The organism is Pantoea sp. Lij88, assembly GCF_030062155.1.
GTDB lineage: Bacteria > Pseudomonadota > Gammaproteobacteria > Enterobacterales > Enterobacteriaceae > Pantoea.
The window spans coordinates 861905-977247 of record NZ_CP118269.1; the positions used below are offsets into that span (position 1 = coordinate 861905).

At 54.5% G+C, this 115343-nt stretch carries 96 protein-coding genes, 5 tRNA genes, 3 rRNA genes, 6 pseudogenes and 1 other annotated feature (2 of these 111 running past the window's edge); of the genes and pseudogenes, 58 read left to right on the forward strand and 52 right to left on the reverse strand.

Annotation, left to right across the window (positions count from 1 at the left end; genetic code table 11):
* The 13 genes from cysG to rpoS form a co-directional block, all read left to right on the forward strand.
* Window positions 1–167, forward strand: the final stretch of a protein-coding gene (cysG, locus tag PU624_RS07945) for a siroheme synthase CysG (protein WP_283547209.1). 1249 nt of this gene lie to the left of the window's left edge; 167 of the gene's 1416 nt are visible here — the last part of the coding sequence; its start codon lies off the left edge, out of view; its stop codon occupies window positions 165–167.
* Between the two features lie 9 nt (window positions 168–176).
* Complete coding sequence (cysD, locus tag PU624_RS07950) at window positions 177–1085, forward strand: sulfate adenylyltransferase subunit CysD (protein WP_013358871.1); 909 nt, start codon at window positions 177–179, stop codon at window positions 1083–1085.
* An 11-nt stretch (window positions 1086–1096) separates the two neighbouring features.
* Window positions 1097–2524, forward strand: a complete 1428-nt coding sequence (cysN, locus tag PU624_RS07955) for a sulfate adenylyltransferase subunit CysN (protein WP_283547210.1) — start codon at window positions 1097–1099, stop codon at window positions 2522–2524.
* Window positions 2524–3129 (forward strand): adenylyl-sulfate kinase, encoded by a 606-nt coding sequence (gene cysC / locus PU624_RS07960; RefSeq protein ID WP_090965709.1) that lies wholly within the window; start codon window positions 2524–2526, stop codon window positions 3127–3129. The genes cysN and cysC overlap by 1 nt, the downstream gene beginning before the upstream one ends.
* Before the next feature lie 54 nt (window positions 3130–3183).
* Window positions 3184–3504 (forward strand): DUF3561 family protein, encoded by a 321-nt coding sequence (locus PU624_RS07965; RefSeq protein ID WP_003849111.1) that lies wholly within the window; start codon window positions 3184–3186, stop codon window positions 3502–3504.
* A gap of 169 nt (window positions 3505–3673) precedes the next feature.
* Window positions 3674–3991 (forward strand): cell division protein FtsB, encoded by a 318-nt coding sequence (gene ftsB, locus PU624_RS07970; RefSeq protein WP_003849108.1) that lies wholly within the window; start codon window positions 3674–3676, stop codon window positions 3989–3991.
* A gap of 3 nt (window positions 3992–3994) precedes the next feature.
* A complete protein-coding gene (gene ispD, locus PU624_RS07975) occupies window positions 3995–4711 on the forward strand; it encodes a 2-C-methyl-D-erythritol 4-phosphate cytidylyltransferase (RefSeq protein WP_283547211.1) in 717 nt (238 codons plus the stop codon).
* A complete protein-coding gene (gene ispF / locus PU624_RS07980) occupies window positions 4711–5193 on the forward strand; it encodes a 2-C-methyl-D-erythritol 2,4-cyclodiphosphate synthase (protein WP_008927107.1) in 483 nt (160 codons plus the stop codon). Before ispD ends, ispF begins: the two co-directional genes overlap by 1 nt.
* Window positions 5190–6230 carry a tRNA pseudouridine(13) synthase TruD gene (truD, locus tag PU624_RS07985; protein ID WP_283547212.1) on the forward strand — a complete coding sequence of 347 codons (1041 nt, stop codon included), beginning with the start codon at window positions 5190–5192 and terminating at the stop codon, window positions 6228–6230. The genes ispF and truD overlap by 4 nt, the downstream gene beginning before the upstream one ends.
* Window positions 6231–6422: 192 nt before the next feature.
* On the forward strand, window positions 6423–7184 hold the full coding sequence (gene surE / locus PU624_RS07990) for a 5'/3'-nucleotidase SurE (protein ID WP_283547213.1): 762 nt from the start codon (window positions 6423–6425) through the stop codon (window positions 7182–7184).
* Window positions 7178–7804 (forward strand): protein-L-isoaspartate(D-aspartate) O-methyltransferase, encoded by a 627-nt coding sequence (locus PU624_RS07995; protein ID WP_283547214.1) that lies wholly within the window; start codon window positions 7178–7180, stop codon window positions 7802–7804. The genes surE and PU624_RS07995 overlap by 7 nt, the downstream gene beginning before the upstream one ends.
* Window positions 7805–7966: 162 nt before the next feature.
* Window positions 7967–9067, forward strand: a complete 1101-nt coding sequence (nlpD, locus tag PU624_RS08000; RefSeq protein ID WP_283547215.1) for a murein hydrolase activator NlpD — start codon at window positions 7967–7969, stop codon at window positions 9065–9067.
* A 57-nt stretch (window positions 9068–9124) separates the two neighbouring features.
* On the forward strand, window positions 9125–10117 hold the full coding sequence (gene rpoS / locus PU624_RS08005) for an RNA polymerase sigma factor RpoS (protein WP_003849090.1): 993 nt from the start codon (window positions 9125–9127) through the stop codon (window positions 10115–10117).
* A gap of 124 nt (window positions 10118–10241) precedes the next feature.
* Here rpoS and mutS read toward each other — a convergent pair whose 3' ends face one another.
* A complete protein-coding gene (gene mutS / locus PU624_RS08010) occupies window positions 10242–12803 on the reverse strand; it encodes a DNA mismatch repair protein MutS (protein ID WP_283547216.1) in 2562 nt (853 codons plus the stop codon).
* 305 nt (window positions 12804–13108) lie between these two features.
* Window positions 13109–13759, reverse strand: a complete 651-nt coding sequence (gene narL, locus PU624_RS08015; protein WP_283547951.1) for a two-component system response regulator NarL — start codon at window positions 13757–13759, stop codon at window positions 13109–13111.
* A 312-nt stretch (window positions 13760–14071) separates the two neighbouring features.
* Between narL and PU624_RS08020 the strand changes: the two genes are divergently transcribed.
* From PU624_RS08020 to PU624_RS08050, 7 genes are all read left to right on the forward strand, one after another.
* Window positions 14072–15463: a NarK family nitrate/nitrite MFS transporter gene (locus PU624_RS08020; RefSeq protein WP_283547217.1), complete on the forward strand. Its 1392-nt coding sequence runs from the start codon at window positions 14072–14074 to the stop codon at window positions 15461–15463.
* Window positions 15464–15564: 101 nt separating this feature from the next.
* Complete coding sequence (locus tag PU624_RS08025) at window positions 15565–19326, forward strand: nitrate reductase subunit alpha (protein ID WP_283547218.1); 3762 nt, start codon at window positions 15565–15567, stop codon at window positions 19324–19326.
* Window positions 19323–20867 (forward strand): nitrate reductase subunit beta, encoded by a 1545-nt coding sequence (gene narH, locus PU624_RS08030; protein WP_283547219.1) that lies wholly within the window; start codon window positions 19323–19325, stop codon window positions 20865–20867. The genes PU624_RS08025 and narH overlap by 4 nt, the downstream gene beginning before the upstream one ends.
* Window positions 20864–21592 (forward strand): nitrate reductase molybdenum cofactor assembly chaperone, encoded by a 729-nt coding sequence (gene narJ / locus PU624_RS08035; RefSeq protein ID WP_283547220.1) that lies wholly within the window; start codon window positions 20864–20866, stop codon window positions 21590–21592. Before narH ends, narJ begins: the two co-directional genes overlap by 4 nt.
* Window positions 21589–22266, forward strand: coding sequence for a respiratory nitrate reductase subunit gamma (narI, locus tag PU624_RS08040; protein WP_283547221.1), 678 nt, complete (start codon window positions 21589–21591; stop codon window positions 22264–22266). Before narJ ends, narI begins: the two co-directional genes overlap by 4 nt.
* Window positions 22267–22415: 149 nt before the next feature.
* On the forward strand, window positions 22416–23498 hold the full coding sequence (gene mltB / locus PU624_RS08045) for a lytic murein transglycosylase B (RefSeq protein ID WP_179898413.1): 1083 nt from the start codon (window positions 22416–22418) through the stop codon (window positions 23496–23498).
* 80 nt (window positions 23499–23578) lie between these two features.
* The gene (locus PU624_RS08050) at window positions 23579–23914 is read left to right on the forward strand and encodes a zinc ribbon domain-containing protein YjdM (protein ID WP_222925060.1); all 336 of its coding nucleotides are present in this window, start codon (window positions 23579–23581) and stop codon (window positions 23912–23914) included.
* A gap of 33 nt (window positions 23915–23947) precedes the next feature.
* On the opposite strand, the gene PU624_RS08055 is transcribed toward PU624_RS08050, so the two are convergent.
* Complete coding sequence (locus PU624_RS08055; protein WP_283547222.1) at window positions 23948–24835, reverse strand: dihydrodipicolinate synthase family protein; 888 nt, start codon at window positions 24833–24835, stop codon at window positions 23948–23950.
* 167 nt (window positions 24836–25002) lie between these two features.
* Here PU624_RS08055 and tam point away from each other — a divergent pair, with 167 nt between their 5' ends.
* From tam to luxS, 14 genes are all read left to right on the forward strand, one after another.
* Window positions 25003–25779 carry a trans-aconitate 2-methyltransferase gene (gene tam, locus PU624_RS08060; RefSeq protein WP_283547952.1) on the forward strand — a complete coding sequence of 259 codons (777 nt, stop codon included), beginning with the start codon at window positions 25003–25005 and terminating at the stop codon, window positions 25777–25779.
* 105 nt (window positions 25780–25884) lie between these two features.
* Window positions 25885–26379, forward strand: coding sequence for a nicotinamide-nucleotide amidase (gene pncC, locus PU624_RS08065; RefSeq protein WP_283547223.1), 495 nt, complete (start codon window positions 25885–25887; stop codon window positions 26377–26379).
* Window positions 26380–26474: 95 nt separating this feature from the next.
* Window positions 26475–27545, forward strand: coding sequence for a recombinase RecA (recA, locus tag PU624_RS08070; protein WP_283547224.1), 1071 nt, complete (start codon window positions 26475–26477; stop codon window positions 27543–27545).
* Window positions 27546–27667: 122 nt separating this feature from the next.
* Window positions 27668–28186, forward strand: a complete 519-nt coding sequence (locus PU624_RS08075; RefSeq protein ID WP_283547225.1) for a regulatory protein RecX — start codon at window positions 27668–27670, stop codon at window positions 28184–28186.
* Window positions 28187–28319: 133 nt separating this feature from the next.
* Window positions 28320–30947, forward strand: coding sequence for an alanine--tRNA ligase (gene alaS, locus PU624_RS08080; protein WP_283547226.1), 2628 nt, complete (start codon window positions 28320–28322; stop codon window positions 30945–30947).
* 248 nt (window positions 30948–31195) lie between these two features.
* Window positions 31196–31381 (forward strand): carbon storage regulator CsrA, encoded by a 186-nt coding sequence (csrA, locus tag PU624_RS08085; RefSeq protein ID WP_008927091.1) that lies wholly within the window; start codon window positions 31196–31198, stop codon window positions 31379–31381.
* Between the two features lie 283 nt (window positions 31382–31664).
* A tRNA-Ser gene (locus PU624_RS08090) sits at window positions 31665–31757 on the forward strand.
* An 8-nt stretch (window positions 31758–31765) separates the two neighbouring features.
* Window positions 31766–31842, forward strand: a tRNA-Arg gene (locus tag PU624_RS08095).
* 218 nt (window positions 31843–32060) lie between these two features.
* Window positions 32061–32137: transfer RNA gene (locus PU624_RS08100), tRNA-Arg, on the forward strand.
* Window positions 32138–32342: 205 nt separating this feature from the next.
* Window positions 32343–32419, forward strand: a tRNA-Arg gene (locus PU624_RS08105).
* A gap of 596 nt (window positions 32420–33015) precedes the next feature.
* On the forward strand, window positions 33016–33582 hold the full coding sequence (gene yqaB, locus PU624_RS08110) for a fructose-1-phosphate/6-phosphogluconate phosphatase (RefSeq protein WP_283547227.1): 567 nt from the start codon (window positions 33016–33018) through the stop codon (window positions 33580–33582).
* Window positions 33579–34007, forward strand: a complete 429-nt coding sequence (locus tag PU624_RS08115; protein WP_010248498.1) for a YqaA family protein — start codon at window positions 33579–33581, stop codon at window positions 34005–34007. The genes yqaB and PU624_RS08115 overlap by 4 nt, the downstream gene beginning before the upstream one ends.
* 31 nt (window positions 34008–34038) lie before the next feature.
* On the forward strand, window positions 34039–35646 hold the full coding sequence (gshA, locus tag PU624_RS08120) for a glutamate--cysteine ligase (RefSeq protein WP_283547228.1): 1608 nt from the start codon (window positions 34039–34041) through the stop codon (window positions 35644–35646).
* Window positions 35647–35799: 153 nt separating this feature from the next.
* Window positions 35800–36315 (forward strand): S-ribosylhomocysteine lyase, encoded by a 516-nt coding sequence (luxS, locus tag PU624_RS08125; RefSeq protein WP_009086888.1) that lies wholly within the window; start codon window positions 35800–35802, stop codon window positions 36313–36315.
* A 60-nt stretch (window positions 36316–36375) separates the two neighbouring features.
* Here the strand turns inward: luxS and PU624_RS08130 are convergent, their stop codons facing one another.
* On the reverse strand, window positions 36376–37662 hold the full coding sequence (locus tag PU624_RS08130) for an HlyC/CorC family transporter (protein ID WP_283547229.1): 1287 nt from the start codon (window positions 37660–37662) through the stop codon (window positions 36376–36378).
* Window positions 37663–37677: 15 nt separating this feature from the next.
* Window positions 37678–38478 carry a cytochrome C assembly family protein gene (locus tag PU624_RS08135; RefSeq protein WP_013358820.1) on the reverse strand — a complete coding sequence of 267 codons (801 nt, stop codon included), beginning with the start codon at window positions 38476–38478 and terminating at the stop codon, window positions 37678–37680.
* Between the two features lie 165 nt (window positions 38479–38643).
* On the opposite strand from PU624_RS08135, the gene ffh reads away from it, so the two are divergent.
* The 5 genes from ffh to rplS all read left to right on the forward strand — a co-directional run bounded on the left by ffh (window position 38644) and on the right by rplS (window position 42153).
* Window positions 38644–40005: a signal recognition particle protein gene (gene ffh, locus PU624_RS08140; RefSeq protein ID WP_013358819.1), complete on the forward strand. Its 1362-nt coding sequence runs from the start codon at window positions 38644–38646 to the stop codon at window positions 40003–40005.
* 142 nt (window positions 40006–40147) lie between these two features.
* The gene (rpsP, locus tag PU624_RS08145; protein ID WP_003849041.1) at window positions 40148–40396 is read left to right on the forward strand and encodes a 30S ribosomal protein S16; all 249 of its coding nucleotides are present in this window, start codon (window positions 40148–40150) and stop codon (window positions 40394–40396) included.
* Between the two features lie 18 nt (window positions 40397–40414).
* On the forward strand, window positions 40415–40963 hold the full coding sequence (gene rimM, locus PU624_RS08150) for a ribosome maturation factor RimM (RefSeq protein ID WP_003849039.1): 549 nt from the start codon (window positions 40415–40417) through the stop codon (window positions 40961–40963).
* Window positions 40964–40998: 35 nt separating this feature from the next.
* Window positions 40999–41763, forward strand: a complete 765-nt coding sequence (gene trmD / locus PU624_RS08155; RefSeq protein WP_136197232.1) for a tRNA (guanosine(37)-N1)-methyltransferase TrmD — start codon at window positions 40999–41001, stop codon at window positions 41761–41763.
* A 42-nt stretch (window positions 41764–41805) separates the two neighbouring features.
* Window positions 41806–42153 carry a 50S ribosomal protein L19 gene (gene rplS, locus PU624_RS08160; RefSeq protein ID WP_003849035.1) on the forward strand — a complete coding sequence of 116 codons (348 nt, stop codon included), beginning with the start codon at window positions 41806–41808 and terminating at the stop codon, window positions 42151–42153.
* A 97-nt stretch (window positions 42154–42250) separates the two neighbouring features.
* Here rplS and PU624_RS08165 read toward each other — a convergent pair whose 3' ends face one another.
* On the reverse strand, window positions 42251–42787 hold the full coding sequence (locus PU624_RS08165; RefSeq protein ID WP_283547230.1) for a GNAT family N-acetyltransferase: 537 nt from the start codon (window positions 42785–42787) through the stop codon (window positions 42251–42253).
* A 289-nt stretch (window positions 42788–43076) separates the two neighbouring features.
* Here PU624_RS08165 and PU624_RS08170 point away from each other — a divergent pair, with 289 nt between their 5' ends.
* Both PU624_RS08170 and tyrA read left to right on the forward strand, forming a co-directional pair.
* On the forward strand, window positions 43077–44156 hold the full coding sequence (locus PU624_RS08170) for a 3-deoxy-7-phosphoheptulonate synthase (protein WP_283547231.1): 1080 nt from the start codon (window positions 43077–43079) through the stop codon (window positions 44154–44156).
* Between the two features lie 5 nt (window positions 44157–44161).
* Window positions 44162–45283, forward strand: coding sequence for a bifunctional chorismate mutase/prephenate dehydrogenase (gene tyrA / locus PU624_RS08175; protein WP_283547232.1), 1122 nt, complete (start codon window positions 44162–44164; stop codon window positions 45281–45283).
* Window positions 45284–45315: 32 nt separating this feature from the next.
* Here tyrA and pheA read toward each other — a convergent pair whose 3' ends face one another.
* The 3 genes from pheA to bamD all read right to left on the reverse strand — a co-directional run bounded on the left by pheA (window position 45316) and on the right by bamD (window position 48071).
* Entirely contained in the window at window positions 45316–46491 is a 1176-nt protein-coding gene (gene pheA, locus PU624_RS08180) for a bifunctional chorismate mutase/prephenate dehydratase (protein WP_283547233.1), read from the reverse strand.
* Window positions 46492–46513: 22 nt separating this feature from the next.
* Window positions 46514–46638 (reverse strand) — a sequence feature (Phe leader region).
* Window positions 46639–46726: 88 nt separating this feature from the next.
* A complete protein-coding gene (gene raiA, locus PU624_RS08185) occupies window positions 46727–47062 on the reverse strand; it encodes a ribosome-associated translation inhibitor RaiA (RefSeq protein WP_003849030.1) in 336 nt (111 codons plus the stop codon).
* A gap of 277 nt (window positions 47063–47339) precedes the next feature.
* Entirely contained in the window at window positions 47340–48071 is a 732-nt protein-coding gene (gene bamD / locus PU624_RS08190; protein ID WP_090965572.1) for an outer membrane protein assembly factor BamD, read from the reverse strand.
* Window positions 48072–48200: 129 nt separating this feature from the next.
* On the opposite strand from bamD, the gene rluD reads away from it, so the two are divergent.
* The 8 genes from rluD (at window position 48201) to PU624_RS08230 (ending at window position 59696) form a co-directional block, all read left to right on the forward strand.
* Window positions 48201–49178 carry a 23S rRNA pseudouridine(1911/1915/1917) synthase RluD gene (gene rluD, locus PU624_RS08195; RefSeq protein ID WP_283547234.1) on the forward strand — a complete coding sequence of 326 codons (978 nt, stop codon included), beginning with the start codon at window positions 48201–48203 and terminating at the stop codon, window positions 49176–49178.
* Window positions 49178–49906, forward strand: coding sequence for a purine nucleoside phosphorylase YfiH (gene yfiH, locus PU624_RS08200; RefSeq protein ID WP_283547235.1), 729 nt, complete (start codon window positions 49178–49180; stop codon window positions 49904–49906). The genes rluD and yfiH overlap by 1 nt, the downstream gene beginning before the upstream one ends.
* A gap of 114 nt (window positions 49907–50020) precedes the next feature.
* On the forward strand, window positions 50021–52606 hold the full coding sequence (gene clpB, locus PU624_RS08205) for an ATP-dependent chaperone ClpB (protein WP_283547236.1): 2586 nt from the start codon (window positions 50021–50023) through the stop codon (window positions 52604–52606).
* Between the two features lie 474 nt (window positions 52607–53080).
* Window positions 53081–54621 (forward strand): 16S ribosomal RNA (locus PU624_RS08210).
* Between the two features lie 88 nt (window positions 54622–54709).
* Window positions 54710–54784 (forward strand) — tRNA-Glu (locus PU624_RS08215).
* Window positions 54785–55014: 230 nt separating this feature from the next.
* Window positions 55015–57925: ribosomal RNA gene (locus PU624_RS08220) — 23S ribosomal RNA — on the forward strand.
* Window positions 57926–58017: 92 nt separating this feature from the next.
* Window positions 58018–58133, forward strand: a 5S ribosomal RNA gene (gene rrf / locus PU624_RS08225).
* Together the 16S, 23S and 5S rRNA genes with 1 tRNA gene alongside form the textbook arrangement of a ribosomal RNA operon.
* Window positions 58134–58409: 276 nt before the next feature.
* Window positions 58410–59696, forward strand: coding sequence for an MFS family transporter (locus PU624_RS08230; protein ID WP_283547237.1), 1287 nt, complete (start codon window positions 58410–58412; stop codon window positions 59694–59696).
* Window positions 59697–59861: 165 nt separating this feature from the next.
* Here PU624_RS08230 and pssA read toward each other — a convergent pair whose 3' ends face one another.
* From pssA to trxC, 4 genes are all read right to left on the reverse strand, one after another.
* On the reverse strand, window positions 59862–61217 hold the full coding sequence (gene pssA / locus PU624_RS08235) for a CDP-diacylglycerol--serine O-phosphatidyltransferase (RefSeq protein WP_283547238.1): 1356 nt from the start codon (window positions 61215–61217) through the stop codon (window positions 59862–59864).
* A 117-nt stretch (window positions 61218–61334) separates the two neighbouring features.
* Window positions 61335–63992: a bifunctional acetate--CoA ligase family protein/GNAT family N-acetyltransferase gene (locus PU624_RS08245; protein WP_283547239.1), complete on the reverse strand. Its 2658-nt coding sequence runs from the start codon at window positions 63990–63992 to the stop codon at window positions 61335–61337.
* 136 nt (window positions 63993–64128) lie between these two features.
* Window positions 64129–64806 (reverse strand): tRNA-uridine aminocarboxypropyltransferase, encoded by a 678-nt coding sequence (locus tag PU624_RS08250; RefSeq protein WP_283547240.1) that lies wholly within the window; start codon window positions 64804–64806, stop codon window positions 64129–64131.
* 81 nt (window positions 64807–64887) lie between these two features.
* Complete coding sequence (trxC, locus tag PU624_RS08255) at window positions 64888–65307, reverse strand: thioredoxin TrxC (protein ID WP_283547241.1); 420 nt, start codon at window positions 65305–65307, stop codon at window positions 64888–64890.
* 159 nt (window positions 65308–65466) lie between these two features.
* On the opposite strand from trxC, the gene PU624_RS08260 reads away from it, so the two are divergent.
* On the forward strand, window positions 65467–66651 hold the full coding sequence (locus tag PU624_RS08260; RefSeq protein WP_283547242.1) for a tRNA/rRNA methyltransferase: 1185 nt from the start codon (window positions 65467–65469) through the stop codon (window positions 66649–66651).
* Between the two features lie 90 nt (window positions 66652–66741).
* On the opposite strand, the gene emrB is transcribed toward PU624_RS08260, so the two are convergent.
* The 9 genes from emrB to PU624_RS08305 form a co-directional block, all read right to left on the reverse strand.
* Window positions 66742–68277 (reverse strand): multidrug efflux MFS transporter permease subunit EmrB, encoded by a 1536-nt coding sequence (gene emrB, locus PU624_RS08265; RefSeq protein WP_283547243.1) that lies wholly within the window; start codon window positions 68275–68277, stop codon window positions 66742–66744.
* A 16-nt stretch (window positions 68278–68293) separates the two neighbouring features.
* Window positions 68294–69466 carry a multidrug efflux MFS transporter periplasmic adaptor subunit EmrA gene (gene emrA / locus PU624_RS08270; RefSeq protein WP_283547244.1) on the reverse strand — a complete coding sequence of 391 codons (1173 nt, stop codon included), beginning with the start codon at window positions 69464–69466 and terminating at the stop codon, window positions 68294–68296.
* Window positions 69467–69616: 150 nt separating this feature from the next.
* Window positions 69617–70147, reverse strand: a complete 531-nt coding sequence (gene mprA, locus PU624_RS08275; RefSeq protein WP_003850381.1) for a transcriptional repressor MprA — start codon at window positions 70145–70147, stop codon at window positions 69617–69619.
* A 302-nt stretch (window positions 70148–70449) separates the two neighbouring features.
* A complete protein-coding gene (locus tag PU624_RS08280) occupies window positions 70450–71637 on the reverse strand; it encodes an MFS transporter (RefSeq protein WP_283547245.1) in 1188 nt (395 codons plus the stop codon).
* A 475-nt stretch (window positions 71638–72112) separates the two neighbouring features.
* Window positions 72113–73072 carry a class 1b ribonucleoside-diphosphate reductase subunit beta gene (gene nrdF, locus PU624_RS08285; protein ID WP_283547953.1) on the reverse strand — a complete coding sequence of 320 codons (960 nt, stop codon included), beginning with the start codon at window positions 73070–73072 and terminating at the stop codon, window positions 72113–72115.
* A gap of 8 nt (window positions 73073–73080) precedes the next feature.
* Window positions 73081–75219: a class 1b ribonucleoside-diphosphate reductase subunit alpha gene (gene nrdE / locus PU624_RS08290; RefSeq protein WP_283547246.1), complete on the reverse strand. Its 2139-nt coding sequence runs from the start codon at window positions 75217–75219 to the stop codon at window positions 73081–73083.
* Window positions 75189–75602, reverse strand: coding sequence for a class Ib ribonucleoside-diphosphate reductase assembly flavoprotein NrdI (gene nrdI / locus PU624_RS08295; protein ID WP_283547247.1), 414 nt, complete (start codon window positions 75600–75602; stop codon window positions 75189–75191). The genes nrdE and nrdI overlap by 31 nt, the downstream gene beginning before the upstream one ends.
* A 4-nt stretch (window positions 75603–75606) precedes the next feature.
* On the reverse strand, window positions 75607–75849 hold the full coding sequence (gene nrdH, locus PU624_RS08300) for a glutaredoxin-like protein NrdH (RefSeq protein WP_283547248.1): 243 nt from the start codon (window positions 75847–75849) through the stop codon (window positions 75607–75609).
* 299 nt (window positions 75850–76148) lie between these two features.
* A complete protein-coding gene (locus PU624_RS08305) occupies window positions 76149–76466 on the reverse strand; it encodes a DUF883 family protein (RefSeq protein WP_275771390.1) in 318 nt (105 codons plus the stop codon).
* A 153-nt stretch (window positions 76467–76619) separates the two neighbouring features.
* On the opposite strand from PU624_RS08305, the gene PU624_RS08310 reads away from it, so the two are divergent.
* The 4 genes from PU624_RS08310 to PU624_RS08325 all read left to right on the forward strand — a co-directional run bounded on the left by PU624_RS08310 (window position 76620) and on the right by PU624_RS08325 (window position 79930).
* Window positions 76620–76955 (forward strand): DUF2002 family protein, encoded by a 336-nt coding sequence (locus PU624_RS08310; protein WP_003850360.1) that lies wholly within the window; start codon window positions 76620–76622, stop codon window positions 76953–76955.
* Between the two features lie 135 nt (window positions 76956–77090).
* Window positions 77091–78500, forward strand: a complete 1410-nt coding sequence (gene mmuP, locus PU624_RS08315; protein WP_283547249.1) for an S-methylmethionine permease — start codon at window positions 77091–77093, stop codon at window positions 78498–78500.
* Window positions 78490–79425: a homocysteine S-methyltransferase gene (mmuM, locus tag PU624_RS08320; protein ID WP_283547954.1), complete on the forward strand. Its 936-nt coding sequence runs from the start codon at window positions 78490–78492 to the stop codon at window positions 79423–79425. Before mmuP ends, mmuM begins: the two co-directional genes overlap by 11 nt.
* A gap of 85 nt (window positions 79426–79510) precedes the next feature.
* Window positions 79511–79930 (forward strand): hypothetical protein, encoded by a 420-nt coding sequence (locus PU624_RS08325; RefSeq protein WP_003850357.1) that lies wholly within the window; start codon window positions 79511–79513, stop codon window positions 79928–79930.
* Here PU624_RS08325 and speG read toward each other — a convergent pair whose 3' ends face one another.
* From speG to PU624_RS08355, 6 genes are all read right to left on the reverse strand, one after another.
* A complete protein-coding gene (gene speG / locus PU624_RS08330) occupies window positions 79931–80476 on the reverse strand; it encodes a spermidine N1-acetyltransferase (RefSeq protein WP_283547250.1) in 546 nt (181 codons plus the stop codon).
* Between the two features lie 209 nt (window positions 80477–80685).
* Window positions 80686–81363, reverse strand: a complete 678-nt coding sequence (locus PU624_RS08335; protein ID WP_283547251.1) for an ABC transporter ATP-binding protein — start codon at window positions 81361–81363, stop codon at window positions 80686–80688.
* On the reverse strand, window positions 81356–82186 hold the full coding sequence (locus PU624_RS08340; protein WP_283547252.1) for an ABC transporter ATP-binding protein: 831 nt from the start codon (window positions 82184–82186) through the stop codon (window positions 81356–81358). Before PU624_RS08340 ends, PU624_RS08335 begins: the two co-directional genes overlap by 8 nt.
* On the reverse strand, window positions 82176–83033 hold the full coding sequence (locus PU624_RS08345; protein ID WP_010257750.1) for an ABC transporter permease: 858 nt from the start codon (window positions 83031–83033) through the stop codon (window positions 82176–82178). Before PU624_RS08345 ends, PU624_RS08340 begins: the two co-directional genes overlap by 11 nt.
* Window positions 83030–84082, reverse strand: a complete 1053-nt coding sequence (locus PU624_RS08350; RefSeq protein ID WP_283547253.1) for an ABC transporter permease — start codon at window positions 84080–84082, stop codon at window positions 83030–83032. The genes PU624_RS08345 and PU624_RS08350 overlap by 4 nt, the downstream gene beginning before the upstream one ends.
* A complete protein-coding gene (locus PU624_RS08355; protein ID WP_283547254.1) occupies window positions 84082–85650 on the reverse strand; it encodes an ABC transporter substrate-binding protein in 1569 nt (522 codons plus the stop codon). Before PU624_RS08355 ends, PU624_RS08350 begins: the two co-directional genes overlap by 1 nt.
* A gap of 658 nt (window positions 85651–86308) precedes the next feature.
* On the opposite strand from PU624_RS08355, the gene mgtA reads away from it, so the two are divergent.
* Window positions 86309–89011, forward strand: a complete 2703-nt coding sequence (gene mgtA, locus PU624_RS08360) for a magnesium-translocating P-type ATPase (RefSeq protein WP_283547255.1) — start codon at window positions 86309–86311, stop codon at window positions 89009–89011.
* 49 nt (window positions 89012–89060) lie between these two features.
* Entirely contained in the window at window positions 89061–89108 is a 48-nt protein-coding gene (locus tag PU624_RS22295) for a hypothetical protein (protein ID WP_370584677.1), read from the forward strand.
* Window positions 89109–89166: 58 nt separating this feature from the next.
* Here PU624_RS22295 and PU624_RS08365 read toward each other — a convergent pair whose 3' ends face one another.
* From PU624_RS08365 to PU624_RS08395, 7 genes are all read right to left on the reverse strand, one after another.
* Window positions 89167–90021: a PA4780 family RIO1-like protein kinase gene (locus PU624_RS08365; RefSeq protein ID WP_283547256.1), complete on the reverse strand. Its 855-nt coding sequence runs from the start codon at window positions 90019–90021 to the stop codon at window positions 89167–89169.
* A 326-nt stretch (window positions 90022–90347) separates the two neighbouring features.
* Complete coding sequence (locus PU624_RS08370; RefSeq protein ID WP_135907825.1) at window positions 90348–90836, reverse strand: cold-shock protein; 489 nt, start codon at window positions 90834–90836, stop codon at window positions 90348–90350.
* A 200-nt stretch (window positions 90837–91036) separates the two neighbouring features.
* Window positions 91037–91282 carry a DUF2543 family protein gene (locus tag PU624_RS08375; protein WP_283547257.1) on the reverse strand — a complete coding sequence of 82 codons (246 nt, stop codon included), beginning with the start codon at window positions 91280–91282 and terminating at the stop codon, window positions 91037–91039.
* Window positions 91283–91403: 121 nt separating this feature from the next.
* Window positions 91404–92132, reverse strand: a complete 729-nt coding sequence (locus PU624_RS08380; protein WP_283547258.1) for a proteasome-type protease — start codon at window positions 92130–92132, stop codon at window positions 91404–91406.
* An 81-nt stretch (window positions 92133–92213) separates the two neighbouring features.
* Window positions 92214–92996, reverse strand: a complete 783-nt coding sequence (locus PU624_RS08385) for a transglutaminase family protein (protein ID WP_283547259.1) — start codon at window positions 92994–92996, stop codon at window positions 92214–92216.
* A complete protein-coding gene (locus tag PU624_RS08390; RefSeq protein WP_283547260.1) occupies window positions 92993–93919 on the reverse strand; it encodes an alpha-E domain-containing protein in 927 nt (308 codons plus the stop codon). Before PU624_RS08390 ends, PU624_RS08385 begins: the two co-directional genes overlap by 4 nt.
* Window positions 93913–95349, reverse strand: a complete 1437-nt coding sequence (locus PU624_RS08395) for a circularly permuted type 2 ATP-grasp protein (RefSeq protein ID WP_283547261.1) — start codon at window positions 95347–95349, stop codon at window positions 93913–93915. Before PU624_RS08395 ends, PU624_RS08390 begins: the two co-directional genes overlap by 7 nt.
* A 408-nt stretch (window positions 95350–95757) precedes the next feature.
* Here PU624_RS08395 and PU624_RS08400 point away from each other — a divergent pair, with 408 nt between their 5' ends.
* Together PU624_RS08400 and cirA are read left to right on the forward strand one after the other, a co-directional pair.
* Window positions 95758–96861 carry an ABC transporter substrate-binding protein gene (locus tag PU624_RS08400; protein WP_283547955.1) on the forward strand — a complete coding sequence of 368 codons (1104 nt, stop codon included), beginning with the start codon at window positions 95758–95760 and terminating at the stop codon, window positions 96859–96861.
* Window positions 96862–96911: 50 nt separating this feature from the next.
* Entirely contained in the window at window positions 96912–98885 is a 1974-nt protein-coding gene (gene cirA, locus PU624_RS08405; protein WP_283547262.1) for a catecholate siderophore receptor CirA, read from the forward strand.
* A 66-nt stretch (window positions 98886–98951) separates the two neighbouring features.
* Here cirA and oxlT read toward each other — a convergent pair whose 3' ends face one another.
* The 17 genes and pseudogenes from oxlT to PU624_RS08485 form a co-directional block, all read right to left on the reverse strand.
* On the reverse strand, window positions 98952–100226 hold the full coding sequence (gene oxlT / locus PU624_RS08410) for an oxalate/formate MFS antiporter (protein ID WP_283547263.1): 1275 nt from the start codon (window positions 100224–100226) through the stop codon (window positions 98952–98954).
* 859 nt (window positions 100227–101085) lie between these two features.
* Window positions 101086–102208 (reverse strand): annotated as a pseudogene (locus PU624_RS08415) (IS3 family transposase).
* A 458-nt stretch (window positions 102209–102666) separates the two neighbouring features.
* Entirely contained in the window at window positions 102667–103569 is a 903-nt protein-coding gene (locus tag PU624_RS08420) for a DNA adenine methylase (protein ID WP_047955992.1), read from the reverse strand.
* 2 nt (window positions 103570–103571) lie between these two features.
* Window positions 103572–105050: a hypothetical protein gene (locus PU624_RS08425; RefSeq protein ID WP_283547264.1), complete on the reverse strand. Its 1479-nt coding sequence runs from the start codon at window positions 105048–105050 to the stop codon at window positions 103572–103574.
* A gap of 197 nt (window positions 105051–105247) precedes the next feature.
* Window positions 105248–106459: pseudogene (locus tag PU624_RS08430) on the reverse strand (phage integrase central domain-containing protein).
* Between the two features lie 367 nt (window positions 106460–106826).
* Window positions 106827–106976 (reverse strand): annotated as a pseudogene (locus tag PU624_RS08435) (TA system toxin CbtA family protein); the annotation flags it as partial.
* 41 nt (window positions 106977–107017) lie between these two features.
* Window positions 107018–107593: pseudogene (locus PU624_RS08440) on the reverse strand (IS66 family transposase); the annotation flags it as partial.
* Window positions 107594–107641: 48 nt separating this feature from the next.
* Window positions 107642–110959 (reverse strand): VPA1262 family protein, encoded by a 3318-nt coding sequence (locus PU624_RS08445; RefSeq protein WP_283547265.1) that lies wholly within the window; start codon window positions 110957–110959, stop codon window positions 107642–107644.
* Between the two features lie 99 nt (window positions 110960–111058).
* Window positions 111059–111610 carry a transposase gene (locus tag PU624_RS22300; protein WP_101506319.1) on the reverse strand — a complete coding sequence of 184 codons (552 nt, stop codon included), beginning with the start codon at window positions 111608–111610 and terminating at the stop codon, window positions 111059–111061.
* 92 nt (window positions 111611–111702) lie between these two features.
* Window positions 111703–111840 (reverse strand): annotated as a pseudogene (locus PU624_RS08450) (TA system toxin CbtA family protein); the annotation flags it as partial.
* A gap of 82 nt (window positions 111841–111922) precedes the next feature.
* Window positions 111923–112288 (reverse strand): type IV toxin-antitoxin system YeeU family antitoxin, encoded by a 366-nt coding sequence (locus PU624_RS08455; RefSeq protein WP_101506320.1) that lies wholly within the window; start codon window positions 112286–112288, stop codon window positions 111923–111925.
* Between the two features lie 25 nt (window positions 112289–112313).
* Complete coding sequence (locus PU624_RS08460) at window positions 112314–112535, reverse strand: DUF987 domain-containing protein (RefSeq protein ID WP_283547266.1); 222 nt, start codon at window positions 112533–112535, stop codon at window positions 112314–112316.
* Window positions 112532–113075, reverse strand: a pseudogene (gene radC, locus PU624_RS08465) (RadC family protein). The gene PU624_RS08460 and the pseudogene radC overlap by 4 nt, the downstream one beginning before the upstream one ends.
* 12 nt (window positions 113076–113087) lie before the next feature.
* On the reverse strand, window positions 113088–113531 hold the full coding sequence (locus tag PU624_RS08470) for an antirestriction protein (protein WP_283547268.1): 444 nt from the start codon (window positions 113529–113531) through the stop codon (window positions 113088–113090).
* A gap of 30 nt (window positions 113532–113561) precedes the next feature.
* On the reverse strand, window positions 113562–114383 hold the full coding sequence (locus tag PU624_RS08475; protein WP_283547269.1) for a DUF932 domain-containing protein: 822 nt from the start codon (window positions 114381–114383) through the stop codon (window positions 113562–113564).
* A 414-nt stretch (window positions 114384–114797) separates the two neighbouring features.
* Window positions 114798–114989, reverse strand: coding sequence for a hypothetical protein (locus PU624_RS08480; protein ID WP_283547270.1), 192 nt, complete (start codon window positions 114987–114989; stop codon window positions 114798–114800).
* Between the two features lie 58 nt (window positions 114990–115047).
* On the reverse strand, window positions 115048–115343 hold the final stretch of the coding sequence (locus PU624_RS08485) for a hypothetical protein (protein WP_283547271.1). Its footprint extends 544 nt past the window's final position; the window shows 296 of its 840 coding nt (coding positions 545–840); its start codon lies beyond the right edge, outside the window — the gene reads right to left on this strand; the stop codon is at window positions 115048–115050.

The following is a 115343-nucleotide window of genomic DNA, read 5'->3' on the forward strand; positions in this document are numbered from 1 at the left end:
AGGTGCTGACCGGCACCTTAGAACAACTTGAGGCGCTGGCCGCCTCGGCACCTACTCCGGCGCTACTGGTGATCGGAGAGGTGGTTAATCTGCACGGGCAACTCGCCTGGTTTAAACATTCAGCACAGCAGGGGGCTCGCGAGTCCGCCGTTGTCAATCTGGCTTGAGGGAAAATCATGGACCAAAAACGACTCACTCATCTGCGTCAGCTGGAGGCGGAGAGTATCCATATCATTCGCGAAGTCGCGGCGGAGTTCAGCAACCCGGTGATGATGTACTCCATCGGTAAAGACTCCTCGGTGATGCTGCATCTGGCGCGTAAAGCCTTTTATCCGGGCACGCTGCCGTTCCCGTTACTGCATGTGGATACCGGCTGGAAATTCCGTGAAATGTACGCGTTTCGCGACCGCACCGTGAAAGCGATGGGCGCAGAGTTGCTGGTTCACCGCAACCCGGAAGGCGTGGCGATGGGGATTAACCCGTTTGTCCACGGCAGTGCCAAACACACTGACATCATGAAGACCGAAGGGCTGAAGCAGGCGCTGAACAAATATGGTTTCGATGCGGCCTTTGGTGGCGCGCGTCGCGATGAAGAGAAGTCACGCGCTAAAGAGCGTATCTACTCCTTCCGTGACCGCTTCCATCGCTGGGACCCGAAAAACCAGCGTCCTGAGCTGTGGCACAACTACAACGGCCAGATCAACAAGGGCGAGAGCATCCGTGTCTTCCCGCTGTCGAACTGGACCGAACTGGATATCTGGCAGTACATCTTCCTGGAAAACATCGAGATCGTGCCGCTCTATCTCGCCGCGCCACGTCCGGTGCTGGAGCGTGATGGCATGCTGATGATGATCGATGACGATCGTATCAACCTGCAGCCGGGTGAAGAGATCACCCAGCGGATGGTCCGTTTCCGTACGCTCGGCTGCTGGCCGCTGACCGGTGCGGTAGAGTCCGAAGCGCAGACGCTGCCGGAGATCATCGAAGAGATGCTGGTTTCCACCACCAGCGAGCGTCAGGGCCGCATGATCGATCGCGATCAGTCCGGTTCGATGGAACTGAAAAAACGTCAGGGTTATTTCTAAGGAGACGCCAGATGAATACCGTAATTGCACAACAGATTGCCGACCAGGGCGGCGTTGAAGCCTGGCTGACCGCTCAGCAGCATAAGAGCCTGCTGCGTTTTCTGACCTGCGGCAGCGTCGACGATGGAAAAAGTACCCTGATTGGGCGTCTGCTGCACGATACCCGTCAGATCTATGAAGATCAGCTTTCCTCGCTGCACAACGACAGCAAACGTCACGGCACCCAGGGCGAGAAACTCGATCTGGCGCTGCTGGTGGATGGTCTGCAGGCTGAGCGTGAGCAGGGCATTACCATTGATGTGGCCTACCGCTACTTCTCGACCGAAAAGCGTAAATTTATTATCGCCGACACGCCGGGACATGAGCAGTACACCCGTAACATGGCAACCGGCGCATCAACCTGCGATCTGGCAATCCTGCTGATCGATGCGCGTAAAGGCGTGCTGGATCAGACCCGCCGTCACAGCTTTATCTCGACGCTGCTGGGGATCAAACACCTGGTGGTGGCGATCAATAAGATGGATCTGGTGGAGTACGATCAGGCGCGCTACGAGCAGATCAAACAGGATTACCTGGATTTTGCTGCCCAGCTGCCGGACGACCTTGATATCCGCTTTGTGCCGATGTCGGCGCTGGAAGGGGATAACGTGGCTTCCGCCAGTCAGACCATGCCGTGGTACAGCGGCCCGACGCTGCTGGATGTGCTGGAGACCGTGGAGCTGAAGCGCGTCGTCGATCATCAGCCGATGCGTTTCCCGGTGCAGTATGTTAACCGTCCGAACCTGGATTTCCGTGGCTATGCCGGTACTCTGGCGTCAGGCAGCGTGCAGGTCGGCCAGCGCGTCAAAGTGCTGCCGTCTGGCGTGGAGTCGACCATTGCCCGCATTGTGACCTTTGATGGCGATCTGCAGGAAGCGGGGGCAGGCGAAGCGATTACGCTGGTGCTGCAGGATGAGATTGATATCAGCCGTGGCGATCTGCTGGTCGATGCCAGTGAAGATCTGGCCGCGGTTCAGTCGGCCAGCGTTGACGTGGTCTGGATGGCAGAACAGCCGCTGCAGGCCGGTCAGAGCTATGACCTGAAAATCGCCGGCAAGAAAACCCGTGGCCGGGTAGAGAAGGTGCTGCATCAGGTCGAGATCAACTCGCTGGAGACGCGTCAGGTCGATGCGCTGCCGCTGAACGGTATTGGCCGCATTGAGTTAACCTTTGACGAACCGATGGTGCTCGACAGCTATCAGCAGAACCCGGTAACCGGCGGCATGATCTTTATCGATCGCCTGACCAACGTCACCGTGGGTGCTGGCATGATCCATCAGCCAAACCATGACGCCCCGGTTAACACCGGTGAGTTCAGCGCGTTTGAGCTGGAACTGAATGCGCTGGTGCGCCGTCACTTCCCACACTGGAACGCGCGCGACCTGCTGGGCGGTCAGTAATGGCTCAGCACGATGACAACGTGGTATGGCATGACCATCCGGTAACCCGTGCCTCACGCGAACAGCAGCACGGCCATCAGGGCGTGGTGCTGTGGTTCACCGGGCTTTCGGGCTCGGGGAAATCCACCGTCGCAGGTGCGCTGGAGCAGGCGCTGCACCGCATCGGCGTCAGCACCTATCTGCTGGATGGTGACAATGTGCGTCATGGCCTCTGTCGCGATCTCGGCTTCAGCGACGATGACCGCAAGGAGAACATCCGTCGGGTTGGTGAAGTCGCGAAACTGATGGTAGATGCCGGACTCGTGGTACTCACTGCCTTTATTTCGCCGCATCGCGCCGAGCGTCAGATGGTGCGTGACCTGCTGGAGCCGGGGCAGTTTATCGAGGTGTTTGTCGATACGCCGTTAGCGGTGTGTGAAGCGCGCGATCCCAAAGGCTTATACCGCAAAGCGCGCGCCGGTGAGCTGCGTAATTTCACCGGTATCGACAGCGTCTATGAGGCGCCTGAAAGCCCGGAAATCCAGCTGGATGGCGAACAATTGGTTACAAAACTGGCCGCCCAATTGTTAGACGTGCTGCGCGACCGCGATATCATCAGATCCTGAAGAGACAGCGGCAAATCGCTTCGGGTTTGCCGCCCTCGCAACAACAGGATGCCTATGCAGAACATCACACCCATGCTCGCTCGTAAAGATGACTCCTCCCAGGATGAGCCACGCTCATTGCTGCCGGGCGGCGTTATCGGCTTACTCGCTTACTGGTGTGCGCTGGCGCTTCCATTCCTGCTGTTCGGCTCTAACACGCTGTTCTTCTTTCTCTATACCTGGCCATTCTTTCTGGCGCTGCTGCCGGTTGCCGTGGTCACGGGCATCGCACTGAATACGCTGCTGAGCGGGCACTGGATCTGGGCCGCCCTCGCTACGGTCATTATGGTGGTGACGCTTTTCTGGTTAATGTTCTCCTTTCTCTCCGGCTGGTAAGCCTTTACGGCGTCCGCGCTGATGTGCAAACGCATCGGCAGGTTACAAATCTTTTCCCGTCCGAATCGGTACTGATTGTGCAGTCGCGCAGCAAAGCGCGCCATTTTCGCCGCTGGTGTGGAGTCCTGTGCAAAGTTATGGGATGATTGGGCCGTTTTTAGGGGGCGGGATGGGAAAACTGACGTTACTGTTATTGGTGCTGCTTGGCTGGCTGCAATATTCGTTGTGGCTGGGGAAAAATGGCATCCATGACTATACGCGCGTCAATGATGATGTCGCGGTGCAACAGGCAAACAATGCCAAACTTAAATCGCGAAACGATCAGCTGTTTGCCGAAATTGACGATCTCAATGGCGGCTCAGAAGCGATCGAGGAGCGCGCGCGCAATGAACTGGGCATGATTAAGCCCGGTGAGACTTTCTATCGTCTGGTGCCTGACCAGAACAAACGCAACGCGCAACAATCAGCGCAAAACCTACAACGATAAAACATGAACACTCTGGCCTCCCTTGCGGATGTGATTGCCGTGGTGCCTGCTGCCGGGATCGGCAGCCGCATGCAGGCAACCTGTCCGAAGCAGTATCTGACGATTGGTCAGCACACCCTTCTGGAACACAGCATTGCGCGTCTGTTTTCCCATCCCGCCATTAAACAGGTGATTGTCGCCCTCAGCCCCGATGACCAGCACTTCGCTTCACTGCCGCTGGCACGCGATCCGCGTGTGCTCAGGGTTACAGGCGGAGAGACCCGCGCCGAGTCGGTGCTGGCCGGATTGCAGGCCGCACAGGGTTCCGCCTGGGTGCTGGTTCATGACGCTGCGCGTCCCTGTCTGCATCCCGGCGATCTCCAGAAACTGCTTAACGTGCGTGAACAGAGCCACGTGGGCGGGATTCTGGCCGCGCCCGTGCGCGACACCATGAAACGGGGCGAGCCGGGCAAAGCCGCGGTGGCCCATACCGTGGAACGCGACGATCTCTGGCACGCCTTAACGCCGCAGTTCTTCCCTCACGCGCTGCTCACCGCCTGCCTCACGCGGGCGCTGACTGAAGGCGCGACCATCACCGATGAAGCGTCGGCGCTGGAGTATTGCGGTTACCATCCGCTGCTGGTCAGCGGACGCAGTGATAACATCAAAGTCACCCGGCCAGAAGATCTGGCGCTGGCGGCTTTTTATCTGAGTCAGATTCAATTAAAGGAGAGCGCATGATGCGTATCGGTCACGGTTTTGACGTTCACGCCTTTGGCGGAGAGGGTCCGTTAGTGATTGGCGGTGTGCGGATCCCGTTTGAACACGGTTTTATCGCCCATTCGGATGGCGATGTGGCGCTGCATGCGCTGACTGACGCGCTGCTGGGCGCAGTGGCAATGGGCGATATCGGCAAGCTGTTTCCCGACACCGATCCGGCCTTTAAAGGGGCAGACAGCCGTGGCCTGCTGCGTGAGGCCTGGCGTCGTATCGAAGCCAAAGGCTATCGCATCGGTAATGTCGACGTCACGATTATTGCTCAGGCACCGAAAATGCTGCCGCACGTGCCGCAGATGCGCATCAACATCGCAGAAGATCTGGGCTGCCATATGGATGCCGTCAACGTCAAGGCGACCACCACCGAGAAGCTTGGCTTTACCGGACGCGGCGAAGGCATCGCCTGTGAAGCGGTCGCGTTAGTTCTGAAAGCTGACAGCCAATGAGTCTGAATTACCTGCACGGCACACCCGTGGCCTCTGGCGTGATCAAAGCCAATCCGGAAGATTTCGTGGTGGTTGAAGATCTCGGTTATGGCGCGGATGGCGAAGGTGAGCACCTGCTGGTGCGCATCCGTAAAGTCGGCGCCAATACCCGCTTTGTGGCGGAGGCACTGGCTAAGTATCTCGGTATTCATCAGCGCGATATGAGTTATGCCGGGATGAAAGACCGCCATGCGGTGACGGAGCAGACTCTCTGTTTTCGTCTGCCGGGCAATGCGATGCCCGACCTGCGCGGTTTCGCGCTGGAAGGGGTCGAGATTCTGCAGGCGGTGCGCCACAAACGTAAGCTGCGCATCGGTGCACTGGCGGGGAACGCGTTCCGGCTGGTCATCCGTCAGATCAGCGATCGTGATGCGGTTGAAACGCGTCTGGCGCAGATTCGCGCTGCGGGCGCGCCCAACTATTTTGGTGAACAGCGCTTTGGTCGTGGCGGTAACAACCTGGTGATGGCGGAGAAGTGGGCGCGCAATGAGATCGTGATTCGCGACCGCAACAAGCGCAGCCTGATGCTCTCTGCCGCGCGCAGTGCGCTGTTTAATCAGGTAACCAGTGCGCGTCTGCAACAGCAGGGCGGCCTGACTCAGGTGCTGAACGGCGATGCCCTGCAGCTGACAGGACGCGGCAGCTGGTTTGTCGCCCAGCCCGATGAGCTGGAAGAATCACAGCGCCGGGTCGATCAGCATGAGCTGCGCATTACCGCGCCGCTGCCGGGACGCGGCGAGCCGGGCCCACAGGCTGACGCACTGGCCTTTGAACAGCAGGCGCTGGCGGATGACACGCTGCTGCTTGGCCTGATTGAACGTGAGAAGGTCGATGCAGCCCGCCGCGCCATGCTGGTGGTGCCGCGCGATATGCAGTGGAGCTGGTGGGATGACGTCACGCTGGAACTGTCGTTCTGGCTGCCTGCAGGCAGCTTTGCCACCAGCGTGGTCCGTGAGCTGCTGACCCCCGCGGACTCGCCCGATCAGATTGATGAGTAATCTTCGCCGCAACCTGACCCGCAGTATGGGTAATGTTGCGGCAAACCCCCACCGTCGTGTGATTTACGCCTACCACTTCCTTGCGCGCCTCGCTAGAATGCAAAAATCGCTGTCCATTTCTCACCTGTTGCCATGCCGTTAAAACAGGTTCAGTCACGGCGACCAGTCGAATAAAAAAAAGGTCAGAACGAAATGCGGATATTGCTCAGCAACGATGACGGCATTCACGCGCCAGGTATTCAGACTCTGGCGAAAGCCCTGCGGCAGATTGCTGACGTACAGGTTGTTGCCCCCGATCGTAACCGAAGCGGTGCCTCGAACTCATTAACGCTGGAAACGCCTCTGCGCACTTTCACCCATGAAAACGGCGATATCGCGGTTCAGATGGGGACGCCAACTGACTGCGTCTATCTCGGGGTAAATGCGCTGATGCAGCCGCGTCCCGACATTGTGGTGTCAGGTATCAATGCCGGCCCCAATCTGGGCGACGATGTGATCTATTCCGGCACGGTGGCGGCGGCGATGGAAGGGCGGCATCTTGGCTTACCGGCAATCGCGGTTTCGCTCAATGGTCATCAGCACTACGACACCGCAGCGGCGGTGACCTGCGCGCTCCTCAGGGCGCTGACGCATGAACCGCTGCGCACCGGCCGCATTCTCAACATCAACGTTCCCGATCTGCCGCTGTCTGAGCTTAAAGGTATCCGCGTGACGCGCTGTGGCAGCCGCCATCCGGCAGATCAGGTGATTGCGCAGCAGGATCCGCGCGGCAATACGCTTTACTGGATTGGACCGCCGGGCGAAAAACTCGATGCCGGCCCGGATACAGATTTTGCCGCCGTGGATCAGGGCTATGTGTCTGTTACTGCGTTGCATGTGGACTTAACGGCGCACGGTGCGCAGGACGTGCTCAGTGACTGGCTGACAAAAGCTGAGGTGAACCTGGCATGGTGAATCGGCGTATTGAGACACTGCTGTCACAACTGCGTCAGCAGGGCATTGATGATGAAAACCTGCTGAAAGCCATTAGCGAGGTGCCGCGCGAACGTTTTATCGACGAGGCGTTCGAGCATAAAGCCTGGGACAATGTTGCCCTGCCTATCGGCTCCGGCCAGACGATATCCCAGCCTTATATGGTCGCGCGGATGACCGCGCTGCTGGCACTCAATCCGCATTCCCGTGTACTGGAGATTGGTACGGGTTCCGGTTACCAGACGGCGATTCTTGCCCATCTGGTAGACCATGTCTATTCAGTGGAACGCATCAAAGGGCTGCAGTGGCAGGCCAAGCGCCGCCTGAAACAGCTGGATCTGCATAATGTCTCGACCCGGCATGGCGATGGCTGGCAGGGCTGGCCATCACGCGGGCCCTTCGATGCCATCATTGTCACCGCCGCGCCACCGGAAATTCCGATTGCGCTGATAGCACAACTGGCAGAAGGCGGCATTATGGTGCTGCCGGTCGGCGAAGATCAGCAGGTACTGAAACGCCTGCGTCGTCAGGGCGAAGAGGTCACGGAAGAGATCATTGAGCCGGTGCGTTTTGTTCCGCTGGTGCAGGGCGATCTGGCCTGACGCTCTTCGTATTTCTTCACAACTGTTTCATGGCACCACGTACCTGATGTTGTTACTATCCGGTTTATTCAACAAAAATGCAGATTTTATCGCGCCGTGCAGAGCATTCTGCTGGCAGGTACAGTGAAACAGATAGATCAGAGTTGCCATCACGGGGGATTAATGAGCACGGGAAGCACACTTTTTCAGTTACGCCGTCTGGCGGCGCTTTCACTGGTAGGTTTTTGGCTGGCAGGCTGCAGCTCCAGCGACAATTCACAGGCACCCATCAGTCGCGTTGGCGATGATGGCGGCATGACAAACAGCCAGGCTGGAGCCGACACGGTTTCAGGTGGGGTTCCTGTCGCGCCATCTCAGGGACAAATGTTAAGCAGAAATTCAGCATCCGTCCCCAGCAATGGTGGAATGATTAGTACCAACAGCAATGTTGAGACGCAGAATGGCCGGATAGTATACAACCGCAGTTATCAGAATATTCCTAAGGGTAGCTATTCCGGTGAAACTTATACCGTGAAGCGTGGCGACACCTTGTTCTATATCGCCTGGATTACCGGCAATGATTTCCGTGATTTAGCCCAGCGCAACAACGTTGCCGCGCCTTACAGCCTGAATGTCGGCCAGACGTTACAGATTGGAAATGGGTCGGGTCAGCCGATTACCGGCGGCAATCCCATTACCGTTGCTGATGCAACGCAGGGCGGGGTTCCGGCGGCGCCGCAAATTAAATCGCCTGCTGTTGCACAGCAACCTGTTATTACGTATTCTGATGATTCGGGTAATTCGGGTGGCAGCAAATTGTTGCCTTCGAAAGGAGCAAATGTTGCAACGACAACAGCTCCAGTAGTTACCGCACCCCCAACGGTTAGCAGTACAACCAACAGTTCAACGCCGGTCGGAAGCTGGCGCTGGCCGACTGACGGGAAGATTATCGATAACTTCTCTGCCGCCGAAGGTGGCAATAAAGGTATCGATATCGCCGGGACGCGCGGACAATCTGTTGTTACCACTGCTTCAGGACGAGTGGTTTACGCAGGTAACGCACTCCGGGGTTACGGTAATTTAATCATCATTAAACACAACGATGATTACCTGAGCGCCTACGCCCACAACGATACAATGCTGGTTCGGGAACAACAGGAAGTTAAGGCGGGGCAAAAGATCGCTACCATGGGTAGCACCGGAACCAGTTCAGTCAGATTACACTTTGAAATTCGTTACAAGGGGAAATCCGTAAACCCGTTGCGTTATTTGCCGCAGCGATAATCCGGCAGAACAAAACTGTTTTATGTTCTGCCCTGGAATCACGGGTAGGAGCCGCTTATGAGCCAGAATACGCTGAAAGTAAACGAGTTACATGAGAACGCGGAATTCGATGAGAACGGAGCTGAAATTTTTGACGAGAAGGCACTCGTTGAAAACGAAGCCAGTGATAGCGACGTAGCGGAAGAAGAGTTGCTATCACAGGGTGCGACGCAGCGTGTATTAGATGCGACGCAGCTCTATCTCGGGGAGATTGGCTATTCTCCGTTGTTAACGGCAGAGGAAGAAGTTTTCTTCGCTCGCCGTGCATTGCGGGGTGATATCCCTTCCCGTCGCCGCATGATCGAAAGTAACTTACGCCTGGTGGTAAAAATCGCCCGTCGTTACAGCAATCGTGGTTTAGCTCTGCTGGACCTGATTGAAGAAGGTAACCTCGGCCTGATTCGCGCCGTAGAGAAATTTGACCCGGAGCGCGGGTTCCGTTTCTCAACGTACGCCACCTGGTGGATTCGTCAGACTATTGAACGGGCGATCATGAATCAAACCCGTACCATTCGTCTGCCGATTCACATTGTAAAAGAACTGAATGTTTATCTGCGTACTGCGCGTGAACTTTCCCACAAGCTCGACCATGAGCCGAGTGCGGAAGAGATCGCCGAACAGCTGGATAAACCGGTTGATGACGTAAGCCGCATGTTACGTCTTAACGAACGCATTACCTCGGTTGATACGCCATTAGGCGGTGATTCTGAAAAAGCGCTGCTGGACATTCTGGCCGATGAGAAAGACAACGGCCCGGAAGACACCACGCAGGACGATGATATGAAACAAAGCATCGTCAAATGGCTGTTCGAACTGAACGCCAAGCAGCGTGAAGTGCTGGCTCGTCGTTTCGGCCTGTTGGGCTATGAAGCGGCAACGCTTGAGGATGTAGGTCGTGAAATCGGCTTAACCCGCGAGCGTGTACGCCAGATTCAGGTTGAAGGTTTGCGCCGTCTGCGCGAAATCCTGCAGGCGCAGGGCCTCAGCATTGAAGCACTGTTTCGTGAATAATCGTTTATAAGACGATCTGAGTACGCATGCGAAAAGCGATGGTGAAAACCATCGCTTTTTTTATGTCTGCGGAAAAGTGATTTGGAGCGAATAGCACCGCGCATTAACGCGGTGCGGCGTGCTATCAGACCAGCGATTTAAGACGATAAATCCAGTCGAGCGCCTGACGCGGTGTCAGCGTATCCGGATCCAGTGCCTCAAGCGCTTCCACAGCCGGTGAGGTCTCTTCAACCAGCAGCGGCAGCTGAGAACCATCGACCGTCGATGACGCGGAGTGGTTTGAAACGTTTTCCAGCTCCTTCAGCTTGTTGCGTGCCCGCTTAATCACCTCTTTAGGCACCCCAGCCAGTGCTGCTACCGCCAGACCATAACTCTTACTTGCAGCCCCTTCCTGCACGCTGTGCATAAAGGCGATGGTGTCACCGTGCTCAACGGCATCCAGATGGACGTTAACCACGCCTTCCATTTTTTCCGGCAGGGTGGTCAGCTCGAAGTAATGGGTGGCAAACAGCGTCATCGCTTTGATGCGGTTCGCCAGGTTTTCGGCGCAGGCCCAGGCAAGTGACAAACCGTCATACGTGGAGGTTCCGCGTCCAATCTCATCCATCAGCACCAGGCTGTTTTCGGTGGCGTTATGCAGGATGTTGGCGGTTTCGGTCATCTCAACCATAAAGGTCGAGCGCCCGGAGGCGAGGTCATCCGCAGCACCGACGCGGGTAAAGATGCGATCCAGCGGGCCAATCAGCGTCTCATCGGCCGGAACAAAACTGCCAATCCATGCCATCAGGGCAATCAGCGCAGCCTGCCGCATATAGGTACTCTTACCGCCCATGTTGGGGCCGGTAATGATCAGCATCCTGCGCTGGGGAGCCAGTGAGAGTGGATTGGCAATAAACGGCTCTTTCAGAACCTGTTCAACGACCGGATGGCGACCGCCGCTGATTTTAATCCCGGCTTTCTCCTGCAACACCGGGCGGCAATAGTTCAGTGACCAGGCGCGTTCCGCCAGGTTGCTCAACACATCCAGCTCGGCCAGCGCGGCAGCACTCAGCTGCAGCGCTTCAAGGTGCGGCAGCAGTTGATCGAACAATGCCTCATACAGGCTTTTCTCCAGCGACAGCGCTTTACCCTTAGAGGTGAGGACTTTGTCTTCGTACTCTTTCAGCTCCGGGATGATGTAGCGCTCAGCGTTTTTCAGTGTCTGACGACGCACATAGTGCATCGGAACCTGATGACTCTGGCCACGGCTGACCTGGATGTAATAGCCATGCACACCGTTAAAGCCGACCTTAAGCGTATCCAGTCCCAGCTTTTCGCGTTCGCGGATCTCCAGCCGGTCGAGATAGTCGGTTGCGCCATCGGCCAGCGCGCGCCACTCATCCAGCTCCGCGTTGTAGCCTGGTGCAATTACTCCGCCGTCGCGGATCAGCACCGGCGGTGACTCAATCACGGCCTGCTCCAGCAGCTCACGTAATGCGGTGAACTCGCCCATCTGCGCGCGCAGTTTCTGTAACTGCGGTGCTTCGACATTGGCCAGCAGCTGGTTCAGTTCCGGCAGTTGCTGGAACGCATGACGCATGCGGGCCAGATCGCGCGGACGGGCGGTGCGCAACGCCAGGCGGGCCAGGATGCGCTCCAGATCGCCGACCTGACGCAGCACCGGCTGCAGCACGTCGCTGAGATTTTGCAGCTCAGCAATCGACTCCTGACGCTGGTTAATGATGCGCACATCGCGCAGCGGCATATGCAGCCAGCGCTTCAGCATCCGGCTACCCATCGGGGTGACGGTTTTATCCAGCACGGCCGCTAAGGTGTTGTCGGTGCCGCCGGCCAGGTTCTGGGTGATCTCCAGATTACGGCGGGTAGCGGCATCCATGATGATGCTGTCCTGCTGCCGTTCCATGCTCAGCGAACGGATGTGGGGCAGCGTGGTGCGCTGGGTATCTTTGACATATTGCAGCAGGCAGCCCGCCGCACTCAGTCCGAGGTGCGCGTTCTCCACGCCAAAGCCATTGAGGTCGCGGGTGCCAAACTGCAGGTTAAGCTGCTGGCGCGCGGTGTCGATCTCAAACTCCCACAGCGGACGGCGGCGCAGGCCACGTCGCTGATCGATCAGCGACATCGCCTGAAAATCTTCGGGATAGAGCAGCTCAGCCGGATTGGTGCGCTGCAGTTCTGCCGCCATGGTTTCTGCATCGGCAGGTTCGCTCAGGCGGAAACGGCCTGAGCTGATATCCAGCGTGGCGTAACCAAAACCGCGCGGGCTTTGCACAATTGCCGCCAGCAGATTGTCGTGCCGCTCCTGCAATAGCGCCTCATCACTGATGGTGCCGGGCGTGACGATGCGCACCACTTTGCGCTCGACCGGGCCTTTGCTCAGCGCCGGATCGCCTATCTGCTCGCAGATGGCTACGGACTCGCCCAGCTGCACCAGTTTTGCCAGATAGCCTTCAACCGCATGATAGGGCACCCCGGCCATCGGGATCGGTTCGCCCGCTGACGCACCGCGTTTGGTGAGTGAAATCTCCAGAAGCTGCGAGGCGCGCTTAGCGTCGTCATAAAACAGCTCGTAGAAGTCACCCATACGGTAAAACAGCAGAATGTCAGGATGCTCAGCCTTAAGGCGCAGGTACTGTTGCATCATGGGCGTATGAGAAGGAAAGTCCTTTTCGGTTGGCTCTTGCATAGGGTTTTAACTCATCTTTAATGCGGTAAATTTCTGGCGGTCAACGCCAATGAAACCGAAAGCAATTCCAGGCGCGCAGGATAGTCAGATGATAACGAATAGGGCAGGGCATATGCCAGCCTGATAATCGCCCCGATCCTGACCGGGTATAACCTGACAGGCATCCTGGCAAATGCGGCGGCGGCTGGCGACTGAAAAGTGCCTGTTCTGATAACTCTGACGCGGGGCTGCGAGGCGGCTCGCGATTTCTGCGACCGTTTACGGCGGGCAGAACGGCAATGCGCCGCATCGTGGAGCGGAGCGGATCAGTGCAGTCCGTTCTGCAGCGCCCAGACGGCCGCTTCAAGCCGGGATTTGAGGTTCATCTTCTTCAGCAGATATTTGACGTGGACCTTGACCGTGCTTTCACTGATGTCCAGTTTGCGGGCAATCGCTTTATTGGTCATGCCGTCGCTGATCAGTTGCAGGATGTCACGTTCACGCCGGGTCAGCTGATGGATGTCGCGCGTCTGAGCAGGCTGCGCTTCGCGCAACCGGGCGACCAGAATCGGCGTCAGCGCTTCGCTCAGCACGATCTGTCCGGCGGCAGCCTGATGCAGCGCTTTCAGCAAGGCTTCCGGTTCCATATCTTTCAGCAGATAACCATCTGCGCCGCGCTTCAGCGCGCTGACCACATCCTCTTCATTATCGGAAACGCTGAACACAACCACCCGGCCAGAGAGGGCGATCTCACGCAGCCGGGTCAGGGTATCCAGTCCGTTCAGCCCCGGCATATTAATATCCAGCAGGATCAGGTCGGGATCGTGCTGCTGAGCCAGCGCCAGGCCATCGATGCCATTACCCGCTTCGGCAACCACCTGCAGTCGCTCATCCAGCGCAATCAGCTGTTTCAGTCCGTTGCGCAGCATGGGGTGGTCGTCGATCAATATGAGCGTGAATTTCTCTGCCGTCACCATGGCGCCTGTTCCTGTCATATTTGCCAGCCTGAGCGGGCGGGAGGCTTATCTTACCGGTGAAGTGGGGCGGCTATATACCCCTGATGGACTACTCCTTTATTTCCATTCGGGCACCCTTTAGCTGATGGCGTTTTCGGCCGCCACTAAACCGCATGATTTATAAGGGTTATCCGCATCCGGTCAACTACTTAACCAGGAGGGTCAGGCGTTGCCACGCCGTTGTAACCTGACTTGCCGTTGATTTGTATCAAGCAAGCCGCCAGGCCGGATACGCAGGATATGCACAATTATTATTCTGCTGATGAGACATTTATGACCCAATCCGCCCCTTTGCAAACCCCGACGCGCGGCGCGTTAATTCAGGACTGGCAACCGGAAAACGATGCATTCTGGCAGTCACGCGGTAAACGCATCGCCAGCCGTAACCTGTGGATTTCTGTTTTCTGCCTGCTGCTGGGCTTCTGCGTCTGGATGCTGTTCAGCACCGTCGCGGTTAACCTGAACAAAGTGGGTTTTAACTTCAGCACCGAACAGCTCTTTTTACTGACCGCGCTGCCGTCGGTCTCCGGTGCGTTGCTGCGGGTGCCTTACTCGTTTGTTATTCCGATCTTTGGCGGACGCCGCTGGACCGCCTTCAGCACCGGCATCCTGATCCTTCCCTGCCTGTGGCTCGGCTTTGCGGTACAGGACAGCCAGACGTCATTCACAACGTTCACGGTGATAGCCCTGCTGTGCGGTTTTGGCGGCGCTAACTTCGCATCGAGCATGGGCAACATCAGCTTCTTCTTTCCCAAAGCCCGTCAGGGCGGCGCGCTGGGCATCAACGGCGGCCTCGGAAATCTCGGCGTCAGCGTGATGCAGTTTGTCGCGCCGCTGGCGATCTCCTGCGCCATTTTTGGTTTTGCCGATGTCGGTCATACCACCGTCACCGGCGACAGCCTCTGGCTGGAAAATGCGGCCTGGATCTGGGTGCCGTTCCTGGCAATCGGCACGCTGGCAGCCTGGTTCGGCATGAACGATCTGGCGGCGGCAAAATCCTCGCTGCGTGAGCAGCTACCGGTGCTGAAACGTCCCCATCTGTGGGTCATGGCGCTGCTCTATCTGGCGACTTTTGGTTCCTTTATCGGTTTCTCTGCCGGTTTTGCCATGCTGACGAAGACGCAATTTCCCGATGTCGTGATCATGCATTACGCCTTTTTCGGCCCGCTGATTGGCGCACTGGCCCGTTCAGCAGGCGGCATCATTTCTGACCGGCTCGGCGGCACCCGCGTCACGCTGGTCAACTACATCCTGATGGCGCTGTTTGCCGCGCTGCTGTTCCTCACCCTGCCGGGTGACGGACATGAGGGATCGTTCGTCGCCTTCTTCGCTGTGTTTATGGGCCTGTTCCTGACCGCCGGTCTGGGCAGCGGCTCCACCTACCAGATGATTGCGGTGCTATTCCGCAAGCTAACGCTGGAACGTATCAAAGCCGAAGGCGGCGACGATGCGCATGCGCAGCGTGAAGCGGGAACGGAAACCTCGGCTGCGCTCGGCTTTATCTCCGCGATTGGCGCGCTGGGCGGCTTCTTTATTCCGCAGACGTTTGGCCTGTCGCTCGCCATGACCGGTTCCCCCGCTGGCGCGATGAAAATCTTCCTGGTCTTTTACCTCTGCTGCATCGCGGTGACCTGGCTGGTTTATGGACGTAAAGCCCGCGCCTGATAACGATAAAGCCGGTGTGCCGCACCGGCAAAATTTTCCTTTCTGTGTCGCGACAGACGCAGAGTCAGCAATGTCATACCAGGCCTTCAGGAGTATTCCGGATGAGCAAGTTTCTTGATCGATTTCGTTATTTTAAACAGCTGGCCGAGCCGTTTTCCGGTCAGCATGGCCAGACCTTAAACAGCAACCGCGACTGGGAAGATGGCTACCGCAGCCGCTGGCAGCACGATAAAGTCGTGCGCTCCACCCATGGTGTTAACTGCACCGGCTCATGCAGCTGGAAAATCTATGTGAAAAACGGTCTGGTCACCTGGGAGACCCAGCAGACCGACTATCCGCGTACCCGTCCCGACCTGCCCAACCATGAACCGCGCGGCTGCCCACGCGGTGCCAGCTACTCCTGGTATCTCTACAGCGCTAACCGCCTGAAATATCCGCTGATGCGCAAGAAACTGATTCAGTTGTGGCGCGACGCGAAAGCGCAGCACAGCGATCCGGTGGATGCCTGGGCATCCATCATCAGTAACCCTGAGAAAGCGAAGAGCTACAAGCAGGCGCGTGGACGTGGAGGCTTTGTCCGCTCCAGCTGGCAGGAAGTGAATGAGATGATCGCGGCCGCGAACATCTGCACCGCGAAGACCTACGGTCCTGACCGCATTATGGGATTCTCGCCGATTCCGGCGATGTCGATGGTCTCCTACGCTGCCGGCGCACGTTACCTGTCACTGATTGGTGGCACCTGCCTGAGTTTTTACGACTGGTATTGCGACCTGCCACCAGCGTCACCAATGACCTGGGGCGAGCAGACCGACGTGCCGGAGTCCGCTGACTGGTACAACTCTTCTTACATCATTGCCTGGGGCTCGAACGTGCCGCAGACCCGTACCCCGGATGCGCACTTCTTCACGGAAGTTCGCTACAAGGGGACGAAAACCGTGGCGATCACCCCGGACTATGCCGAAGTTGCGAAGCTGTGCGACCAGTGGCTGAGTCCGAAGCAGGGCACCGACAGCGCGATGGCGCTGGCGATGGGCCACGTGATGCTGAAAGAGTTTCACCTTGATCGCGAAGTCGGCTATTTCCGCGACTACGTGCGTCGTTACACCGACATGCCGATGCTGGTCATGCTGGAACCGCGTGAGGGCGGTTACTACGCCGCAGGCCGTCAGCTGCGCGCCAGCGATCTGGTGGATGGCCTGGGTCAGGAGAATAACCCGGAATGGAAAACCGTGGCGCTGGATCAGGCAACCGGAGAACTGATTGCGCCGCAGGGCTCTATCGGCTTCCGCTGGGGCGAAAAAGGCAAATGGAACCTGGAGCAGCGCGACGGCCTGTCACAAAAAGAAGTGGAGCTGCAGCTCAGCCTCCTCGGCAGTCACGATGAGGTGGTTGAGGTCGGTTTCCCTTACTTTGGCGGCATCACCAGCGAGCATTTCAACAGTGTCGCGCTGGATGAGATCCTGCTGCACAAGCTGCCGGTAAAACGTCTGCAACTGGCGGATGGCAGCGAAGCGCTGGTCACCAGCGTCTACGATCTGACCCTGGCGAACTACGGCCTGGATCGCGGTCTGGATGATGCCAACTGCGCGCAAAACTACGACGAGATCAAAGCCTACAGCCCGGCCTGGGCAGAGCAGATTACGGGCGTTTCCCGTCAGAACATCATCCGCATTGCCCGGGAGTTTGCCGAAAACGCTGAGAAAACCCGTGGCCGTTCAATGATCATTGTCGGTGCCGGTATGAACCACTGGTATCACATGGACATGAACTACCGTGGCCTGATGAACATGCTGATTTTCTGCGGCTGTGTGGGTCAGAGCGGCGGGGGCTGGGCGCACTATGTCGGTCAGGAAAAACTCCGTCCGCAGACCGGCTGGGCTCCGCTGGCCTTTGGCCTCGACTGGCAGCGTCCGCCACGTCAGATGAACAGCACCTCTTTCTTCTATAACCACTCCAGTCAGTGGCGCTATGAAACCCTGGCCACCAGCGAACTGCTGTCACCGCTGGCGGACAAAAGCCGCTACAGCGGCAGCCTGATCGACCTTAACGTCCGTTCCGAACGCATGGGCTGGCTGCCTTCCGCGCCTCAGCTTAACGTCAACCCGCTGCACATCGCGGCGCAGGCGAAAGCCGCCGGTCAGTCACCGCTGGATTACACCGTGGAAAGCCTGAAGCAGGGCACTATGCGGTTTGCTGCTGAACAGCCGGATAATCCGCAGAACTTCCCGCGCAACCTGTTTGTCTGGCGTTCCAACCTGCTCGGATCCTCAGGCAAGGGGCATGAGTACATGCTGAAGTACCTGCTGGGCACGGAGAATGGCATTCAGGGTAAAGATTTGGGTCAGCAGGGCCGCGTGAAACCCGAAGAGGTGGAGTGGCTGGATCAGGGTGGCGAAGGCAAGCTGGATCTGGTGGTGACACTCGACTTCCGTATGTCGAGCACCTGCCTTTACTCTGATGTCGTGCTGCCAACCGCCACCTGGTATGAAAAAGACGATATGAATACCTCGGATATGCATCCGTTTATTCATCCGCTCTCGGCCGCCGTCGATCCGGCCTGGGATTCTAAAAGCGACTGGGAGATCTACAAAGGCATCGCCAGAGCCTTCTCCGATCTCTGCCCGGGCCATTTAGGCGTTGAAACGGATGTGGTTACGCTGCCGGTGCTGCATGACTCGCCCGCAGAACTGGCGCAGCCGTTTGAGGCGAAAGACTGGAAAAAAGGCGAGTGCGACCTGATTCCGGGCAAAACCGCGCCACACATTATGGTGGTGGAACGCGACTATCCGGCGACCTGGGAGCGCTTTACCTCGCTGGGACCGTTGCTGGAGACCCAGGGTAACGGCGGCAAGGGCATCAGCTGGAACACCAGCAAAGAAGTCGATTTCCTCAAACAGCTGAACTACGTCAAAGCCGATGGCCCGGCAGCGGGACGGCCGAATATCGACACGGCGATTGATGCAGCCGAAGTGATCCTGGCGCTGGCACCGGAAACCAATGGTCAGGTGGCGGTGAAAGCCTGGCAGGCGCTGGGCGCGATTACCGGTCGTGACCACACGCATCTGGCGCTGAATAAAGAAGATGAGAAGATCCGCTTCCGCGATATCCAGGCGCAGCCGCGCAAGATTATCTCCAGCCCGACCTGGTCAGGGCTGGAAGATGAACATGTCTCTTACAACGCCTGTTACACCAACGTTCATGAGCTGATCCCGTGGCGTACCCTGAGCGGCCGTCAGCAGCTCTATCAGGATCATGAGTGGATGCGCGCCTTCGGTGAGAGCCTGATGGTCTATCGTCCGCCAATCGACACCCGCGCGGCGAAGCCGTTGCTGAACAGCAATCCCAACAGTAATCCGGAGAAGGCACTGAACTTCCTGACGCCACACCAGAAGTGGGGCATTCACTCCACCTACAGCGACAACCTGCTGATGCTGACGCTGTCACGCGGCGGACCGATTGTCTGGATGAGTGAAGATGACGCCCGTGAGCTGGGCATTGTGGATAACGACTGGATCGAGGCGTTTAACGCCAACGGTGCGCTGACCGCTCGTGCGGTCGTCAGCCAGCGCATCCCGGCCGGGATGACCATGATGTACCACGCCCAGGAACGCATCGTGAATATTCCCGGCTCGGAGATCACCCGTCAGCGCGGCGGTATCCATAACTCCGTGACGCGAACCTGTCCGAAACCGACTCATATGATCGGCGGTTATGCGCAGCTCTCCTGGGGCTTTAACTACTACGGCACCGTCGGCTCTAACCGCGATGAGTTCGTGGTGGTGAGAAAAATGAACAACGTTAACTGGTTAGACGGGGAAGGCAACGATGCCTGCCAGGGCAGCCAGCAGGAGGTAAAACCATGAAAATTCGTTCACAGGTCGGCATGGTGCTGAACCTCGACAAATGTATCGGCTGCCACACCTGCTCGGTGACCTGTAAAAACGTCTGGACCAGCCGCGAGGGCATGGAATACGCGTGGTTCAACAACGTCGAAAGCAAGCCTGGCGTCGGTTATCCGCACGCCTGGGAAGATCAGCAGAAGTGGAAGGGCGGCTGGATCCGTAAAATCAACGGCAAGCTGGAGCCGCGCATGGGCAGTCGCGTCGGCCTGCTGTCGAAGATCTTCGCCAACCCGGATGTGCCTGCGCTGGATGATTACTACGAGCCGTTCGATTTTGATTATCAGCATCTGCACAATGCGCCCGCTGGCAAACATCAGCCGATTGCGCGTCCGCGCTCGCTGATCACCGGTCAGCGGATGAAAAAGATCGAAAATGGCCCGAACTGGGAAGAGATCCTCGGCGGCGAGTTTGCCAAACGCTCACAGGATAAGAACTTCGAAAACATCCAGAAGGATATTTACGGCCAGTTTGAGCACACCTTCATGATGTATCTGCCACGCCTGTGTGAGCACTGCCTCAACCCGGCATGTGTGGCGACCTGCCCGAGCGGCGCGATCTACAAGCGCGGCGAAGATGGCATCGTGCTGATTGACCAGGATAAATGTCGCGGCTGGCGGATGTGCCTCACCGGCTGTCCGTACAAGAAGATCTACTTCAACTGGAAAAGCGGCAAATCAGAAAAATGCATTTTCTGTTATCCGCGTATCGAAGCGGGCCAGCCCACCGTCTGCTCGGAAACCTGTGTCGGCCGTATCCGCTATCTCGGCGTGCTGCTGTATGACGCTGACCGCATTGAACAGGCGGCCGCCGCAGAAAACGAGAAGGATCTCTATCAGAGCCAGCTGGATATCTTCCTTGATCCCAACGATCCGGCCGTGATCGCCCAGGCGCTGAAAGATGGCGTCGCACAGAGCGTGATCGACGCGGCCCAGCGTTCCCCGGTTTATAAAATGGCGATGGAGTGGAAGCTGGCGCTGCCGCTTCACCCTGAATACCGCACGCTGCCGATGGTCTGGTATGTGCCGCCACTGTCACCGATTCAGTCGGCGGTAGATGGCGGGGCGCTGGCGCACACCGGCGTACTGCCGGATGTGGAAAGCCTGCGTATTCCGGTTGAGTATCTGGCGAACCTGCTGACCGCAGGCGACACCGCGCCGGTGCTGCTGGCACTGAAACGCATGCTGGCGATGCGCCATTACAAACGCGCAGAAAGTGTGGACGGTGAGCATGATATCCGGGCGCTGGAGCAGGTCGGTCTGACCGAAGCCCAGGCGCAGGAGATGTACCGCTATCTGGCGATTGCGAACTATGAAGATCGCTTTGTGGTGCCCTCAGGTCATCGCGAACTGGCGCGTGAAGCTTTCCCGGAAAGCAAAGGCTGCGGCTTTAGCTTTGGCGATGGCTGCCACGGCAGCGACAGCAAATTCAATCTGTTCAACAGCCGCCGTATTGATGCCATCGACGTCAGCAGGCAAACCACGCGTCCGGAGGATGCCTCATGATGACGCTGCGTGTGCTGTCGCGCCTGCTGGATTACCCGGACGAGGCGCTGTTTACCCACTATCCCGACCTGATCGCGGCGCTGGAGGAGGCCAGCGAACTCAATCTGCAGCAGAGCGCACGGCTGGTGGGCTTCATCAATCAGCTCTGCACCCGGTCCCTGCTGGATGTGCAGGCTGACTACTGCGAGCTGTTTGATCGCGGCCGTGCCACCTCGCTGCTGCTGTTTGAACATGTGCACGGGGAGTCCCGCGATCGCGGTCAGGCGATGGTCGATCTGCTCGAACAGTACCGGGCCGACGGTCTGGAGCTGGACAGCAAAGAGTTGCCCGATTATCTGCCGCTCTACCTGGAATATCTCGCCTGTAAAAGTGATGAGGCCGCGCGTCAGGGGCTGGAGGACATTGTGCCGATCCTGGCCTTGCTGGCCGCGCGGCTGGAAGAGCGTCAGAGTCCTTATGCTGATCTGTTCGCAGTGTTACTGACGCTGTCCGGTAGTGCGGTCGATCCTGCGGCCCTCAGGCCCCAGGTGGCGCAGGAAGCACGTGACGATACCCCGGCAGCACTCGATGCGGTCTGGGAAGAGGAGCAGATTAAATTTCTCGGCGAACAGGGCTGTGCCTCGGCGCAGCAGGCGATGCATCAGCGTCGCTTCGCCGATGCGGTCGCGCCGCAGTATCTGGATATCGCCGCGGCGACGGCGCGCACCACAGGAGAATCAGCATGAATTTTATTAACACCTTCTTCTTCGATATTTATCCCTACCTGGCCGGAACGGTCTTCCTGGTGGGGAGCTGGCTGCGCTACGACTACGGGCAGTACAGCTGGCGGGCCGGTTCCAGTCAGATGCTGGACAAAAAAGGAATGCGGCTGGCCTCTAACCTGTTCCACATCGGCATCATCGGTATCTTCTTCGGCCATATCGTCGGGATGCTGACGCCGCACTGGATGTATGAATCGTTCCTGCCGATTGATGTGAAGCAGAAGCTGGCGATGATAGCCGGTGGCCTGTTCGGTGCGATGACACTGGCGGGCGGTGCGCTGCTGCTGAAGCGCCGTCTGACCCATCCTCGGGTGCGGGCAACGAGCAGCGTCGGCGACATTCTGATCCTGACGCTGCTGGTGGCTCAGGCCACGCTGGGCCTGCTGACCATTCCGTTCTCCGCTCAGCATATGGACGGCAGTGAGATGATGAAGCTGGTGGGCTGGGCGCAGGCGGTAGTGACTTTCCACGGTGGCGCGTCGCAGCATCTGGAAGGCGTCGCGTTTATTTACCGTGTACACATGGTGCTGGGCATGACGCTATTCCTGCTGTTCCCGTTCTGCCGCCTGGTGCATATCTGGAGCGCGCCGGTTGAGTATCTGACCCGTCGTTATCAGCTGGTGAGAAACCGCCGTTAAACGCCGGAGGGCTGCGGGGGAGAGACCGTCCCGCAGCCATTTTAAGTCACGGCTGCGTTGACGTTTTTTTAAGATTCCGGACTGTATGTCACCGCGCTGAACGACTACTATTACCGCATCTGAATTTACCCCTCGTTTATGGATAACCGATGCGTCTCAAGTTAGCCCTCCTTGCGTTCATCCCGCTTCTGGCCTCCTGCAGCAGCAAACCTGAAGTTCCGACCCAGCAGAAGATGCTGGCTGCGCCACAGGGTGGTTTTTTACTGCAGCCGTCACACAGCGGACAGGCGATGTTTGGTGACTTCGCCGGTAATCCGGCAGCAGAGCAATTTATCGATAAGATGGTGGAGAAGCATGACTTCGATCGTGAGCAGCTGCACAACATCATCGGTCAGGCTAAGCGACTGGATTATGTGTTGCGGCTGATGGATCGTCAGGCGCCGAGCTATACGCCCTCGCCAGGCCCTAACGGAGCCTGGATTCGCTATCGCAATAAATTCATTACGCCGGATAACGTGCAAAACGGCGTGGCGTTCTGGAACCAGTATCAGGATGCGCTGCAACGTGCGCAGCAGGTCTACGGCGTGCCGCCGGAAATTATTGTCGGCATCATTGGCGTGGAAACCCGCTGGGGTCGCGTGATGGGGAAAACGCGCATTCTGGATGCGCTGGCGACCCTGTCATTTAACTATCCGCGCCGTGCCGAATACTTCAGCAGCGAGCTGGAAACCTTCCTGCTGATGTCGCGTAAAGAGCAGGATGACCCGCTGGCGCTGAAAGGCTCTTTCGCCGGGGCGATGGGCTATGGTCAGTTTATGCCTTCCTCTTACAATGATTACGCGGTTGATTTCAACGGCGACGGCCATGCAAACCTGTGGGATCCGGTGGATGCTATCGGCAGCGTGGCGCACTACTTCCAGAAGCACGGCTGGCGTAGCGGCGAAAATGTGGCGGTTCCGGCCAGCGGTCAGGCACCAATGCTGGAAGATGGCTTCAAAACCAGCTACAGCGTGAGCATGCTGGCGGCGTCAGGCCTGTCCCCTCAGGGCTCGCTGGACGGTAACAATCAGGTCAGTCTGCTGCGCCTCGACTTAGGCACCAGCTATCAGTACTGGTACGGCTTACCGAATTTCTATGTCATTACCCGCTACAACCACAGTACGCATTATGCGATGGCGGTGTGGCAGCTGGGTGAGGCGGTGAGCAAGGCCCGGCAGGGCGGCCTGTTATAAAGGCTATCCTTGTTAACTGTAAGGTTATATGATGACGCCCTTTTTCAGGCCACACAGCCACTGATATCTCTGGAGTCGTTATGTCTTTACCTGCCTGCCCAGCTTGTCACGCCGATTACACCTGGCAAGATGGTGATAATCTTAACTGCCCCTCCTGCGGCCATATCTGGACCGAAGGAGAGGGTGACAGCAGCAACGGATCGCTGGAAGTGCGTGATGCCAACGGCAATCTGCTGGCAGATGGCGACAGCGTCACGGTGATCAAAGATCTCAAGGTGAAGGGCAGCTCCTCATCGCTGAAGATCGGTACCAAAGTGAAAAGCATTCGCCTGGTGGAAGGGGACCACAACATCGATTGTAAAATCGACGGTTTTGGCCCGATGAAATTAAAATCTGAGTTCGTGAAAAAGAACTGAGATCCGGGGCGCAGGGACGCGCCCCCTCTCTTTTTAGCTGAACAGGCGATCAACTGCGGCGCACTGTTCCGCATTCAGCGTGCCACCGTAGTTACGCGATTGACTGCTTATCGAGTCATAACGTCGCGCTACGGCCGTTTTAATCGTCGTCACAAAATCATCGCCAATAGTGTAAATCGCCATCAGCCGGCCGATCTGCTGTTGCAGACGTGTCAGCTCAGGCAGATTGCCCGTCCGCCATGCCGCCATCATCTCTGCAAAGTACTCCGGCACAATATTATTCAGGCCTGAAATCACCCCGGCGCCACCCGCCATCAGATTGGGAAGCAGGTATTCGTCATAGCCCGATAGCACGGCGAAATCACTGCGTACCTTGCGGGTCTTTTCGATCATTGCCCGGTTATGCGACAGGCAATCTACCGTATCTTTGATGCCGATAAAGTTGGGCAACTTTGCTGCCAGAGCGGCAATCAGCGCTGGCGTCAGATCGCAGCCGGTACGTGCCGGAAAGTTGTAGGCAAACCATTTTCCCCCCAGTTGCGCATCAAGCGCTTCGAAGTAGTGCATCAGCTGCTGTTGCGTCTGACCGTAATAGTAGGGCGGCAGCACCATCACCGCGTCAAAGTCATTTTTCCAGGCGGCTTCAGCCAGTTCCAGCATGTCCGGGATACAGGTCGCCGAGACGTTCGCTACCATCTTCAGCGGTGACAGGGGTCTGGCTTCCTGAATCAGCAGTAAACGCTCCTGCTGCGTCAGTGAGGCGAACTCGCCAATGCTGCCCATTACCAGCAGCGTGTCGATACCGGAGTCATTGAGGCGGGAAAAGTGTCGCCCGAGCGCGTCGATATCGACGGCACCCTGCGCATTGAACGGGGTGACGGTTGGGCACCAGACACCGGCAAAGGCCGATTTTTCACTCATGGCTGACTCCTGAATCGGGTGTTAAAAAAATGAAACGGTGTTTTAACTTAATTATTCCCGCAGGTCTCTGCCAGCGTATGATTCAAAAGTGAGCAACGGGTCGCACTTTTTCGTCTTTCGTCCGTCTCAGTAAGCGGAAGCATCTGATAACTGAGTGAGAGGTCATGATGAAAGAGTGGGATCCCGTGCTGTATCGCAAATTTGAAGCGGAGCGAACCCGTCCGGCCCGCGAACTGCTGGCGCGCATAAGCCTGGAACAGGTTGAGCAGGTAACCGATCTGGGATGCGGGCCAGGCAACAGTACCGAGCTGCTCGCCGATGCCTGGCCGCTGGCGCAGGTCACCGGACTCGACAGTTCAGCGGCGATGTTATCTCAGGCCAGTGAACGCCTGCCGCACTGCCGTTTTGTCCAGGCGGATATCCGCACCTGGCAGGCAGATGTGCCGCAGCAGGTGATTTATGCCAACGCGTCGCTGCAATGGCTGGACAATCACGCCTCACTGTTTCCTCATCTGGTCAGCCAGCTGGCGACGGGAGGGGTGCTGGCAGTCCAGATGCCTGATAACCTTAACGAACCGTCGCACCAGCTGATGCGTGAGGTGGCGACAACGGAACGCTGGCGTTCACGCATTAATGCCGCTGCTATTGAACGTACACAGCTGCTTTCGACGGGGGAGTACTACAATTTGCTGGTGCAGGCCGGTTGTGAGGTGGATATCTGGCGTACCACCTATTATCACGTGATGGCCGATGCGCAGGCGATTATCAGCTGGCTGCAGGCGACCGGCTTACGGCCTTTCCTGGCGACGCTGGATGCCTCTGAACAGACGGCATTTCTGTCTGATTATCATCAGCGTCTGCTTACCGCCTATCCGGCTCAGGCCGATGGTCAGGTTCTGCTCGCCTTCCCGCGTCTCTTCATGGTTGCGGTGAAAAAAGGCTAAGCGCGGTGGAAAGCGGGTCGCAAAAACAGCGCTACAGAGGTGAGTGCCCTTGAAAAAGCGGTTTTTCTGCACCACCTTCAACCCACAGCCCAGGGAGAAGATGTAATGGATGATCAGCAGTTGCAGGCGCTTAGTGCGCAGATAGGTGAGAAGCTGAAGCAGCGCAATGCCACCGTAACCTGTGCGGAATCCTGCACGGGGGGATGGATTGCTAAAGTCTTTACCGATATCAGCGGCAGCTCTGCCTGGTTTGAACGTGGTTTTGTGACCTACAGTAATGAGGCCAAACAGCAGCTGGTGGATGTTCAGGCTGACTCGCTGGCGCAGTATGGCGCGGTCAGTGAAGCGGTGGTGCGTGAGATGGCGCTGGGTGCCCGCAAGGCGGCTCATGCTGACTATGCAATATCCGTTAGCGGCATTGCCGGTCCGGATGGCGGCAGTGAAGAAAAACCAGTGGGCACGGTGTGGTTTGGTTTTGCCGGGCCACAGGATAACGTATTGACTTTTAAGCAGCATTTTAACGGCGATCGTGATGCCGTTCGCCGCCAGTCGGTGGCATGGGCCTTACAGAAACTGTATGGCGAATTTCTGACAAATTAAACTTGATACTGTATGACTATACAGTATAATTGTCGGCAACAGAAAGAGTACAGGCACCCTGAGTGCGTGTTTACCCGGCTTGATTAGGAGTTGAAATGGCGATTGATGAAAACAAACAGAAGGCTTTAGCTGCCGCGCTTGGCCAGATTGAGAAACAATTTGGTAAAGGCTCCATCATGCGCTTGGGTGAAGACCGCTCAATGGATGTGGAAACGATCTCTACCGGCTCGCTGTCGCTGGATATCGCATTAGGCGCAGGCGGTCTGCCAATGGGCCGTATCGTTGAGATCTACGGCCCCGAGTCTTCCGGTAAAACCACGCTGACCCTGCAGGTTATCGCGTCAGCACAGCGTAAAGGCAAAACCTGTGCCTTTATCGATGCCGAGCATGCACTGGATCCGGTTTACGCCAAGAAACTGGGCGTCGATATCGATAACCTGCTCTGCTCTCAGCCCGATACGGGTGAGCAGGCGCTGGAAATCTGTGATGCGCTGGCGCGCTCTGGTGCCGTTGATGTCATCATCGTCGACTCCGTTGCCGCTCTGACGCCTAAAGCGGAAATCGAAGGTGAAATCGGTGACTCACACATGGGCCTCGCGGCACGTATGATGAGCCAGGCGATGCGTAAACTGGCCGGTAACCTGAAGCAGTCCAACACCCTGCTGATTTTCATCAACCAGATCCGTATGAAAATTGGTGTGATGTTTGGTAACCCGGAAACCACCACCGGTGGTAACGCGCTGAAGTTCTACGCTTCTGTCCGTCTTGATATCCGCCGTATCGGTGCAATCAAAGAGGGCGATAACGTGGTCGGCAGTGAGACCCGCGTTAAAGTGGTGAAAAACAAAATCGCCGCGCCATTCAAACAGGCTGAATTCCAGATCATGTACGGCGAAGGTATCAATACCTTTGGCGAGCTGGTCGACCTGGGCGTGAAGCACAAGCTGATTGAAAAAGCGGGTGCATGGTACAGCTACAATGGCGACAAGATTGGTCAGGGTAAATCGAATGCGGGCAACTTCCTGAAAGAGAATGCTGCTGTGGCAAACGAAATTGATCTGAAGTTGCGTGAAATGTTGCTCAACGGCGCGGATGAAAAACTCGCATCAGCCGACAAGTCTGCTGAGAAAGAAGACGCGGCAAGTGAAGCGAACGAAGACTTCTAATCTCTGATGCGGGAGGGGCAAAAGCCTCTCCCGTAGTTTTTACCCCCTCTATTCCCTTTCTTGCCTTCCCTCTGTCCTGTTCTGTCGCCATAATCTCCCCCTGTTTGTACAAGGTGCGCAGTATGACTGAACCTTCTCAGCCCCAACCGAATGTCGTCTCTTATTCTCGTCTGCTTGACCGTGCGATGCGTATCCTGGGTCAGCGCGATCACAGCCGTGCAGAATTAGCCCGCAAGCTGCAACAGTCAGCTCAGCGTGCCGCATGGGCACAGAAAAAAGAGCCCGAAATTATCACCGATGAGCTGCTGGAGCAGGTGCTGGACTGGTGCCAGGACAGCGGCTGGTTAAATGACGAACGCTTCACCGAGCGGTTTATTCAGAGCCGAAGCCGTAAGGGCTTTGGGTCGCAGCGCGTGCGCCTTGAACTGGCTCAGAAAGGCATCGACCGTGAAGCCATTGATATTGCGATGGAAGAGACGGAAGTCGACTGGGCGGCCTGTGCGGCTCAGCTGGCTGAAAGAAAATTCGGACATCCGTTGCCCACAGAGTGGAAAGAGAAAGCGAAAGTACTACGCTATCTGCAGTCAAAGGGCTTTCAGACCGACGATATCCAGTCCATTTTCAGAAATTTTGATGACTAAAAGCCGATGTAATTTTACTTCCCACCGAAGAAAATTTATCTTATTCCCACTTTTTGTTCCGCTAATCAGGCACCACGAAAATGTGGCCGCGCCGATCAGAGGGAACGTTCGTTAGCGTGATTCCAGGACATATATGAGCAAGAGCACTGCTGAGATCCGTCAAGCGTTTCTCGACTTTTTTCATAGCAAGGGACATGAGGTTGTAACCAGCAGCTCCCTCGTACCGAATAACGATCCAACCTTGTTGTTTACTAACGCCGGGATGAACCAGTTTAAAGATGTGTTCCTCGGACAGGACAAACGTGATTACACACGTGCGACCACGTCACAGCGCTGCGTACGCGCAGGCGGTAAACATAACGATCTTGAAAACGTCGGTTACACCGCACGTCACCACACCTTCTTTGAAATGCTGGGTAACTTCAGCTTTGGTGACTACTTCAAGAGAGAGGCGATTGGTTTTGCCTGGGAACTGCTGACGAGCGAGCAGTGGTTCAGCCTGCCTAAAGAGCGTCTGTGGGTGACGGTTTATGAAACCGACGATGAAGCCTTTGATATCTGGGCGAATGAAATCGGTGTGCCACGCGAGCGCATTATTCGCATCGGCGACAACAAGGGCAGCGCGTACGCGTCAGATAACTTCTGGCAGATGGGCGATACCGGTCCTTGCGGTCCGTGCAGCGAGATTTTCTACGACCATGGCGATCACATCTGGGGTGGCCCACCGGGTAGCCCGGAAGAAGATGGCGACCGTTACATTGAGATCTGGAACATCGTCTTTATGCAGTTCAACCGTCAGGCTGATGGCACCATGCTGCCACTGCCAAAACCGTCGGTTGATACCGGAATGGGCCTTGAGCGTATTTCTGCCGTTCTGCAACACGTCAACTCCAACTATGAAATCGACCTGTTCCAGAAACTGATTCAGGCTGTGGCACAGGTTACCGGTGCGACCGATCTCAGTAACAAGTCGCTGCGCGTTATTGCCGACCACATCCGCTCCTGTGCTTTCCTGATTGCCGATGGCGTGATTCCGTCGAATGAAAACCGTGGCTACGTGCTGCGTCGTATCATTCGTCGTGCTGTGCGTCATGGCAACATGCTGGGCGCCAAAGAAGCCTTCTTCTATAAGCTGGTTGCACCTCTGGTTGAAGTTATGGGAGCGGCAGGCGAAGAGTTACAGCGTCAGCAGGCTCAGGTTGAGCAGGTGCTGAAAAGCGAAGAAGACCAGTTTGCCAGAACGCTGGAGCGCGGACTGGCGCTGCTGGACGAAGAGCTGGAAAAACTACAGGGCGACACGCTGGATGGCGAAATCGTCTTCCGTCTTTACGATACCTTTGGCTTCCCGGCTGATTTAACGGCTGACGTCTGCCGCGAACGTAATCTGAAAATCGACGAAGCGGGCTTTGAGCAGGCTATGGAGCAGCAGCGTCAGCGCGCCCGTGAAGCGAGTGGCTTCGGCGCTGACTACAGCAACGTTATTCGCATCGATGCCGCCTCATCCTTTAAAGGCTACGACCAGCTCGATTTAGCCGCCACAGTGAAAGCGCTCTACGTTGCGGGCGAGGCAGTGGAGGAAGTGACTGCAGGTCAGGATGCCGTGGTCGTGCTGGATGAAACGCCATTCTATGGGGAATCTGGCGGTCAGGTAGGCGATACCGGCCTGCTGAAAGGGAAGAATGCTGAATTTAGCGTCCAGGATACACAAAAATATGGTCAGGCAATCGGTCATGTCGGTAAGCTGACCGCAGGGCAGTTGCGTATCGGTGATCGTCTTGAGGCACAGGTCGATGCGGCACGTCGTGCGCGTATCCGTCTGAATCACTCTGCAACTCACTTATTACATGCCGCATTGCGTCAGGTTTTAGGTGAGCATGTGGCGCAGAAAGGCTCGCTGGTTAACGACAAATACCTGCGTTTCGACTTCTCGCATTTCGAAGCGATGAAACCTCAGGAGATTCGTCAGGTCGAAGATATCGTTAATGCGCAGATTCGTCGCAACCTGCCGGTAGAAACCGAAGTGATGGATCTGGAAGCAGCGAAGTCTAAAGGGGCTATGGCACTGTTTGGCGAGAAATATGATCAGCGCGTGCGCGTTCTGACCATGGGTGATTTCTCGGTTGAGCTGTGTGGTGGTACCCATGCTGCGCGTACTGGTGATATCGGCCTGTTCCGTATTCAGGCTGAGTCAGGCACCGCAGCCGGTATCCGTCGTATCGAAGCGATTACCGGTGAAGGCGCGCTGGCGCAGGTCAATGCGCAGAGCAGCCAGCTGCAGGACCTTGCGCAGCTGGTCAAAGCGAACAGCAGCAACCTGAACGAGAAAGTGCGTGGTCTGGTTGATCATGTGCGGGCTCTGGAGAAAGAGTTGCAGCAACTGCGCGATCAGCAAGCCGCGCAGGAGAGCGCTTCACTGAGCAGCAATGCCATCGACGTTAAGGGAGTGAAACTGCTGGTCAGTGAGCTCAACAATGTCGAACCTAAAATGCTGCGTACCATGGTTGATGATCTTAAGAATCAACTGGGGTCGGCGATTATTGTGCTGGCGACGGTTGCTGAAGGTAAGGTGTCGCTGATTGCGGGTGTGACCAAAGATCTGACTGACCGCGTTAAAGCGGGTGAGTTGATTGCCAGTCTGGCACAGCAGGTTGGCGGGAAGGGCGGTGGCCGTCCTGATATGGCACAAGCGGGTGGTGCTGATGCTGAGGCGCTGAAAGGCGCTCTGGCAGGGGTCGAGAGCTGGGTTAACAGCCGCCTGTAACATATAGAACAAGGCATTGTAAAAAGCGTCAGAACCCCGGTTCCGGCGCTTTTTAATACGATGCTAAAGCAGCAAATGACAAAGTCAGGTTGATGTAGTGTATTTCGGCTAAACTAACTATCAGCAGAATGTATTGGCGCATCGATGTGCATTGGTGTATTTCTCATAGTCAATGTGCAGCGTTAAATGATGGATAATGCCGGGAGCCTGTACTAGCCCGACTCTTTTAATCTTTCAAGGAGCAAAGAATGCTTATTCTAACTCGTCGAGTTGGTGAAACCCTCATGATCGGTGATGAGGTAACTGTAACGGTGCTGGGTGTTAAGGGTAACCAGGTTCGTATTGGGGTTAACGCGCCGAAAGAAGTGTCTGTGCATCGCGAAGAGATCTATCAACGCATCCAGGCTGAAAAAACGCAACAAACCAGCGTTTAACGGATTCAGCGTCTCGCACAAGTGCGAGGCGCTACCGCTTTGTCTAAAAATCCTGCCTTTTCTTTTCTCCTGCTTCCTTCCTGTTTTGTTAACCTCATCCTCTTTCATTGTTGATAATTCACTCTTTTTGTCGCCATTTTGTCCCAATTGTGTGTGATTTGCTCAATCAAACAAAGTTTCGGAAAAATTGTTTGACTTAAAAGTCCGGGAAAGTAATATGTGCGCCACGCAGTGCCGATGAGCAGAAACAACGTTCAGACGCACAGTTCGAAAGAAAGCGTATGGTGAGGTGGCCGAGAGGCTGAAGGCGCTCCCCTGCTAAGGGAGTATACGGTCAAAAGCTGTATCGAGGGTTCGAATCCCTCCCTCACCGCCATTTTCGATGCATCCATAGCTCAGCTGGATAGAGTACTCGGCTACGAACCGAGCGGTCGGAGGTTCGAATCCTCCTGGATGCACCATATTTTCGAATATGGAGAAGTGCCTCGGTGTGACATGACGCATTAGCGTTCAAGCCGCACTAAGGAGGATAACGTTGCTTTAGCAACGGCCCGAAGGGCGAAGCGCAAGCTGAGTAATCCTCCTGGATGCACCATCGAAAATAAAGAAACAAAGCGAATTAGCAATTCCTTTCATGGTGAGTAGTTAGCGCCCTGCGTTGTACAAGAATTAGATTTATGCATCCATAGCTCAGCTGGATAGAGTACTCGGCTACGAACCGAGCGGTCGGAGGTTCGAATCCTCCTGGATGCACCATATTCTGCAATATGGTAAGTGCCTCAGTGTGTCATGACGTGATTAGCGTTCAGGCCGCACTAAGGAGGATAACGTTGCTTCAGCAACGGCCCGAAGGGCGAAGCGAAAGCTGAGTAATCCTCCTGGATGCACCATTCTTTGTAACATCCTCAGGTTGGTTTCTGTCATTCCATTAAAATTTGTGCCCCAAAAGATAGACCCCAATGCATCCATAGCTCAGCTGGATAGAGTACTCGGCTACGAACCGAGCGGTCGGAGGTTCGAATCCTCCTGGATGCACCATATTCTCCAATATGGACAGTGCCTCAGTGTGACATGACGCAATAAGCGTCCCGGCCGCACTAAGGAGGATAACGTTGCTTCAGCAACGGCCCGAAGGACCAAGCGAAAGCTGAGTAATCCTCCTGGATGCACCATCTTCTTCAGTTTAAAAAAATCCCTCAGTCTGTTATATCCTAAAAATCGTTCAGCGCCTGCATGTAGATATCACGTTGTATCATCTCCATTGAGCGAAGCCCGAATTGAATCATTATCCAGAACTCTCCCCTGCAGTTACCCTCTGGCTTTACCCGTACTGATTTCCTGCTTAATCCGCTTCACTGATTCATCATCCTGACTTAAGCGACCCGAAACGCCTTTTTTGCGCGTCAGCGCTCTCCATTTTGCTGCCCACGCCCGTCCGCCGCCGCTTGTTCGTCAGAACAATGTTAAAAAATCGCTTAAAATTCGTACGGTTATCAGTGGCCGCGCACGATCACCTTTATCTGAAAACAAAAATTGCTAATGCTTTCAAAGCATTTGCTGTTCATCCCCCCTGGCGACAACCTGTCCACATTAGGCTAAAGTAATGTCTCATTTGGTGAATGTCCGGAGTGACAATGTACGATCAATATGACGCCCTGATTTTCGATATGGACGGCACGATTCTTGATACTGAGCCGACACATCGAAAAGCGTGGCGTCAGGTACTGGCGCATTACGGATTAACGCTGGATGAAGAACGCATTATCGACTTCAATGGCGCACCTGCCTGGCGGCTTGCGCAGTTCATCATTGAATCCAATCAGTCGTCACTCGACCCTCATCTTCTTGCCGCAGAAAAAACCGCTGCTGTGAAAGCGATGCTGCTGGAAAACGTTAAACCACTGCCTTTAATGGACGTGGTGAAAGCGTACCACGGACGTCGTCCGATGGCGGTGGGTACCGGAAGCGAACATAGCATGGCAGAGGCGTTACTGACGCAGCTGGGCGTGCGTGAGCTCTTTGCGGCAGTCGTCGGCGCTGACGATGTACAGCGTCACAAACCCGAGCCTGAAACCTTCTTACGCTGTGCTGAGCTGATGGGTGTGGCTCCGGCACGCTGTGTGGTGTTCGAAGATGCAGACTTTGGTATTCAGGCCGCGAAGGCGGCAGGCATGGCAGTGGTGGATGTCCGCTCACTGTGAGTGACGTTCTCACCTATGCCTCAATGTTTGGCAGCAGTTTTCTGAGTGCGACGCTCCTGCCGGGAAGCTCTGAAGCATTGCTGATAGCACTATTAATAGCAAAAAAGACATCAGTTTACGGGTTGCTTTTAGCCGCATCACTGGGAAACACCTTGGGCGGTTTAACCAACATTCTTATTGGTCGCTTGCTGCCGCTAAAACGTCAGGGGCGATGGCATGACACAGCAATGACGTGGTTGCACCGACTGGGACCTGCAGCACTGTTATTCAGCTGGCTGCCGGTGATAGGTGATCTGCTCTGCGTTCTCGCAGGCTGGTTACGTTTCGCCTGGCTACCCGCGATGCTGTTTCTCGCTGTCGGCAAAACACTGCGTTATATCGTTATCGCGACTGCCACATTACAGGGTATGCAATGGTGGCATTGATTCGCACAGATTCGAGGCTACGGTTAACATTATGCTGAACAAAAATAAATTATTATCACAGCGGGGGGGTAATGTGATCCCGGACGTATCTAAAGCGCTTTCCTGGCTGGAAGCGCATCCCAATGCCCTTAAAGGGATTGGCCGTGGCATCGAACGTGAAACGCTGCGAGTACAGGAAAATGGCGATCTGGCAAAAAGCGGCCACCCGGAATCTCTGGGCTCGGCGCTGAAGCATGACTGGATCACCACTGATTTTGCCGAAACGTTGCTGGAATTTATTACGCCAGTGGATCACAGCATCGATCATATGCTGGCATTCCTGCGCGATATTCACCGTCACGTTGCCCGTGAACTGGGTGATGAACGCATGTGGCCCTTCAGTATGCCGTGCGTGATTGACGACGCGGACAATATCGAGCTGGCGCAATATGGCACATCGAATATCGGTAAGATGAAGACCCTCTACCGCGAAGGCCTGAAAAACCGCTACGGCGCGTTGATGCAGACCATCTCCGGCATTCACTATAACTTCTCGCTGCCACTCTCATTCTGGCAGGAGTGGGCGGACGTGAAAGATCAGGAAAGCGGAAAAGAGACCATCTCAGCGGGCTATCTGCGGCTGATCCGTAACTACTATCGCTTCGGCTGGGTGATCCCGTATCTGTTTGGTGCATCGCCGGCTATCAGCTCCAGCTTCCTGCAGGGCCGTGAGAGCGCGCTGCCGTTCGAAACCAATGACAAGGACACGATGTGGCTGCCGTACGCCACCTCGCTGCGTCTGAGCGATTTAGGCTACACCAATAAATCGCAAAGCTCTCTGGGCATCACGTTTAACTCGCTGGAAGGCTATGTCACTGCGCTGAAGAAAGCGATCAAGACGCCGTCAGAAGAGTATGCGGCGATGGGCACCAAAGATGGTGACGGTAACTGGCTGCAGCTCAACACCAACGTGCTGCAGATTGAGAACGAGCTCTATGCCCCAATCCGGCCTAAGCGTGTGACACGCTCAGGTGAAGCGCCTTCTGATGCGCTGCTGCGGGGTGGCATTGAATACATTGAAGTGCGTTCGCTGGATATCAATCCGTTCTCTGCCATCGGCGTCGATGAGAATCAGGTTCGCTTCCTCGACCTGTTCCTGATCTGGTGTACCCTGGCTGATGCGCCGGAAATGAGTGCAGATGAGTTGCAGTGCACCCGCAAAAACTGGAATCGGGTGGTGCTCGAAGGGCGTAAACCGGATCAGAAAATTGCGGTGGGCTGCGGAGAAGCGGAACATTCGCTGGTTGAAGTGGGCAAAACCCTGTTTGCCGATCTGCGTCGGGTTGCTGAAGTCTTAGACAGTCACAATCAGGACAGCACGGAATATCAGCAGGTTTGCGATCAACTGGTAGCATCGTTCGACGATCCTGAGCTAACCTACTCGGCGCGTATCCTTCAGGCAATGAAGGAGAATGGTGTAACCGGAACCGGCGTGGCGCTGGCTGAACAGTACCGCCATCTGCTCTGTGAAGAGCCGCTGGAAGTGCTGACAGAAGAAGATTTCACGCGTCAGGCGCAGGAGTCTGTTGCTGCACAGCAGCAGCTGGAAGCGAATGATAAGCTGGATTTTGAAGCGTATCTGGCGAGCCGGGAAGGGTAGAAAAGAAAAAGGCCACATCAATGTGGCCAAATTAACATCTCTGTTGTCAGGGATGATGATGATAACAAATGCGCGTCTTTCATATATTCAGACGTTGGGCGAACAGAAAAGTTTCATCGTTTTAAAAAAAATTCTCAGAACAGGAGGTGACGTATGCCACTACTGGACAGTTTTACCGTTGATCACACCATCATGGGCGCACCGGCCGTACGCGTTGCGAAAACCATGAAGACTCCGCATGGCGATACGATTACCGTTTTTGACCTGCGTTTTTGCCGCCCGAACATTGATATCCTCACTGAGCGTGGCATCCATACGCTGGAGCATCTCTTTGCCGGATTCATGCGTGATCACCTGAATGGTGACGGTGTGGAAATCGTCGATATCTCACCAATGGGCTGCCGCACCGGCTTCTACATGAGCCTGATTGGTACGCCAGACGAGCAGCGCGTTGCGAAGGCGTGGAAAGGGGCGATGGAGGATGTTCTGAAAGTGAAAGATCAGAACCAGATCCCTGAGCTGAATGAATACCAGTGTGGCAGCTACAAGCTGCACTCTCTGGATGAAGCGCAGCAGATTGCACGCAATGTGCTGGCGCATGAGATCGGCGTTAACCGCAACGAAGATCTGAAACTGCCTGCTGAAAAGCTGAAAGAACTGCACATCTAGTCAGGGCTTCTCTGCTAAAAAAACGCCGCATCCTGTCGATTGCGGCGTTTTTTTATGGCTTCAGGAACCGACCGATTTTTTCAGCGGCGTCTTTGGCGTGATGCGCACCTGTTTAATCATGTTGTCCTGCACATCCAGGATATCGACATTGTAGTGGCCGATCTGAACACGGGTGGCAATAGCAGGGATCTCTTCCAGCGCCTCCAGCAGCATGCCGTTGATGGTGCGAGCTTCCTGCTCTGGCAGATGCCAGTTAAACGCCTTGTTGATTTCACGCACGCTGGCGCTACCTTCAATCAGCACGGAGCCATCATTCTGCGGCATCACTTCCTCGGCCAGCGACGGAGACATGGAGGTGGTGAAGTCACCGACAATCTCCTCCAGAATATCCTCTATCGTCACCAGTCCTTTGATATCACCATATTCATCTACTACCACGCCCGCTTTCTCTTTGTTGCGCTGGAACTTCACCAGCTGGGTGTTCAGCGGCGTTCCTTCGGGGATGTAGTAGATCTCATCAGCGGCGCGCAGGAGCATCTCTTTGGTGAACTCTTTTTTCTCCGTCATCATGCGCCAGGCTTCACGCACTCGCAGCATGCCGACGCAGTCATCCAGTGAGTCACGGTACAACACAATGCGGCCGTGCGGCGAGTGGCTCAGCTGACGCACGACTGACTTCCAGTCATCGTTGATGTTAATGCCAACGATCTCATTACGCGGCACCATGATGTCGTCAACGCTGACTTTTTCCAGGTCGAGCACAGAGAGCAGCATGTCCTGGTTACGGCGTGACATCAGGCTACGCGACTCATAGACGATGGTTCGTAACTCTTCTTTGCTCAGCGCAGAGTTAATGGCACCGTCAGCGCGAATGCCCACCATCTTCATCAGCAGGCGGGTAATGGTGTTGAGCAGCCAGACCAGCGGCAGCATGATGTATTGCAGCGGGACCAGCAGCAGGCTGCTGGGGAAGGCAACGCGTTCGGGATAGAGCGCCGCCACGGTTTTCGGCAGCACTTCAGCAAACACCAGCACCACAAAGGTCAGGATACCGGTCGCGATCGCGACTCCTTCATCACCGTGAATACGCATCCCCACGATGGTGGCGAGCGCAGAGGCCAGAATATTCACCAGGTTATTGCCGATTAAGACCAGGCTGAGCAGCCGGTCGGGACGACGCAGTAACTTCTCCACCCGGCGTGCGGGGCGACTGCCGTTTTTGGCCTGATGGCGCAGCTTATAGCGGTTAAGCGTCATCATTCCGGTTTCCGACCCGGCAAACCAGGCGGAAACCAGTACCATGACGCAGAGAATAATAATCAGCGTGGTGGTTGAAACATTCTCCAACGCAGAACTTCCTTTTTAACGAGAGGTAGGGACAAGCAGATGCTGCAGGATGCGACTGCCGAAGTAAGCCATGGTTAACAGCACCGCACCGCTGCAGTTAAACCAGACGACGCGGCGACCACGCCAGCCTTCATGATAGTGCCCCCACAGCAAAACGATATAAACAAACCACGCGATGATTGAGAGCACGGCTTTATCGACGTTTTCTGCGCTGAAGAGATCCTGCATATAAAACAGACCTGTGCAGAGCACCAGCGTTAACAGCACGACGCCAACCTGGGTGATGTGAAACATCTTACGTTCGATGGTCAGCAGCGGCGGCATATCCTGGGTGAACGCCAGTCGCTTGTTTTTCAACTGGTAATCGATCCATGCCAGCTGCAGTGCATAGAGCGCGGCAATGATCAGGGTTGCATAGGCGAACAGCGACAGGCCGATATGAATCATCATGCCTGGCGTGGTTTCCAGATGGGTGATGAACGCATTCGGAACAAAGGTGGCGAAGGCCAGATTGATCAGCGCGAAGCTGTACACAATCGGCAGCAGCAGCCAGCCACGGTTGCGTGACGCCACAATGGTCATGATGGCGCAGATCAATAGGCTGACCAGCGAGCCAATGTTGAGCAGGCTTAAATTCTGTCCGCTATCAACAGCAAATATGCGTTGCTGCAGCGCCACCGCGTGTGTCACCAGCGCCACACAGGCAGAGAACATCGCCATTCGCCGCCAGCCACCGTTACGTTTCAACAGGCTGGGAATGATCAGGGCAAGACTTAAGGAGTAGGCGAATAGCGCCACTATCGCGAAAACGAACATAGATCCTTTCAGGTCAGTCAGATAAGGAAAAAGGCAGTATAGCGCCAGCCGGAGCAGGCTCCAAACGATCTGAGGGGCAATTGCAGAGATCGCCGAGGCTTCGTGTTATAATCCGCCGCATTCTGCCGATCAGGCGCCTCGCGATCTTTTTTTTAGTGAGAGACCATGTTTGATAATTTAACCGATCGTTTGTCGCAAACCCTGCGAAATATCAGCGGCCGCGGAAGGCTGACTGAAGAGAACATCAAAGAGACCCTGCGTGAAGTGCGCATGGCACTGCTTGAAGCTGACGTTGCGCTGCCGGTGGTGCGTGACTTCATCAACCGTGTGAAAGAGAGCGCGGTCGGTCATGATGTGAATAAAAGCCTGACACCGGGTCAGGAGTTTATCAAAATCGTTCGTAACGAACTGGTTGCAGCGATGGGTGCAGAGAACAACGCACTCGACCTGGCCGCTCAGCCGCCAGCCGTTGTACTGATGGCGGGCCTGCAGGGTGCCGGTAAAACCACCAGCGTCGCTAAGCTGGGTAAGTTCCTGCGCGAGAAGCATAAAAAGAAAGTCTTAGTGGTTTCTGCCGACGTTTATCGTCCGGCGGCAATCAAACAGCTGGAAACTCTGGCACAGCAGGTCGGCGTGGATTTCTGCCCGTCCGATCTCAGCCAGAAGCCCGTCGATATCGTCAACAACGCGCTGCGTGAAGCACGCCTGAAGTTCTACGATGTGCTGCTGGTGGATACCGCCGGTCGTCTGCACGTTGACGAAGCGATGATGGACGAAATCAAGCAGGTTCATGCCGCGATCAAGCCGGTAGAAACGCTGTTTGTGGTCGATGCCATGACCGGTCAGGATGCGGCAAACACCGCTAAAGCCTTTAATGAAGCGCTGCCGCTGACCGGGGTTATCCTGACCAAAGTTGACGGTGATGCGCGCGGTGGTGCGGCGCTGTCTATTCGTCATATTACCGGCAAACCGATTAAATTTATGGGTGTCGGCGAAAAGACCGAAGCCCTTGAGCCGTTCTATCCGGATCGTATTGCTTCGCGTATCCTCGGCATGGGTGACGTACTGTCACTGATCGAAGATATCGAAAGTAAGGTTGACCGCGATCAGGCCGAGAAACTGGCTAAGAAGCTGAAAACCGGCGACGGTTTTGATCTCAACGACTTCCTTGAGCAGCTGAAACAGATGCGCAACATGGGCGGTATGGCCAGCCTGATGGGTAAACTGCCCGGTATGGGACAGCTGCCTGACAATGTTAAGTCGCAGATGGATGACAAAGTCCTGGTGCGCATGGAAGCTATCATCAACTCGATGACGCGCAAAGAGCGTGAGAAACCAGAAATCATCAAAGGCTCGCGTAAGCGCCGCATTGCGACCGGCTCCGGTATGCAGGTGCAGGATGTTAACCGCTTATTGAAGCAGTTCGACGACATGCAGCGTATGATGAAGAAAATGAAGAAGGGCGGTATGGCGAAAATGATGCGCGGCATGAAGGGTATGATGCCGCCAGGTTTCCCTGGCCGCTAAAGCGTTCCACAAAAAAGCCCGAAAAGGTACGGTTTAGGTTGCTTTTTTCGCCAAAATGATTAAAATTTTCGGGCTTTTTATACAGCACCCGGACCCCGTTCCTCGATGGGGGCCGGGTGTTTTATTAACTGAAGAGGATGTTATGGTAACAATTCGTTTGGCACGTCACGGCGCTAAAAAGCGTCCGTTCTATCAGGTCGTCGTCACTGACAGCCGCAATGCACGCAACGGTCGTTTCATCGAGCGCGTTGGTTTCTTCAACCCGATCGCATCTGGTCAGGCTGAAGGTCTGCGTCTTGATCTGGATCGTATCGAGCACTGGGTTGGCCAGGGCGCAACGCTTTCTGATCGCGTTAACGCGCTGGTCAAAGAAGCTAAGAAAGCAGCTTAATCTGTCACGGTGGTGAGCATGAGCAGACAACTTGCCGCACAGCCTCCCGTTAACCCGATTGTATTGGGTAAGATGGGAGCCGCCTACGGTATTCGCGGCTGGCTCAAAGTGTTTTCCTCCACTGAAGACGCTGAAAGCATCTTCAACTACCAACCCTGGTTCATCCAGCGCGCCGGTAAATGGCAGCAGGTCGAACTTGAAGGTTGGAAGCACCACAATCAGGACCTGATCATCAAAGTCAAAGGCATTGAAGATCGGGATGCGGCGGCTCAGTTAACCAATTGCGAAATTCAGGTTGACTCGACGCAGTTGCCATCGCTGGAAGAGGGCGACTACTACTGGAAAGACCTTATGGGCTGCCAGGTGGTTAACCTTGAAGGCTACGAGATGGGTAAAGTCATCGATATGATGGAAACCGGCTCGAACGACGTTCTCGTCGTTAAGGCAAACCTGAAGGATGCGTTCGGTGCTCAGGAGCGGTTAATTCCGTTTCTTGATGAACAGGTTATCAGGAAAGTCGATCTCTCTACTGGCGTCATTGAGGTAGATTGGGATCCTGGTTTTTGATCTCCGAATCGAACGGTAACGTAACGGCGAATACAATGTGGATTGGTGTTATTAGCCTGTTTCCAGAAATGTTTCGCGCTATTACCGATTACGGGGTAACTGGCCGGGCTGTAAAAAACGGTCTGCTCAGCATTCAGAGCTGGAGTCCTCGGGACTTCACTCACGACCGGCACCGTACCGTGGATGATCGTCCTTACGGCGGCGGACCGGGAATGCTGATGATGGTACAACCCTTACGGGATGCCATCTCCGCAGCGAAAGCAGCGGCAGGTGATGGGGCCAGGGTGATATATCTTTCACCTCAGGGTCGCAAACTGGACCAACAGGGCGTTTGCGAACTGGCGGCACGGGACAAGTTAATTCTGGTCTGTGGCCGTTATGAAGGGATTGATGAGCGCGTAATCCAGACCGAAATTGATGAAGAATGGTCAATCGGTGATTACGTTCTCAGTGGCGGGGAACTGCCAGCCATGACGATGATTGACGCAGTCGCCCGGTTTATTCCCGGCGTACTCGGCAAGCAGGCGTCAGCCGATGAGGATTCGTTCTCTGATGGCTTGCTGGATTGTCCGCACTATACCCGACCTGAAGTGTTAGACGGCGTGGAAGTCCCGGCAGTATTACTGTCAGGTAACCATGCTGATATTCGCCGCTGGCGTCTGAAGCAGTCGCTAGGCCGTACCTGGCTGAGAAGACCTGAACTTCTGGAAAACCTGGCTCTGACTGAAGAGCAAGCAAGGTTGCTGAATGAGTTCCAGCGGGAGTCTCAGCAGCAACAAAACGATGATGTGGAAGAGTGATCTTCCCCGACTATCAGTTTACCCAGGATATGAGATTTAATTATGAGCAACATTATCAAGCAAATTGAACAAGAGCAGATGAAACAGGACGTACCTTCCTTCCGCCCGGGTGATTCCGTGGAAGTGAAAGTATGGGTCGTTGAAGGTTCTAAAAAACGTCTGCAGGCATTCGAGGGCGTGGTTATCGCTATTCGTAACCGCGGTCTGCACTCTGCATTCACTGTTCGCAAAATTTCTAACGGCGAAGGCGTTGAGCGTGTATTCCAGACTCATTCACCTGTCATTGACAGCATCGCTGTTAAACGTCGTGGCGCTGTGCGTAAAGCCAAACTGTACTACCTGCGTGAGCGTACTGGTAAGTCTGCTCGTATTAAAGAGCGTCTTAACTAAGGTATCGCTAACGCGACATCTAAAAGTTAATAGCAAACAAGGGGTTGGCATCTGCCAGCCCCTTTTTTTTGTGTCGGTGCCTGCCAACTGGCCACAGTTAACCGGCATCCGGCCGCTGGAAATGATAAATCGCCGTATTGACCGGCCCCGCCTCTAATACGATCAGGCCATAGCGACAGCCAATAAACTGGCCACCGCACTTTTCAGCGACTCTCCGGCTGGCCAGGTTTTCCTCTGCCGCCAGAATTTCAATCACCCTGGTCTCCGGGCGTGAAAACCCCAGAGGCAGCAGCTTTTCCACCGCCCGGCTGGCGATCCCCTGACGCTGGGCGTCACGGCGAACCCAGTAGCCCATTGCGCTGGTGTCGCCTGAATGACGGGCAAAGCGTATGCCTGCGCCTCCAAGCAGCTGATCATGCTGATCAACGATCGCAAACTCTTCCGCTTCTTCTTTCATCCTTTGCCAGTGGGTAAAGCGGATCCAGCTTTCAGCGTCATGAGGCTGATAATCGTGATGCGCCCAGACCATCCACGGAATCAGGCTATCCAGTGAGGCATTAACCGCAGCGGTAAACGCGGGGATGTCGCTGAGCTCAAAAGGGCGGAGAGAGATGTTCAGTGGAGAGGCGTGCATGATGGGCTCAGCATTAAAATAATCAATATCCTCATTTTGCCTGCAGCAGAGAGAAACGCAATAAAGCATGATGTAAACTTAAATGTACATTTCGGTGGAGTCTTGCTGATACGTATTTATTTATAAATTATTGATATAGTTTCTTTTTATTAGGTTATCTCCTGTTGGGATCCATCTGTGGTAATAAAAGTGTACATATAATATTGCGCTATGTATTGTCTGTGATACAGTATTTGCATTCCTCAATGAGGAGCCCCTGTCCGTAAATACGAGCCAAAGGATCGCCATCATGCAAAAAGACGCGCTGAACAATGTGCATATCGCCGGTGAACAGGTATTAATCACGCCTGAAGAGCTGAAAGCGAAGTTTCCACTGACCACTGAACAGCAGGATCAGGTCGCGGCCTCTCGCCAGACCATCTCTGACATTATTGCCGGCCGCGATCCGCGTCTGCTGGTGGTGTGCGGACCCTGCTCGATTCACGATACCGAAGTGGCGCTGGAATATGCTCGTCGTCTGCAAACCCTGTCCGGGCAGCTGAAGGATCAGCTCTATATCGTGATGCGCGTCTATTTTGAAAAGCCTCGTACTACCGTCGGCTGGAAAGGGCTGATCAACGATCCTTACATGGATAACTCGTTTGATATGGAAGCGGGTCTGCACATTGCGCGTCAGCTGCTGGTGAACCTGGTTGAAATGGGTCTGCCGCTGGCGACTGAAGCGCTGGATCCGAACAGCCCGCAATACCTGGGCGACCTGTTCAGCTGGTCAGCCATTGGCGCACGGACGACAGAATCTCAGACCCACCGTGAAATGGCTTCGGGTCTGTCGATGCCGGTCGGCTTTAAAAACGGCACCGATGGCAGTCTGGGAACGGCTATTAACGCCATGCGTGCCGCCGCAATGCCGCACCGTTTTGTCGGCATTAATCAGGCCGGTCAGGTCTGTCTGCTGCAGACTCAGGGCAACCCGGATGGTCACGTGATTCTGCGTGGCGGCAAAGCGCCGAACTACGGCCCTGAAGATGTCGCGCAGTGTGAAAAAGAGATGCTCAAGGCGGGACTGCGTCCAGCCTTAATGATAGATTGCAGCCATGGCAATTCGAACAAAGACTACAGCCGTCAGCCTGGCGTAGCGGAATCCGCTATTGCGCAGATCAAAGACGGAAACCGTTCAATCATTGGTTTGATGCTGGAAAGCCATATCAATGAAGGTAACCAGTCTTCTGAGCAGCCACGCAGCGAAATGAAGTATGGCGTTTCCGTAACCGATGCCTGCATCAACTGGGAAGTGACCGAAACGTTGCTGCGTGAGATGCATCAGGATCTGCAGGGAGTGCTGTCGGCGCGTCTGTCACAAGAGGTGTAAGAGCAATGGTGGCTGAACTGACCGCGTTACGCGATCAAATTGACAGTGTTGATAAGGCGCTGCTGGATCTTCTGGCTAAACGGCTGGAGCTGGTAGCAGAAGTAGGGGAGGTTAAGAGCCGTTACGGTCTGCCTATCTACGTGCCTGAACGTGAAGCGTCGATGCTGGCTTCCCGCCGCAAAGAGGCTGAAGCGCTCGGCGTACCCCCGGATCTGATTGAAGATATACTGCGCCGCGTGATGCGCGAGTCCTATACCAGCGAGAATGACAAAGGCTTTAAAACCCTCTGTCCTGAACTGCGCCCGGTGGTGATCGTCGGGGGTAAAGGCCAGATGGGCCGGCTGTTTGAAAAAATGCTCGGGCTTTCAGGTTATACGGTTAAAACGCTGGATAAAGAGGACTGGCCTCAGGCTGAAACGCTGTTGAGTGATGCCGGTATGGTAATCATCAGCGTGCCGATTCACCTGACCGAGGAGGTTATTGCCCGGCTGCCGCCACTGCCGGAAGATTGTATTCTGGTTGATCTGGCATCCGTGAAAAACCGGCCTTTGCAGGCGATGCTGGCCGCTCATAGCGGTCCGGTGCTGGGTCTGCATCCGATGTTTGGCCCGGACAGCGGCAGTCTGGCAAAACAGGTCGTGGTCTGGTGTGATGGAAGACAGCCGGAAGCGTATCAGTGGTTCCTGGAGCAGATTCAGGTCTGGGGTGCGCGTCTGCATCGTATCAGCGCGGTGGAGCATGACCAGCACATGGCCTTTATTCAGGCGCTGCGTCACTTTGCCACCTTTGCCTATGGCCTGCATTTAGCCGAAGAGAACGTCAATCTCGAACAGCTGCTGGCGCTCTCATCGCCGATTTACCGGCTGGAGCTGGCGATGGTGGGGCGGTTGTTCGCTCAGGATCCGCAGCTTTATGCGGATATCATCATGTCTTCAGAGAGTAATCTGGCGCTGATCAAACGCTATTACCAGCGGTTTGGTGAAGCGATTGCGCTGCTGGAGCAGGGCGACAAACAGGCATTCATTGCCAGCTTTAACCGGGTTGAACAGTGGTTTGGCGATCACGCGAAACGCTTCCTGGTGGAAAGCCGGAGTCTGTTACGCTCGGCTAATGACAGCCGGCCATAAATGAAAAAGGCATCCTTGCGGATGCCTTTTTTCTATTCGGCAGATTCATCGCCAGGTTCAGCGGGCACCACATTCTCGCTGGGGTAGCAGCCCAGCACCTTCAGAGAGCGGGTCATGGTCTGTAATTCCTGAAGCGCCTGCTGCATCCGCTCTGATTGCAGGTTGCCCTGCACATCAATGTAAAACATCTCTTCCCACGGATTGCCATTAATCGGGCGTGACTCCAGCTTGCTCATAATCAGGTTGTGCTGACGCAGCACCAGTAGCGCATCGACCAGTGCACCCGCCTGCTGACCGGTTGCCATGATCAGCGTGGTTTTCGCTGGCACCTGATCTGAAACCTCGATGGCTTTGCGGGCCAGAACGATAAAGCGGGTATGGTTTTGCTGCTGATTCGCCAGATTACGCTCCAGCACCTGCAGCTGATAGAGCTCGCCACCGGCTTCACTGCCCAGCGCCGCCACCTTAGGTGAGTTGAGCGCAGCCACTTTCTCCATCGCTGCCGCGGTACTCTCGGTATATTCGATCTTCCAGTGCGGGAAACGATTAATGAACTGACTGCATTGCTGGAAGGGCTGAGGATGGCTGTACACCGTCTCAATCTGCTGCAGATCGGTAGGGCCATTCACCAGCACGCAGTGGTCGATAGGTAAGGTCAGCTCGCCCACGATAGAGAGACTGGTCTGTTGCAGCAGATCGTAGACATCGTTGATCGAGCCCGAACTGGTGTTCTCAATCGGCATCACGGCATAATCAGCCACGCCATTTTCGACCTGCTTGATGATGTCGTGAAACTTCAGGCAGCCACACTCCACCATGCTATCGAAATGACGTGACGCGTAGTTGCGTGCGGCAAGGTGCGAGTAGGAGCCTTTCGGGCCGAGGAAGGCGATACGGGCGGCATGCGCATGGGGGTGGTTGAGGTTTTTCTGCAGTAAGGCTTGCTGAGTCAACACGGAATCTTCGATGACCAGCTGGAACAGGCGGGTGATGTAGTGCGCATCCAGTTTGTGCGCTTTGCCCAGCACAATCAGATTCTCCAGCAGCGCGCGTTCACGTTCCACATCCCGAATCGGGCGATGCGTTGCCAGTTTTGCCTGTGCGACTTCCACTGCCAGCAGACGACGCTCGGCCAGCAGCGTCAGAAGTTTTTTATCCACTGCGCTAATTTTATCGCGTAGCGCCAACAATGGATTGTCGGGATTCATAGGGCTCACCTGTATGCTATCCAATAAAAAAGCCTCCCGGTTGGGAGGCTTCGTTGTTCGTCTTCGCTTTCATTTTCACACGACGAATGGCCTCCCGTTCATTGGAAGGTAAAAAAGAAAGCGAAGAAAAACAGATCAGTTTTCATAATAACGTCCGAAAAGAGAGTGAGCTGAGAGTAACCGTACTGCTTAAAAGCTGTCAATAAAAAACGCGCCCGGAGGCGCGTTATGAAAATCAGGACTCTTCGTCGGCGGGGATAATGTCTTTTACGCTGGCACTGGCGCGGCGCGCTTCAGACTTGTGCTGAACCTTGTTCAGCTGACGCTCAAGCTTCGCAATCAAATCATTGATGGCGGTATACATATCGTCATGTTTGGCACTGGCCACCAGAGTCCCGTTCGGTGTGTTAATAGTGGCATCAGCCACGAATTCTTTGGGCTCTTTAGACAGGACAATATGCGGATTAATCAGGTCGGTTTGCCATTTTTCGAGCTTGGCGAGACGGTCTTCAACATGGCTTCGGATTGCCGGGGTGATGTCCATTTGTTTACTGGTAATGTTCAGAATCATCGTTCTTACCTCTCTGTCATTTCCGTCTTGGTCTTTTCAGCATAGCGCGAAAAAGCGTTAGATGTGAGATTTCGATCACGAAAAAATGTCACTTTTTGTCAGTCACAACATTCTGTGAGAAAGGCAGAGAAACTGGCTGAAATGGCTTGAAGCGAAACGATTAACACGGCATGCTTGATGAGTTAGCTCACTGGCATCAGATCCACTTCTGACTGTTCTTTGAGCAAAAAAAAGCAGCCATCGCAGGCTGCTTTTTTTGTGGCTGAAATCAGGGCTATCAGCTTTTGTTCGCTGCAATGATTTTCGCCACTTTATCGGCTTCAGCATTCAGCTGCAGATTGCGGTAAGCATTTTCCATCAGCGGCAGGGCATCGTGTGTCGCCTGCGTATCCGGATAATCACGCATCATACCTTCGACACGGTTAACAACCGCGACATAAGCCTCACGCTTAGTATAGAATTGCGCCACTGACAGCTCATATTTAGCCAGACGGTCTTTCAGATAGACCAGACGTTTCTGAGCATCAGCCGCATACTGGCTGTTCGGGTAATTACGCAGCAGCTGGGAGAAGTCGCGGAAAGCATCACGAGCGTGCGTCGGATCGCGGTCAGAACGATCGATACCAAAGAAGCCCTGCAGCGCGGAGTCATCCAGCGCCATGTCCGTCAGACCTTTCATATAGATGACATAGTCAATGTTCGGATGCGTAGGGTTCAGACGCATAAAGCGAGCAATGGCAGCCTGCGCCAGGGGCAGATCGGCATTTTTATAGTACGCGTAGATTAAATCCAGCTGCACCTGCTGCGAATAAGGACCGAACGGATAACGATTATCCAGCGCTTCCAGTTGCTTAATCGCGGCTTTAAAGTTACCGTCCTGCAGCTTTTGCTGCGCTGTAGCATAGATTTCAGAAGGCGGGTTGTCCGGTACCGCGTCATTTGAGCCGGAACAACCAACAAGTGCCAGGCTCAGTGTGGCAGCAGCCACCAGATGTTTCATACGCGTCATGACGAAGTGATTATCCTCAAATGTTATGGCGGAAGCTGTCCGTATAGCTCCCGGTAATGACCAGGTACGATAGCACATTATATTAAACGGCATCGCCGTGAAAACCCAACGTTAACGAAGAAGCTGTATATGGCACAACAAGTTCAACTCACCGCAACGGTATCCGAATCACAACTCGGACAACGCTTAGATCAGACTTTGGCGGAATTGTTCCCTGATTATTCACGTTCTCGCATAAAAGAGTGGATCCTCGATCGTCGCGTTACTGTAAACGGCGTCATGGTCGATACACCCAAAGAAAAAGTGCTGGGCGGCGAGCTGGTCGCGATTGACGCTGAGATCGAAGAGGCACAGCGCTGGGAACCGCAGGATCTGCCACTCGACATCGTTTATGAAGATGAAGACATTATTGTCATCAACAAACCACGCGACTTCGTGGTACACCCTGGCGCCGGTAATCCGGACGGCACGGTATTAAACGCCTTACTTCATCACTTTCCTGCGATTATGGATGTGCCACGCGCGGGCATCGTACACCGCCTGGATAAAGACACCACCGGTTTAATGGTGGTAGCGAAAACCGTTCCGGCTCAGACGCATCTGGTGGACTCGCTGCAGCGTCGCGAAATTACCCGTGAATATGAAGCGGTCGCGATTGGTAATATGACAGCGGGCGGCACTGTTGAGCAGCCTATCAGCCGTCACTCAACCAAACGCACCCACATGGCAGTTCACCCAATGGGTAAACCGGCAGTGACGCATTACCGCATCATGGAGCATTTCCGGGCTCATACCCGTCTGCGTCTGCGTCTGGAAACCGGTCGTACTCACCAGATCCGTGTGCATATGTCTCACATCAGCCATCCGCTGGTGGGCGATCCGCTTTACGGTGGCCGTCCGCGTCCACCAAAAGGGGCATCAGAGGCATTTATTACGACGCTGCGCGGTTTCGACCGTCAGGCCCTGCACGCCACAATGTTGCGCCTGTATCACCCCATCAGCGGTATCGAGATGGAATTCCATGCTGCGCTTCCGCAGGATATGGTTGATCTGATCGCGGCGTTAAAAGCAGACACTGAAGAATTCAAAGACCAGATGAATTGGTGATGAATCTGATTATTCCTCAATGGCCTGCGCCGTCACGCGTTCGGGCCTGCTCGACGCAGCGACAGGGCGGCATCAGCACGTCGCCGTGGGATGCGCTGAATCTCGGCGGGCACGTAGGGGATAATCCGGATGCAGTGGCGCGTAACCGGCAGTTGCTGGTGGAAGAAGCGGGCCTGCCTGCAATGCCGCAGTGGCTGGAACAGGTTCACGGTACAGAGGTTGTGCGTCTGACCGCAGGAGAAAGTACGCCATTACGTGCCGATGCCTGCATCACCGATCAGCCTGGCGTTGTCTGCGCCATCATGACCGCTGACTGTCTGCCGGTTCTCTTCTGTTCGCAGGATGGGAAGGAAGTCGCTGCGGCACATGCAGGCTGGCGCGGACTGTGTGCGGGTGTACTGGAAAATACGCTGGCGCAGTTTCGCTCGCCGACTGAGCAGGTTCATGCCTGGCTGGGACCGGCGATTGGACCCGATGCGTTTGAGGTTGGTGCAGAAGTGCGTCAGGCCTTTATGGCTCAGGATCCCCACGCCGTGCAGGCTTTCCGTCCTTCGGGCGACCGTTTTTACGCTGATATCTGGCTGCTGGCGCGTATGCGACTGCAGGCAGCGGGCGTGCATTCAATCAGCGCCGATAGCCGTTGTACCTTTACGCAGCGCGACGATTTCTTCTCCTTCCGCCGCGATGGGATCACCGGGCGTATGGCAACTTTGATCTGGCTGTTATAACCTTACGCCATAAGACGGTCCAGTTAGCGTATTTTTTACTCAAACCTCAGGTCATTAACCTTGAAATTTTTGAGGGATGACCTCATTTAATCTCCAGTAGCATTTTGACCTGTAATGGGAGGAATTATGCGTCTGGATCGTCTTACTAACAAATTTCAGCTGGCTCTCGCCGACGCGCAGTCCCTGGCTCTGGGACACGACAACCAATTCATTGAACCTCTGCACCTGATGAGCGCATTGCTCAAACAGGAGGGCGGATCGGTTTCACCTTTACTGACTTCGGCCGGTGTCGACGTTACGCCTTTTCGCGCTCAGGTTGAGCAGGCCATCGATCGCCTGCCACAAGTTGAAGGCAGCGAAGGGGATGTACAACCCTCATCAGACCTCGTCCGGGTATTAAACCTGTGCGACAAGCTGGCGCAGAAGCGCAACGATAACTTCATTTCATCAGAATTATTTGTTCTGGCCGCCCTGGAATCTCGTGGCTCACTGGCCGATCTGCTCAAAGCAGCGGGTGCAACGCGTGAAAAAATCACCAGTGCAATTGAACAGATGCGGGGAGGAGACAACGTGAACGATCAGGGGGCTGAAGATCAGCGCCAGGCATTGAAGAAATACACCATCGATCTGACCGAGCGTGCCGAGAAGGGCAAACTCGATCCGGTCATCGGCCGTGACGAAGAGATTCGCCGCACTATTCAGGTTCTGCAGCGCCGTACTAAAAACAACCCGGTGCTGATTGGTGAACCTGGCGTGGGTAAAACCGCGATTGTTGAAGGGCTGGCGCAGCGCATCATTAACGGTGAAGTCCCTGAGGGGCTGAAAGGTCGTCGGGTACTGGCGCTGGATATGGGTGCGCTGGTGGCCGGGGCGAAATATCGTGGTGAGTTCGAAGAGCGTCTGAAAGGCGTGCTGAGCGACCTGTCGAAACAGGAAGGCAACGTCATTCTGTTTATCGACGAACTGCACACTATGGTCGGCGCCGGTAAAGCGGACGGTGCGATGGATGCCGGTAACATGCTCAAGCCTGCGCTGGCTCGTGGTGAACTGCACTGCGTGGGTGCCACTACGCTTGATGAGTACCGTCAGTACATTGAAAAAGATGCCGCGCTGGAGCGTCGTTTCCAGAAAGTCTTTGTGGCTGAGCCGAGTGTGGAAGACACCATCGCCATTCTGCGTGGCCTGAAAGAGCGTTACGAACTGCATCACCATGTTCAGATTACTGACCCGGCGATTGTGGCGGCGGCGACGCTGTCTCATCGTTACATTGCTGACCGCCAGCTGCCGGATAAAGCGATTGACCTGATTGATGAGGCGGCATCCAGCATTCGTATGCAGATGGACTCGAAGCCGGAGTCACTGGATCGCCTGGAGCGCCGTATCATTCAGCTGAAGCTGGAGCAGCAGGCGCTGAAGAAAGAGGCGGACGATGCCAGTATCAAGCGTCTGGAGATGCTGGAAACTGAGCTGAACCAGAAAGAGCGTGAATACGCCGAGCTGGAAGATGAGTGGAAGACCGAGAAGGCGTCGCTGTCCGGCACGCAGAACATCAAAGCTGAACTGGAGCAGGCGCGTCTGAATTTAGAGCAGGCCCGTCGCCAGGGTGATCTCGCTCAGATGTCAGAGCTGCAGTACGGTAAAATTCCGGCACTGGAAAAACAGCTAGCCGCAGCGACACAGGCGGAAGGCAAAACCATGAAGTTACTGCGTAACCGCGTAACGGATGTGGAGATTGCCGATGTGCTGGCTCGCTGGACCGGTATCCCGGTGGCACGAATGATGGAAGGTGAGCGCGATAAGTTGCTGCGCATGGAGCAGGATCTGCATGGTCGTGTCATTGGCCAGGATGAAGCGGTTGAAGCGGTATCGAATGCTATCCGCCGGAGTCGTGCAGGTCTCTCTGATCCCAACCGCCCGATCGGTTCCTTCCTGTTCCTGGGGCCTACCGGGGTAGGTAAGACCGAACTGTGTAAGTCGCTGGCTAATTTCCTGTTCGACAGTGACGATGCGATGGTTCGTATCGACATGTCCGAATTTATGGAAAAACATTCAGTGTCGCGGCTGGTGGGTGCACCTCCGGGCTATGTCGGCTATGAAGAGGGCGGTTATCTGACCGAAGCTGTACGTCGTCGTCCTTATTCGGTAATCCTGCTGGATGAAGTCGAGAAGGCGCATCCTGATGTCTTCAACATTTTGCTGCAGGTGCTGGATGATGGCCGTCTGACGGATGGGCAGGGTCGTACGGTCGATTTCCGTAACAGCGTGGTGATCATGACCTCTAACCTGGGATCGGATTTAATTCAGGAACGGTTCGGCAATCTCAGCTATCCGGAAATGAAAGATATTGTGATGGGTGTGGTCGGACAGCATTTCCGTCCAGAATTCGTCAACCGTATCGATGAGGTGGTGGTGTTCCATCCGCTGGCTGAGAAACATATTGCTTCGATTGCGCAGATTCAGCTGCAGCGGTTGTACAAACGTCTGGATGAACGTGGCTATCAGCTGCACATCTCCGATGAGGCGATCAAACTGCTGGCGGAGAACGGGTATGATCCTGTCTATGGTGCGCGTCCGCTGAAACGGGCGATACAGCAGCAGATCGAGAACCCGCTGGCTCAGCAGATCCTTGCAGGTTCGCTGGTGCCGGGTAAAACCATCGAAATGGATGTTGTAAACGACGTCATCACTGCACATCAGTAAGGGTGCGAGTTGAAAAACGGGCCTCAGGCCCGTTTTTTTTGCCCTTTTGAGGGGTTTTTGCTTATTTATTTCTCCTTTTGAGCGCAAATTGAACGGTCAGTAAAAAAGTTGTGATTTGCACTTGCGCTATCTCAGCCGTTCCCTATAATGCGCCTCCACTGACACGGCAAACCGGCAACGGGAAAACGGATTGGGAGGCACAGGAGACTGCGCCGCTGGAGAAAAACTTCTGAAATAGAGGTTGACTCTGCAGGAGGAAAGCGTAATATACGCCACCTCGCGACAGGACGCTAACGCACTGTTCGCACTGCTCTTTAACAATTTATCAGACAATCTGTGTGGGCACTCGCAGGATTGATATCAGCGTCTTAGGACGCAACAAAAATATCAAGTCTCACGAGTGAACACATAATGAAATTCATTATGACGTTTTACAGATGAGCACCGCTTAACTTGTTTAAGCAAATCAAACTTAAATTGAAGAGTTTGATCATGGCTCAGATTGAACGCTGGCGGCAGGCCTAACACATGCAAGTCGGACGGTAGCACAGAGAGCTTGCTCTTGGGTGACGAGTGGCGGACGGGTGAGTAATGTCTGGGGATCTGCCCGATAGAGGGGGATAACCACTGGAAACGGTGGCTAATACCGCATAACGTCGCAAGACCAAAGAGGGGGACCTTCGGGCCTCTCACTATCGGATGAACCCAGATGGGATTAGCTAGTAGGCGGGGTAATGGCCCACCTAGGCGACGATCCCTAGCTGGTCTGAGAGGATGACCAGCCACACTGGAACTGAGACACGGTCCAGACTCCTACGGGAGGCAGCAGTGGGGAATATTGCACAATGGGCGCAAGCCTGATGCAGCCATGCCGCGTGTATGAAGAAGGCCTTCGGGTTGTAAAGTACTTTCAGCGGGGAGGAAGGCGACGGGGTTAATAACCCCGTCGATTGACGTTACCCGCAGAAGAAGCACCGGCTAACTCCGTGCCAGCAGCCGCGGTAATACGGAGGGTGCAAGCGTTAATCGGAATTACTGGGCGTAAAGCGCACGCAGGCGGTCTGTTAAGTCAGATGTGAAATCCCCGGGCTTAACCTGGGAACTGCATTTGAAACTGGCAGGCTTGAGTCTTGTAGAGGGGGGTAGAATTCCAGGTGTAGCGGTGAAATGCGTAGAGATCTGGAGGAATACCGGTGGCGAAGGCGGCCCCCTGGACAAAGACTGACGCTCAGGTGCGAAAGCGTGGGGAGCAAACAGGATTAGATACCCTGGTAGTCCACGCCGTAAACGATGTCGACTTGGAGGTTGTTCCCTTGAGGAGTGGCTTCCGGAGCTAACGCGTTAAGTCGACCGCCTGGGGAGTACGGCCGCAAGGTTAAAACTCAAATGAATTGACGGGGGCCCGCACAAGCGGTGGAGCATGTGGTTTAATTCGATGCAACGCGAAGAACCTTACCTACTCTTGACATCCACGGAATTCGGCAGAGATGCCTTAGTGCCTTCGGGAACCGTGAGACAGGTGCTGCATGGCTGTCGTCAGCTCGTGTTGTGAAATGTTGGGTTAAGTCCCGCAACGAGCGCAACCCTTATCCTTTGTTGCCAGCACGTAATGGTGGGAACTCAAAGGAGACTGCCGGTGATAAACCGGAGGAAGGTGGGGATGACGTCAAGTCATCATGGCCCTTACGAGTAGGGCTACACACGTGCTACAATGGCGCATACAAAGAGAAGCGACCTCGCGAGAGCAAGCGGACCTCACAAAGTGCGTCGTAGTCCGGATCGGAGTCTGCAACTCGACTCCGTGAAGTCGGAATCGCTAGTAATCGTGGATCAGAATGCCACGGTGAATACGTTCCCGGGCCTTGTACACACCGCCCGTCACACCATGGGAGTGGGTTGCAAAAGAAGTAGGTAGCTTAACCTTCGGGAGGGCGCTTACCACTTTGTGATTCATGACTGGGGTGAAGTCGTAACAAGGTAACCGTAGGGGAACCTGCGGTTGGATCACCTCCTTACCTGAAGATACCTTCCCGCGCAGTGTCCACACAGATTGTCTGATAAAAAGTAATGAGCAGGACGGCTGCGAAGTCGTGACACAATTGTGTCCCCTTCGTCTAGCGGTTAGGACTCCGCCCTTTCACGGCGGCAACAGGGGTTCGAATCCCCTAGGGGACGCCACCTGCTTGGTGACAGGTGAAAGGTGTCTCCATACAGTATCTCAAAACCGATTTGGTTGCGTAAGCAGCCGGGCCGCGTTTGAGATATTTGCTCTTTAACAATCCGGAACAAGCTGAAAATTGAAACGACATGTCGTTTTCATTCTCCGTAATAAGAATGAAAAACACGATATGTTCGAGTCTCTCAAATGCTTGCAGCACGCAGCGTTGTAAAACGCCTGTGGGTTGTGAGGTTAAGCGACTAAGCGTACACGGTGGATGCCCAGGCAGTCAGAGGCGATGAAGGACGTGCTAATCTGCGTAAAGCGACGGTAAGGTGATATGAACCGCTACAGCCGTCGATGTCCGAATGGGGAAACCCGGTGCACTCTGTGCATCATTGCAGCATGAATACATAGTGCTGCAAGGCGAACCGGGGGAACTGAAACATCTAAGTACCCCGAGGAAAAGAAATCAACCGAGATTCCCCCAGTAGCGGCGAGCGAACGGGGAGCAGCCCAGAGCCTGAATCAGCTTGTGTGTTAGTGGAAGCGTCTGGAAAGTCGCAGGGTACAGGGTGATACTCCCGTACACAAAAACACACATGCTGTGAGCTCGATGAGTAAGGCGGGACACGTGGTATCCTGTCTGAATATGGGGGGACCATCCTCCAAGGCTAAATACTCCTGACTGACCGATAGTGAACCAGTACCGTGAGGGAAAGGCGAAAAGAACCCCGGCGAGGGGAGTGAAACAGAACCTGAAACCGTGTACGTACAAGCAGTGGGAGCCTTGATTTATCAGGGTGACTGCGTACCTTTTGTATAATGGGTCAGCGACTTATATTCTGTAGCAAGGTTAACCGTATAGGGGAGCCGCAGGGAAACCGAGTCTTAACTGGGCGTTAAGTTGCAGGGTATAGACCCGAAACCCGGTGATCTAGCCATGGGCAGGTTGAAGGTTGGGTAACACTAACTGGAGGACCGAACCGACTAATGTTGAAAAATTAGCGGATGACCTGTGGCTGGGGGTGAAAGGCCAATCAAACCGGGAGATAGCTGGTTCTCCCCGAAAGCTATTTAGGTAGCGCCTCGTGAACTCATCTTCGGGGGTAGAGCACTGTTTCGGCTAGGGGGCCATCCCGGCTTACCAACCCGATGCAAACTGCGAATACCGAAGAATGTTATCACGGGAGACACACGGCGGGTGCTAACGTCCGTCGTGAAGAGGGAAACAACCCAGACCGCCAGCTAAGGTCCCAAAGTCATGGTTAAGTGGGAAACGATGTGGGAAGGCACAGACAGCCAGGATGTTGGCTTAGAAGCAGCCATCATTTAAAGAAAGCGTAATAGCTCACTGGTCGAGTCGGCCTGCGCGGAAGATGTAACGGGGCTAAACCATGCACCGAAGCTGCGGCAGCGACGCTTAGGCGTTGTTGGGTAGGGGAGCGTTCTGTAAGCCGTCGAAGGTGGCCTGTGAGGGCTGCTGGAGGTATCAGAAGTGCGAATGCTGACATAAGTAACGATAAAGCGGGTGAAAAGCCCGCTCGCCGGAAGACCAAGGGTTCCTGTTCAACGTTAATCGGAGCAGGGTGAGTCGACCCCTAAGGCGAGGCCGAAAGGCGTAGTCGATGGGAAACAGGTTAATATTCCTGTACTCGGTGTTACTGCGAAGGGGGGACGGAGAAGGCTATATCAGCCGGGCGACGGTTGTCCCGGTTTAAGCGTGTAGGCGGAGAGTTTAGGTAAATCCGGACTCTTGTTAACGCTGAGGCGTGACGACGAGGCACTACGGTGCTGAAGTGATAAATGCCCAGCTTCCAGGAAAAGCCTCTAAGCATCAGGTAACACAGAATCGTACCCCAAACCGACACAGGTGGTCAGGTAGAGAATACCAAGGCGCTTGAGAGAACTCGGGTGAAGGAACTAGGCAAAATGGTGCCGTAACTTCGGGAGAAGGCACGCTGGCGCGTAGGTGGAGGGACTTGCTCCCCGAGCTGAAGCCAGTCGAAGATACCAGCTGGCTGCAACTGTTTATTAAAAACACAGCACTGTGCAAACACGAAAGTGGACGTATACGGTGTGACGCCTGCCCGGTGCCGGAAGGTTAATTGATGGGGTTATCCGCAAGGAGAAGCTCTTGATCGAAGCCCCGGTAAACGGCGGCCGTAACTATAACGGTCCTAAGGTAGCGAAATTCCTTGTCGGGTAAGTTCCGACCTGCACGAATGGCGTAATGATGGCCAGGCTGTCTCCACCCGAGACTCAGTGAAATTGAACTCGCTGTGAAGATGCAGTGTACCCGCGGCAAGACGGAAAGACCCCGTGAACCTTTACTACAGCTTGACACTGAACATTGAGCCTTGATGTGTAGGATAGGTGGGAGGCTTTGAAGCGCGGACGCCAGTTCGCGTGGAGCCAACCTTGAAATACCACCCTTTAATGTTTGATGTTCTAACGTAGGCCCGTAATCCGGGCTGCGGACAGTGTCTGGTGGGTAGTTTGACTGGGGCGGTCTCCTCCTAAAGAGTAACGGAGGAGCACGAAGGTCAGCTAATCACGGTCGGACATCGTGAGGTTAGTGCAATGGCATAAGCTGGCTTGACTGCGAGAGTGACGGCTCGAGCAGGTGCGAAAGCAGGTCATAGTGATCCGGTGGTTCTGAATGGAAGGGCCATCGCTCAACGGATAAAAGGTACTCCGGGGATAACAGGCTGATACCGCCCAAGAGTTCATATCGACGGCGGTGTTTGGCACCTCGATGTCGGCTCATCACATCCTGGGGCTGAAGTAGGTCCCAAGGGTACGGCTGTTCGCCGTTTAAAGTGGTACGCGAGCTGGGTTTAGAACGTCGTGAGACAGTTCGGTCCCTATCTGCCGTGGGCGCTGGAGAATTGAGGGGGGTTGCTCCTAGTACGAGAGGACCGGAGTGAACGCACCACTGGTGTTCGGGTTGTCATGCCAATGGCATTGCCCGGTAGCTAAGTGCGGAAAAGATAAGTGCTGAAAGCATCTAAGCACGAAACTTGCCCCGAGATGAGTTCTCCCTGACTCCTTTGAGAGTCCTGAAGGGACGTTGAAGACTACGACGTTGATAGGCCGGGTGTGTAAGCGCAGCGATGCGTTGAGCTAACCGGTACTAATGACCCGTGAGGCTTAACCTTACAACGCCAGAGGCGTTTTTGAGAGACACGATTTTCAGCTTATTCCGGATATATCTGCGCGGCCCTGAGTGGCGGCGCGGAGACAGAATTTGCCTGGCGGCTTTAGCGCGGTGGTCCCACCTGACCCCATGCCGAACTCAGAAGTGAAACGCCGTAGCGCCGATGGTAGTGTGGGGTCTCCCCATGCGAGAGTAGGGAACTGCCAGGCATTATATAAGTGAAGAAGCCCCGCACAGCAGTGCGGGGCTTTTTTACGTCTTAATGTTGCTCAATTAAGCAGAAATATTTATCATTTACCCACTTCCTGTAGCCCTGATCACCCCAGACACTTCCTCAAAATGGCCAGCAACCCGCTGATTTTTCGATAATTAGCGACATGGCTCACAATAATAATCTCGGATTACCCCGCCTTTACCTCCCATAGACTTAAATGCTTTACTCACTCCTTTAAACGCTGTTGATCAGCAAGGAAAAGAGGTAAGGCATGACACCCAATAATAAAACTCAGACGGACGATACTAAGAAACGCATCTGGGCTATCGTCGGCGCGTCATCAGGCAACCTGGTAGAGTGGTTCGACTTCTATGTCTATTCATTCTTCTCGCTCTACTTTGCCCATATTTTCTTCCCGCAGGGCGATACCACAACACAGTTATTGCAGACCGCGGGCGTTTTTGCGGCAGGATTTTTGATGCGTCCGATTGGCGGCTGGCTGTTTGGCTATATCGGCGACAAACATGGCCGGAAAAATTCAATGCTGGTTTCGGTCTGTATGATGTGTTTTGGTTCGCTGGTGATCGCCTGTTTGCCGGGATACGCGACGATCGGCGTGGCGGCCCCCGTCATTCTGCTGCTGGCGCGTATGTTTCAGGGATTATCGGTGGGCGGCGAGTATGGGACCAGCGCAACCTATATGAGCGAAGTGGCTCTGGAAGGACGCAAAGGATTCTACGCCTCATTCCAGTATGTCACGCTGATTGGCGGCCAGTTGGCGGCAGTACTGACCGTGGTGGTGCTGCAATTTCTGCTCACTGATGCAGAGCTGCGCAGCTGGGGCTGGCGTATTCCATTCTTCCTCGGTGCACTGCTCGCCGTTGTCGCATTATGGTTACGACGCTCTCTGGAAGAAACGTCAGATAAGGCCAGCCGTGAACATCGTGATGCGGGCAGCGTAATCGGGTTACTGCGCAATCACACCCGTCCCTTCCTGATGGTGCTGGGTTTCACCGCCGGTGGCTCCCTGAGTTTTTACACCTTCACTACCTACATGCAGAAGTATCTGGTTAACACGTCGGGTATGGATCCAAAAACGGCAAGCGGGCTGATGACTGGTGCGCTGCTGGTCTTTATGCTGATTCAGCCGATTATCGGTGCCCTGTCAGATAAAATTGGCCGTCGCACTTCGATGATGATCTTTGGCGCAGGTGCGGCGATCTGTACGGTGCCAATTCTGACCCTGCTGCAAAACGTGCAAAGTCCCGGCGTGGCTTTCCTGTTGATAATGCTGGCCTTGCTGATTACCAGCTTCTACACGGCCATCAGCGGCATTCTTAAAGCCGAAATGTTCCCGCCACAGGTGCGTGCACTGGGTGTCGGGCTCTCTTACGCGGTAGCGAATGCGCTGTTCGGTGGATCGGCGGAGTATGTGGCGTTGCTGATGAAGCAGCAGGGGATCGAGACCACCTTCTTCTGGTATGTCTCAGCGATGGGCGCGGTAGCGTTTCTGGTATCGCTGTTGCTGCACAAGCGCGGTAAAGGAATTAAGCTTTAAAAAGGTGACTGACTCAGATTCCACAAGGCGATGCCGCTGGCTGCACCGGCGGCATCCCACGTGAAATCTTTCCAGCTCCAGCCGCTGCCAGTCGGGCGCATCCACTACACAACATCCCAGCAAGCAGTACACTTCGCATAGTGGATACCTTCATGGCCGCAGCGATTAAAGAATACGGCTGATCAGGCGATCGATACGTATCCGGCGCAGACGACGAATCAGTTTCCGCACCTTAGCCGGGTAATCGGCAATACTCTCAAGCTCACGGAAATGCGTCACGATCGTCGTGTTCTGACGGATTAACGTCAGTTCCTTCTCACGCTGAGCGGCTAACTCCTGATGAGGATCGTGGATCAGCACCGCATTTTCGAGATCGAGTCGCCATGCACGTGGATTGAGGTTATTACCGGTAATCAGCTGCCATTCGTCATCAACCCACATTCCTTTAAGGTGATAACTGTTTTCACCATCTTTCCACAGTCTCACGACCAGCTGATCGGTCGTAACGTAATAGTGCAGACGGCTCATGAAGCGACGCAGATTGATCTCGTACAGGTAAGGCAGCGCGCCGATAATTTTGAATGGCTGATCGGGCGCGATGTAGAAATCATTGGCAGTTTTATCACCGACGATGATCTCGACCTGTTTCCCCTGGCGCAGCAGATGAATGATATTACGCACCAGCAGGGCGGGCATGTTGAAGTAAGGGGTACAGATAATCAGCTTCTGTTCGGCACAGGGCATCAGATGGAAAATGGTTTTATTGAGCAGGCTGTGCTTACCCAGACCAACCAGCGGCGTGACCGTTAGTTCATCGTTGCCGGCATTCCCTTCAAACTGATAATTGAAGCCTCGCAGATCCTGACGGAACTGGCGCGTCTCATTTTTGATTTCAGGGCTTGAAGGACGCTCAGCAAAATCGAGTCGGTTAACCGCTTCCGCAGGCTTGAGATTGAGCGTGATCCAGTCATACATCGTATCGGTCAGCTGGCGATTACGGATAACCTGGTAGCGATCATAGCGATACTTATCATGCTGATGCAGGTAGACATCATTGATGCTGGCGCCGCTGTAGAGCAGCATATCATCGATAATGAACCCTTTAAGATGCAGCACGCCCAGCGCTTCACGGGTATTGACCGGAATGCCATAAACCGGGATGGCGATATCCGGATAGCGGGTCGCCATTTCACAATACCAGTCGGCATTGGTTACGCCCCGCGCTGCGCCAATCCGGCCACGCTGCGCACGGTGCCAGTCAACCAGAATCGAGATATCCAGCTCCGGCCGCGCCTGCTTCGCACTATAGAGCGCATCCATGACGGCACGCCCGGCGTCATCATTTTCCAGATAGAGCGCAACAATACAGATGCGTGTCTGCGCTGCCGCAATTTTCTCCAGCAATGTCTGGCGAAATTCGGCAGGCGAGTAAAGTGTCGACACATCCGCAACGGATTGTGACAGTTTCGGCAGCTGTGCGAGGTGTTGTTGGTGTTTGTTACGTTTAAATTTAGACAACATCACAGTGCACTTCTTCTCTGTTCATTGCATGGCCTTTTGCCATCAAATCAGGGTTATAACCATAAATAATAACATCAACTCCGTCGATTCGAACGTTTTTTACCTTTCTCTACAAGGTTAGTTGATCTCATTCTGTAAAGACAATTTCAGGCTGACAATACCGTCATCCAGTTGAATATCAACATAAAAATTGAGTTTTCGGGCCAGTGTAATCATGCCGCGGTTATGGGGCATGGTGATACCGTTCAATTGTTGCAAGCCGTGATGTCGGGTATAGCGAATCATCTTTTCCAGCAAACGACGACCCATGCCCAGCCCTTTCAGGTCGGAACGGACCAGCACCGAAAACTCCGCGTCAATGTTATCCGCATCCGAAATAGCGCGGGTGACGCCGATAATCTCAGGGCGTCCCTGATGCTGACGAACCGCCACGATCGCCATCTCCCGGTCATAATCGATCTGAGTCATATTGGCGAGATCATCATGCGTAAACTCATTGATTTCATTGAAGTAGCGGTAGTAAAGATCCTCTTTGGTCACCTGACTGATGAAATCGCGCAGCAGGGGTTCATCTTCCGGCAGGATGGGGCGGAACAGGCAGAATTGCCCATCCTTTAACTCCACTTCTTCTTCCAGATGCTGCGGATAGGGACGTATTGCCAGCCGTGCTTCATTATCCCCCTCAAACGGAGCCAGCGTCAGGGTGACATCCAGCAGGGTAAAATCATTGCCCGCCGCCAGCAGCGGATGAATGTCCAGTCGCTGGATCTCCGGGCAATCCACCACCAGGTTTGAGACCTGCACCAGCAACTGACTTAAACCGGGGATATCAAGCGGATTCAGGGCGCTGCGGCTGCGGATTTTTCCGCTCTTAATCGCCTGAATTACCAGATAGCGTGCCAGCGTCATATTCAGCGGAGGCAGGGCAACCGCAGCCTGTTTATCGGCCTGCCATTCAACACCGCCTTCGCCCAGCATAATGATCGGGCCAAACAGGGCATCCTGCTCGACCACGACCCGCAGTTCCTGCGCGCCCGCACGGCTGGCCATGCTCTGAACCAGCAGCCCTTCAATCCGAGCCTGCGGCAGCGTCTGTTTTACCCGATCAAATATGGCCTCGGCGGCATGCTCCACTTCGCTGGCATTGCGCAGATAGAGCATCACGCCCTGAACCTCCGACTTATGGGCAATATCAGGCGAACGCAGTTTCAGCGCTACCGGATAGCCAATCTGATCGGCAATTGCCACGGCCGCCGCGCTGTCGCTGGCGATCCAGGTTGGTAGCGTCGCCAGCCCATATGCCTGCAGCACCGGCTGCACTTCGTGGGTATCCAGCGCGGTAATACCACGCGCCAGCGCCTGTGACAGCAACTGGTGAGCATGGGCGCTGTCCTGGTTCAGCGTGACGGGCAGGGCAGGGGTTTCGCGCAGCTGCTTCTGGTTACGCCGGTACTCAACCTGATGCATAAAAGCGGTGACGGTACCTTCGGGCGTGCGCCAGGTCGGTATCCCTGCCTGCGTAAAGGCTCTGCGTGCAGCCTGTGAAGAGAACTCGCCGCTCCAGTTGGTCAGCAACGTTACCAGCTTTCCGCGCGGGTGACGGGCAATAGTGTCGATCAGATGTGCGGCCGTTTCCGTCGCGGGTGCGACCGCGCTAGGCGCATGAATAATCATTAAGGCATCAAGCTCATGGCTGTTGAGCAGGATCTCCACACAGGCAGCGTAGCGCGCGGCGGTGGCGTCATCTTTTAAATCCAGCGGATTACCGCGACCCGCACCCGCAGGCAACAGCGCCTCCAGCTGCTGACGCGTTTCATCGCTGAGCTGCGCCAGTTTGCCGTTGCGGGCATAAAGCTCATCCAGCGCCAGGGCGGCAGGTGCGGCACCATTACTGATGATCATCAGCCTGTCGCCCCGCAGCGGCCGCATATGGCTCAGCGATTCAACGGCGGAGAACAGCTCATGCGTGTCCTGCACACGCAGTAACCCGGCGCGCTGAATGGCCGCATCCCAGGCCGCGTCAAGTCCGCTGTGGGTGCCAAGCAGCGCCTGCGCTTCACGGCTGCGCCCACTCTTGATGACCAGAATCGGTTTATTACGGGAGGCGCTGCGTGAAGCGGAAACAAAACGACGCGCATCGCTGAGGTGCTCAAGATAGAGCAGGATGGCGCTGGTCTTGCCGTCGCGTGCCAGAAAGTCGAGCAGGTCATCGACATCGGTATCCAGACTGTCACCCAGCGCGATAAACCAGGAGAAGCCGAGATGACGCTGCTGCGCCCAGTCGAGAATGGTATTAGAGACGGCTGCGGACTGAGAGATAAACGCGATACGGCCTTTATCTATCGGCACCGGCGAAAAGCTGGCATTCAATCCCTGCCAGGGGGCCAGCAGACCAAGACTGTTCGGTCCCAGCAGACGGATCTGCCACCGGCTGGCGCAGGCTTTGAGTTCCGCCGACTGGCTGGCGGGCGCGGAGAGGATAATGCAGGCCTTGCAGCCTTTTTCGCCGAGCTGTTGCAGCAATTCGAGGTTACGTTTTGAGTGGGTGCAGATGACCGCCAGATCTGGCGCGAAAGGTAAGCTGTCGATGGTGGGCCAGGCCAGCACGCCGCTGACCGCTTTATATTTTGGCGTCACCGGCAATACCGGCCCGCTAAAACCGCCCGCCAGCAGGTTACGCATCATAAAGTACCCGGCACGCCCTGGCGTTACCGAGGCACCAATCACCGCAATTGATTTAGGTCGTAACAGCGCTTCCAGTCCGCGTTGGCTCATCTCGCCCTCCAGAGATCGGGATTTGCGTGATTGTAAACGCTTTTTGCGGGCAGTGCTTCCGGGCAGATCGCAGGCTGAACATCAGGATCGGGTGATCTGTCAGCGCAGGCTTTCGCCTGCCAGAAGAAGGATGCGATTAAGCCTGTCCGGGGTGATGCGGTTTTCCTGCCAGGTAGGCCGCGCGAAACTGATCGAAATGGTGAGATAGCGCCTCTGCCGCCCGCCGATCGCCCGCCTGCGCCAGCAGCGCCGCGGCGACTTCAGCGGTACAGTGCTGACCTTCGCCGTGCGCCTCACGCAGCGTATAGCGCGAAGGCGTGCTGACATCCAGCGACATTACCGGCAGGGCATCGAGCCAGGGGCTTTTGCGGAACATTTTGCGTGCTTCGGTCCAGGTACCATCCAGCATAATAAACAGCGGCGGCTTGCCGCTGACGGGTGGCGTTGTCAGCACCTCGCGACCGGGATCGGCATAGGAGGCCGGGAAGACGACCAGCGGCTGATAATCGGGATTGCGCACTGCCGCCAGCAGCAGCGGATCCGGCTCGGTACGTGACCAGCCAAACGCCTGGGTATCCGGCAGAATATCGGCAATCAGACGACCGGTGTTGCTCGGCTTCATCGGCTCGGTATCAAACATCACCAGGCAGAAGCGGCTACGGGCAGACTGCGGCACGATCTGACTGCAGAGACAGTTGGCCTCTGGCAGCAGACAGCCCTGGCAGCGAATGACCCGATTTCCGCGCGCGAGGAAAGGACGGGTGGCTCGGGCCAGGCGTTGGGTGCGCAAGCGCAAAACAGCATTATCAGACATGAGTATTCAGGGCAGGAAAAACGTCAGTGTAATCGAAGCGCAGATGAAAAGGAAAAGGCCAGACTGGCTGGCCTCCGGAGATTAAAGTGATTCGTCCAGCCATTCGTTAAACGGCGCTTTGGGCATGGCACCGTTCAGCATATCGACCCGCTCACCATTCTTAAACAGCATGATGGTCGGAATACTGCGGATGTTGAAGCGGGCGCTCAGAGCGGATTCCGCTTCGGTGTTTACTTTAATAAAGCGGACTTTCCCGCTGCGCTCACTGGCGACATCTTTAAACACCGGCGCAAAATTGACGCAGGGACCGCACCAGGGCGCCCAGAAATCGATCACCACCGGCAGATCGTCCTGCAGATATTTGTCAAAGTTAGCGCTGGTGGCATTAACCACTTCGCCATCAAACAACGCATTTCCGCAGCGGCCACATTTCGCCGCGTCGGCAAGGCGTTCTTCAGGAACGCGATTGGTTGCCTGACAGGAAGCGCATACCGTATTCATAGGAACCTCTGGGGTTGAAAAGTGTCAGTCTGGTAATAGTTGTCCATTATGAAAGGGGGCGGATTTCCGCTCAATCTGGATTGCTCTATAGGTTCAATAGTTGATAGCTAAGCGCCAGCACATCAGGTAATCTGCGCGCTCTGAATGCAGGAGGAAGACATGAACGACGAATTTAAAGGCAAGAGCGGCAAGGTTAAGGTGATGTACGTGCGTGGCGAGGACGATAAGAGCGCGCGCGCGCCGAATCCTCGTACAGGCAAAGGTGGTCACTCTGCTGCCCGCCCGGATGATAATCGTCGTTCGTCTGGCCCCCGTACTGAACGCGGTCAGGAAGGTGGTCGCTCCGCTGGCCGTCGCAGCGATGACACCGGTCGCAGCAGTTCACCGCGTCGTGACGAAGGCGGACGTGGTGCACCACGCCGCTCAGACGATAGTGCAGGCCGCCGCAACGATCGTGGCGATGATAGCCGCGGCGCCTATGGCAGCAGCGACTCTCCGTGGCGCACCGTGTCACGCGCGCCATCAGCCGATCGTGCAGCATCGCCTGAGAGCGACAAGCCCGATCATGGCGGCATCAGCGGCAAGAGCTTTGTCGATCCTGAGCAGATCCGTCGTCAGCGTAACGAAGAAACCCGCGTCTATGGTGAGAACGCCTGTCAGGCGCTGTTCCAGAGTCGTCCGGAAGCGATTGTTCGCGCCTGGTTCATTCAGGAAGTGACCCCGCGTTTCCGCGAATCGCTGCGCTGGCTGGCGGCTAACCGCAAAGCCTATCACGTGGTAGAAGATGCAGAGATCACCAAAGCCTCCGGCACTGAGCATCATGGCGGCGTCTGCTTCCTGATCAAAAAGCGTATGGGTATGGCGGTTTCTGAATGGCTGAGCCAGGCAACGATCAAAGATTGCGTACTGGCACTGGAAGATGTCAGCAACCCGCACAACCTCGGCGCGATTATGCGTAGCTGCGCGCACTTTGGCGTAAAAGGTTTGCTGGTAAATGACGCTTCTCTGCTGGAGTCCGGCGCAGCCGTGCGAACTGCAGAAGGCGGTGCTGAGCATGTGCAGGCGATCAGCGGCGCAACCTTCAGCGAAGGTCTGGAAGCGTTCCGTAAAGCGGGTTACACCATCGTGACTACCTCCAGCCATCAGGGCACGCCGCTGTCGCAGGCTCAGCTGCCGGAGAAAATGGTACTGGTGTTAGGTCAGGAGCGTGAAGGTCTTTCTGACACCGCGTTCAAACAGGGTGACATGAGCCTGTCGATTGGCGGCACCGGCAACGTGGAAAGCCTCAACGTCTCTGTCGCAACCGGCGTACTGCTCGCCGAATGGTGGCGTCAGAACGCATAAAAAAACGGGCCGAAAGGCCCGTTTTTTTTGGCAGGTACGGGTCAGCGTTAAGCTAATCCGTCGCTGCCCACTTCATCCAGCGGTGTGGCATCAGTGCGCGCCACCACCACCACCGCCTGCTCCAAACGGCGGCCGGGCAAACCAGATCAGCACCAGCAGGATCAGGAACACGCCCGCCGACGCCCAGAAGATTTCATTCGCTGAAATAATCAGTCCCTGATTGGTAATCTGCTGCGCGATATAAGCAGACGCCTGCTGCTGCGTCATCCCCAGGCTCTCCAGCTGGCTATACATCTGCTGCGAATTGACGTTGTACGGGGTAATCGACTCCGTCAGGTAGCTATGATGCATCGACTCGCGGTTCGTCCACATGGTCGTGGTAATCGACGTTCCCACCGAACCGGCAAAGGTACGCATGAAGTTCGACAGGCTGGAGGCGGCGGCCATGCGCTCTGGCGGCAGTCCCGACAGCGTAATCGTGGTCAGCGGCATAAAGAAGCAGGCCACGGCAAAGCCCTGGATAAACTGCGGCCAGGCTGAGGCACCAAAGTCCATTCCCGGTTCAAACGTATACGCGCGCCAGTAGAAGCAGACGGCATACATAATGAAGCTGAACGTGACCAGCCGTCGCATATCGAGCTTATGGGCAAAGCGACCAATGATTGGCGACAGGATCACCGGCAAAATCCCCACCGGCGCAGACGCCAGACCGGCCCAGGTTGCGGTATACCCGTAAACCTCCTGCAGCAGCTGCGGCAACAGCACTATCGAGCCGAAGTAGAGCATGTAAGCCAGACTGATCGACAGACAGCCGATGGTGAAGTTGCGCGACTTAAACAGCGACAGGTCTATGATGGGGTGATCGTCCGTCAGCTCCCACACCAGCAGAACCGACAGCGCAATCACGGCCACTACCCCGAGCACGATAATCTCGGACGAGTTAAACCAGTCGAGCTCCTTACCGCGATCCAGCATGACCTGCAGGCAGCCAATCCCCACCACCAGCAGTACCAGCCCGACCATATCGATCCGCCGGATTTCGGTTTTGGTTTCCCGGCCACGCAGGGTTTGCAGCGTCAGGATCACCACTGCCACACCAATCGGCACGTTGATAAAGAAGATCCAGCCCCAGTGATAGTTGTCGCTGATCCAGCCGCCCAGTATCGGGCCGCAGATCGGTGCCACGATCACCGTCATCGCCCACAGCGACAGCGCAACACTGCGCTTCGCGGGCGGATAGTTGTTGAGCAGCAGACTTTGCGACAGCGGGATCAAAGGACCCGCGACGATCCCCTGGATGACGCGGAAGAAGATCAGCATCTCCAGGCTGTCTGACATGCCACACGCCCAGGAGGCAATAGCAAACAGAATGGTCGACCAGGTGAACAGCTTCACTTCACCGATGCGTTTTGCCAGCCAGCCGGTCAGCGGGATCGAGATCGCATTCGCCACACCAAACGAGGTGATTACCCAGGTACCCTGAGAGTTCGACGCGCCCAGGTTCCCGGCAATAGTAGGGATAGCCACGTTGGCGATGGTCGAGTCCAGAACCTGCATGAACGTCGCCAGCGACAGCGCAATGGTCATCAGGACCAGCGGCATCCCTTCAAGCGGTTTTTGTGCCATTACAGCCTCCGCGTCATCATTCGGCGTTGGCGCGGACGATATCGGTGATCAGCTGATTGACCGGCGCAAGGTCAATCGCCAGCGCGTTGCTGCTGTAAGCGGCCTGCTGACGGGCGCTGGTGGCGAGCGCGCTGCCTTCTTTGCTGGTGGTATCGATTTTAACCAGCGTGGAGAGGCCGATGCGCAGCGGATGTCTGGCGATATCGTCCTGATTCAGTTCGATACGAACCGGCAGGCGCTGAACCACTTTGATCCAGTTACCGGTGGCATTCTGTGCAGGCAGCAGAGAGAAGGCGCTGCCGGTGCCCATATCCAGTCCGGCGACTTTGCCCTGATAAACCACTTCGTCACCATAAATATCGGCAACTACGGTGGCAGGCTGACCAATGCGAACGCCAGCCAGCTGGGTCTCTTTAAAGTTGGCATCGACCCACAAATTAGTGGCAGGCACGACAGCCAGCAGCGGGGTGCTGGTGGAGATTTGCGAACCGACCTGCACGCTGCGACGGGAGACAAAGCCATCCATCGGGCTGCGGATTTCGGTGCGCTGCAGCGCCAGCCAGGCATCACGCAGCTCAGCCGCGCTCTGTTGAACGGCAGGTTGATTTTCGAGCGAGGTGTTGAGGATCATCGCCTGATTGGCATTGTATTGCTGAATCGCTACGTCCAGCTGCGCTTTGGCGGTCGCCACGGCGTCACGGGCGTGCTGCAACTCTTCACGGCCAATCAGGTTGGCTGCACCCAATGGCTCACGACGTTTCAGGTCGGCTTCTGCCTGTGCCAGTGCGGTCTGCTGCAGCGTAATGCTGGCCTGATACTGTTTGCCATTGATCATCAGTTGATGCGTCTGACGCACGCTGGTGGCCAGGGCCGTCTGCGCTTTTTCAAACGCCTGCTCAGCATCGGTTTTATCGAGTGAAACCAGCACATCGCCTTTTTTGACGAAATCGGTATCTTCAAACCAGACTTTGTTCACGCTACCGGAGACCTGTGCCATCACCTGCACCTGATTACCCGCAACGTAGGCGTCATCCGTTTCCTGAAAATGGCGCAGGACCAGGAACCAGTAAACTCCCCAGGCAATACCAATCAGCACAAAGATCAGCGCCAGCACGATGAGCACACTTTTGCGCTTCTTCTTTTTACTGGCTGACGGTTGCGGGCTTTGTGCTTCTGCCGTTGCACTCATGACTTTCTCCACGTTTTCCATTTAGTCGGGCGACAGAAATCCCTTTCCGCCTGCGCCCGAGTCGAAAAAGCCAGCGACTGAGCGCTGGCCAGATAAAAAAGGAAATTAAAATAACGATTTCGACAGGTGATTGTGTCGCACTTATTGCTATTAGCGGGACAGCGAGGCGATCAGCTGGTCTTCATCCATTTTATCGAGACGATTAAGCAGTTTACGGGTGATGCCTTCCAGCTGAGACTTCTCATCGACTGACAGCGACGACCAGAGATACTGCAGGCTCTGATGCTGAGGGGGCAGCAGCTGACGCAGGAACTCCATCCCTTTATCGGTCAGATGCAGGTGCAGGCAGCGACGGTCGTGATCGCTTTCGCGACGCTCAATCCAGCCACGTTTTTCCAGCTCATCCGCAATGCGCGTTGCATTGGTGCGGGAAGAGCCAAGGGCGGAGCTGAGCTCAGAAGGCTGAATGCTGTGATTTTCCTGCGCATCCAGCGTAATCAATGCCATGAACAGGGTTTCATTAATGCCCTGTGCTTTCAGCATCTTATTGCGGTTGTCCAGCAGTTTACCCTGCATATGCATACAGAGACGCGTCAGAATAATTTCCTGTAACGGAAAATCCTTATGGCGATTGGCACGGATGTTTAGCATCTGCTCAATGGGAGTAAACGAACTTTCCATTAAAAAAAACCTCACTAATTGCAACTTGTATAATAACTATGGTGACAGGGTAAGCGTAGTCACTTTTTGGCAAGTGATCGCTCAAAGACCCGCACTCTGCACCATCAAAGGTATTCCAGGCCAATCCCTGGCCCTGGGTCGAAAAACCCGTACGCCCGGCAGCAGCGCTGAGCCAGGACATGTTCAAAAGGGGGCAAATTTAATAATATCGCGAGGAAAAATAACCGAAGTGAATAGCTTTGTTACTAACCATAACAAACCTAACCATTTGTGACCAGACCAATGCGCTGTCGGGCCAGGGTTCAGTTGATTTTTTCCGGCTCAAAGCGCGATCCGCCCGTCCAGATTAGCAGATTCATCAGCGTCAGCAGCGCGCCAGCACCACACACCCCGTACCAGCCCCACAGGTGGTAAGCGGTGGCTGAAAGCAGTGAGCCAGCCGCACCCCCTATAAAGTAGCTGGTCATGTAACCGGCATTAAGACGGTTACGCGCCTCCGGCATCTGCGCATAGATCACGCTTTGATTAGTGATATGGACGGCCTGAACCGCCAGATCCAGCAGCAGAATGCCGACGATCAGCGGCACCAGCTGCTCCGCGCCCCAGGCAATAGCAGCCCACGACAATAACATGAGCAGCAGGCCGAGCCAGGTCGTCAGCTTCGCTTTGCCTTTGTCTGCCAGCGAGCCCGCCTGACGAGCGGCCAGCGCACCAGCGGCACCGACCAGCCCCAGCAAGCCAATCTCACCCTCTGAGAAGTGATAGGGCGCGCCAGAGAGCAGAAATGCCATGGAGGTCCACAGCAGGCTGAAATTGGCAAACGAGAGACAGCCGGTCCACGCGCGGGTGCGGATCACCCGGTTGCCTGCATACAGGCGAAAAATAGAGGCCAGCAGCTGCGGATAGCTCATGGGCACGGACTGTTTCACGCGTGGCAGCGATCGCCACAGCGCCAGCGCCATAACCACCATCAGCAGACTGGCGGTCCAGTAAACTGTACGCCAGCCGCCGAGCTGCGCCAGGCCACCTGCCACGGTGCGTGCCAGCAGAATCCCCAGCAACAGACCGCTCATGATCGTCCCAACGATTTTGCCGCGCCGCTCCGGCTCGGCCAGCGTGGCGGCCAGCGGCACCAGAATTTGTGCGGCGACCGAAAACAGGCCCGTCATGACCGTGCCCAGCAGTAAAAAGAGGAACGAATGCGACAGGGCGATGATCACCATGCCCGCCGCAGCCAGCAGGATCATCGTCACAATCAGGCTGCGTCGTTCAAAGCGATCGCCCAGCGGCACCAGCAACAGCAGACCGCAGGCGTAGCCGAGTTGCGCCGTGGTGACAATAAACCCGGCGAGGCTAACAGAGAGATCAAACTGTTGGGCGATGGTATTAAGCAGTGGCTGAACGTAATAGTTACTGGCTACGCAGAGGCCGGTGGCTACCGACATCAGGACCACTAAAGCAGGCGTCAGACCCTGGCGAGTCGCATTCATAAACAGCATCGGTCGCTAATAATCATTTGAGGTTAATAATAACTCAAAAAACTATTTCACACGCATGTTTATTGACAGGCCATACCAGTCATAACAAGAGGTTTAATCAGCGGTAGAGGATTTACGGGTGACGTTATGCGAACAGGCTCAGGAAGCATACGCCTTTCGCAAAGACGCAAAAGATGCCATCCATGGCATGCTCAGCGCGGGCGATGACGCACCTCATCCGTGAGGTGCGCCCGTTGCCGGGCCAACGCGTTGCGTTGTTCAAAAACGCTCCCGGCGTTTTTAGTACGCACCTCATCCCTGAGGTGCGCCCGTTGCCGGGCCAACGCGTTGCGTTGTTCAAAAACACTCCCGGCGTTTTTATTCGGGCGGCGCTATGCTTTGCTACAGGCGTATGCTCCCATCGCTTTGAGTTTTGGTGCCGTCTGAGTGAAGAAACGCTTTCAGATCAGGACGACCTGCCCGTCCATCAGAAATTCCAGTCTTCGTCTTCAGTTTCGACCGCTTTGCCCATCACATAGGAAGAGCCTGAACCGGAAAAGAAGTCGTGGTTCTCGTCGGCGTTGGGCGACAGCGCAGACAGAATGGCCGGATTCACGGCCGTCAGCTCTGCCGGGAACAGCGCCTCGTAGCCCAGATTCATCAGCGCTTTGTTGGCGTTGTAGTGCAGGAAGGTTTTCACCTCTTCCACCCAGCCGACATCGGCATAGAGCGCTTCGGTGTAAGCCACTTCGTTCTCATACAGCGCCAGCAGCAGGTCATAGGCGAACTGTTGCAGCTCTTCGCGACGCAGATCGTCAGCGGTGGCCAGCGCCTGCTGATATTTGTAGCCGATGTAGTAACCGTGCACTGCTTCATCGCGAATAATCAGGCGAATCAGGTCTGCGGTGTTGGTCAGCTTGCCACGGCTCGACCAGTACATCGGCAGCCAGAAGCCGGAATAGAACAGGAACGACTCCAGGAAGACGCTGGCGATCTTCTTCTTCAGCGGATCGTCGGCGCGGTAGTGTTCCAGGATAATGCGCGCCTTATTCTGCAGCGGCGCATTCTCTTCGCTCCACTGATAGGCGGCATCCACATCCTGGGTGTTACACAGGGTTGAGAAGATCGAACTGTATGAGCGGGCATGCACCGCTTCCATAAAGCTGATATTCGACAGCACCGCCTCTTCGTGCGGGGTAATGGCATCGTCCATCAGTCCCGGTGCGCCGATCACGTTCTGGATAGTGTCGAGCAGCGTCAGACCGGTGAAGACCCGGATGGTCAGCTGCTGCTGCTGTTTATCCAGCGTCTGCCAGCCGGGCAGATCGTTGGAGAGCGGCACCTTCTCCGGCAGCCAGAAGTTGCTGGTAAGACGGTTCCACACTTCAAGATCTTTATCATCCTGAATGCGGTTCCAGTTAATGGCCTGAATCTGTTTGAGTTTCATCATGTTCATCACAGGGAGCATGAGACGCAGCCCTGAACCTCCGTGCCCTGAAGCGCCATCTGACGCAGTCGAATGTAATAGAGCGTTTTGATGCCTTTTTTCCACGCGTAAATCTGCGCTTTGTTGATGTCACGGGTCGTGACGTCATCGCGGAAGAACAGCGTCAGCGACAGCCCCTGATCGACGTGCTGAGTCGCTTCTGCGTAGGTATCAATAATCGCTTCCGGCCCAATCTGATACGCATCCTGATACAGATGGAGATTCTCATTGGTCATAAATGGCGCGGGATAGTAGACGCGGCCGGTTTTGCCCTCTTTACGGATCTCGATAGGGGAGACAATCGGATGGATGCTGGAGGTGGCATGGTTGATGTAAGAGATCGAACCGGTCGGCGGGATCGCCTGCAGGTTCTGATTAAACAGCCCGTGCTGCATCACCGCCTCACGCAGCGCCTGCCAGTCCGCCTGGGTTGGCAGTGTCAGGCCGGCATCGGCAAACAGCGTTGCGACGCGTTCAGTGCGCGGCAGCCATTCCTGCTGCAGATACTTATCAAAGTAAACGCCGCTGGCGTACTGCGAATCCGCAAAGCCGTCGAAGGTCTGCTGATGCTCCTGCGCCAGCTGATTTGAGGTGCGCAGCGCATAGTAAGTAATGCAATAGAAGTACAGATTGGTGAAATCCAGCGCTTCCGGGGAACCGTAGGCGATGCCTTCACGCGCCAGATAGCCATGCAGGTTCATCTGACCTAGGCCAATGGCGTGTGAGCGGCGATTACCTTCAGCGACGGAAGGCACCGAACCGATCTCGCTCATCATCGACACCGAGGTCAGCGCGCGGACCGCCACATCCACGGTGCGCGCCAGATCGCGCGAATCCATGGCGTGCGCAATGTTCAGTGAGCCGAGATTGCAGGAGATATCTTTGCCGACCCGGCGATAGCTCAGGTCGTCATTGTATTCGCTGGCGCTGTTCACCTGCAGGATCTCAGAGCAGAGGTTGCTCATATTGATGCGACCAGCAATCGGGTTACTGCGGTTCACGCTGTCCTCATACATGATGTAGGGATAGCCCGACTCAAACTGAATCTCGGCCAGCGTCTGGAAGAAGTCGCGTGGCTGAATATAGGTTTTACGGATGCGATCGTCTGCCAGCATCTCGTCATACTTCTCGCTGATGCTGATATCACCAAACGCCTGGCCGTAGATCCGCTCAACATCATAAGGCGAGAACAGCGCCATCGGTCTGTTCTCTTTCGCCAGCTGGAAGGTGATATCGGGGATCACGACACCCAGCGACAGGGTTTTGATGCGGATCTTCTCGTCGGCGTTTTCGCGCTTGGTATCCAGAAAGCGGAAAATATCGGGATGATGCGCATTGAGCCAAACCGCACCAGCACCCTGACGCGCGCCGAGCTGGTTCGCATAGGAGAACGCATCTTCCAGCATCTTCATGACGGGGATCACGCCCGATGACTGATTTTCAATCCGCTTGATCGGCGCGCCAGACTCTCGCAGGTTCGACAACAAAAAGGCGACGCCGCCGCCGCGTTTTGACAGTTGCAGTGCCGAGTTCACGGCGCGACCAATCGACTCCATATTGTCTTCGATGCGCAGCAGGAAGCAGGAGACCAGCTCACCGCGCTGCTGTTTACCGCAGTTGAGGAAAGTCGGCGTGGCGGGCTGGAAACGGCCGCTGAGGATCTCTTCCAGTAGCGCCCGCGCCAACGTTTCATCGCCCTGCGCCAGCGTCAGTGCCACCATGCAGGCGCGCTGTTCAAAGGTTTCCAGATAGCGTTTGCCGTCAAAGGTCTTCAGGGTGTAGCTGGTGTAGTACTTCCAGGCACCCAGAAAGGTTTTGAACTCAAATCCCCGGTTCTCCGCTACCTCATGCAGCGCAAGCAGGAAGTCAAAGTCGTACTGGTTCAGCACATCTGCTTCGTAATAGCTCTCCGCCACCAGATAGCGTAAACGCTCGGCGCTGCTGGCGAAGGGGACGGTATTGGGTAGCACATGCTGCAGATAAAACTGACGTGTCGCTTCGCGATCCTTATCGAACTGGATGCGGCCGTCAGCATCATAGAGGTTCAGCATGGCATTGAGGGCGTGATAATCGAGCGTCACGCCGTTGAGGGTATCTGTTGTTGCCAAAATTGGGTTACTCCCGCTTTAACGTTCGCAATATCGTCAGGCGTTCCCATCAGCTCGAAGCGGTAGAGGCAGGGAACCTGACATTTTTTTGCAATGATGCTGCCCGCCAGGCAGTAACCGGCACCGAAGTTCCGGTTGCCGGCCGCGATCACGCCACGAATACCGCGCCGGTTCGCCTCATCATTAAGAAACTGAATCACCTGACCGGGAACGGCTCCGCGACTGCTGCCACCGCCATAGCTGGGCACCACCAGAATATAGGGCTGGTCGATATGCAGCCGCTCACGGGCATCAAGCGGGATGCGCCGGGCGGGCAGGCCGAGGCGCGTCACAAACCGGTGGGTGTTTTCCGACTGGCTGGAAAAATAGACCAGCGGGAACATGCGCTTAGCCTCCAGCGACAGCAAGTGAGCGCAGGGTGGCGATCTTGTCCGGGCGGAAGCCGCTCCAGTGATCATTATCTGCCATCACTACCGGCACCTGGCGGTAGCCCAGTGATTTCAGGTTGTCGATCGCTTCCGGCTGGCTGTCGAGATTGATCAGCTGATAGGCGAGACCCTGGCGGTCCATCGCGTTTTTGGTCGCCGTGCACTGGACACAGTTATCTTTAGTGTAAATAATAATGCGCATGATTCGTATTTCCCTCTATATGCGATTCTGATGCCCGAAAACAAAGCAGACGCGGCAGGTTGCGGGCTTCATTGTGACGAACATCGGGTGTCGTGCTGATGAGGTAAATACTAGATGTAGTGGTTTTTGTGGTCAAGCCCACCAGATATAGGGTTTTATGATTTGTATTTGCGCAACAGAGTCAAAGCCAGCAGTGATGCGCCCTGCAGCCTGGAAAATTCTTTTGTAAATGTCGCGGGCGGGAAAAAGGGCAAAAAAAAGCCCCGCACGGGGCAGGGCTCGGGGGATTTTTTTGGGGCTTAGCGGCGAGAAGCCAGCAGCACACCCACGACGATACCGAATGCGGCACCGATACCAACACCGTGCCATGGCTTGTCATGGACATAGGTGTCAACCTGCGCGGTGGCATCACGCGCAACCTGTGAAACACGGTTGCTGCCGCCATTCAGTTTAGAACGGGTCTGTTTCAGCAGCTTTTCAGCCTGGCTGCGGGCAGAATCCACTTCGTCTTTGGCGTCACTGCCGTAAGATTTCAACAGCGCTTCCAGTGAATCGGCCAGTTCGTTAACGTCCTGATTGATATCAATGTCATCGTTTTTTACAGTGCGATTAAACATTTTTTAGCTCCCTTTGATTTAAAAACGTAATACTAGTGTAGACGACCTTTTGATAAACGAGACGCGGGAGTGTTCTTTAGGGAAAATTCCGAATGCCCACTCTGTCATGCTGATGTAAGGTTGCGAAGCTTTTGAAAGAGGAGAGGATCGAGCATGTATTTACGACCGGATGAGGTAGCGCGCGTACTGGAAAAAGCGGGTTTCGAAGTCGATGAAATTACCCCACGGGCCTATGGCTATCGCCGTGGCGAGAACTACGTTTATGTGAATCGCGAAGCGCGCATGGGGCGCATGGCTTTAGTGATTCACCCGACACTGAAAGAGAAGAGCCAGCCGTTCGCTGAACCTGCTTCAGAAATGAAGACCTGCGATCACTACACCCAATTCCCTCTCTACCTGGCGGGTGATTCACAGGAACATTACGGCATCCCGCACGGATTCAGTTCCCGCATGGCGCTGGAACGTTATATTCAAAGCGTTTTCGGCTAACGCATCAGGCCCCGCCGCGACGGGGCACTGAACCGCCTGACCATCCTCCCTGATTCCCTGCCGTTGCAATTCCCGGCTGTGACGCGTATAAAATTGTCCACTATAGATGTTTAGACGTCCATACGGATAAAAGTGATGAGCGAACAGCCAACCCCCTCGCAGGAAAAATTTAAACGCACCATGAAAGTGCGCCATCTGGTGATGTTATCGCTGGGCGGCGTGATCGGCACCGGCCTTTTTTTTAACACCGGCTATATCATTTCAACCACCGGAGCGGCGGGTACGCTGCTGGCCTATCTGATCGGCGCGCTGGTGGTCTGGCTGGTGATGGTCTGTCTGGGCGAACTCTCGGTGGCGATGCCCGAAACCGGCGCATTCCACGTTTACGCTGCGCGCTATCTCAGCCCGGCAACCGGCTACACCGTGGCCTGGCTCTACTGGCTGACCTGGACGGTGGCGCTCGGCTCCAGCCTGACGGCGGCGGGCTTCTGCATGCAGTACTGGTTCCCGCAGATCCCGGTGTGGATCTGGTGCCTGGTCTTCTGCTGCGCCATCTATCTGCTGAACGTCATCTCAACCCGCTTCTTCGCCGAAGGGGAGTTCTGGTTCTCGCTGATTAAAGTCGTAACGATCGTCGCCTTTATCGTGCTGGGCGGCGCGGCGATGTTTGGCTTTATCCCGATGAAAGATGGCACGCCCGCGCCGGGCCTGAGCAATCTCACCGCGCACGGCTGGCTGCCGAATGGCGTACTGCCGATTCTGATGACGATGGTGGCAGTGAACTTCGCCTTTTCCGGCACCGAGCTGATCGGGATTGCGGCCGGTGAAACCCAGCAGCCGGAGAAAGTGCTGCCGCTGGCGATCCGTACTACCGTGGCCAGACTGATTATCTTCTTCATCGGCACCGTATTTGTGCTGGCGGCACTGATTCCGATGGATCAGGCGGGCATCGTGAAAAGCCCGTTTGTGCTGGTATTCGAAAAGATCGGTATCCCGTATGCAGCTGACATTATCAACTTTGTGATCCTGACTGCTATCCTGTCAGCGGCCAACTCCGGCCTCTATGCCTCCGGGCGTATGCTCTGGTCGCTGGCCAATGAAAATACGCTGCCGCGCGCCTTTGCCCGCGTGAACAAGCGCGGCATACCGCTGCTGGCGATCACCGTCAGCATGGTGGGCGGCTTGCTGGCGCTGGTCTCCAGCGTGGTCGCGCCTGACACGGTATTTGTGGCGCTGTCGGCTATCTCCGGTTTTGCGGTAGTCGCGGTCTGGCTCAGCATCTGCGCCTCGCATTTCGTTTTCCGTCGCCGTCATCTTCAGCAGGGCAAATCGCTGGCCGAACTGGGCTACCGCGCGCCGTTCTATCCGCTGACGCCGATTCTGGGCTTCCTGCTCTGCCTGCTGGCCTGCGTTGGTCTGGCCTTTGATCCGACCCAGCGTATCGCGCTGTGGTGTGGCATCCCGTTTGTTCTGTTCTGCTATGCCGCTTACCATCTGACCCACAAATCATCCCCGAAGCCTGAGGAGGCCAATGATGTCGCATAACCCTGTCGCGCAGGCTTTAACAGAGTCACCATTGCTGATTCTGGATGGCGCGCTGGCCACCGAACTGGAAGCCCGCGGCTGTCATCTGGCCGATGCGCTCTGGTCAGCGAAGGTGCTGATGGAAAATCCTGAGCTGATCTATCAGGTTCACTACGACTATTTTGTCGCCGGTGCGCGCTGTGCCATTACCGCCAGCTATCAGGCGACGCCGCAGGGCTTTGCCACGCGCGGTCTCGACGAAGCGCAGTCACTGGCGTTGATCGCCCAGAGCGTGGAACTGGCGCGTCGCGCCCGTGAGGACTATCTGGCGGTGCGCCCAGATGCGAAAACGCTGCTGGTGGCCGGTTCGGTAGGTCCATATGGCGCTTTCCTGGCGGATGGCTCGGAATATCGCGGCGACTATGCGTTGCCGGAAGCGGAGATGATGGCGTTTCACCGCCCGCGCGTGCAGGCCCTGCTGGCAGCCGGTGCCGATCTGCTGGCCTGCGAAACGCTGCCGTCGTTTGCTGAAGCCCAGGCGCTGGTGAAGCTGCTGGCGGAATTCCCCGAAGGCCGCGCGTGGTTCACCTTTACGCTGCGTGATGCCGGACACATCAGCGACGGCACGCCGCTGTCAGAAGTGGTGGGCTGGCTGAATCAGCAGCCGCAGGTGATAGCCATTGGGATCAACTGCGTGGCTCTGGAGAGCGTGACGCCTGCGCTGCAGCAGTTGCAGAGGCTGACCGACAAGCCGCTGGTGGTCTATCCCAACTCCGGCGAGCAGTATGATGCCGGCAGTAAAACCTGGCACTCCGCGCCGTCGGGCTGCACGCTGCATGACAAGCTGGATGAGTGGCAGCAGGCGGGCGCGAAGCTGATTGGCGGCTGCTGTCGCACCTCACCCAACGACATCGCGGCTATCGCCCGCGCTTGTCAACCGCAATAAGCTGGCTGAATCGGGCGATGATAGCCCGATTGAGTCTGAAAGGCCGGTCTACACTCTGATCACTGATCACTCTGTGGACCCCTTCATGAAACAGCGAATTCTGGCTCTGGCCGCCGCGCTGCTGCTTAGCGGCTGCGCCACCATTGTCGGCACTGAAACCCAAATGGTGCGCATCGACTCTCTGCCGCAGGGCGCGCGCTTTACCGTGCAGGATGAGCGTGGCTACGCGGTTGCGCAGGGTTTCACGCCGCAGACCGTTGAGCTGGCAAAATCCACCGGCCGCTACTTCGGCAAAAAGCACTACCTGCTGATGCTGGAAAGTCCGGGCTACGTGCCGGTCACGGTGCCGATTGAGGCACGCGCTAACCTCTGGTATCTGCTGGGCAACATTCCGCTGGGTGGATTCCCCGGCTGGCTGCTGGTCGACCCCTTCTATGGAGGCATGTACGACCTCAAGCCGGAACATCCGCGTCCCTTCATGAACCCGGTTGGCGCGCGCGGCTGATTACTGCGCGGTCGGCTTCACCATTCCGCCTGGCGTTTTATGGCGTTCCAGATACTGATGCTGGAAAATGCACATGCGGATGGTGTTGCGGTACTCCCCGTTGATGAAAAACTCATGTTTAAGTACGCCTTCGATCTCGAAGCCGAGCTTGGTGTAGATGTGGATCGCTTTTTCGTTCTCCTGATCGACAATCAGGTAGAGCTTATAAAGATTCAGCACCGAGAAGCCGTAATCCATCGCCAGCTTTGCCGCCTGCGTGGCCAGCCCTTTGCCCTGATGGGCCGGATCGATGATGATCTGAAACTCGGCGCGGCGGTGCACATGGTTAATCTCGACCAGCTCCACTAATCCCGCTTTCTGCCCCTCGTGCTCCACCACAAAGCGACGTTCCGTCTGATCGTGAATGTGCTTGTTGTAGAGATCGGACAGCTCCACAAACGCCTCATACGGCTCCTCGAACCAGTAACGCATCACGCTGGCGTTATTATCCAGCTGATGGACAAAGTGCAGATCTTCCCGCTCCAGCGGACGCAGTTTTACCGTCATCGTCTGACTCCTTTTCAGAAAAATTGCCGCGAGTATACCGCATCAGCCTGATGCTGCGTTTTGCGCAGTGGGAGACCGTTGCTGGCTTCAGCGAACCGCGTGCCGTTCTGGCAGGGGAGAAGAGGGTTAAAAGCGGACAAAGAGGGAGCTAAGAAGTGCGGGCGAATGCAGCAAAGCCGGACGGCAGGTCAGCGCCGTCCGGCCTGGGATCAGGCAGAGATCTGTTCGATGATGCGACCCTGCGCCATACGCACCGCGCGATCACACATGTGATCGATAACATCGGGATCGTGACTGACCAGCACCATAGTCAGGCCATCCTGCTGTTTCAGATCGTTGAGCAGATTAAGGATCTCCGCCTGCACCGACATATCCAGCGCCGATGTCGGCTCATCCAGCAGCAGAATCTTCGGTTGCAGCAGCAGGGCGCGCACGATGGCGACGCGCTGACGCTGTCCGCCGGAGAGCTGATGCGGATAACGATCTGCCAGCGCAGGATCGAGTCCGACGTGACGGAAACCCTGATCGATACGATCGTTAATATTGTCGCGTTTCAGCAGCTTCAGCGGTTCTGACAGCGTGCGACGCAGTCGGTGACGCGGATGCAGTGAAGCATAAGGGTCCTGGAACACCATCTGCACTTCCTGACGCAGCGCGCCGGTGAAGGCTTTGCCCGGCTGAACCTCGTGACCGGCAAGCTGCATCTGGCCCTGCCAGTGTGGGTTCAGACCCGCCAGCACCCACAGCAGTGACGACTTGCCGCAGCCCGATGGCCCCACCAGACCAAAACACTCGCCAGCGTTAACCTCCAGATTAACCTCGTGCACCACGGTGCGCAGGTCATAACCCTGTTTATGGGCGACGCTGAGATTGCGTAACTCAATCATAATTCGCCTCCAGCGCAGCGCGATCCAGCACCGGCAATGTCTGTCCGTGAGTCGCTTTGCCCGGACGGCAGGCCCACAGTGTGCTGGTGTAAGGATGGGTCGCGTGCGGCAGATCGGCAGCGGGCAGCGTATCCAGCAACCGGCCTTTATACATCACCATGACCCGCTCGCAATGTTCCGAGACCTGCTGCAAATCATGGCTTATCAGCAGCAGACCCATATTGCGCGCTTCCACCAGACCGCGAATCAGCGCCAGCACCTGATCGCGCATGGCGTGATCCAGCGCGGAGGTCGGTTCATCGGCGATCAGGAAGTCGGGATCGGTGATCAGGGCGATCGCCAGCATCACGCGCTGGCCCATGCCACCCGAGAGTTGATGCGGATACTGCTGCATCAGGCGACGCGGATCGGGCAGGCCGACCGCATCCAGCATTTCACACACTTTCTCTTTGCGTTCTGCACGGCTCAGGCGGCGATGCAGAATCAGCGGCTCTTCCACCTGCCAGCCAATGGTGCGTGTCGGGTTAAGGGCATATTTCGGATCCTGCATCACCATCGCCACGCGATTACCGCGCAGCTGGTTCCAGTGACGCTCACTCAGCGTCAGCACATTCTCACCGGCGACCTGAAGCTGGCTGGCCTGCAGATGCAGCGCGGGGGAGAGTAAGCCCATCAGGCTGCGGGCGGTCAGTGACTTGCCGGAACCGGACTCACCGACCAGCGCCACGCGCTCACGGCCCACGGAAAAGCTGATGTTATCGACCAGCAGCGCTTCATCGCTGCGAATGGTCAGCCCTTCGGCATGGAGCAGATTATTTTGCATGTCGGGTATCCAGTCGGTCGCGCAGGCCATCGCCTGTCAGGTTAAAGGCCAGGCTGGCAAACAGAATGGCCGCGCCCGGCGCGGCAGCAACCCACCACTGATCGAAGATCACTTTACTGCCTTCGGCGACCATCGAACCCCATTCTGCCGTCGGCGGCTGAACGCCCATGCCGAGGAAGCCGAGTCCGGCCGCGGCCAGGATAATCCCGCCCAGGCTCAGCGCGGCACGGACTACCGCAGTCGGCATACAGAGCGGCAGGATATGACCGAACATCAGGCGAAAACCGGTAATTCCCTGCATCCGCGCGGCGGCCAGGTAGTCGCTGCGGCGCAGCGCCAGGGTTTCAGCGCGTGCCTGACGGGCAAACGGCGGCCAGCTGGTCAGCGCCAGTGCCAGCGCACCGTTCATCAGGCCAGGGCCGAGAATCGCCACCAGCGCCAGCGCGATCACCAGGTTCGGCAGCGACAGGAAGATATCGGTAATGCGCATCAGCAGGCGTTCAGTCCAGCCGCCAACGTACCCGGCGGTGATGCCGATCAGCAGTCCGGCCGGAATGGTCAGCACCAGGATCAGCGACACCAGCAGCAATGTCGGACGGGCGCCGTAAATCACCCGCGACAGCAGATCGCGGCCAAAGCCGTCGGTGCCGAACCAGTGCTGCGCTGACGGCGCCAGCAGGCGACTCGACATGGTCTGCACATTCGGGTCGAACGGCGCAATCAGCGGTGCCAGCAGCGCCATCAGGATAAGAATCGCGACCAGCGTCAGCCCAACGGTTAACGAGGTCACGCGTTGACGGCGACGGCGTGGCCGCAGCGTTTCGAGTTCAGAGAGTTGTTGCGTCATCGGGTTCTCGGATCGGTTAACCAGGTTAAAACATCCGCCAGGGTATTAATCAGGATAAAGCAGCTGCCGATCAACAGGGTTGAGCCCAGAATCGCCGGCACATCGCCGGAGAACAGCGCATTGGTCATGTAGCGACCCACACCCGGCCAGGCGAAGACGGTTTCGGTGAGCACCGAGCCTTCCAGCAGCGTGGCGTAGGAGAGGGCGATGACCGTCACCAGGGTGCCCAGCACATTGGGGAAGATATGGCGCAGCAGGATGCGTACCCGACCCGCGCCTTTGGCACGCGCCAGCACCACATACTCTTTGCTGCTCTCTTCCAGCAGCGCAGCACGCAGCAGGCGGGTGATGCCCGCCATCGCCAGCAGGCCGAGGATCACCACCGGCAGCCAGAGGTGCGCAATCGCGTTGCGGAACATCTCCGGTTCACCCGACAGCCAGCTGTCGATCAGCACAAAGCCGGTCTTCGGCTCCAGCGTATAGACCCAGATATCATCCAGCCGCCCCGGTCCGGCGGACCAGTGCAGCACCGCATAAAACAGGAGCAGGCCCAGCAGGCCGAGCCAGAACACCGGCACCGAGTAGCCCAGCAGCGAGATAAAGCGGGCGAGGTTATCGATCCAGCTGCCCGGTTTCCACGCCGCCAGCAGCGCCAGCGAGACGCCGAACACCACCGCGAAGATCATCGCGCAGGTCGCCAGCTCAATGGTGGCCGGGAAGGTAGTCATCAGGTCGCCGCTCACCGACTGATTGGTCAGACGGGAGACACCCAGATCGCCGTGAGCCAGATGTTCGACGTAGCGCCAGAACTGCATCAGCACCGGCTCGTCCAGACCCAGGTCATGACGCACCTGCGCATAGGTCGCTTCACTGGCGTGATCGCCGGCGATCTGCTGCACCGGATCAATCGGCGAGAGATGCGACAGCATAAAGGTGAAGGCGAGCAGGCCGAGCAGCGTGACCAGCAGCGATAACACGCTACCGATCAGCCGTCCGCCACGCTGCCAAAAAAGCCGGGCGAACCCGGCTGAAGGGACAGACTGTGCCATTACTTAGTGACCTGCGAGTAATACACCATGTCAGGGTTAATGCCCTGCACATAGCCTTTCAGGTTGTCGCGCAGGGCGATCAGGTTCTTCGCCTGCATCCCAATCACGTAAGGTGAGTTCTTCATGACTTCACGCTGCATCGCTTCATACAGCGCGATGCGTTTCTTCGGATCGCTTTCCGCCGTTGCTGCAATCACCTGCTTGTTCAGCTCAGGAATATGCCAGTCTGAGCGGTAAGCGATGGTTTTGCTGCCATCTTCCGGGTTGTAAGCAAACGAGGCGGCGTTGGTGTTCGGATCGAAATAGTCGGAGCCCCAGGCGTTCAGCGTCGCTTCATATTTATGCGCTTTCACGTTGGTCGAGACTTCTGAACTCAGGCCCGGCACCACTTCCACTTTCACGCCCGCTTTGGCAAAGCTGCCCTGCAGCGCCTGCGCGATATCCAGATAAGGCGGCTGGTTGCTGGTGGAGAGCTTGAAGGTGACGTTGCTCAGGCCCGCTTTCTTCAGAATCGCTTTGGCTTTTTCCGGATCGTAGCTGTATGGCGTGTCGTTGATCGCGCCCAGGAAGCCCTTCGGCAGGAAGCTCTGATGCACGTCAAACTGGCCTTTCAGCAGTTCATTGGCGATGCCTTTGTAATCCCACAGGTAGCGTGCCGCTTCCCAGAAGGCCGGGTTCTTCATCGTCTCGTTCGCGCCGATGTTGAACTGGATGTAGTAGAGGGACGCCATTGGAATCGCTTCCGTCTTCACGCCTTTCTTGCCGTTCAGCGCAGCAATCTGATCGGCGCCCAGGTTACGGGCGATATCGGCATCACCCTGTTCCAGCAGCAGACGACGCGCAGCCGGTTCCGGTACGTTCTTGATCAGGATGTTCTTCATTTTTGGCGCGCCCGCGGGTGAGGTCGGGTTGGCGCTGAGCAGCACTACCTGATGCATCACCACTTTACGGATCTGGTACGGACCGCTGCCCGCTGAGTGGGTTGCCAGCCAGGCGTTACCGAAATCGCCATTCTTCGCATTCGCCATCGCGGTTTTTTCATCGACGATCGAAGAAACCGGGGCAGAGAGCAGGCTCAGCACGTAGGTCGGGCTGACGTTGGCAGTCCAGCTGATCTGCACATGATTGTCGTCGACCTTCTTCAGGAAGCCATCGACGTTATCTTTGGTCCAGCCAAGCTGAGTCAGGATGAAAGAGGGATCCAGGTTCAGCTTCACCACGCGGCCCAGCGAGAAGATCACATCTTCCGGGCGCAGCGGGTTGCCGGTGGAGAATTTCGCATCTTTGCGCAGTTCAAAGGTCAGGCTGCGATTGTCGCTGCCAGGCTGCCATGAGGTCGCCAGCGTGGGTTTCAGATCCACCGGATTCTGCGGGTCAGACTGCACCAGACGCTGATAGATGTTAGTGAAAGCCTGAACGCTGGTCAGTTCAAACCCTTTGGCCGGGTCGAAGCTGTCGGCGTCGTCAGTAGATTGGGCAATCACCAGCGTATCTTTCGGTGTTGCGGCCTGTGCTGTGAAGGCGGCAGCCAGCGTCAGCGCCAGCAGTGATGGAATTATAGTTTTCATGAAATTTCCTTGCCTCTAAAAAGTTACGCGAGTTTACGAAAGGGCCGATGCGAAGAATAGTCGAATATAGGCTAACCATATGTCAAAAGGTTATAAGCGTAAGCGAGAGGTTATAAGAAGATCGCCATGCCGTTAACGAAGCGGCAATCTGAGCAGAAACAAATCCTCAACGAAACCGTTATTCAGGGCGGTATTGCTTTACCGAAGACGGCCTCTCTTTATAATGGCGGCAGATAACTTCAGGAGAATTCAGTTGGACAGTGATACCCGATTAACTTTAATTCTGGCAAGCTGAATTTCCTATGCTGCTTGCCGACCGGCGAGCAGCGATCCCCGCTTTAATTAACGATCGCGCTCCTTATTTTCAATCCTGTCACCCACAGGAGTGCGCGTTATGCTGCTGTTTATATTCGCTCTTTTTCCTCCGCCCCGACTGGCGTAGCCCAGGCTGCGCCCGATCGCCGATCTCAGACCTTTAAAACGCTGCGTTTAACTCACGCCGGCTATCCCTGTGCGCGTCATTATTTCCTGCGCAGGCGGAATAACGTGATTATTCCTGAAGGTCACCCAATTAAATAACCCGGCCACGCCAGGTTTTATCTATGCACCTTATTTTGCGTGCAGGACAACTATTGCTTTAAATCAGGGAGATGTCGAAATGAGCGACATGAAACTGGAACAGGTTGCGAACACGTCCACCGGCAACCGCGTTGATAAAAAAAGTAAAAAAATGTTTGCCGTAGCGCAGCAGGCAGGCCAGCACGTTGAGATGACGCTGGCCCATCTGCGCAGCCATCGTCAGGGCCTGACTCAGGCTGAAGCGGCGAAACGACTGGCTTTGTATGGCCGCAACGAAGTGGCCCATGAGAAAGCCCCACCGGCGCTGATTCAGCTGCTGCTGGCGTTTAATAACCCGTTCATCTACGTATTACTGGTCCTGGCGCTGGTGAGTTTTGTGACGGACTACGTGCTGCCGCTGCGCGCCGGTCAGGAGACCGATCTTTCCGGAGTGATCATCATCTGCACCATGGTGATGCTGAGCGGGCTGCTGCGCTTCTGGCAGGAGTTTCGTACCAACCGTGCGGCGCAGGCGCTGAAGTCACTGGTTCGCAGCCAGGTCACCGTACTGCGGCGTGAGGCGGACAGCGAAAGCGCACAGCGCCAGGATGTGGATATGAGTGAGCTGGTGCCGGGCGATATCATTCTGCTCAGCACCGGCGATCAGGTGCCTGCCGATGTGCGCCTGCTGAGTTCACGTAACCTGTTTATCAGTGAAGCGGTGCTGACCGGCGAGTCGCTGCCGGTGGAGAAACACAGCAGCGATGCGGGGGTCGACGGCGAAGGTCAGACGGCCAAAGAGCTGCTGGCATCACCGAATATCTGCCTGATGGGCACCAGCGTGGCCAGCGGCACAGCCTGCGCAGTGGTGGTAGCGACCGGCGGCGATACCTGGTTTGGCTCGCTGGCCTCATCGCTGACCGGCAGCCGTCCGCAGACCGCGTTTGATCGCGGGGTTAACAGCGTCAGTAAGCTGCTGATCCGCTTTATGCTGGTAATGGTGCCGGTGGTGCTGCTGATTAACGGCTTCACCAAAGGCGACTGGATGGATGCCACGCTGTTTGCCCTGGCGGTAGCAGTCGGGCTGACCCCGGAAATGCTGCCGATGATTGTCAGCGCCAACCTGGCCAAAGGTGCGGTGGCGATGTCACGTCGCAAAGTGATCGTTAAAAAGCTCAACGCCATTCAGAACCTCGGCGCGATGGATGTGCTCTGCACCGATAAAACCGGCACGCTGACCCAGGACACCATCCTGCTGGCGCATCATCTGAATGCGCAGGGCAACGAAGATGCCCGGGTTCTCCTGCTGGCCTGGCTCAACAGCGGCAGCCAGAGTGGCGTGAAAAACCTGATGGACCGTGCCGTGCTGAGCGTGGGCGATAAATTCATTTCACAGTCTCAGCGCAGCCAGTTTCAGCTGGTCGATGAGCTGCCGTTCGATTTTAACCGCCGTCGGGTGTCGGTGCTGGTGGAAGATCTGGCTCAGCATCGTTCACAGCTGATCTGCAAAGGCGCCGTGGAAGAGATGCTGGCGGTGAGCACTGCCGTGCGGAAGGGCGATGCGGTAGTGGCACTGGATGCGGCGCAGCGTGCGGCCCTGCTGGCACAGACCGAACACTATCATCAGCAGGGTTATCGGGTGCTGCTGGTGGCCACCCGTGATGGCGAGCTGCGCGCGCCGCTTAGCGACAGCGACGAGCGCGATCTGGTTATCCAGGGCATGCTGACCTTCCGCGATCCACCGAAAGCCAGCGCGGGCAAGGCGATTAAAGCCCTGCGCGACAGCGGCGTAACGGTGAAAGTGCTGACCGGTGACAATCCGCTGGTCACACTGCGGGTCTGTGCCGATGTCGGGCTGACCGATCCGGCGATGCTGACCGGCGATCAGATTGAGGCGATGAACGATGATGAGCTGGCGCAGGAAGCAGAGCGCTGCACCCTGTTTGCCCAGCTGACGCCGCTGCAGAAATCACGGCTGGTGCGCCTGATGCAACAAAACGGGCACACCGTCGGGTTCCTTGGCGATGGCATCAATGACGCGCCAGCACTGCGGGCGGCCGACACCGGGATTTCCGTTGATAGCGCGGCAGATGTGGCGAAAGCTTCTTCGGACATCATCCTGCTGGAGAAAGATCTGCAGGTGCTGAATGAGGGTGTACTCAAAGGACGCGAGACTTTTGGCAACATCATCAAGTATCTCAACATGACTGCCAGCTCGAACTTCGGCAACGTTTTCTCGCTGCTGGTGGCCAGTGCCTTTATTCCGTTTCTGCCGATGCTGTCGATTCATCTGCTGATTCAGAACCTGATGTATGACGTCTCTCAGCTGGCGCTGCCGTGGGACAAGGTTGACCGTGAGTTTCTGAATAAGCCGCGCAAATGGGATGCCGGCAATATCAAACGCTTCATGCTGTGGATGGGGCCAACGTCATCAATTTTTGACGTCACTACTTTTGCACTGATGTGGTTCGTATTCGGCGCTAACCATGCGGGCGTGCAGTCACTGTTCCAGTCCGGCTGGTTTATCGAGGGGCTACTGTCTCAGACGCTGGTAGTGCATATGCTGCGTACCCGGAAGATTCCGTTTATCCAGAGTCGCGCCACCTTACCGGTGATGCTGACCACGCTGGCGGTGATGGCGCTGGGCATCCTGATTCCGTTCTCACCGCTGGGTGCGATGGTCGGTCTGGTGCCGCTGCCATGGCAATACTTCCCATGGCTGGTGCTGACGCTGTTCAGCTACTGCCTGGTGGCGCAGGGCATGAAACGTTTCTACATCCGTCGTTTTGGTCAGTGGTTCTAGGGAGGCGAAGATGAAAAAAAGCAGGCTCGATAAGGTCTTTGTCGGCGTGATGATCATCGGCTTAACTCTGATTGCGCTGACGGTCATCGTGCGGTGAGGACGTTGTGATAGTGCGGTAGTGAAGAGGCAGCGAATCGACTCGCTGCCTTTTTTATTTACTCTTCGTCGCGCTCGCGGCTGGCGCGCTGACGCTCGTAATATTCATCTTCTGCGGTGATGATCTCATCCATCAGAGAATCCATATCCACCACGCGCTCTTCTTCCACAAACTCGCCGGTAAGCGGCGTTTCCGGAGTCAGCTTGCCATCTTCATACAGCAGCCAGATCTCTTTGGCATAGCGCGTCTTCAGCAGCTGCGGAGCGAACTGGCCGTAGTAGGACGTGATGTTGTCTACGTCACGTTCGAACATCGACTCGGCATGGTTATTGGCCGCCGCATCAACCGCCTGTGGCAGATCGATAATCACCGGTCCCTGTTCATCCAGCAGTACGTTAAACTCGGACAGGTCGCCATGCACGATACCGGCACAGAGCATGCGCACGATATTGCGGATCATGGTGTGGAAATCGGTAACCGCCTGCTCTTCGGAAAGCGTGACATCGCTGAGGCGCGGCGCAACCGAGCCATTGGCGTCGGTCACCAGCTCCATCAGTAACACACCGTCGATACAGAGATAAGGCTGGGGCACGCGAACACCGGCGTTCGCCAGGCGGAACAGGGCATCCACTTCGGCGGTCTGCCAGGACTCTTCCTGCTGCTTACGGCCGAACTTCGTGCCTTTCTGCATGGCGCGGGCGTTACGGCTGTTACGGGTTTTACGTCCTTCCTGATACTGCACCGCCTGCTTGAAGCTACGCTGGGTCGCTTCTTTATAGACTTTGGCGCACTGCACCTTGCCGCCGCATAGCACGGTATAGACGTCTGCTTCTTTGCCGCTTTTCAGCCGCTGCAGGACATCGTCAATCAGGCCGTCATCGACCAGGGGCTGGATTCTGTTTGGGATTTTCATGCGGCTTTATACCTTATTTCACCCGCTTTTCGTATCACTTTGCGATGATGGAAAACATTGGCAATGACTGAACAAAGTATCCGATTCTACCCTGGAAAGTCGCTTTGTGGGGATGAACCTTAATGACCTGCGCTTTTGACCTTTGTTTTATCATAAACAAGGGATTAGGGGGGAGTGCAGGGCGGTTTTATCTGCCAGAGGAAGACGTTGTCGCGGAGCAGCCCGGCGCACAGGAATTTTGGATCAGAGAAATGTGCCTGAATAGCAGGCTGGTGGGAGTTTCAGGGCCAAAACCCTGCAAACAGAATTCCGGCCTGCCTGCGGGATTACTTCAGACCTTTAAGCACTTTAACCGTGCTTTCAATGTCGATCTCATCTTCGGAGAAGATCAGCGTCGTTCCCTGGAAGGTAGTCACCGCCAGCTTTTTCAGTGAGCGCATCTCACTGGCATTCGGGTCAGACTTCGGACGGATGTTATTCAGCAACAGACCCACTGACAGCACCGCGTTCTCTTTGTCGACACCGGCATCAACCGGGACTTCTTCGTTATAGACCAGGTAAGATTTAATCGAGGTGATCTTAAGACGCTCGCCTGCGATATAGATGTATTTGCTGGTTGGCGCGACCTTCACCGCATAGGCGGATAAGCCTTTGTTGTTGGTGGTGGGTTCAAACGTCACCGCCGCATCTTTCTTTATCAGATCAGGATTGGCGACCTTAATCACATGAAAATAGCGGTTATCGCCGTTTTCATCTTTGATAAAGCCAAAACCTTTATCTTCAAACCAGGTTGTGATCGTTCCGTTCATCGCCATTTTTGCCTGCTTAATCTACTCAGTTTTTTACAGCGCGCAGTGTAAATCACAATGCCTGCGCAGACTATATAAGTCTGGATGATAATTTTCGTCTGCGCCAGAGGGAGTGGGGCGGATGCCACGCGCGGAGGGGAATGCGGTGTTCAGTCTTGCGGCTTAACCGGCAGACAAGGTAAACCGCGTCTGCCGGTGAGGGGCTGTTACTCGTTGCCCCAGCGGTTCAGGAACTCAGCAATCTCATCGATACGCTCTTCGCTGATACCCGCTTCACGCGCCATATCCTGCTGCGACTCTTCACTGATCTCTTCGTTGTTCATCAGACGGGTGATCAGCAGCTGGAAGTAATGCGCCAGCGGGGTACGTTCTTCCTCGCTCACGGGCTTAGCGGACTCCGTCGCGTACTCATCTGCGACATCATAATATTTGAGAGAAATTTCGTTATTCATAGGTTGTCCGCAGGGTTCAGGTCGGATTAAAGAGTGACCAGGCGCGTTGGCCCGGTTCGTGGCGGGTATTATTTCGTGTTTAGGCTGGGGCTGTAAAGGGGAACAGGATGCCCGATTCTGACTAGAGAACCAGCGGCGGTAGCTGTTTGAAGGTGCTGACTAAGCCTTCTCCCCAGCCTTTACGGATCGTCGTGAAGTACGGGTGATCTTCGGTAATGCGGTATTGCCGGGCATCGCTGAAGCTATCACACGGGTAGATCATAACGTCGAGCGGCAGGCCAACGGACAGATTGCTGCGCAGGGTCGAATCCAGTGAAATCAGCGCGCATTGCATCGCCTGCTCCAGAGACATGTCGTAGTGCAACACCCGGTCAATAATCGGTTTACCGTACTTGCTCTCACCAATCTGGAAATAGGGTGTATCGCGGGTGGCTTCGATGAAATTACCCTGTGGGTAAATATGGAACAGGCCAATATCATCCCCGTTGATTTGCCCGCCGAGCAGCAGGTTGCAACTGAAGTCAGTCGTACTGCCATTCTGTTGTGCCTCACTGTCCCGCTGGATCACCTCACGAACCGTCTCACCTATCAGAGACGCGGCCTCATAGAGGCTGGAGACATTCAGCAGATTGGGACAATCGGCATTCCTGCTGCGGTGTCGCAGCAGGCTGATAATACTTTGCGTGGTCGCCAGATTACCGGCAGTCTGAAGCACCAGCGTACGATCGCCGTCCTGATGAAACACGTGCAGTTTACGGAAGGTGGAAATATGATCCACGCCCGCATTGGTACGTGAATCGGATGCAAAGACCAGCCCGGATGACAGGCGCATGGCCACACAATAGGTCATACCACACTTCCCTCAAAAAAAGATTTGCACGCCATAAGCGTGCATGAAGTTTTCACCATCAGCAAGTTGCTACAGGTCACTTTACATCATTTGTACGGCGGCAATCGCACACATATCTTCGTATCCCCCGCCAATCCGTAAACCGCGCACCGGACAGGCGTCCAGGTAATCAATGCCGACGGCAAGCTTAAGGTGTTGATCAGGTATACGGGTATTGTTGGTGATGTCAAAGCAGTGCCAGCGGTCTTCCACCCAGACTTCGGCCCAGGCGTGGGTCGCGACATGGGTAGAATCTTTGCTGTGCAGGTAACCACTGACGTAGCGTGCCGGTATATTCAGGCTACGACAGCAGCTCAGAAAGACATGCGTATGATCCTGGCACACCCCGGTACGGGCGGCGAAAGCCTCTGCGGCACTGTCGGTCACCAGGGTAGAACCGGGCGTGTAGGGCATCCTGAGCAGCAGGTCTGCCATCAGGCTTTCCAGGGCGGCCAGAATCGCCTGGGGCTGATAATAGCGCAGGGCGAAAGCCCGAATTTCCGCATCGGGCTGGGTCAGCGGACTGTGGCGCAGGAAGACCAGCGGCGACAAATGTCCCTGAGCCTGATCTTCAATGCCGTGTTCTATCTCCACCACGCCATGTGCCTGAATCGTAATGGACTCATGCGGTTCATCGAGTGTCAGCACATGCATGATGTTGCCGAAGGCATCCGTGGTGCAAACCGCTTTTTCCGGCAGGGTCAGTTCCCAGGAGAGTATGCGCTGATGAGGCGATTCCTGAGGCGTCAGCCGCAGATACTGGATGCTCCGTTGCACCGCCTGGTCGTAGCGATAGTGCGTGTTGTGTTCAATGCTAAGTTTCATTGCGCCTCCAGATAAGTGTGATGAATACTTTCGGCGATCTCGTTTACCTGAGCGAGAAAGGCTTCCAGCCAGTTGTTCAGCCCGATTCGGCTCAGGTCTTTCATGGAACTGAAGCGCAGCTCGGCGTGCAGGATATGCGCCAGGCGGCGCGGCTGGTTTGCACGGCCACCTATCAGCTCCAGCTGCTGAACCATATCGTTGATACACGCCAGCAACGAACGCGGCAGCTCGTTGCGCAGGATCATCAGTTCGGCGATGGTTTCCCGGCTCAGGGGCTGCTTGTAAATACTATGGTAGGCTTCGCGCGCGCTCACCGCCTGTAGCAGAGTGTCCATGCGGTAATATTCGCGCACGGGGTCGTCATCAATATCCAGCAGTCTGTTTTTCACCTCCAGCAGCCGGGCGGTGCCATCAGCCCGTTCCAGCAGCGTCCCGAGACGGATAAAGTGCATCGCGTCGCTGCGGAGCAGGGTACCGAACATGGCCCCACGGAACAGATGAGAGCGTTCTTTCACCCAGTCAAAGAAGGCGTCGGCACCGTCTGAGCCGATGCCCTGACGGCGTATCGACTTCATCCCGATCCAGGTGGCATTGATACATTCCCAGACTTCGGATGACAGGCTGCCCCGCACCGCATGCGCGTTATTCCAGCCCATCTGCAGGCAACTGAAGATGCTGCTGTAATTCCGGTTATCCAGGGCGAAAAAACTGACCAGATTGGGCATCGTCAGTGTCGGCCAGGTCTCAGCATATAGCTCGCTGGTGCTGGTCAGGTTGAGCGGTACCAGCAGATCATGAGTCCCCCCGTTGCGGATGGGCATCATCGACAGCTTGTTGGTAACGTCCAGCACCCGGGCGATATTTTCTGCCCGCTCCAGATAGCGGGCCATCCAATAGAGTTCACTGGCAGTCCGGCTCAGCATATATCATCCTCCAGTACCCAGGTGTCCTTGGTTCCGCCGCCCTGTGACGAATTGACGACCAGCGATCCTTCCGTCAACGCGACGCGGGTAAGCCCGCCGGGCACCAGTCGGATCTCCGCGCCACTGAGCGCAAAGGGGCGGAGATCGATATGACGTGGTGCCAGGCCCTCGTTGACAAACGTGGGGCAGGTGGACAACGCCAGCGTGTTTTGCGCGATGTAATTCTGCGGACGCGCCAGCAACAGGTCACGGAAGTGGGCAAGCTCAGCTTTGCTCGCGGCGGGGCCAATCAACATGCCGTAACCGCCAGCGCCGTGAACCTCTTTCACGACCATTTTTTCGAGGTTGGCCAGCACATACGACAGCTCATTTTTATGCCTGCACTGCCAGGTTGGCACGTTGTTGAGGATCGGTTCTTCCTGCAGATAAAAGCGCACCATATCCGGTACGTAGGGGTAGATAGATTTGTCATCAGCCACGCCAGTGCCGATGGCATTGGCCAGCACGACATTGCCCGCCCGGTAGACCGACAGCAGTCCCGGTACGCCGAGCATGGAGTCCGGGCGGAACGCCAGCGGATCGAGGAAGGCGTCGTCAACCCGACGATAGATCACATGTATTCTGCATGGCCCGGCAGTCGTGCGCATGAACAGCATGCCATCCTTCACAAACAGATCGGCGCTTTCAACCAGCTCAACGCCCATCTGCTGGGCCAGGAAACTGTGCTCGAAGTAAGCACTGTTAAAGCGGCCAGGGGTCAGGACCACTACGGTGGGATCGTTGACGGGTGAGCTTTCGCGAAGCGTTTGTAAAAGATGCGACGGATAACGTTCTACGGGAGCAATGCGTTGCTGGGCAAACAGTTCCGGGTAGAGCCGCATCATCATTTTGCGGTTCTCCAGCATATAGGAGACGCCGGAAGGTGTGCGCAGGTTATCTTCCAGGACGTAATATTCGCCATCACTGTTACGCACCATATCCACGCCGACAATATGTGCATAGATATTGCGATGAAGATCAACGCCCTGCATACAGGGTTGATACTGTTCGTTAGCCAGAACCTGTTCTGCCGGAATGATTCCCGCCTTCAGAATATGCTGTTCATGGTAGATATCGTAGAGGAAGGCGTTGAGCGCCTGCACACGCTGGCGGATGCCGGCATCGAGCATGGCCCATTCAGCGGCCGGAATAATACGTGGCACGCTGTCGAACGGGATCAACCGTTCTGCACCATTATCGTCATCGTAGACATTAAACGTAATCCCTACCCGGTGAAACAGGAGGGCGGCTTCTTCCCGCTTGCGCTGTACAGCCTGATGATCAGCCTGTTGCAGCCATTGCCAGTAGGCGGCGTAGTGGTCACGGTGTTCGCCTTCAGCCAGAAGCATCTCATCAAAAAAGGGTGAAGCGGAGAGATTGATATTCAGCATCGTCACCTCGCAGACGTTAAAGGCTGTCATCTATCCAAGCATAAAGTGTGCCAGCCTCAGAAGAAGCGTAACGGTGCAAAGCCATGATGTTGTGGCGTTAAAAGCCCCTTTATGGTGCAGGCCTGGCGCGGGCGTGTCTTAATATGGCGCTTAGTAACTCGTGAGGGGCAAAAAACTGGCCACGGTTCTGGCGTTTGTCAGCCCAAGAGTTCTGATTCAACAGCCCTCAGATTGGATGATGTCTGAGTGGGCTGTCCTCCCGGAATTGCCTCACTTTTCTGAAATGTAAATGTAATTGATAACTGTTCTCGTTTTCATTATTGTTTGCCCTTCTTCAGGGAAACGAAAAGGAATCGGAAGAAGATGAATTATCATCAGAGAACAGGTAAAGCGCTTTCCGGCAAACAGATGGCTGCAGGATTCGCAGGACTCACCTTCGGGTTGATCAGTGTGACGGCGCAGGCGGTCACCGTCACAGACGTGGCGGGACGCACGGTCACCGTGCCGGATGAGGTTCAGCGTGTAGTACTCGGAGAGGGCCGGTTGTTCTTCGCCCTTTCGCTGCTCGAAGGCCAGAAACCTTTTGATCGTATCGTCGGCTGGCAGGGCGATTTCCGTAAGCTTGACCCGCAAACCTACGCCACGTATCGGGCGAAATTCCCGCAAATCGACAACATCCCGCTAATTGGCACGACCAGCGCTGACACCATCAGCCCGGAAAAAGTGCTGACGCTGAAACCGCAGCTGGCGATTTTCGGTTTGTCGGGTCATGGTCCGGGGAAAGGCAGTGAGCTGGTGAAACAGCTGCAAAACGCCGGTGTCCCCGTCGTGTTTGTCGATTTCCGCACTTCTCCGCTCAAAAACACCCTGCCGAGTATGGCGCTGCTGGGTAAAGTCCTGAACCGGGAGAAGCAGGCGCAGGACTATATCCGCTTCTATCAGGACAACATCAAACGCGTCACCGATGTGACCCGCGACATTCCTCAGCCGGATAAACCGAAAGTCTTTATCGAACTGCGCGCTTCGACAGCAGATGAATGTTGCCGCTCAGCCGGGAACGGCAACATGGGTGACTTTATCGATCTGGCGGGCGGCGTGAATATCGCTAAACCTCTGCTGCCGGGCCCTCTTGGTCAGGTGAATCTGGAAAAAGTCATCGCCGAGCAGCCGGATGTGTATCTGGTGAGCGGGGGAGCCAGACCGCCGAAAGCCGGTGAGCTACCTGCCGGTTTAGTGCTGGGCGCGGAGACCACACCCGAACAGGCGAGCGCCAGCCTGAAGCCGCTTCTGGCGCGTAAAGGGATCAGCACGCTAAAAGCGGTCCAGGATGGCCGTAGTTTTGGCATCTGGCACAACTACTACAACTCCCCCTATAACGTGCTGGCCGTGCAGTTCTTCGCCAAAGCATTTTATCCGCAGAAGTTTGCCGATCTCGATCCGCAGCAAACACAAAAACAACTCTATAAACAGTTCCTCGCCGTCGAACCGACCGGCACTTACTGGACAGAGTAAAAGGGACTTTGCCCCGCCTGCCGGGGCGTTTTACCTCACGGAGAGAAAAGATGGTTAAGGTTAAATTTACACCGGCTGTTAAAGCCGGGCTGCTCGCACAGCTGATTGCTGCTGCGATGCCGGTCATGGCGGAAGACGCCAGAGAAGTGAAAGAGAATGAAGATCAGATGGTGGTGACGGCCTCCGCTATCGAACAGAACCTGAAAGATGCGCCAGCCAGCATCAGCGTAATCACCCGCGAAGACCTGCAGAAAAAACCGGTACAAAACCTCAAAGATGTGCTGAAAGACGTTCCCGGCGTACAGATCACCAATGAAAGCGACAACCGTCAGGGTGTCAGCATCCGTGGACTGGGCAGCGGCTATACGCTAATCCTGGTCGATGGCAAACGCGTCAATTCCCGCAACGCCGTATTCCGCCATAACGATTTCGATCTGAGCTGGATCCCCGCGGAATCAATCGAACGTATCGAAGTGGTACGCGGGCCGATGTCATCCCTTTACGGCTCTGACGCGCTGGGCGGCGTGGTCAATATCATCACCCGTAAAGTCGGCACGCAATGGCACGGCACGCTGAGCGCCGATACCACCGTTCAGGAACACCGCGATCGCGGCGACAGCGGCAACGGTAATTTTTTTGCCAGCGGCCCGCTGGTGGACGATTTACTGGGCGTGAAAGTGTACGGTGCGCTGGGTAAACGCGAGAAAGATCAGGCCAGTTCTGCCAGCGGCAGTACCGGTCAGCCGCGCATCGAAGGCTACACATCGCGCAACGGCAGTGTCGAATTCTCACTGACGCCCGATAAAGATCAGGACATCACGTTCGGTTACGGGATGGATCGTCAGGATCGTAACTCCGACACGCTGGATAAAAACCGTCTCGAACGCGAAAACTACTCGCTCGGCCACACTGGCCGCTGGGGAGGGGCGAATACCGAACTGCGTCTCTACGGTGAAAAAATCGAAAACAAAAACGCCCAAACCATCACCTCGAAAAACAACGCTCTCGACGGCAAAGTGGTCATCCCGCTGGGCAATTACACCCAGTTCCTGACGTTCGGCGGCGAATACCGCAACGATAAACTGGAAGACGCGGTGAACATGAAAAATGGCGGCAGTACGCAGGCGAACCAGTATGCGCTGTTCCTGGAAGATGAATGGCACATCTTCGAAAACCTGGCGCTCACCGGCGGCGTGCGTATGGATGACCACGAAAACTACGGCGTGAACTGGAGTCCGCGTGCTTATCTGGTCTACAACGCCACTGATACGGTCACGATGAAAGGCGGCTGGGCATCCGCTTTCAAAGCGCCTTCGCTGCTGCAGCTCAGCCCGGACTGGCAAAGTGCCTCGTGCCGTGGCAGTTGTAATGTTGTAGGCAGTAAGGATCTGAAGGCGGAAACCAGCGAAAACGTAGAGTTCGGCCTCTATTACGCCGGTCAGGAAGGCCTTCTTGAAGAGGTGACCGCCAGCGCAACGGTGTTCCAGAACGATATCGACGACATGATTACGGTTATCCGCACCGCTAACCGCAGTCTGGCCCCGACCTATCAGAACTTTGCCGGATTTGATGCCAGCGGCAATCCGATCTTCCGCTATTACAACGTGAATAAAGCCCGGATCCGCGGGCTGGAAACCGAACTCGGTCTGCCCGTCACCGACAGGCTGAACCTCAAACTGAATTACACCTACAACGACGCCCGCGACCTGAGTAACGGCGGCAACAAACCATTATCCGCACTGCCGTTCCACACCAGTAATGCGACGCTTGACTGGAAACCGCTGGAGGAGTGGAGCTTCTATCTTTCCGCTAACTACAAAGGGAAGAGCCGCACCGTGACTGACGGCAACGCTACGCCGGGCGGATACACCATCTGGAATACCGGCGGGTCGTATAAGGTGAATAAAGCGGTGAAGATCAGGGCAGGGGTTCTGAACCTGACTGATAAAGATCTCAACCGCGACGACTACAGCTATAACGAAGATGGCAGAAGGTATTTCGCTGCTGTGGATTATAGTTTTTAACGTTGAATCGTGGCCGGGACGGTTGAAGTCCCGGCAGTTTTAAGCGCTTTGTTCACTACCTGATAATCAGTGTGAATGATTATTTTGCGCGTGCAGGAATCGCGTACGCCAGGGCTTGAGAACCCACAACGCCAGACCGGCGGTGATGAAGTCGAAGGTAATCGCGCAGCCAAAGACCAGGTGCCAGTTATGGGTGTGCTGATACATCAGTGCCGCCAGCGGGCCGCCAAAGATTGCGCCGATACCCTGCGAGATATACAGCCAGCCATAGTTTGCTGAGGCATTTTCACTGCCAAAGGTGTCGGTCAGTGTGGATGGGAACAGTGAGAAGATTTCGCCCCAGCCGAAGAACACCACGCCTGAAAGCAGTACGAAGAGCAACGGATCTTCGCGGCAGGCAAGCCACAGCGTCATCGCCACACCTTCCAGCGCGAAGGCAATAAACATCGTATTTTCGCGGCCGTAGCGGTCAGAAATAAAACCAAATAGGGGACGCGTTAAGCCGTTAGTGAAACGGTCGATGGTCAGCGCCAGCGGCAGGGCGGCCATGCCAAAAATCACTGCTTTGCTAATGCCGAAGTCTTCGGCAAAAATCGCCATCTGCGAAGTCACCATCAGCCCCGAAGTCGACATCATGGTCATCATCATGAACATCAGCCAGAATAGCGGCTGGCGCAGCATTTCCCCGGATTTAAACTGGCGCTGTCCCAGCACGGGTGACGCTGTTTTACTGTCCGGCATCATCATGCTGTTTTCAGGCAGTCTCAGGTTCTGGCTGGCAAGCAGACCCACAGCGGCGAAGATGAGGCCAAATGTCGTCATCGTCTGTTCCAGCCCGTAGCTATTAAGAGAAATAGAAATCGGGAAGGTGGTGAAAATTGCCCCCATACCGTAGCCCGCCGCCACGGTTCCGGCGGCAAAACCGCGCTGCTGTGGAAACCACTTCATCACCAGTCCTACCACGCCGATGTAAACAATACCCGTACCCAGTCCGCCAAGGCAGCCATAGGCCAGATAGAGTGAGGTCAGGCTGTTGACCCGGGCGGCGATCACCCAGCTGAAACCTGCCATCAGTGTACCGATGGAGATCAGCAGACGTGGGCCAAAACGCTCGACCAGCCGACCCTGAAAGGGTGAGAAAAAGGTCTGCAGAATAATCAGCAGCGAGAATGTGACCTGAAGTTCCGCCAGACCGACGCCGAGTTTAGCAATCATCGGTTTGGTCAACAGCGTCCAGACGTACTGCGGGCTGGAAATGGCTGCCATGCAAAGTAATCCAAGCAGAAGCTGTACCCACTTGCTGTGTTTCGCTATTACTACCGGTTCGCTCATCGAGGCCATTATCTTTCTCCAGAATTACGCTTTGCTCTGCTTAACCACTTTTTTGTCGTCGCACCTATTCAAACCATTACTTTTAAATGCTCATTCTCCGAAACCATCCCGATACGCAGATATGCACGTAAAGCGATAAAGCAGGATGTGTGCCAGTTTAAAAAAATCTTTAAATTCAATCAGTAATAGTATTGCGGGCGGAATAAATGTGATGGGGTGCAAAAAATGAGTGCGCTGAGATGGTGCGTGGGAGACGGATGGTGGTCAGTCAGAAAGGTCATTGGGTATAGGCTGGCTTTGGAGGCTGTACTGAAAGGTGCAACGAAAAAGGTTTAGCACCTGAAGTGGGCGGATTTAATATGCTGGCCTCAAAACTTGCTGAATAAATTTAAGATACTAATGAGTCCGAAGAGCTTACGAAATGCAGGCTTTCAAGGCTTAGATCTTGGTTATGGTAAAACATTACTAGGCTGCGGAATTCTTAATAGAAAATATATGCTCATATAAAATTGAGTTTTTATTCAATTCCGCTTTGTTTCGTTTACCTAAACCGGTACCAATTATAGGATCTCATAACCCGAAATGGCTTCGTTAGGACACCAGCAGTCGACCTAAAATCCAAATAAAATTATTTTAGAAAAAAGTGTTCAAGTTGTTAATTTTATTTATCAGATTCATCAAGTTAAGTATCGACTCGTTTAAGTGGGGATGTTCACTAGTGTTGACTAAGGGTGATCACCTTGGTCAGGCTGATAGAAAAGAGCAGAAGTCGGTAAGCGTGAAGTGCTTTTATTAGGCGCTGCATAGTGGCAATAACCAACTCCGTGCCATAAGCACACTGACCTGCCCCCAGTGTTAGATACAACGATCAGTTAGTAATATCGGTTTGGTTACCTTCTATTTTTCCATTTCTCCAGCAAGCTGCAAATTCAGCCGGCGTCTGATAATTCAGCGATGAATGAGGTCTCGACTCGTTACAGTCCTGCCGCCAGTCATTAATGATTTTCCGGGCATGAAAAACATCGCTGAACCAGTGTTCATTCAGGCATTCATCCCGAAAGCGACCGTTGAAACTCTCAATAAATCCGTTCTGCGTTGGCTTGCCCGGCTGGATTAAGTGTAAATCAACACCATATTAAAAGGCCCATTAATCCAATGCGCGCGGTAGGTAAATTCCGGACGCTGATCGGTTCTTATCGTCTCCCGATATCCACGAAACAGCGCAATGCTGTCCAGAATACGCGCGACCTGATCACCTGAAATACCGAAAGCGGCGGTGATCTTCAAACACTCCTTCGTGAAATCATCCACACATGTCAGACACTTAATCCGGCGGCCACTGGCAAGTGCATCCATGACAGAGTCCATCGCCCATGTCAGGTTTGGCGCTGCCGGGCGGAGTAGCGGCAGACGTTCCGTTGCCAGTCCTTTACGACGTCGTCTGCGTTTTACGCCCAGCCCGCTGAGATGATAAAGGCGGTACACGCGCTTGTGATTAACCTGAAGGCCTTCACGGCGCAGTAACTGCCAGATGCGCCGGTAACCAAATCGGCGGCGTTCAAATGCCAGCTCTGTGATGCGTAGCGACAGTTGCGCATCAGCAGCCGGACGCTGAGCCGAATAATGGCAGGTTGAAAGTGACAGACCGGCCAGCCTACAGGCACGGCATTGCGACAGGCCCGATGTCTCACACATGATTTCCACAGCTTCCCGCTTCTGGTCTGTCGTCAGAACTTTAGGCCCAGAGCCACCTGAAGCGCCTCCTTGTCCAGCAGGGCTTCAGCGAGCAGCTTCCTGAGACGAACGTTCTTCTCTTCAAGTGACTTGAGCCGCTTCACTTCGGGGACTTCTATGCCGCCGAACTTCTTCCGTCAGGTGTAAAAGATGGCGTCTGAAATGGTATGCTTGCGGCAGAGTTCACGGGCAGAAACCCCGGCTTCAGCCTCGCGAAGAATACTGATGATCTCTTCGTCGGAAAATCGCTTCTTCATGGGGATACCTTCATGTGGATTAGGAAGACATTACTAACATCACGGTGTATTAATCAACGGGGAGCAGGTCAATTTGATACTGAAAAGCTTCAAAAATAAGCTGATGAACGTTATAAGTCATTCATGGAACGCCGCAATCTCTCCAGTAAGACTAAATGACAACTCCTATATTTAGGACGTCAAGAAGAATGGCGGCGGTTCCCTTTTAAGGATTCCGCTATTGTTCTTGATGATGCATAGATTAAAAAACATTTGTATGGGTGGGTGATTCACGTAGTGAGACATTCCGCCTGTTAAGCTATATTAGGTGGGATTACATGAAAAAGCACACACTGAGATTTGACAGTTGGCCCTGAGTAAAGGGAGGATCTAATTTTATAGTATATTAATTAATGGGGAAAAAGGGCCGAAAGGCCCTTTTAACAACATATATTATAATATGTTCATAGTGCTTTAAATCAAATACGCGCTTCAAATACTTGTGGATTATTCTTCAATGCATGAGAAATATAGTTTAAGCCAGAATCTCTGGGAATGACCATATCATCTGAAAAAATGAAAACTTCGTTCCCTTTATACACTTTAGAAACATTGTATTGAAGCTGATAGAGGAATTTTTTCCTGTTTTTATAATAGCTAAGTATGTTTTCAACACCATCATATGAAACAATCCATTTGATATTATCGATTGTTTGTATTGTATTAGCTATTCTCTCATGATCTTCTGGCTTATAATAATTAAGATATAGGCCACTTGCTTTGTCAAAGTAAGGCGGATCACAATACATAAAAGTATTTTCGGGGAAGGCTATAACATTTTCAGCAAAAAAATCCTCTGCATCTTTATTATAAACAAAAACACTATCTTTTTTGGATGCAATTAACTCTATACGATTTATTAGCTCTGAATGTGAAAATCTTGCGTCAATTTTCCATTTACCTTCTTGTGATAATCCACCAATAACCCCGCCAGTTAATACTCCTGAACGATTAGTTCTATTCAAATAAAAGGTCGAAAAACCAACATCAAAAATACTATGTTCTGATGGATGACGTACTACTTCACGATGCTTTTTCCATTCATCAATATTTAATAATGACTTAGATATCTGATTACAGAATTTTTCCGTATCGTTTAATATTGAATGCCAAAATGCATAGATATGATAAGATGAGTCATTGAGATGAACATTCTTCACATGTCCATCAATGAGAAGCTGCATTGCAACACCGGCTCCACCTGCATACGGTTCAACGTATTGACAGCCTTCCATTCCGTTCGCAATAATTAGTTCCAAAACAAAAGGGGTTAGCTTTTGTTTCCCGCCGGGGTATCTTAGTGGTGTTCTATATTTAGCCATAATTAGTTATTCATTTTTTCAATTAGTGGGAAAATGCATACAAAAAGACCCGGAATATCATTACTACGGATAACAAAGTTTGGATTATGCACTAGCTGGTTCATTGAGGTTATTGACAATAAACCATCTTGGCGCGTTATTTCTGTTAATGGGCCATGTAATAATTTTACCATTTGTTTGTCAGTTTTGTTTTGAGTTAAATAACTTACTATGTCTCTTAATACATCGGCTAGATTTCTGTCGCTACCATCTGCTTTAATATATTTGGGAGAGCCTTGGGATGAACTTATGTCATCACAATACGCCTTAGCAGATATTTCAACCATACATCTTAGAAGAAAAATAAATGCAATGGGGTGTTCCTCAGGCTTTAATTTTTCCATTTCTTTTTTAATGTCTAATAGTTTAGATCTATTTGGTCCAAATAGTTTCAGGCTACGCAATAATTTTCTTACTGTTTTTATATCGTTTGTTGAGGTGGCTGATTTTTTTGCAGACGAAAAACCATTATTTGCTGCAGAAGTGTTGCTATTTGGCGTTGAGCTTTTCGCAGCGGTTCCATTTGTTCCAGAGCTACCTGAACTATTCTGTGATGAATTATTTGAGGATGAGTTATTAGTCCCTGCAGAGGCATTTTGAGTGGATGAAGATGTATTATTTGAGTTGATATTAGTCTTGTTTTTTTTCGTGTTCAGAGGTGGAAACCCGTACCGTATTAAGAAATCACTAGATGTACGAATATCAGTAAACGTCAATCCCTCTAGACCAATAGCATAGATAACTGATTCTAATTCTTTTTTATATTTTATGTTTGGATAGTTTAGAGCTAGGTCCATAACTGAAGTGCAGTCAACTCTCTCATATATTTTAGGGAGCGCTTCATTTAAAACAGAAAGGTTATATTTTCCCGACCATCTTAGCTTTTGTTCAGTTGAATGGTTTTGACCATGTTCAAGATATTTCTCAAGCAGTGTTAAACCATACTCAGGGGCTGAATTTACTTGCTGGTTATGTCTCGCTCGAGCAACGGTTTCCCAGTCATCGCGTCCAGCTTTTTGACCTTTGCCATGAGTAAGGGTAACGATTTTATTGACTAAATCCGCCTCATTTTTATCATAAATTGTGCATGGAACCATTTCATTTTGAACTAGCCATGTGTTAGGCAACACATTTATTCTGCTTTCTATTTCTGATGGCAAATCAAAATTACTCTTATCTATATATCCATGTATTATTTTAAGTGAAGCAATGCGACGATTTCCCTCTTTTACAAGATCTACGTTATTTTCGCGAAGTATGATAATATTTTCTGTTGGAAGATATCCATCATCAAGCAAGCTATTCATTAACCCCCAAAAATAATCAGGACTGATTGTAATCATAGCTTTGATGGCATCAATTTCATTATCTTGGGCGACTGTTCGATAATTTTTAAGATCTAAAACTAGTTCTTTTACTTTCAATTGTTGTGTAGTGGCCATAAAACTTCCGTATTCAAATAGTGAGAATGTTAGCTAAAATGTCTGTCTATCCGCGATAGCATTGCCTTCAAGTTATCTGAATAAACCATGCGCAAACCTCCCAGTTTTGTCAATAAGTTTAACAACTTTTGCTGCTGATTCTATCTCATCATGCCGATAGACTCAAATTCGCTGGAGTTTTCAGGCTGCTAAAGACTTCATTTTTGCGCCAAAACGTAATCACCCCACCACTGCATTAACGCCACTCTTTCAGCAAGATATTCGGCACCGTTATAAGCTGTGCCGATCTCCTCTCTTTTCGAGTGAGCAAGAGCCGTTTCAAGAGCTTCTGTTCTGAACTTGCCAGACTCTTCTGCTGCTGTTCTTGCAATAGAACGCATACCGTGTGCCACCAGTTCACCGCCAAAACCCATGCTGATGATCGCCGCGTTAGCTGTTTGCTAGTGCATATAGCTAAGAGGGGCTTTAATGCTGGGAAAAACTCACTCACGATGACCGCTGATTGGTTTCATGGATTCAAGAACACGCATAGCTTACTTACTCAATGGAACCTTGTGGGGCCGTTTCATCTTCATGAACACAGCGGGGATGTTCCAGAATCGATTCTCTTGGTCGATGTCAGTCCAACGAGCACGGACAGCCTCTCTGGGGCGAACCCATGTAAGAAGTTGCCATTCAATCAGCAGGAGTGTTTCTAAGCGTATAGATGCGTTTGCTTAAGCCACTATGAGCTTTGGTAACTCTCTGGGGGGCAGGGCTGGCATGTTTTGCTTCTTTGGCTTGCTGAAACGCTGTGTGAGGTTATCTGCGGGGTTGAACTCAATAAGCTCTTCTGTGGCCCCATAACGGAAAATTTCGTTCAGTCGGGAAATTATCCGGCGTAGAGTTTCAAGAACCCCACGCTGTTCGATTGGGTCAAGTTGTTGCTTCAAGAGTTTGGGACGGATCTCTTTTATCGGAACATTACCCAAGCCAGGGAAGATGTTACGTTCAAGGCTACGCCAGATATCTGCTGCATGGTCTTCTGAAATCCCTGACGTTCTTTTCTTCACTTCCAGCCACTTTTTTGCAACTACCTGGAATGTGTGTTCAGTGGCCGCTTTTAGTGAATTCGCTTTATCGGCCTTATGGGTTTGCGGATCAATCTGCTGGGCGAGTAGGGCGAGGTACTGATCTCTGAGAGAGCGAGCTTGCGCGGGGGTAAGGTGAGGGTAAGTTCCCAAACTCATTTTCGTTCGTTTCTTAGTCACGGGAACCGCATACCTGAAGTACCAGTTTTTCTTGCCACCTTTCCCGGTTGGCGATATGCGCAAAAACAAGACGTCACCATCGAAGAGGTTCACTTCCTTCTCGCCAGGCTTAGTGCTTTTGATTTGAGTATCATTCAGTTTAGTAACGACTTTCGGCATGTTTGGACCATCAGATTTTGGATCCTTGGGCGTTGGGTCCAAAACAGGGTGTCATATGGCGTGGATTCTAGCAACTCTCGGTGGAATGCTATGGACACAAAAAAGCCCGCAGGGCTTGTGCCGTGCGGGCTTTCAGGACTTCAGCGGACAATTCTGGTATCGCCGCGAAAGAATTTGGTGGCTGGCGGAGTCTGAATTGGTTGTGTAACTTGTTGTTTAATAGCTGATAACCTTCAGTTCAATTTTCATTTTGGTCCCATTGTTGGTCCTAAAAGAAAATGTCAGGTTTTTTGCAGGGGAGGGGAGGTTATAGTAGAAGTCTCTTCGTCTGTGAGATTAGCATTTTGCTTTCCTTTAGTTTAAGCGTTTATTTCACATTAGTTTTTAGCAAGCCGGTAGAGCGCCTTGCTCGCAGAATATCCACTCCGGAAATATACGGGGTTTGTTCTTGCCACGAAAATCCCTTTCGGTCGATTCGAACCAGTTCGTATTTTTCGACCAGAAAATTCATAACGTCTACCGTAAGCTTACAGCGAGAACCTTATTGGCGGGGATGTGTTATTCAGTTGGCAGGCTTACGCGCCATGGTAACAGCTCTTGGACCTGATTGACTGGCCAGTCAGCTATGACGTTGAGCACATGACGGGGGTACCTCTCTGGATCCACGCCGTTCAATTTGCATGTACCGATCAGGCTGTACAACAGCGCTCCGTGCTCACCGCCGTGGTCGGAGCCGAAGAACAGGAAGTTCTTGCGACCCAGACTGACCGTCCGCAGGGCATTTTCAGCGATGATGTTGTTATCTACTTCAGCGCAGCCACCCTCTGGATAGTACGTCAGTGCCGGCCACTGGTACAGGGCGTACGCGAACGCCTTCGCCAGCTCTGAGTGTCTTGAGAGCGTTTTCATATTTTCACGCAGCCAGCTTTCCAGAGCTTTCAGCTGTGGTTTAGCTTTTTGGTGACGTTCAGCAAGGCGCTGTTCTGCCTGCATTCCCCTTATTTCCGTCTCGATGACATACAACCCGCCGATCTGTTTCAGGGCGCCCTCAGTCAGGACTGACGAGGTGCAGACGTGTACGTCGTGGCTCTTGCAGCGGGCGTAAGCACAACAGGCAGTTTCCGTTATGGGACCTGTAGGTAACTGTGATGGATTACGAAGGTCCCTCATTTTCGCCCTAGATCACCGTGGCTCAATTGCTCTCTGAATAATTTGATGTAGACCATGTGACCCAATCTGTTCGGGATCGCCATTTAAATAAGTGAGTAGGTCTTTGCTTGAACTCCAGCGCCGAGTTGAGGGGTTGATTCGTTCTATAATTTCTTCGCTTTCAAGTAGAAGTTCATTCAACAGTGGTAACTCATCAGGCACCAATGTTGTAATCCTACGAGCGAGCGCATAGAGCCAGAGGTTTACTTGGTGCGCATTGTTGTAGGATTTCCAGCTTATCTGCGCGCTCATCGGCCGCCTGATGGTCCGAGCCAGTGCATCAAAGACTTTCCTAAGTTCTCTGACAATCTCCACTCGATCTGCTGAGCTTAGGTATTTGGTCGCAATAGCCAGCTCATCGGTGAACGCACCGTCCGCATCTAGAGTAAAATAGAGACTCTCATTCTTGAGTGCTGTACGCCATTGGGTAGTCAGCTCTGTCAACCACTGATGGGCAACTTGAGAGATGTCGATTGTTCTTTTTTCCAGCATGGGTACGAGCATGGATTCAAGAATCCAAGGCGTGAAATGGTGTAGCCTGCCGAGGCGACCCCGAACAGGTTGAAGAATATCCTTGAGCTCATCGTCTGCGAGAGGAGCCTTTAACGATTGGATTAAACAAGCGATGAGTTGTGGTTTAATCTCCGAATTAAGGTAGTTGGCTTCGTTGATCAGCCAGCACAAAATGGTACGTCGAACAGTGGCTGATTCGATATGGTCGATTTTTGAAAGGGCTTCAATTCCCCAGACTCCCCTATTAAGGGCGTTTTCAAGAGCATGAAGCCCTATCCAGATTATTACACTCACATTGCTCTGCAAAAGCGCATCAATTTGCTCATGATGCTTGTCAAAGCTGACGCACAAACAAATATGCTTAAGAGCTTCAACCACAAGCGCGTGGGTACGAGGAGACTTGATTGGTTCAGAGAATATTGTGTTTAACCAAGATACCAACTGCTTTGGAGCTTGCGACCATAGGAGTTGTATGGAGTAGTAGTCGCTCCATGAGGTATCTACGGGTGAATATGTGAATGTATTGAACGGATCATTTTTTGAAAGCAGTAGTGCTGTAAGTTCCTGTGAACGGTAGTGTTCAATGTCAAGTTGTTTTTTTGTGAGACGTGGTTGCAGTGCTTTTGCTCTGGAGGGAGAGATGTGCTCCAACAGTGCAACCTTCACAGGTTCGGATAATACCGATTGCTCCTTATTGTAGAGGCTGCCTGCATAGCGACTAGCCGGGGAGTTGGCTATGACATAACCAAGGACATCCCAAGCTGAGTAGAAATCTGCTATTGGCAACCCTTCAGTCCAAAATTTGCCGGGAAGAGCGTCAAAGCGATCTTCGTCAAGTTTCCCATCTTTAATGTATCCTTTGGCACTCATCTGCTCCATGAGTACAGCTCCTGACAAGTTTGAAAGCTGCTCATCATCAAGCCACCAGGCTAGCACGCTACCAGCGCATGGTAGCTCAGCAAATGAGGAATTGTGATTTAGCCCTTTAGGCTTCACCTCCTCACATGGGCTAATGTCGGCAGAATTGAAAATTATTCTTGCAGGAAGGTGGGGATTACCCTCTCCATAGAGTGTGCTTTGGATAATCTGATCAACGTACTCAAATACATGCGGAATCACGTCCAGAGGAATAGGGGTTGCCAATAGAGGATGGTTCTCGCTGGCCCTCTGAACTGAATTGGAAAGATGGTACCCAGCTAACGGCTGACCATTGGCTGAGCGAATGAGGATCATGCGGTCGTGGAGTTTGTTCTCTGGTACTGCGAGTATTTTGAGGCAAACACTTCCAAAGTAGCCATTATTCCAACCTGAACATCTCGCTATAAGATTTTCAACACGATTGGGCTGACCAGCCTCTTTTATGCTGTCATCATTCGACATTTTTTCCGTCGTGATGACAAGGTAATCAGCAGTAGCAGTGCCCAGTCGGTTGAGAAGCTCAATCCCTACATCCTCCATATATGGGTCGATCCAAGCAATTTTCGCGTCGTGGTGCCGTTCGAAAATGTCCTTGAGCCAATCTTTCAACTCGAGACGGCTCATACCGCTGCTGTCGTTGAGAGTAGGAAAGAACCGCCCGTCGGATTTTTTTGGACATAACTGTTTGATTCTGTTCTGGATGAGCCGGTTGAGTGGAATCCATGGATCATCCGCATACCCGCCCATTTTTGACCGAGAGGGACTACTAATAGCACGCCCAATCTGTCCTGCTGTCTCCAGTCTGGCCTTTTCCCTTTTCGGTACTTTTTTTGCCAACCATTCGAATTGGTAGTTTGCCCTAATGGGTTCGACTAGCTGCATGTTGAAATTCATTTCGCGCATGAAATCTGCGCCGGTTTGAAGCAGGAGGAATGATTGCTCACCATTTATTCCAAGCGCATAAATCTCCATTGTATAAGCTGTGCTAGCTTGGTCCTGAAACACTTTGAGTTCAAATGTGTGATGGAGAGGGTATGAAGCGTTCTTGCTGAGGTTGGCGATATAAGAGGACTGAATGCTACCGTCACTGTACGCCTTGACAATAACCAACAGATCGGAAGGTTCTCGGGTTAGTGGTTCGAATAGAGTCAGAGATGACTGCTGCCCCTTCAAGGATAAGTCATACTTGCTACGCTCTGTAGCAGTGAGCCCAGGAGCACAGATGAACTCAAAGTCTCCAATTCTCCAAGAGTCAATTGTGGAGAAATCTAAGCCAGTATCTGCATTCAATACTTGGCATGCAAATTTGGCAATCTTCGTGTCATATCCTTCCAACACATTGAATAAATTTGATTTTTCTCTCAGGGAAATTGCGCCGCTGTCAACACTGGAATAGCTGGTTGGGCTTAGCCGATTAGTTTGAAATCTATAATAATCGCGTGTCGGCAAATGCATTACAGGGCGAGTGATGGGATTCACACAAAATGTGCTTGTTCCTATCGCCTTAGCCAATTTGTCGTTGATATTCAGCCCAGAGAGTTGGCAAGATTTCTGAAACGTCTCTCCGCAGATGAAGTGCTCAAGGAAAGTTCTCAATCTCTCGGTAGAGGTATGAAGTGTCAAGGCGTGAGTTCTGACTGAGCAATTCTCAGTAAGTCGCATTTTGGAACTAGCGCTCCCGCTCCAACTGTTTGATTGGTAGTTTCCTGATAGTGACCGACCATACAGAAAACGTAGTTCACTTGAATCTTCCCACTCGATCTCCAATACCCAGATTTGGCTTATAGTGAGATTTTGATCATCTCCGAACAAGTCATATAACCTAGAGTCTGAAAGCAACGCGCACAGTGGACTCGTCATAGGGCACTCCTTTGTAGTGCTAAGTAAAAAGTGGATATAGATATGTGGTGCTGGCTGGAAGTAGACTTGCCCCTTGAATCTTCAGACAGTTGGTATCACTTAAGTTAGTGATAGTCGGTAAGTGTCAACGAAGTTGTCACCCCTGAGGTTCACTATGCAGCCTGCTTTTCCCACTCTGGGTTCAGCGTTACCTCCGCTTTCCACTGCCAGTTTCGCGTTCAATTCCGCCAGCTTAACCGTAAGCGTACAGCGAGACCAGCTAGGTTTTGGTGCCTGTTGGTAACGGGAGCATCGCTTCAGTTCCTGTATCAGCAGAGTCAGAAGCTTTTCGCTGACAGTGCCGTTGAGGCAGAGCGTCCCGCGCCGGAACGTTATCTCACAGCTCATACTGAGCGCTTCCGGGTCCTTTGCGGGCAATTCTGGCTGTACGGCATCGAGAGTCACAGGAAGTAGCTGAGGACTCTCTGAAGAAGGTAATAGCAGCTTTCCCTCGCGCCATTTGAACAGCTGATTAGCGTTAATGACATTTTCAAGCGCAAGTTTTGAGATGGATATTACGGGGTCGCAGGAGCCAGCAACGAGTTGCTGCTTAAACTCAGGAGAATAATTAGGGCAGCCTTTTCGTCTGCCGGGAATCCCATTTTTCTGCATATCTGACACTTTGGTTCCCACTACTCACTGGTGGACACTACTTTGTCGGGAACATCAGATTATGCCCAGACGGACCACGCTCTACGCTTACCGTCAGCTAGAGTGATACCGGCATCAATGTGCTCCTGAATAACGGTTTCATTACTGAACGGTGTGTCATTCAACGTCAGGCCATAGTGTTGCGATAACAGATGAGTCAGCAGCCGTTGCCAGGTTTCAACGGGTGACAGATAGGGCTGAGCCGCCCGTGTCGGGGATGATGATAAGGTTTACATGATGTTTGCTCCATGAGTTTAAGAGATAAGTGAAGAGTTAATGGGGTTCAGGCTTTTCGGTATAAACAGCGATGTAGACATAACCGCAGGAGCCGAGTGTATCGGCTTCGCAAGTCAGTCCATTGTGATATAGCGTGACGCAGTGCTGTTGCCTGGGAGAGAGTTCTCCGCTGGTGAGCATCAACTCCAGTTGTTTGAGCATCAACGGAAAAGCCTGGTCGAGGCGTAATGCTTCGTTGTCGCTGAAAGCACCGTTGAATCCGGCCCGGTCAGCGAGAAAATGCACCCGGTTGCCTTCCTGCACCAGACGGGCGCCAAAACAGGGTGTGATCGTGCGCTTTAGTCCCCACTGCTGGCAGGTAAGATTCTCCGGTTTGGTACCGGATTCTGAGTGATTGTTCATTATTGTTCCTGATTAAAGGGAAGGATTAATTAAGAGTGACACTTCGAAGAATGACATAGGGACCATTGCGATCCTGACGGCGTTCAGCAAAGACGGCCAGAACGCCGTGTATGTCCTGAACTTCCCGGCCAGCATAATGGCAGATACTGCCAGACCATTTATATTTGCCGGTACAGACGCGAAACAGTCGGGAGCCAGGATGTTGCCGGTACAGAGCCATGGCCTGGCGCTTACTGATGATTTTCATATCCAGCCTCGTTCTGCAAACGACACAATCCCATTCTGACCGACAACCAAGTGATCGAGCGTTTTCACATCAACCAGTCCCAGCACCTCCTTCAGTTTGTCAGTCATCTGGCGATCTGCTTTGCTGGGCTCCGGATCGCCGGATGGATGGTTATGCGCCAGCACGACAGCTGCAGCATTGAAGCGAAGTGCTGATTTCACCACCTCACGGGAATGGACCTGGACATGGTTAATCGAACCGGCGAACAGTGTTTCACTCTCCAGTAAACGATGCTGATTATCGAGATAGAGCACTATAAACACCTCCCGCTCCTGTCTGGCCAGCTGTAACCGGAGCCAGTCACGGGCTGCAGTGCTCGAGGTAAAGCCTATACCGGGCTGGCGCAGATATTTATCCAGAAGGTTGATAGCGCGGCGAATGGTCTGTTGGGCGTAGGGTGTCAGTCCGGAAGTCGTAGGGAGTAAACAGCCATGCTGAGCAATAACCGACACCGGAAAGAGTTCAGGCTGCGATAACAGTGGGGGATAATGCAGTATTCATGAGCGGTACCCCTCAGTCGATAAGATGCATAATGGAGTTGCACTCTGGATGGTTCAGCGCGAAATCACGCAGGCGATAATAGTGCTCAGTCATTGCGTCACACTCCGTACGACAGGCATGGTAGTTGTATGTCATAAGACAGGCGACTATCCCTGCCGCTTCGCCAGTAAGTTCCGCGCCGTTGCCGTTCATACTGTTAAACAATGCCCACTTCTCATCTTGCTCTGACTCGGGAGCCATAAAAGCGCCGCCGTTACTGAGCGTCGAAAAATTCCAGATACCGCCGTGATAATCGGTACACAGCCGGTCCATCCAGGCAAAGATTTGGGGCTCAAGGATTATCCATTGTGGGATGGTACCAAAGTGCTGTGGCCAGAAGCCTATGCGTAACTCGTCAGGGACCACTGAGGCAGTAATTGCTTTCAGCTCAGCGAACTGATGATTTTGTGTATCCATTAAATTATCTCCTTATGCCGGAACTGTTGTTTAACGCCCAAAAAACTCGAGCATATTTTCTGCCATAACCCACAGGGCACGATTGAGCTTCACGTCACCATCAATACCGGTAACGGCACGGGTGCGACTGCTTTTCCCCTGTGCGGTTCGTCCTGACATTCCCCCTTTCATCAGGTTCTCCTGCACGCGCTGGTATACGGTCCACAGGTCATCTCTGTAGTCCTCCCGGCGACGTGGGGTCAGCAGCTGCGATACCGTGATCGGCTGGTGTTCCTCACCAAATCGATACTTCAGTGCGGCATTTGCCAGTGCGTGACGAGCCGGTGCTGGCAGCGCCAGCGACTGCATTGCATCGCGTTTCTCATCCACTCGGTCAAATACCCCGACCACTTCGTAAGCCCCTTCTATTACCTTCTCAACGACATTACCTTTATGCGGCACCCGCACTTCTCCGAACGACTGACCGCAGACCAGGCCGTTGGTACAGACGCCACGAAACAGTCCCGGCAGCATCTGGTAGCTCGAGGAGCCGTCATGACTGTTGAGCAGTATGATTTCCGGCACCTGATGGCCGGTCAGTTGTCCGGCACGACGCAGACGAAGCATATGTTTGGTGTGCTCTCGCTTGCTCTGGTCGCGAACTTTTGTCTGGCAGGCAAAGAACGGCTCAAAGCCTTCACGCTGCAGGCTTTCGAGGATGGTGATGGTTGGGATATATGTATAACGATCCGAGCGCGATTCATGTTTGTCACTCCCGAACACGCTGGGCACATGACTCATTAGCTCTTCGTGGGTCAGAGGCCGGTCACGGCGTATCTGGTTTATGCGGCTAAAGCGGCTGGCTAATCTCATGGCTATCTCCTTTGAATGGGCATAAAAAAACCACTCCGAAGAGTGGTTCTGGATTGAGGGAAAGTATTCAGTGATGGGGCGGGGTTTGTTTATGTTGTTCTGGGGCTTTATCGTCAGGCAACGCAGGCGAATTGTCTCTGTAGGCCCGAAGATGCTGTAATCGTCTCAGAATCATAGGCTTGCCGTACTGGAGATATCGAAGACACCAATCACACGTAACGATCCTCCTGATGGACTGCGGTAAGCGCCGGTAGTCTTTTCTGCATGCGGATAACACAAAAACATCATCATTGAGTGCTTCCTCCGCAACGACGGAAAGCCCGTTGATAGCAGCGCGTTGCAGCCAGCCTCGATACTTCATCAGCGAGTGAGTTTTAGATACAGGTATAGACCGCTTGCCTGAATAAGAATTTTTCAGGCAAGGGTGGCGAGTTTTTTTATAAGGCGTATCAGGCTGAGTGTGGTCAGCGTGGCCCCGAGCGTCTGGCATACAACCGATTTGCTTCGCAGTAGTGTGAGTCCGGCGACACTGAAAACAACGGGCCAGGTCAGATCCAGTGGTTGCTCTTCTGGCACGGTATCGTCCGGCGATTTTGCGTTTTTCATTGGTAAGTCCATAAGACGTCCGGCATCGCAGGAAGCGTATACCGGACAGGGTGAGTGATTAGGGAAGATCTGCGGAGGCTATTTCCTGAGAAGCGTTAGTGGGGCCACTGTAAACGCCGACGTATTCATTTTGGGTAAAGATGATGACTGCATTGGTCTTTGGATCAAACGTGCACCCATTTAGTCCTGCAATTACCGCGCTTTTCCCCGAGCCTGTGTTTTTCACCATGAGCTTGTTGTCTGCGCAGGTGCTGGCTTTAACAAAACTCACCACATAACCGTCCTGCTCTGCGACGGTTTCGGTCGTCGTTGATTTTGGCGCAGGGGTACTTTCTTTCTGCCCAGTTACGCGCT

Bases quoted from the DNA above. Each gene is read 5' to 3' on its own strand.
- yqaB (WP_283547227.1), top strand. From the start codon at position 33,016: ATGTACGATCAATATGACGCCCTGATTTTCGATATGGACGGCACGATT.
- PU624_RS08400 (WP_283547955.1), top strand. From the start codon at position 95,758: ATGGCTGCAGGATTCGCAGGACTCACCTTCGGGTTGATCAGTGTGACG.
- PU624_RS08075 (WP_283547225.1), top strand. From the start codon at position 27,668: ATGACTGAACCTTCTCAGCCCCAACCGAATGTCGTCTCTTATTCTCGT.
- ispF (WP_008927107.1), top strand. From the start codon at position 4,711: ATGCGTATCGGTCACGGTTTTGACGTTCACGCCTTTGGCGGAGAGGGT.
- speG (WP_283547250.1), bottom strand. From the start codon at position 80,476: ATGACGGTAAAACTGCGTCCGCTGGAGCGGGAAGATCTGCACTTTGTC.
- PU624_RS08460 (WP_283547266.1), bottom strand. From the start codon at position 112,535: ATGAAAATCATCAGTAAGCGCCAGGCCATGGCTCTGTACCGGCAACAT.
- narJ (WP_283547220.1), top strand. From the start codon at position 20,864: ATGATGACGCTGCGTGTGCTGTCGCGCCTGCTGGATTACCCGGACGAG.
- PU624_RS08380 (WP_283547258.1), bottom strand. From the start codon at position 92,132: ATGACCTATTGTGTGGCCATGCGCCTGTCATCCGGGCTGGTCTTTGCA.
- PU624_RS08365 (WP_283547256.1), bottom strand. From the start codon at position 90,021: ATGAAAATCCCAAACAGAATCCAGCCCCTGGTCGATGACGGCCTGATT.
- PU624_RS08475 (WP_283547269.1), bottom strand. From the start codon at position 114,383: ATGAGATTAGCCAGCCGCTTTAGCCGCATAAACCAGATACGCCGTGAC.
- cirA (WP_283547262.1), top strand. From the start codon at position 96,912: ATGGTTAAGGTTAAATTTACACCGGCTGTTAAAGCCGGGCTGCTCGCA.
- mutS (WP_283547216.1), bottom strand. From the start codon at position 12,803: ATGCAAGAGCCAACCGAAAAGGACTTTCCTTCTCATACGCCCATGATG.
- nrdF (WP_283547953.1), bottom strand. From the start codon at position 73,072: ATGAAACTCAAACAGATTCAGGCCATTAACTGGAACCGCATTCAGGAT.
- ftsB (WP_003849108.1), top strand. From the start codon at position 3,674: ATGGGAAAACTGACGTTACTGTTATTGGTGCTGCTTGGCTGGCTGCAA.
- raiA (WP_003849030.1), bottom strand. From the start codon at position 47,062: ATGATTCTGAACATTACCAGTAAACAAATGGACATCACCCCGGCAATC.
- PU624_RS08165 (WP_283547230.1), bottom strand. From the start codon at position 42,787: ATGCACGCCTCTCCACTGAACATCTCTCTCCGCCCTTTTGAGCTCAGC.
- PU624_RS08350 (WP_283547253.1), bottom strand. From the start codon at position 84,082: ATGGCACAGTCTGTCCCTTCAGCCGGGTTCGCCCGGCTTTTTTGGCAG.
- pheA (WP_283547233.1), bottom strand. From the start codon at position 46,491: ATGAATCCCGACAATCCATTGTTGGCGCTACGCGATAAAATTAGCGCA.
- emrA (WP_283547244.1), bottom strand. From the start codon at position 69,466: ATGAGTGCAACGGCAGAAGCACAAAGCCCGCAACCGTCAGCCAGTAAA.
- mgtA (WP_283547255.1), top strand. From the start codon at position 86,309: ATGAGCGACATGAAACTGGAACAGGTTGCGAACACGTCCACCGGCAAC.
- PU624_RS07995 (WP_283547214.1), top strand. From the start codon at position 7,178: ATGGTGAATCGGCGTATTGAGACACTGCTGTCACAACTGCGTCAGCAG.
- PU624_RS08395 (WP_283547261.1), bottom strand. From the start codon at position 95,349: ATGCTGAATATCAATCTCTCCGCTTCACCCTTTTTTGATGAGATGCTT.
- PU624_RS08385 (WP_283547259.1), bottom strand. From the start codon at position 92,996: ATGAAACTTAGCATTGAACACAACACGCACTATCGCTACGACCAGGCG.
- PU624_RS08305 (WP_275771390.1), bottom strand. From the start codon at position 76,466: ATGTTTAATCGCACTGTAAAAAACGATGACATTGATATCAATCAGGAC.
- emrB (WP_283547243.1), bottom strand. From the start codon at position 68,277: ATGGCACAAAAACCGCTTGAAGGGATGCCGCTGGTCCTGATGACCATT.
- clpB (WP_283547236.1), top strand. From the start codon at position 50,021: ATGGGAGGAATTATGCGTCTGGATCGTCTTACTAACAAATTTCAGCTG.
- tyrA (WP_283547232.1), top strand. From the start codon at position 44,162: ATGGTGGCTGAACTGACCGCGTTACGCGATCAAATTGACAGTGTTGAT.
- cysN (WP_283547210.1), top strand. From the start codon at position 1,097: ATGAATACCGTAATTGCACAACAGATTGCCGACCAGGGCGGCGTTGAA.
- rpsP (WP_003849041.1), top strand. From the start codon at position 40,148: ATGGTAACAATTCGTTTGGCACGTCACGGCGCTAAAAAGCGTCCGTTC.
- PU624_RS08425 (WP_283547264.1), bottom strand. From the start codon at position 105,050: ATGGCCACTACACAACAATTGAAAGTAAAAGAACTAGTTTTAGATCTT.
- PU624_RS08370 (WP_135907825.1), bottom strand. From the start codon at position 90,836: ATGGCGATGAACGGAACGATCACAACCTGGTTTGAAGATAAAGGTTTT.
- trxC (WP_283547241.1), bottom strand. From the start codon at position 65,307: ATGAATACGGTATGCGCTTCCTGTCAGGCAACCAATCGCGTTCCTGAA.
- narI (WP_283547221.1), top strand. From the start codon at position 21,589: ATGAATTTTATTAACACCTTCTTCTTCGATATTTATCCCTACCTGGCC.
- nlpD (WP_283547215.1), top strand. From the start codon at position 7,967: ATGAGCACGGGAAGCACACTTTTTCAGTTACGCCGTCTGGCGGCGCTT.
- recA (WP_283547224.1), top strand. From the start codon at position 26,475: ATGGCGATTGATGAAAACAAACAGAAGGCTTTAGCTGCCGCGCTTGGC.
- PU624_RS08455 (WP_101506320.1), bottom strand. From the start codon at position 112,288: ATGAACAATCACTCAGAATCCGGTACCAAACCGGAGAATCTTACCTGC.
- PU624_RS08025 (WP_283547218.1), top strand. From the start codon at position 15,565: ATGAGCAAGTTTCTTGATCGATTTCGTTATTTTAAACAGCTGGCCGAG.
- mmuP (WP_283547249.1), top strand. From the start codon at position 77,091: ATGAGCGAACAGCCAACCCCCTCGCAGGAAAAATTTAAACGCACCATG.
- rluD (WP_283547234.1), top strand. From the start codon at position 48,201: ATGGCACAACAAGTTCAACTCACCGCAACGGTATCCGAATCACAACTC.
- cysD (WP_013358871.1), top strand. From the start codon at position 177: ATGGACCAAAAACGACTCACTCATCTGCGTCAGCTGGAGGCGGAGAGT.
- narL (WP_283547951.1), bottom strand. From the start codon at position 13,759: ATGGTGACGGCAGAGAAATTCACGCTCATATTGATCGACGACCACCCC.
- PU624_RS08310 (WP_003850360.1), top strand. From the start codon at position 76,620: ATGTATTTACGACCGGATGAGGTAGCGCGCGTACTGGAAAAAGCGGGT.
- nrdH (WP_283547248.1), bottom strand. From the start codon at position 75,849: ATGCGCATTATTATTTACACTAAAGATAACTGTGTCCAGTGCACGGCG.
- PU624_RS07965 (WP_003849111.1), top strand. From the start codon at position 3,184: ATGCAGAACATCACACCCATGCTCGCTCGTAAAGATGACTCCTCCCAG.
- rpoS (WP_003849090.1), top strand. From the start codon at position 9,125: ATGAGCCAGAATACGCTGAAAGTAAACGAGTTACATGAGAACGCGGAA.
- PU624_RS22300 (WP_101506319.1), bottom strand. From the start codon at position 111,610: ATGCAGAAAAATGGGATTCCCGGCAGACGAAAAGGCTGCCCTAATTAT.
- PU624_RS08245 (WP_283547239.1), bottom strand. From the start codon at position 63,992: ATGAGCCAACGCGGACTGGAAGCGCTGTTACGACCTAAATCAATTGCG.
- PU624_RS08340 (WP_283547252.1), bottom strand. From the start codon at position 82,186: ATGCAAAATAATCTGCTCCATGCCGAAGGGCTGACCATTCGCAGCGAT.
- PU624_RS08445 (WP_283547265.1), bottom strand. From the start codon at position 110,959: ATGACGAGTCCACTGTGCGCGTTGCTTTCAGACTCTAGGTTATATGAC.
- rimM (WP_003849039.1), top strand. From the start codon at position 40,415: ATGAGCAGACAACTTGCCGCACAGCCTCCCGTTAACCCGATTGTATTG.
- nrdI (WP_283547247.1), bottom strand. From the start codon at position 75,602: ATGTTCCCGCTGGTCTATTTTTCCAGCCAGTCGGAAAACACCCACCGG.
- PU624_RS08355 (WP_283547254.1), bottom strand. From the start codon at position 85,650: ATGAAAACTATAATTCCATCACTGCTGGCGCTGACGCTGGCTGCCGCC.
- PU624_RS08260 (WP_283547242.1), top strand. From the start codon at position 65,467: ATGAACGACGAATTTAAAGGCAAGAGCGGCAAGGTTAAGGTGATGTAC.
- pssA (WP_283547238.1), bottom strand. From the start codon at position 61,217: ATGTTGTCTAAATTTAAACGTAACAAACACCAACAACACCTCGCACAG.
- PU624_RS08050 (WP_222925060.1), top strand. From the start codon at position 23,579: ATGTCTTTACCTGCCTGCCCAGCTTGTCACGCCGATTACACCTGGCAA.
- PU624_RS08325 (WP_003850357.1), top strand. From the start codon at position 79,511: ATGAAACAGCGAATTCTGGCTCTGGCCGCCGCGCTGCTGCTTAGCGGC.
- narH (WP_283547219.1), top strand. From the start codon at position 19,323: ATGAAAATTCGTTCACAGGTCGGCATGGTGCTGAACCTCGACAAATGT.
- bamD (WP_090965572.1), bottom strand. From the start codon at position 48,071: ATGACGCGTATGAAACATCTGGTGGCTGCTGCCACACTGAGCCTGGCA.
- mprA (WP_003850381.1), bottom strand. From the start codon at position 70,147: ATGGAAAGTTCGTTTACTCCCATTGAGCAGATGCTAAACATCCGTGCC.
- PU624_RS08055 (WP_283547222.1), bottom strand. From the start codon at position 24,835: ATGAGTGAAAAATCGGCCTTTGCCGGTGTCTGGTGCCCAACCGTCACC.
- PU624_RS08390 (WP_283547260.1), bottom strand. From the start codon at position 93,919: ATGCTGAGCCGGACTGCCAGTGAACTCTATTGGATGGCCCGCTATCTG.
- PU624_RS08250 (WP_283547240.1), bottom strand. From the start codon at position 64,806: ATGTCTGATAATGCTGTTTTGCGCTTGCGCACCCAACGCCTGGCCCGA.
- PU624_RS08345 (WP_010257750.1), bottom strand. From the start codon at position 83,033: ATGACGCAACAACTCTCTGAACTCGAAACGCTGCGGCCACGCCGTCGC.
- ffh (WP_013358819.1), top strand. From the start codon at position 38,644: ATGTTTGATAATTTAACCGATCGTTTGTCGCAAACCCTGCGAAATATC.
- PU624_RS08170 (WP_283547231.1), top strand. From the start codon at position 43,077: ATGCAAAAAGACGCGCTGAACAATGTGCATATCGCCGGTGAACAGGTA.
- cysC (WP_090965709.1), top strand. From the start codon at position 2,524: ATGGCTCAGCACGATGACAACGTGGTATGGCATGACCATCCGGTAACC.
- PU624_RS08375 (WP_283547257.1), bottom strand. From the start codon at position 91,282: ATGAATAACGAAATTTCTCTCAAATATTATGATGTCGCAGATGAGTAC.
- PU624_RS08020 (WP_283547217.1), top strand. From the start codon at position 14,072: ATGACCCAATCCGCCCCTTTGCAAACCCCGACGCGCGGCGCGTTAATT.
- PU624_RS08480 (WP_283547270.1), bottom strand. From the start codon at position 114,989: ATGAAAAACGCAAAATCGCCGGACGATACCGTGCCAGAAGAGCAACCA.
- gshA (WP_283547228.1), top strand. From the start codon at position 34,039: ATGCTGAACAAAAATAAATTATTATCACAGCGGGGGGGTAATGTGATC.
- mmuM (WP_283547954.1), top strand. From the start codon at position 78,490: ATGTCGCATAACCCTGTCGCGCAGGCTTTAACAGAGTCACCATTGCTG.
- truD (WP_283547212.1), top strand. From the start codon at position 5,190: ATGAGTCTGAATTACCTGCACGGCACACCCGTGGCCTCTGGCGTGATC.
- oxlT (WP_283547263.1), bottom strand. From the start codon at position 100,226: ATGGCCTCGATGAGCGAACCGGTAGTAATAGCGAAACACAGCAAGTGG.
- luxS (WP_009086888.1), top strand. From the start codon at position 35,800: ATGCCACTACTGGACAGTTTTACCGTTGATCACACCATCATGGGCGCA.
- PU624_RS08280 (WP_283547245.1), bottom strand. From the start codon at position 71,637: ATGAATGCGACTCGCCAGGGTCTGACGCCTGCTTTAGTGGTCCTGATG.
- PU624_RS08470 (WP_283547268.1), bottom strand. From the start codon at position 113,531: ATGGATACACAAAATCATCAGTTCGCTGAGCTGAAAGCAATTACTGCC.
- PU624_RS08335 (WP_283547251.1), bottom strand. From the start codon at position 81,363: ATGATTGAGTTACGCAATCTCAGCGTCGCCCATAAACAGGGTTATGAC.
- ispD (WP_283547211.1), top strand. From the start codon at position 3,995: ATGAACACTCTGGCCTCCCTTGCGGATGTGATTGCCGTGGTGCCTGCT.
- trmD (WP_136197232.1), top strand. From the start codon at position 40,999: ATGTGGATTGGTGTTATTAGCCTGTTTCCAGAAATGTTTCGCGCTATT.
- csrA (WP_008927091.1), top strand. From the start codon at position 31,196: ATGCTTATTCTAACTCGTCGAGTTGGTGAAACCCTCATGATCGGTGAT.
- surE (WP_283547213.1), top strand. From the start codon at position 6,423: ATGCGGATATTGCTCAGCAACGATGACGGCATTCACGCGCCAGGTATT.
- tam (WP_283547952.1), top strand. From the start codon at position 25,003: ATGAAAGAGTGGGATCCCGTGCTGTATCGCAAATTTGAAGCGGAGCGA.
- yfiH (WP_283547235.1), top strand. From the start codon at position 49,178: ATGAATCTGATTATTCCTCAATGGCCTGCGCCGTCACGCGTTCGGGCC.
- rplS (WP_003849035.1), top strand. From the start codon at position 41,806: ATGAGCAACATTATCAAGCAAATTGAACAAGAGCAGATGAAACAGGAC.
- mltB (WP_179898413.1), top strand. From the start codon at position 22,416: ATGCGTCTCAAGTTAGCCCTCCTTGCGTTCATCCCGCTTCTGGCCTCC.
- alaS (WP_283547226.1), top strand. From the start codon at position 28,320: ATGAGCAAGAGCACTGCTGAGATCCGTCAAGCGTTTCTCGACTTTTTT.
- PU624_RS08420 (WP_047955992.1), bottom strand. From the start codon at position 103,569: ATGGCTAAATATAGAACACCACTAAGATACCCCGGCGGGAAACAAAAG.
- PU624_RS08135 (WP_013358820.1), bottom strand. From the start codon at position 38,478: ATGTTCGTTTTCGCGATAGTGGCGCTATTCGCCTACTCCTTAAGTCTT.
- PU624_RS08230 (WP_283547237.1), top strand. From the start codon at position 58,410: ATGACACCCAATAATAAAACTCAGACGGACGATACTAAGAAACGCATC.
- pncC (WP_283547223.1), top strand. From the start codon at position 25,885: ATGGATGATCAGCAGTTGCAGGCGCTTAGTGCGCAGATAGGTGAGAAG.